93 protein-coding genes, 1 tRNA gene and 1 riboswitch (2 of these 95 cut by a window edge) are annotated in these 115,343 nt (G+C 69.7%); of the genes, 30 read left to right on the top strand and 64 right to left on the bottom strand.

Annotated elements, in window-relative coordinates; genetic code table 11:
- From wecB to glf, 7 genes are all read right to left on the bottom strand, one after another.
- Positions 1-215, bottom strand: the start of a protein-coding gene (gene wecB, locus IE231_RS07420; RefSeq protein WP_229866559.1) for a non-hydrolyzing UDP-N-acetylglucosamine 2-epimerase. 907 nt of this gene lie to the left of the window's left edge; 215 of the gene's 1,122 nt are visible here — the first part of the coding sequence; it begins with the start codon at positions 213-215; its stop codon lies beyond the left edge, outside the window.
- Positions 216-241: 26 nt separating this feature from the next.
- Complete coding sequence (locus IE231_RS07415) at positions 242-1,333, bottom strand: polysaccharide biosynthesis C-terminal domain-containing protein (protein ID WP_189693287.1); 1,092 nt, start codon at positions 1,331-1,333, stop codon at positions 242-244.
- A 6-nt stretch (positions 1,334-1,339) separates the two neighbouring features.
- Positions 1,340-3,259, bottom strand: a complete 1,920-nt coding sequence (locus IE231_RS07410) for a DUF6541 family protein (protein ID WP_189693286.1) — start codon at positions 3,257-3,259, stop codon at positions 1,340-1,342.
- A gap of 93 nt (positions 3,260-3,352) precedes the next feature.
- Positions 3,353-4,084, bottom strand: coding sequence for an ABC transporter ATP-binding protein (locus tag IE231_RS07405; protein ID WP_189693285.1), 732 nt, complete (start codon positions 4,082-4,084; stop codon positions 3,353-3,355).
- Between the two features lies 1 nt (position 4,085).
- Positions 4,086-4,943: an ABC transporter permease gene (locus tag IE231_RS07400; protein WP_189693284.1), complete on the bottom strand. Its 858-nt coding sequence runs from the start codon at positions 4,941-4,943 to the stop codon at positions 4,086-4,088.
- Positions 4,940-6,946, bottom strand: a complete 2,007-nt coding sequence (locus tag IE231_RS07395) for a glycosyltransferase (protein ID WP_189693283.1) — start codon at positions 6,944-6,946, stop codon at positions 4,940-4,942. The genes IE231_RS07400 and IE231_RS07395 overlap by 4 nt, the downstream gene beginning before the upstream one ends.
- Complete coding sequence (gene glf, locus IE231_RS07390) at positions 6,943-8,133, bottom strand: UDP-galactopyranose mutase (protein ID WP_189693282.1); 1,191 nt, start codon at positions 8,131-8,133, stop codon at positions 6,943-6,945. The genes IE231_RS07395 and glf overlap by 4 nt, the downstream gene beginning before the upstream one ends.
- Before the next feature lie 128 nt (positions 8,134-8,261).
- Between glf and IE231_RS07385 the strand changes: the two genes are divergently transcribed.
- On the top strand, positions 8,262-12,416 hold the full coding sequence (locus IE231_RS07385; RefSeq protein ID WP_306341559.1) for an FtsK/SpoIIIE domain-containing protein: 4,155 nt from the start codon (positions 8,262-8,264) through the stop codon (positions 12,414-12,416).
- Between the two features lie 111 nt (positions 12,417-12,527).
- Here the strand turns inward: IE231_RS07385 and IE231_RS07380 are convergent, their stop codons facing one another.
- Positions 12,528-13,010, bottom strand: coding sequence for a hypothetical protein (locus IE231_RS07380; protein ID WP_189693280.1), 483 nt, complete (start codon positions 13,008-13,010; stop codon positions 12,528-12,530).
- Positions 13,011-13,242: 232 nt separating this feature from the next.
- Between IE231_RS07380 and IE231_RS07375 the strand changes: the two genes are divergently transcribed.
- Complete coding sequence (locus IE231_RS07375; protein ID WP_066498767.1) at positions 13,243-13,491, top strand: WhiB family transcriptional regulator; 249 nt, start codon at positions 13,243-13,245, stop codon at positions 13,489-13,491.
- A gap of 99 nt (positions 13,492-13,590) precedes the next feature.
- Here the strand turns inward: IE231_RS07375 and IE231_RS07370 are convergent, their stop codons facing one another.
- The 4 genes from IE231_RS07370 to IE231_RS07355 form a co-directional block, all read right to left on the bottom strand.
- A complete protein-coding gene (locus IE231_RS07370) occupies positions 13,591-15,063 on the bottom strand; it encodes a sensor histidine kinase (RefSeq protein WP_189693279.1) in 1,473 nt (490 codons plus the stop codon).
- Between the two features lie 127 nt (positions 15,064-15,190).
- A complete protein-coding gene (locus IE231_RS07365) occupies positions 15,191-20,068 on the bottom strand; it encodes an NAD-glutamate dehydrogenase (protein ID WP_189693278.1) in 4,878 nt (1,625 codons plus the stop codon).
- A gap of 54 nt (positions 20,069-20,122) precedes the next feature.
- Positions 20,123-21,433 (bottom strand): CpaE/TadZ family protein, encoded by a 1,311-nt coding sequence (locus tag IE231_RS07360; RefSeq protein WP_189693277.1) that lies wholly within the window; start codon positions 21,431-21,433, stop codon positions 20,123-20,125.
- Entirely contained in the window at positions 21,430-22,074 is a 645-nt protein-coding gene (locus IE231_RS07355) for a hypothetical protein (RefSeq protein WP_189693276.1), read from the bottom strand. Before IE231_RS07355 ends, IE231_RS07360 begins: the two co-directional genes overlap by 4 nt.
- A 159-nt stretch (positions 22,075-22,233) precedes the next feature.
- Here IE231_RS07355 and IE231_RS07350 point away from each other — a divergent pair, with 159 nt between their 5' ends.
- Positions 22,234-22,449 (top strand): helix-turn-helix domain-containing protein, encoded by a 216-nt coding sequence (locus IE231_RS07350; RefSeq protein WP_189693275.1) that lies wholly within the window; start codon positions 22,234-22,236, stop codon positions 22,447-22,449.
- 55 nt (positions 22,450-22,504) lie between these two features.
- Here the strand turns inward: IE231_RS07350 and IE231_RS07345 are convergent, their stop codons facing one another.
- Positions 22,505-23,053 (bottom strand): DUF6897 domain-containing protein, encoded by a 549-nt coding sequence (locus IE231_RS07345; RefSeq protein ID WP_189693274.1) that lies wholly within the window; start codon positions 23,051-23,053, stop codon positions 22,505-22,507.
- Positions 23,054-24,144: 1,091 nt separating this feature from the next.
- Here IE231_RS07345 and IE231_RS07340 point away from each other — a divergent pair.
- Complete coding sequence (locus tag IE231_RS07340) at positions 24,145-24,798, top strand: Rv3235 family protein (protein ID WP_189693273.1); 654 nt, start codon at positions 24,145-24,147, stop codon at positions 24,796-24,798.
- A 50-nt stretch (positions 24,799-24,848) separates the two neighbouring features.
- Here the strand turns inward: IE231_RS07340 and secA are convergent, their stop codons facing one another.
- From secA to mtrA, 7 genes are all read right to left on the bottom strand, one after another.
- Entirely contained in the window at positions 24,849-27,581 is a 2,733-nt protein-coding gene (gene secA / locus IE231_RS07335; RefSeq protein WP_189693272.1) for a preprotein translocase subunit SecA, read from the bottom strand.
- Positions 27,582-27,687: 106 nt separating this feature from the next.
- Positions 27,688-28,926: a winged helix-turn-helix domain-containing protein gene (locus IE231_RS07330; RefSeq protein WP_189693271.1), complete on the bottom strand. Its 1,239-nt coding sequence runs from the start codon at positions 28,924-28,926 to the stop codon at positions 27,688-27,690.
- A gap of 108 nt (positions 28,927-29,034) precedes the next feature.
- Positions 29,035-29,760 (bottom strand): ribosome hibernation-promoting factor, HPF/YfiA family, encoded by a 726-nt coding sequence (gene hpf / locus IE231_RS07325; protein ID WP_189693270.1) that lies wholly within the window; start codon positions 29,758-29,760, stop codon positions 29,035-29,037.
- A 149-nt stretch (positions 29,761-29,909) separates the two neighbouring features.
- Positions 29,910-30,830 carry a ComF family protein gene (locus tag IE231_RS07320; RefSeq protein WP_189693269.1) on the bottom strand — a complete coding sequence of 307 codons (921 nt, stop codon included), beginning with the start codon at positions 30,828-30,830 and terminating at the stop codon, positions 29,910-29,912.
- 100 nt (positions 30,831-30,930) lie between these two features.
- Entirely contained in the window at positions 30,931-32,646 is a 1,716-nt protein-coding gene (locus IE231_RS07315; RefSeq protein WP_189693268.1) for an LpqB family beta-propeller domain-containing protein, read from the bottom strand.
- Positions 32,643-34,541 carry an MtrAB system histidine kinase MtrB gene (gene mtrB / locus IE231_RS07310; RefSeq protein ID WP_189693267.1) on the bottom strand — a complete coding sequence of 633 codons (1,899 nt, stop codon included), beginning with the start codon at positions 34,539-34,541 and terminating at the stop codon, positions 32,643-32,645. The genes IE231_RS07315 and mtrB overlap by 4 nt, the downstream gene beginning before the upstream one ends.
- 47 nt (positions 34,542-34,588) lie before the next feature.
- Entirely contained in the window at positions 34,589-35,263 is a 675-nt protein-coding gene (gene mtrA / locus IE231_RS07305) for an MtrAB system response regulator MtrA (protein ID WP_189693266.1), read from the bottom strand.
- A 159-nt stretch (positions 35,264-35,422) separates the two neighbouring features.
- On the opposite strand from mtrA, the gene IE231_RS07300 reads away from it, so the two are divergent.
- The gene (locus IE231_RS07300; RefSeq protein WP_189693265.1) at positions 35,423-36,304 is read left to right on the top strand and encodes a cytochrome c oxidase assembly protein; all 882 of its coding nucleotides are present in this window, start codon (positions 35,423-35,425) and stop codon (positions 36,302-36,304) included.
- An 83-nt stretch (positions 36,305-36,387) separates the two neighbouring features.
- Here the strand turns inward: IE231_RS07300 and IE231_RS07295 are convergent, their stop codons facing one another.
- From IE231_RS07295 to IE231_RS07265, 7 genes are all read right to left on the bottom strand, one after another.
- A complete protein-coding gene (locus IE231_RS07295) occupies positions 36,388-37,404 on the bottom strand; it encodes a uroporphyrinogen decarboxylase/cobalamine-independent methonine synthase family protein (protein WP_189693264.1) in 1,017 nt (338 codons plus the stop codon).
- Positions 37,401-37,868, bottom strand: a complete 468-nt coding sequence (locus IE231_RS07290; protein WP_189693263.1) for a chorismate mutase — start codon at positions 37,866-37,868, stop codon at positions 37,401-37,403. The genes IE231_RS07295 and IE231_RS07290 overlap by 4 nt, the downstream gene beginning before the upstream one ends.
- A 74-nt stretch (positions 37,869-37,942) precedes the next feature.
- Complete coding sequence (locus IE231_RS07285; RefSeq protein WP_189693262.1) at positions 37,943-39,646, bottom strand: ABC transporter ATP-binding protein; 1,704 nt, start codon at positions 39,644-39,646, stop codon at positions 37,943-37,945.
- Complete coding sequence (locus IE231_RS07280; protein ID WP_201896881.1) at positions 39,643-40,680, bottom strand: ABC transporter permease; 1,038 nt, start codon at positions 40,678-40,680, stop codon at positions 39,643-39,645. The genes IE231_RS07285 and IE231_RS07280 overlap by 4 nt, the downstream gene beginning before the upstream one ends.
- Complete coding sequence (locus IE231_RS07275) at positions 40,680-41,771, bottom strand: ABC transporter permease (protein WP_189693261.1); 1,092 nt, start codon at positions 41,769-41,771, stop codon at positions 40,680-40,682. Before IE231_RS07275 ends, IE231_RS07280 begins: the two co-directional genes overlap by 1 nt.
- Before the next feature lie 78 nt (positions 41,772-41,849).
- Positions 41,850-43,484, bottom strand: a complete 1,635-nt coding sequence (locus IE231_RS07270) for an ABC transporter substrate-binding protein (protein ID WP_189693260.1) — start codon at positions 43,482-43,484, stop codon at positions 41,850-41,852.
- A gap of 247 nt (positions 43,485-43,731) precedes the next feature.
- Positions 43,732-44,811: a metallophosphoesterase family protein gene (locus IE231_RS07265; protein ID WP_229866556.1), complete on the bottom strand. Its 1,080-nt coding sequence runs from the start codon at positions 44,809-44,811 to the stop codon at positions 43,732-43,734.
- A 137-nt stretch (positions 44,812-44,948) separates the two neighbouring features.
- Here IE231_RS07265 and IE231_RS07260 point away from each other — a divergent pair, with 137 nt between their 5' ends.
- Positions 44,949-45,776 (top strand): caspase family protein, encoded by an 828-nt coding sequence (locus IE231_RS07260; RefSeq protein WP_189693259.1) that lies wholly within the window; start codon positions 44,949-44,951, stop codon positions 45,774-45,776.
- A 26-nt stretch (positions 45,777-45,802) separates the two neighbouring features.
- Here the strand turns inward: IE231_RS07260 and IE231_RS07255 are convergent, their stop codons facing one another.
- Both IE231_RS07255 and mnmA read right to left on the bottom strand, forming a co-directional pair.
- The gene (locus IE231_RS07255) at positions 45,803-47,470 is read right to left on the bottom strand and encodes a gluzincin family metallopeptidase (protein ID WP_189693257.1); all 1,668 of its coding nucleotides are present in this window, start codon (positions 47,468-47,470) and stop codon (positions 45,803-45,805) included.
- A 72-nt stretch (positions 47,471-47,542) separates the two neighbouring features.
- Positions 47,543-48,691, bottom strand: a complete 1,149-nt coding sequence (gene mnmA, locus IE231_RS07250) for a tRNA 2-thiouridine(34) synthase MnmA (RefSeq protein WP_255429977.1) — start codon at positions 48,689-48,691, stop codon at positions 47,543-47,545.
- A 92-nt stretch (positions 48,692-48,783) separates the two neighbouring features.
- Between mnmA and IE231_RS07245 the strand changes: the two genes are divergently transcribed.
- Positions 48,784-50,028, top strand: a complete 1,245-nt coding sequence (locus IE231_RS07245) for an NAD(P)/FAD-dependent oxidoreductase (RefSeq protein WP_189693256.1) — start codon at positions 48,784-48,786, stop codon at positions 50,026-50,028.
- Between the two features lie 3 nt (positions 50,029-50,031).
- On the opposite strand, the gene IE231_RS07240 is transcribed toward IE231_RS07245, so the two are convergent.
- Positions 50,032-51,264 carry a cysteine desulfurase family protein gene (locus IE231_RS07240; protein WP_189693255.1) on the bottom strand — a complete coding sequence of 411 codons (1,233 nt, stop codon included), beginning with the start codon at positions 51,262-51,264 and terminating at the stop codon, positions 50,032-50,034.
- Complete coding sequence (locus tag IE231_RS07235; RefSeq protein ID WP_189693254.1) at positions 51,225-51,959, bottom strand: helix-turn-helix domain-containing protein; 735 nt, start codon at positions 51,957-51,959, stop codon at positions 51,225-51,227. The genes IE231_RS07240 and IE231_RS07235 overlap by 40 nt, the downstream gene beginning before the upstream one ends.
- Before the next feature lie 91 nt (positions 51,960-52,050).
- Here IE231_RS07235 and IE231_RS07230 point away from each other — a divergent pair, with 91 nt between their 5' ends.
- The gene (locus IE231_RS07230; protein ID WP_229866555.1) at positions 52,051-52,488 is read left to right on the top strand and encodes a hypothetical protein; all 438 of its coding nucleotides are present in this window, start codon (positions 52,051-52,053) and stop codon (positions 52,486-52,488) included.
- Here the strand turns inward: IE231_RS07230 and IE231_RS07225 are convergent.
- Positions 52,460-53,389: a diacylglycerol/lipid kinase family protein gene (locus IE231_RS07225; protein ID WP_189693253.1), complete on the bottom strand. Its 930-nt coding sequence runs from the start codon at positions 53,387-53,389 to the stop codon at positions 52,460-52,462. The genes IE231_RS07230 and IE231_RS07225 overlap by 29 nt on opposite strands.
- Positions 53,390-53,461: 72 nt before the next feature.
- On the opposite strand from IE231_RS07225, the gene IE231_RS07220 reads away from it, so the two are divergent.
- Both IE231_RS07220 and IE231_RS07215 read left to right on the top strand, forming a co-directional pair.
- Positions 53,462-54,445: a J domain-containing protein gene (locus IE231_RS07220; RefSeq protein ID WP_189693252.1), complete on the top strand. Its 984-nt coding sequence runs from the start codon at positions 53,462-53,464 to the stop codon at positions 54,443-54,445.
- Positions 54,446-54,496: 51 nt separating this feature from the next.
- Positions 54,497-54,964, top strand: coding sequence for a tRNA (cytidine(34)-2'-O)-methyltransferase (locus IE231_RS07215; RefSeq protein ID WP_189693251.1), 468 nt, complete (start codon positions 54,497-54,499; stop codon positions 54,962-54,964).
- A gap of 152 nt (positions 54,965-55,116) precedes the next feature.
- Here the strand turns inward: IE231_RS07215 and IE231_RS07210 are convergent, their stop codons facing one another.
- The 4 genes from IE231_RS07210 to IE231_RS07195 form a co-directional block, all read right to left on the bottom strand.
- Positions 55,117-55,914 (bottom strand): PIG-L deacetylase family protein, encoded by a 798-nt coding sequence (locus IE231_RS07210; RefSeq protein WP_189693250.1) that lies wholly within the window; start codon positions 55,912-55,914, stop codon positions 55,117-55,119.
- Positions 55,914-56,879: an electron transfer flavoprotein subunit alpha/FixB family protein gene (locus IE231_RS07205; RefSeq protein WP_189693249.1), complete on the bottom strand. Its 966-nt coding sequence runs from the start codon at positions 56,877-56,879 to the stop codon at positions 55,914-55,916. The genes IE231_RS07210 and IE231_RS07205 overlap by 1 nt, the downstream gene beginning before the upstream one ends.
- Positions 56,880-56,893: 14 nt before the next feature.
- A complete protein-coding gene (locus IE231_RS07200; protein ID WP_189693248.1) occupies positions 56,894-57,694 on the bottom strand; it encodes an electron transfer flavoprotein subunit beta/FixA family protein in 801 nt (266 codons plus the stop codon).
- A gap of 277 nt (positions 57,695-57,971) precedes the next feature.
- Positions 57,972-59,633 (bottom strand): S1C family serine protease, encoded by a 1,662-nt coding sequence (locus tag IE231_RS07195; RefSeq protein ID WP_189693247.1) that lies wholly within the window; start codon positions 59,631-59,633, stop codon positions 57,972-57,974.
- Between the two features lie 264 nt (positions 59,634-59,897).
- Between IE231_RS07195 and IE231_RS07190 the strand changes: the two genes are divergently transcribed.
- Both IE231_RS07190 and IE231_RS07185 read left to right on the top strand, forming a co-directional pair.
- Positions 59,898-61,937 (top strand): TPM domain-containing protein, encoded by a 2,040-nt coding sequence (locus IE231_RS07190; protein WP_189693246.1) that lies wholly within the window; start codon positions 59,898-59,900, stop codon positions 61,935-61,937.
- Positions 61,938-62,000: 63 nt separating this feature from the next.
- Positions 62,001-62,801, top strand: coding sequence for a PspA/IM30 family protein (locus IE231_RS07185; RefSeq protein ID WP_189693245.1), 801 nt, complete (start codon positions 62,001-62,003; stop codon positions 62,799-62,801).
- A gap of 116 nt (positions 62,802-62,917) precedes the next feature.
- On the opposite strand, the gene IE231_RS07180 is transcribed toward IE231_RS07185, so the two are convergent.
- From IE231_RS07180 to IE231_RS07170, 3 genes are all read right to left on the bottom strand, one after another.
- Positions 62,918-62,994: transfer RNA gene (locus tag IE231_RS07180), tRNA-Met, on the bottom strand.
- Positions 62,995-63,093: 99 nt separating this feature from the next.
- Positions 63,094-66,090: a UPF0182 family membrane protein gene (locus IE231_RS07175; RefSeq protein ID WP_229866554.1), complete on the bottom strand. Its 2,997-nt coding sequence runs from the start codon at positions 66,088-66,090 to the stop codon at positions 63,094-63,096.
- A 170-nt stretch (positions 66,091-66,260) separates the two neighbouring features.
- Positions 66,261-67,349 carry a YlbL family protein gene (locus tag IE231_RS07170; protein ID WP_189693244.1) on the bottom strand — a complete coding sequence of 363 codons (1,089 nt, stop codon included), beginning with the start codon at positions 67,347-67,349 and terminating at the stop codon, positions 66,261-66,263.
- Between the two features lie 181 nt (positions 67,350-67,530).
- Between IE231_RS07170 and IE231_RS07165 the strand changes: the two genes are divergently transcribed.
- Positions 67,531-69,012 (top strand): zinc-dependent metalloprotease, encoded by a 1,482-nt coding sequence (locus IE231_RS07165; RefSeq protein ID WP_189693243.1) that lies wholly within the window; start codon positions 67,531-67,533, stop codon positions 69,010-69,012.
- 77 nt (positions 69,013-69,089) lie between these two features.
- Here the strand turns inward: IE231_RS07165 and IE231_RS07160 are convergent, their stop codons facing one another.
- The 4 genes from IE231_RS07160 to nudC are packed head-to-tail and all read right to left on the bottom strand — an operon-like array spanning position 69,090 to position 73,160.
- Complete coding sequence (locus IE231_RS07160) at positions 69,090-69,290, bottom strand: hypothetical protein (RefSeq protein ID WP_189693242.1); 201 nt, start codon at positions 69,288-69,290, stop codon at positions 69,090-69,092.
- 9 nt (positions 69,291-69,299) lie between these two features.
- Positions 69,300-69,869, bottom strand: a complete 570-nt coding sequence (locus tag IE231_RS07155; protein ID WP_189693318.1) for a M48 metallopeptidase family protein — start codon at positions 69,867-69,869, stop codon at positions 69,300-69,302.
- A gap of 43 nt (positions 69,870-69,912) precedes the next feature.
- On the bottom strand, positions 69,913-72,039 hold the full coding sequence (locus IE231_RS07150) for an ATP-dependent DNA helicase UvrD2 (protein ID WP_189693325.1): 2,127 nt from the start codon (positions 72,037-72,039) through the stop codon (positions 69,913-69,915).
- Positions 72,036-73,160 (bottom strand): NAD(+) diphosphatase, encoded by a 1,125-nt coding sequence (nudC, locus tag IE231_RS07145; RefSeq protein WP_189693241.1) that lies wholly within the window; start codon positions 73,158-73,160, stop codon positions 72,036-72,038. Before nudC ends, IE231_RS07150 begins: the two co-directional genes overlap by 4 nt.
- Before the next feature lie 148 nt (positions 73,161-73,308).
- Between nudC and IE231_RS07140 the strand changes: the two genes are divergently transcribed.
- Positions 73,309-74,478: a macrolide 2'-phosphotransferase gene (locus IE231_RS07140; protein WP_189693240.1), complete on the top strand. Its 1,170-nt coding sequence runs from the start codon at positions 73,309-73,311 to the stop codon at positions 74,476-74,478.
- A gap of 112 nt (positions 74,479-74,590) precedes the next feature.
- Here IE231_RS07140 and IE231_RS07135 read toward each other — a convergent pair whose 3' ends face one another.
- From IE231_RS07135 to IE231_RS07125, 3 genes are read right to left on the bottom strand one after another with little or no spacing between them, the layout of a single operon-like run.
- A complete protein-coding gene (locus IE231_RS07135; RefSeq protein WP_189693239.1) occupies positions 74,591-78,145 on the bottom strand; it encodes an ATP-dependent helicase in 3,555 nt (1,184 codons plus the stop codon).
- A complete protein-coding gene (locus tag IE231_RS07130) occupies positions 78,142-81,348 on the bottom strand; it encodes an ATP-dependent helicase (RefSeq protein WP_189693238.1) in 3,207 nt (1,068 codons plus the stop codon). The genes IE231_RS07135 and IE231_RS07130 overlap by 4 nt, the downstream gene beginning before the upstream one ends.
- Positions 81,345-81,764, bottom strand: a complete 420-nt coding sequence (locus IE231_RS07125; RefSeq protein WP_189693237.1) for an MGMT family protein — start codon at positions 81,762-81,764, stop codon at positions 81,345-81,347. The genes IE231_RS07130 and IE231_RS07125 overlap by 4 nt, the downstream gene beginning before the upstream one ends.
- Before the next feature lie 120 nt (positions 81,765-81,884).
- Between IE231_RS07125 and IE231_RS07120 the strand changes: the two genes are divergently transcribed.
- From IE231_RS07120 to IE231_RS07105, 4 genes are all read left to right on the top strand, one after another.
- Positions 81,885-82,607, top strand: coding sequence for a 3'-5' exonuclease (locus IE231_RS07120; protein WP_189693236.1), 723 nt, complete (start codon positions 81,885-81,887; stop codon positions 82,605-82,607).
- A gap of 275 nt (positions 82,608-82,882) precedes the next feature.
- Entirely contained in the window at positions 82,883-83,833 is a 951-nt protein-coding gene (locus IE231_RS07115) for an ABC transporter substrate-binding protein (protein WP_189693235.1), read from the top strand.
- Between the two features lie 52 nt (positions 83,834-83,885).
- The gene (locus IE231_RS07110; RefSeq protein WP_189693234.1) at positions 83,886-84,659 is read left to right on the top strand and encodes an amino acid ABC transporter permease; all 774 of its coding nucleotides are present in this window, start codon (positions 83,886-83,888) and stop codon (positions 84,657-84,659) included.
- Positions 84,656-85,396, top strand: a complete 741-nt coding sequence (locus IE231_RS07105; RefSeq protein WP_189693233.1) for an amino acid ABC transporter ATP-binding protein — start codon at positions 84,656-84,658, stop codon at positions 85,394-85,396. The genes IE231_RS07110 and IE231_RS07105 overlap by 4 nt, the downstream gene beginning before the upstream one ends.
- An 81-nt stretch (positions 85,397-85,477) precedes the next feature.
- On the opposite strand, the gene IE231_RS07100 is transcribed toward IE231_RS07105, so the two are convergent.
- Positions 85,478-85,933, bottom strand: coding sequence for an Lrp/AsnC family transcriptional regulator (locus tag IE231_RS07100; protein WP_201896880.1), 456 nt, complete (start codon positions 85,931-85,933; stop codon positions 85,478-85,480).
- An 81-nt stretch (positions 85,934-86,014) separates the two neighbouring features.
- Between IE231_RS07100 and IE231_RS07095 the strand changes: the two genes are divergently transcribed.
- Positions 86,015-86,698, top strand: coding sequence for a LysE family translocator (locus tag IE231_RS07095; protein ID WP_189693232.1), 684 nt, complete (start codon positions 86,015-86,017; stop codon positions 86,696-86,698).
- Between the two features lie 55 nt (positions 86,699-86,753).
- Here the strand turns inward: IE231_RS07095 and hemL are convergent, their stop codons facing one another.
- From hemL to hemE, 9 genes are all read right to left on the bottom strand, one after another.
- On the bottom strand, positions 86,754-88,067 hold the full coding sequence (hemL, locus tag IE231_RS07090; protein ID WP_189693231.1) for a glutamate-1-semialdehyde 2,1-aminomutase: 1,314 nt from the start codon (positions 88,065-88,067) through the stop codon (positions 86,754-86,756).
- 118 nt (positions 88,068-88,185) lie between these two features.
- The gene (locus tag IE231_RS07085) at positions 88,186-89,238 is read right to left on the bottom strand and encodes an LLM class flavin-dependent oxidoreductase (protein WP_229866553.1); all 1,053 of its coding nucleotides are present in this window, start codon (positions 89,236-89,238) and stop codon (positions 88,186-88,188) included.
- 28 nt (positions 89,239-89,266) lie between these two features.
- Entirely contained in the window at positions 89,267-90,244 is a 978-nt protein-coding gene (hemB, locus tag IE231_RS07080; protein WP_189693229.1) for a porphobilinogen synthase, read from the bottom strand.
- A complete protein-coding gene (locus IE231_RS07075) occupies positions 90,241-91,134 on the bottom strand; it encodes a uroporphyrinogen-III synthase (protein ID WP_189693228.1) in 894 nt (297 codons plus the stop codon). Before IE231_RS07075 ends, hemB begins: the two co-directional genes overlap by 4 nt.
- Entirely contained in the window at positions 91,131-92,117 is a 987-nt protein-coding gene (gene hemC / locus IE231_RS07070) for a hydroxymethylbilane synthase (RefSeq protein ID WP_189693227.1), read from the bottom strand. Before hemC ends, IE231_RS07075 begins: the two co-directional genes overlap by 4 nt.
- Positions 92,118-93,269: a ferrochelatase gene (locus IE231_RS07065; RefSeq protein WP_189693316.1), complete on the bottom strand. Its 1,152-nt coding sequence runs from the start codon at positions 93,267-93,269 to the stop codon at positions 92,118-92,120. It abuts the gene before it with no gap.
- A 104-nt stretch (positions 93,270-93,373) separates the two neighbouring features.
- Positions 93,374-94,090 (bottom strand): hydrogen peroxide-dependent heme synthase, encoded by a 717-nt coding sequence (gene hemQ / locus IE231_RS07060; RefSeq protein ID WP_189693226.1) that lies wholly within the window; start codon positions 94,088-94,090, stop codon positions 93,374-93,376.
- Between the two features lie 73 nt (positions 94,091-94,163).
- Positions 94,164-95,678 carry a protoporphyrinogen oxidase gene (gene hemG, locus IE231_RS07055; protein WP_189693225.1) on the bottom strand — a complete coding sequence of 505 codons (1,515 nt, stop codon included), beginning with the start codon at positions 95,676-95,678 and terminating at the stop codon, positions 94,164-94,166.
- Positions 95,679-95,682: 4 nt separating this feature from the next.
- Positions 95,683-96,744: a uroporphyrinogen decarboxylase gene (hemE, locus tag IE231_RS07050; RefSeq protein WP_189693224.1), complete on the bottom strand. Its 1,062-nt coding sequence runs from the start codon at positions 96,742-96,744 to the stop codon at positions 95,683-95,685.
- Positions 96,745-96,853: 109 nt separating this feature from the next.
- Between hemE and IE231_RS07045 the strand changes: the two genes are divergently transcribed.
- Positions 96,854-98,206 (top strand): glutamyl-tRNA reductase, encoded by a 1,353-nt coding sequence (locus IE231_RS07045; protein ID WP_189693223.1) that lies wholly within the window; start codon positions 96,854-96,856, stop codon positions 98,204-98,206.
- Between the two features lie 10 nt (positions 98,207-98,216).
- On the opposite strand, the gene moeB is transcribed toward IE231_RS07045, so the two are convergent.
- The gene (gene moeB / locus IE231_RS07040) at positions 98,217-99,401 is read right to left on the bottom strand and encodes a molybdopterin-synthase adenylyltransferase MoeB (RefSeq protein ID WP_189693222.1); all 1,185 of its coding nucleotides are present in this window, start codon (positions 99,399-99,401) and stop codon (positions 98,217-98,219) included.
- Positions 99,402-99,513: 112 nt separating this feature from the next.
- Between moeB and IE231_RS07035 the strand changes: the two genes are divergently transcribed.
- Genes IE231_RS07035 through IE231_RS07025 form a run of 3 tightly spaced genes read left to right on the top strand, consistent with a single transcriptional unit; the run spans position 99,514 to position 100,724 of the window.
- Positions 99,514-100,143 carry a TetR/AcrR family transcriptional regulator gene (locus IE231_RS07035; protein ID WP_189693315.1) on the top strand — a complete coding sequence of 210 codons (630 nt, stop codon included), beginning with the start codon at positions 99,514-99,516 and terminating at the stop codon, positions 100,141-100,143.
- Positions 100,144-100,181: 38 nt separating this feature from the next.
- Entirely contained in the window at positions 100,182-100,406 is a 225-nt protein-coding gene (locus IE231_RS07030) for a DUF3107 domain-containing protein (RefSeq protein ID WP_189693221.1), read from the top strand.
- 3 nt (positions 100,407-100,409) lie between these two features.
- On the top strand, positions 100,410-100,724 hold the full coding sequence (locus tag IE231_RS07025; protein WP_229866552.1) for a hypothetical protein: 315 nt from the start codon (positions 100,410-100,412) through the stop codon (positions 100,722-100,724).
- A 73-nt stretch (positions 100,725-100,797) separates the two neighbouring features.
- Here the strand turns inward: IE231_RS07025 and IE231_RS07020 are convergent, their stop codons facing one another.
- The 3 genes from IE231_RS07020 to thiO all read right to left on the bottom strand — a co-directional run bounded on the left by IE231_RS07020 (position 100,798) and on the right by thiO (position 103,092).
- Positions 100,798-101,586: a thiazole synthase gene (locus IE231_RS07020; protein ID WP_189693220.1), complete on the bottom strand. Its 789-nt coding sequence runs from the start codon at positions 101,584-101,586 to the stop codon at positions 100,798-100,800.
- 1 nt (position 101,587) lies between these two features.
- The gene (gene thiS, locus IE231_RS07015) at positions 101,588-101,836 is read right to left on the bottom strand and encodes a sulfur carrier protein ThiS (RefSeq protein WP_189693219.1); all 249 of its coding nucleotides are present in this window, start codon (positions 101,834-101,836) and stop codon (positions 101,588-101,590) included.
- On the bottom strand, positions 101,836-103,092 hold the full coding sequence (thiO, locus tag IE231_RS07010; RefSeq protein WP_189693218.1) for a glycine oxidase ThiO: 1,257 nt from the start codon (positions 103,090-103,092) through the stop codon (positions 101,836-101,838). Before thiO ends, thiS begins: the two co-directional genes overlap by 1 nt.
- A riboswitch (TPP riboswitch) is annotated at positions 103,083-103,193 on the bottom strand. It overlaps the preceding gene by 10 nt.
- Positions 103,194-103,207: 14 nt before the next feature.
- Between thiO and thiE the strand changes: the two genes are divergently transcribed.
- Genes thiE through IE231_RS06995 form a run of 3 tightly spaced genes read left to right on the top strand, consistent with a single transcriptional unit; the run spans position 103,208 to position 106,375 of the window.
- A complete protein-coding gene (thiE, locus tag IE231_RS07005) occupies positions 103,208-103,903 on the top strand; it encodes a thiamine phosphate synthase (RefSeq protein ID WP_189693217.1) in 696 nt (231 codons plus the stop codon).
- On the top strand, positions 103,900-104,784 hold the full coding sequence (locus IE231_RS07000; protein WP_189693216.1) for a prephenate dehydratase: 885 nt from the start codon (positions 103,900-103,902) through the stop codon (positions 104,782-104,784). The genes thiE and IE231_RS07000 overlap by 4 nt, the downstream gene beginning before the upstream one ends.
- Before the next feature lie 10 nt (positions 104,785-104,794).
- Positions 104,795-106,375 (top strand): RNB domain-containing ribonuclease, encoded by a 1,581-nt coding sequence (locus tag IE231_RS06995; RefSeq protein ID WP_189693215.1) that lies wholly within the window; start codon positions 104,795-104,797, stop codon positions 106,373-106,375.
- Between the two features lie 88 nt (positions 106,376-106,463).
- Here IE231_RS06995 and IE231_RS06990 read toward each other — a convergent pair whose 3' ends face one another.
- Positions 106,464-106,850: an ABC transporter substrate-binding protein gene (locus IE231_RS06990; RefSeq protein ID WP_229866551.1), complete on the bottom strand. Its 387-nt coding sequence runs from the start codon at positions 106,848-106,850 to the stop codon at positions 106,464-106,466.
- Positions 106,851-107,404: 554 nt separating this feature from the next.
- Between IE231_RS06990 and IE231_RS06985 the strand changes: the two genes are divergently transcribed.
- Both IE231_RS06985 and IE231_RS06980 read left to right on the top strand, forming a co-directional pair.
- Positions 107,405-109,303, top strand: a complete 1,899-nt coding sequence (locus IE231_RS06985) for a DEAD/DEAH box helicase (RefSeq protein ID WP_189693213.1) — start codon at positions 107,405-107,407, stop codon at positions 109,301-109,303.
- Between the two features lie 5 nt (positions 109,304-109,308).
- A complete protein-coding gene (locus tag IE231_RS06980; RefSeq protein ID WP_189693212.1) occupies positions 109,309-110,166 on the top strand; it encodes a DNA-methyltransferase in 858 nt (285 codons plus the stop codon).
- Positions 110,167-110,175: 9 nt separating this feature from the next.
- On the opposite strand, the gene IE231_RS06975 is transcribed toward IE231_RS06980, so the two are convergent.
- Entirely contained in the window at positions 110,176-110,553 is a 378-nt protein-coding gene (locus IE231_RS06975) for a hypothetical protein (RefSeq protein ID WP_189693211.1), read from the bottom strand.
- Positions 110,554-110,682: 129 nt separating this feature from the next.
- A complete protein-coding gene (locus tag IE231_RS06970; RefSeq protein WP_189693210.1) occupies positions 110,683-111,531 on the bottom strand; it encodes a PHP domain-containing protein in 849 nt (282 codons plus the stop codon).
- Between the two features lie 53 nt (positions 111,532-111,584).
- On the opposite strand from IE231_RS06970, the gene IE231_RS06965 reads away from it, so the two are divergent.
- Entirely contained in the window at positions 111,585-113,162 is a 1,578-nt protein-coding gene (locus tag IE231_RS06965) for an aminopeptidase P family protein (RefSeq protein WP_229866550.1), read from the top strand.
- A 156-nt stretch (positions 113,163-113,318) separates the two neighbouring features.
- On the opposite strand, the gene IE231_RS06960 is transcribed toward IE231_RS06965, so the two are convergent.
- The gene (locus tag IE231_RS06960) at positions 113,319-114,299 is read right to left on the bottom strand and encodes a YflT domain-containing protein (RefSeq protein WP_229866549.1); all 981 of its coding nucleotides are present in this window, start codon (positions 114,297-114,299) and stop codon (positions 113,319-113,321) included.
- Positions 114,300-114,385: 86 nt separating this feature from the next.
- Here IE231_RS06960 and IE231_RS06955 point away from each other — a divergent pair, with 86 nt between their 5' ends.
- Positions 114,386-115,343, top strand: partial view of a magnesium transporter MgtE N-terminal domain-containing protein gene (locus IE231_RS06955; RefSeq protein WP_189693209.1) — the 5' portion only. It continues 317 nt past the right edge of the window; the window shows 958 of its 1,275 coding nt (coding positions 1-958); it begins with the start codon at positions 114,386-114,388; its stop codon lies beyond the right edge, outside the window.

Raw genomic sequence — 115,343 nt, 5'->3', positions numbered from 1 at the left:
CTGAGGATCGAACCGAGTACTGCACCCAGCGAGCTAGTGTCGGCTTCGAGGAAATGATCCGGGCGCCGAAGGCCGAGGTCTTCGAAGAAGACCTCGTTCAGTTCGTAGTCGTAGTTCTGGCCAGTGTGGACCAGGACGTGATCGGTCGCCTCGTCGAGTCGCTTGATGACGGCGGCAAGCCGGATGATCTCCGGCCGGGTACCGACAACGGTCATGACTTTCAGCTTGCCTCTAGGCGCGCTCATACTTCCTCCGGAATCGTGTCAGGTGACGCTGGATCGTAGATTTCGCTGATCCAGAACATGGTAAACAGGGGGTCTGAGCCAGTATTCGTGATCTTGTGTGTCCACATCGTTGGCATATCGATCGCAACAGGCTCGTCGCCATTCACGTTGTAGGTGTACACTTTATCATCGAACATTCGCCGAACAGCAATCTCGGCGTGCCCGCTCAATACGGTGAAACGCTCGATCTTGCGTCGGTGGTAATGCTGCCCGCGTGTAATGCCGGGCACGGTCGTCGAAAACGAGGACTGTCCCTCGCCGCCCCTGCTCCTCACGACTTCGAAGAAGGAACCGCGTGAATCTGCATGCCGCGTCAATCGAATTGGAAGCTTCTCGCCGACCAAAAACGATCGGTAGGTATTAAAGAGATCGCGGTCGAAGGGGTCGTGAATATCCGGAATGGTTCCGTCTTTGTAGACGTTCGCGAGGTTCTGAAGCTTCTCTGCGGCGCCACTCACAGACAGAGTACGCACATGATCATCCATGCGATTGATCGACAACTCACCGAGCATGACCTCAGCTGCCCTCTGGGCGTGGAGGAAACGCAGCTCCTTGTCCTGATGGATCGCGGGCGCGAGACCCCGCGCGACGAGGTCGCAGAATGTCGCGAGGACGGAGTTGTACTGTGGCCGGCCATGCTCGCCAAAGATGTTCGGAAGGTGCGCATTGATATAGGAGGCTCCGACCGCGCGCGCTGTTTCCCCGAGTAGGTCTCCCGCCGATTCCTTAGCACCACCGTAAACGGTGCCGTTCCCGGACTGGACAGAATTCGAGAAGGCGATCCGCAGAGGCGGCGAGCTGGCAGATACCACCGCATCTGAAACCTGACGCGCCGCAACCCGGTTGCCCTCCTTTACCTCGTCGTCGGTTCCGCGGTTCACTCCCGCTAGGTGCACGAGCAAGTCGGCACCGTCAACGGCTGAACGGGCTGCCGCCGCGTCGAAACTGGGGCCAAGCCGAATCGGCACGACGCTATGGCCGAGACTATGAGCGAGGACACGCGTGTGCCAGCCAAGGAATCCTCGTGCACCAGTGAGCGCAATCTTCATTTCCACCTACCCTTGGTCACCGCACGCCGTGATGCGGAGTAGTTTGGCTGTTCCTTGTTGATCAACAAGCTGGGCTACCCCCGCCTGCACTAGATGGTCAAGACCTCTTACCCCGTGGTCTCCCCCGTGCACTTCTTGATGGCCGAAATCCAAGACATATGTGATATGCAAGCTTCTCACCGCCTTGCACACCGTCGGATCGGACTTCGCTTCATTCAGATGCTCGTACACAGTTGGGAGGCCGGACGGAATCTCACTAAGAATGTGCGCTTGGACCACTCTGCGATCGGCAATCGCGTACGCGAGAGAACTTCCGTTCCAAGGGTTCCCCACGAGGAGAGAATTGGGCGGGGTGTCCTTTGCCAAGCGCCTGAGGAGCGCCATCTCGTCGGTAGACACCAGCGGCGCGGTAGGCGTGAGGGCGTACGAGACCGCGGCCGTCTTGGCGGCGTCGCGGATCGACCCTGTTTGGACCGCCGCCACCGAGAGGACGATCGCTACCACTGCTAACACAGGGACCAGAATGTCGCTTGAGGCGTGATGGTTCCGGACCCAGTACTTGCGGACCAGGAACATGCTGCGGTCCCAGATCCAGACGCCCCCCGCCACAGCTAGGGGAATGCCGACGACAGGAAGTAGTGCAGCCAACCGGGGAGGGTCGTTGTAGTACACACCGGTCAAGGCTGTTCTGAAATTCCCGAAGGGGACGCCTGCCACGACGACAAACAACGTCCCGATCACTGCATACACTCCAAGGAACCACCGGTGCCGGGCTGTCCGAGCAACCCATACAATGCCGGCGATGGCCAGGATCGCTGGTAGCCATGTCGGTGGCCTGCCGATTCCGGAGAGGGCGAGGACCTCGCCAACCGCTTGTCCCACGGTTTCGACAGGGGCCCACGTCGCAGCTGACATTGGGGGCCGGATTAGATACCACGCAGCCGCAACGGCGATAAGCCCACCCAAGAGAACGCCGATCGGCAGGAACCACCCTCGAGTCAGACCGCCGCGCCGCCGCCACCATCTAGCCCAAACAACGAGGAAAATGGGCACCGACACAGCAAGGAGAGTCATTAGGCTGTTGGGGTGCGCCAAAGCGAGCCCGGGAACGCTCATCACGAGCAGCAACCCGGCCATGCGACGGCGCGGCTCAGATTCGGCTCCAATGCCGACTGCCCTCACCAACAAGGCGATAGCCGCCGGAAGAAGCGCGGTGCCTAGGAAATTCGGGTAAAGAACGCCGAAATCGAGTAGCAGGATAGGAAACGCACCAAAACCTGTTGAGAAAACGGCCGCCAGCCAGAGAACGGAAGGCCGTCTTCCCATCACAGAGGCTGTCAACGCCATAATCGAAAGGGGCCACACCAGGCACCCGATCACAAGGTTGACCACATTGGTCGCAACGGTAACCTCGGACCCGAAACCGGCAACGATCGCTACGATGCCATGCCAAGCCGCAGGATAAAAGCCGCCGCCCGTAAGCGTCGAGACAAATATCGACGACGCGTTTCCGGTATCAACGATGTATCGGACAGCGTTGAGGTGGAAGACGTTGTCGAAAGTCTGCGAGATGGACTCCGGATTTCCGAACACATATAGGAGGCGGCGTCCAATGAGCACGGCAGCCAATGCAAGAGCCGCTCCACCGGACGCCCAGCGGCCCCACAAGCCACCTTCCAGACTACCGGTCGGTGCCCGATGAAGCGGCAACTTCCGTGCCACCAAACGACACGCAAGCACTGCGACAATCGTCGCTAGCGCGATGGGAATAGCCGACCATGTCAACCCGATCCACGGCGCCACTAGGGCCGCCAAGGACGCTACTGACACTGAGATAGGCGCAGCGAATGCAACCAGCTGGAGGCCCCTGAGGCGGGCAGCCAGTCCAACGATCACTCCCGGAACGAACATCACGGCGACAGCCATAATGACGGCCGGAACGGTTGACCACCAGCTCAACCGAAACCCTCCCTAAAGCTTGTTCTCGAGCCCGATGGGGCCGCTCCGAATTGGAGCCTATCAAATCGTGCTACGCATGACCTCGACGGCTCTCTCGATGTTTCCGTCGTACTGAATCCTTCCGCGTTCGAGCAGGATGCCGCGTTCGCAGATCTGCTTCACCAGTTCGAGGTCGTGACTGACAACGACCAGCGTCTTGCCCTCAGCGGAGAGTTCCTTGATCTTGGCGATGCACTTCCGTTGGAAGGGTTCGTCCCCGACGGCAAGTATCTCATCGACGAGGAAGACCTCAGGGTCGGTATGGACGGCGACTGAAAACGCCAGCCGGAGATACATTCCCGAGGAATAGAACTTCACCTCGGTATCGATGAATTCGCCGATCTCGGAGAACTCCACGATGGAGTCGAAGCGCTCCTTAATCTGTTCTTCCGTCATCCCCAGGATCGCGCCATTGAGGTACACATTGTCGCGACCCGTGAGGTCATGGTGGAATCCAGCGCCAACCTCAATGAGGCCGGCGACGCGCCCGCGCGTGAGGACGCTGCCTGAATCTGGCGTCATGACTCCGGAGATGTGCTTGAGCAACGTCGATTTTCCGGATCCGTTGAAGCCGAGAAGCGCCACGCTCTCGCCTTGCTCCACGCTCAAAGACACGTCGTGCAGCGCGAAGAACTTGTGACTCAAGTCACCCTTCCGCCCGGTGAGCAGCCAGACAAGCGCTTCCTTGAGCGAACGGGTGTGGCGAAGCACGAATTGTTTGCTGATATTGCGGACGTCAATCGCGGTTGCCACGTCAGAGCTCCTGGGCGAAGCGGCCCTCAAGCCGCCGGAAGGTGAATTGTCCAATCAGGACCACGGCGACAGATATGAGGATTCCCACCGGGAGCCAGAGGCTCAGCAGATTCGGGGGCAGCTCTGCAGTGCCCGATGTCGTCGGATACCAGAATGCGTAGTGGAAGATCTCGACGGCTATGGTGATCGGATTAGCCTGGTAGATGGCAAAGAAACCTGCACCTGCCGTGTTGCGGACCATCGTCCAGACGTAGAGGACTGGGGACGCCCACGTCACGACCATGAGAAGCAGGTCGACGATGTTCTCGAAGTCGCGGAAGTAGACGTTGACCGCTCCGAAGAATAGGCCGAGACCCGTCGCGAGCAGCGCCACGATGACGAAGGCTGCGACCGCGGCCGCAAGCTGCAGAAGCGATGGGTGCCAGCCAGAGAAGACGCACGCGACAACCAGGACGACGAGCTGCGGGAAGAAGTGCACGCCGGATACCCAGACGGAGGCCACAGGGAAGAGCTCCCGGGGGAGGTAGATCTTCTTAATCAGGCTGCCGTTGCCCACGATCGAGCGGGCAGCGTTTCCGAGCGCCTCCGTGAAGAAGTTGATCAGGATGATGCCCGAGAAGAGGTACACGGCGTAGTTCTCAGTGCCCTTATTGAGCCCTAGGAATACTCCCAGAGCGAGATAGAAGACCAGAAACTGTACTCCGGGCTTCACATACGACCACAGGAGGCCGAGGACAGAGCCACGGTAGCGGACTTTTAGTTCCTTGCGGACGAGGAGCTTGAGCAGGAACGATGAGCGGAATGCGTCAGTGAGGCCTGAGCCCACTCCTGGCCGCACCAACCCGGAGGGAGTGCTCACCGCGAATCGCTCAGCGTATGCTCATCGAACGTCTTCTTCCATGACTCGATCGAGGTCAGATCGTCCAAGGCGCTCTTGTACTCTGCTGCGAGTGAGCGCCACCGTGCGAGAAGCTGTCCATGCAGCTTGGCGCTTTCGGCGAGCATGCGGCGCATGACGCGGGGGTCGCGCTTGTACCAGGACGCGCCCGTGCCCTCGGCGTTCGAGACCACGGCGGAATCGTACTGCGACATACGCCACCACTTATTGTCCATATGCGGGACGTTTGCCTGAGGGCGGTCCTTGCTCGTTTCGACAACCGGCTTGACGAGCTGGCGTGCCACGGTCTTGAGCGCCCAGGGCACGAGAACGGTCTTGCGTGGCTGGCTGAATCCTTGTCCATGCCTCGGCGGCTTTGCCATGCGCGGTGCGGGGAACTCGTCGGGGTCAGGCTTGAACACTGAATCCGTATGCTCCGAGAGCATCTTCCGGATCTCGGGCAGCTTCGTCTCGAGAAGCCCGCGCAGTGAGCCCGGCCCTCTGAGCAGATCCCGAAGGGCCCACTCCCGGCCTTGAACCGTTGCATACTGCATCGAGACGAGATGCTTGATGTCGTCCTGCTGAAGCTCTCGGATCACACGGCCGCCGAGCTCATAGGGGCTGTGGAGCAGGGCGGTCAGAGCCCGATTACGCGTGTGGAAGTACGCCTGCCATCCGACCAGGTCGTCTTTGTCGATCCACGAAACATGCCATACTGCAGCACCGGGCAGAGAAACTGTCGGGAAACCGCGCTCCTTGGCACGCAGTCCGTACTCGGCGTCGTCCCATTTGATGAAGATTGGCAGCGACAGGCCGATTTCGCGGATGACCTGTGTGGGGATCAGGCACATCCACCAGCCGTTGTAGTCGACATCGCAGCGGCGGTGCAGCCATGGCGTCTGGCGGAGGTTCGAGGTGAGGAAATCGTGGCCGAGCTCCATCTGGTCGCTCGGCAGGGCCGGCTGGATCCGGTATGGATTGACAATCTCGCCGAACGTGTGAAGCACCGTCCGGTTGAAAAGGTCGAACATGTGGCCGCCGACGAGAGTCGGCGTCTTGCAGCGGTCCCCGAAGGTCAGGAGCCGGAGAATGCTCTCCGTCTCGACAACGATGTCGTCATCCATGAGCAGGACGTAGTCACTGCCGTTGGCCACAGCCTCGTACATGCCCCGCGAGAAGCCGCCTGAGCCGCCCAGATTTCTCTGCTCGATGATCCGGAGCCGGCCGCCCAGCTGTGCCTTGACCTCATCGAACCCCTCAGCTTCAGCAACCTTCTGGGTGCCCTGGTCCACGATCAGGATCTCCTGAAGCGCCTCGAGCGCCTCGCTGTCCTGCGAGAGAAGGCGGAGGTTGTTGAGGCAGAAGTCCGTCTTGTTCAGGGTTGTGATTTGAAGCGTCACGCTGCCCCGCCGTGGTGCGGGACCTGGCGCCTGCCATTCTGCGCGGCTGATCTCCACCGGTTCAGACCCCGCGACGACATCGAACCAGTACCACCCGCCGTCGCCGAACGGCTTGAGCGACAGGTTGAAGGTCGTCGTCGCCTCGCCCTCGACGCGCTGTGAGTCAACGCGCTGGAGCGAGCCACGGGAGTTCGACTTGTAGACGACGACGGCGCCCTCGCCCGCCGTTGTGATGCTCAGCCGGACCGAGTCGACGTTTGTCCAGCGTCGCCAGTAGCTGGCCGGGAAAGCGTTGAAGTAAGTGCCGAATGACACCCGGTCGCCCGGCCGGACATTCATGGAAAAGCGGGAGACCAAGTCTTCGGAGTGCGCCTCGCGTGCAGGGCTGCTGATGGTGCGGGGCCTGCGCTCGCGATCGCCGGTGTCTCCGGTGGTCGGCAGCTGGACACCGGCAGCGGCGCCCATATCCACATAGAGCGGGATCGTGTCCATCTGCTCCTGCGGCGGCAGGATGACACGCTGGAGCGTCTGCCACTCCTGTACGGACTCTTCGCTCACAGCCTCTTGAACGTCAACCGCCGTCATGCGTCCACTCCTCCACTGACCAGCGCCTCGCCCTTGGCGAAGTGCGGCTTGATCTTGTTCTCGTACATCGACAGGGCCGAGCCGATGGCCATGTGCATGTCCAGATATTTGTAGGTCCCGAGCCGGCCGCCAAACAGCACGTCCTTCTCAGCGTTCGAGAGATCGCGGTAGGCGAGAAGCTTGGCGCGGTCGCCCTCGGTGTTGATCGGGTAGTACGGCTCGTCGCCCTTCTCCGCGAAGCGGGAGAACTCCCGCATGATGACCGTCTTCTCCGTCTGGTAATTGCGCTCAGGGTGGAAATGGCGCGGCTCGATGATGCGGGTGAAGGGCACGTCCGGGTCGTTGTAGTTCACCACGGAGGTTCCCTGGAAGTCGCCGGTCGGCAGGACCTCCTCCTCGAAGTCGATGGTGCGCCAGGAGAGGTCGCCCTCGGCGTAGTCGAAGTATCGGTCCACCGGCCCCGTGTAGATGACCGGGACATTGCCCACAACGTTGCCCTTGCTCAGGGGCTGCGACTCATCGAAGAAGTCGGTGTTGAGCTCGACCGTGATGTTCGGGTTGTCCGCCATGCGCTCGATCCACGCGGTGTAGCCCTGCGTCGGCAGGCCTTCGTAGGTGTCGTTGAAGTAGCGGTTGTCGTACGTGTACCGCACCGGGAGCCGGGAGATGATTCCGGCTGGCAGGTCCTTGGGATCCGTCTGCCACTGCTTGCCTGTGTAGTGCTTGATGAACGCCTCGTAGAGGGGGCGGCCGATCAGCTGGATTCCCTTGTCGTTGAGGTTCTGGGGATCCGTCCCAGCCAGCTCACCGGCCTGCTCGGAGATCAGCGCACGCGCCTCCGCCGGCGAGTAGTTGGCCCGGAAGAACTGGTTGATCGTGCCCAGGTTGATCGGCAGGGGGAAGACCTCCCCCTTGTGCACGCCATAGACGCGGTGGACGTAGTTCGTGAAGGTCGTGAACTGGTTGACGTAGTCCCAGACCTTCTGGTTCGAGGTGTGGAAGAGATGCGCGCCGTAGCGGTGCACCTCGATTCCGGTTTGCTCCTCGGTCTCGCTGTATGCGTTGCCGCCGATGTGGTGGCGCCGGTCGATCACCGCAACCTTGAGGCCCAGCTCGCTGGCTGCCCTCTCTGCCACGGTGAGGCCGAAGAACCCGGAACCGACGACGACAAGGTCTGCAGCAGTCAAGATCACTCCTGTTGTTAGGCAAGGTAACGGGCCGCGAGCGCTCGTGGGCCCGCCAGCCCACCATCCAGACTACCGGAGGCAGCAGAGCTGCCCCGAATCACTCCACTGCCGGAGGCAGAGTTATCCACATGGAGTGGAGTGGGACACCTGTCCTCCCACATCGCGCCCTACGCTTGGCGCAGCGGCCGGCGCCCCCGGCCGTCTCCGACGGGGGGACCATGGAACTGCACTGTACTGTTATCTCTCTCACACCGCCTCAGGGGTCTTCTGAGCCAGTATCCCGACGACGCGAAATCGTCGTCTCGGCCCCCGTTGGCGCGCACGGGTCTGAGCTGGCCAAGGCATTGGCCTGCACTGTGGGAACAAGCCGATTCACAGTGGGAGGGGTCTCCCTCGACAGGCTCCAGATCGGTGATCCCCCGTTGACAGGGGGCGCGATCCTCGTGGCCGGCGCTCACCCCTCCCGACCGGACGCTCCTCCCCCGCTCGCGCTCGCGGTGCAATCAGGGCCCGCCGCGGGCACCGTGCTCCCCCTCAGGCGAGGAACCACCCGTCTGGGCCGGGTATCGAGGGGCACCCATGGCGTCATTTCACTCCACGACCCTGACCTCTCCAGGGATCACGCGGAGATGGAGGTGACCGATTCGGGCGTCGTACTTCGCGATCTCGGCAGCGCGAACGGCGTGTGGCTCCAGGGCCAGCGGATCGAACACTCCCACCTCGCCACGGGCCAAGCGTTCCGGATCGGTTCGAGCACCTGCACGGTCGAATTCGCGTCCGACCGCCCTCTGCTCGACCCCAGGGCGGGATCCGGCCGCCCGGCACCGCTGCGGGTGGAAAGGCACCCTCCCCCAGCGCGTCGGGTCGCCATCCTCACGATGGCCGTCCTGCCGCTCCTGATCGGGGTGGGAATGGCCCTCCTGACAGGCATGTGGGTATTCCTCGCCTTCACGGCCGTCTCGGCGATCTCGCCGCTGATCCCCCTCTTTGAGGGTCGCTCCGCCCGCCGTGACTTCGCCCGCAGGCTGGCAGAAGCGGCCGCCGACGACGGGGTGCGCCGTCTCAGCACCTCACCCCACCTGGGAATTCTCGCGCGCACCGCCGGAGTGGCTCGCGGAACCGCCCCATCTCCCGAGGACCGCGTGGCCCGGCCGGCAGGCAGCGGGGACAGCGATGCCGCGCCAATTCACCTGCGGCTCGGGACGACGGATATGCCGGCGAATATCGTGATCGAGCCCGGCTCACCGCAGTCACCCCAGCCGCCCGTCCTCAGAGATGCGCCCTTCACCGTTCCCCTGCAGGGCAGCCTCGCGATCGAGGGAGCTCAGGCGGAGGTCCAGGCCATGCTGCGGTCAATTTTGCTCCAGCTCGCCGTCGTGCCGGCGGCCTCGCGGCTGCGGGTGCTCGTCGTTGGCGGTGAGGACGGCATCAGGCTTGCCGCCCGCTACCTGCCGCGCGTCCGTCTCCTGCCCGCTGGAGCTCGCGCAGAGCGCCTTCTCGCCGCGGCCGAACGCTGCGCACCAGTAGCTGTCATAGCTCTCCCCTCCGCTGAGTCGGATGCGGTCCTCGCCGCAAGCGCCGCCGGATGGCCCGTTGTGGCTGCCGCCGAGGCGGCGGGCCCGGCCCCCGACGCCGTGGTGCGCCTCGGCGCTGGTTGTGCCTGGTTCAGCTCCGCAGGGCAGGCGTCATCCTTCGCCCCCGACCTCATGCCCAGCCAGGCGTTTGAGACAGCTGCTCGACACGCAGCCCAGCAGGTGGCGGCGGACGACGACGCCGGGATCCCCGAGCGCTGTGGTCTCGACGAAACCGTCCCTCGTGACGCCGACGGCATCGCGGCAGCCTGGACCCGCACTGCTCGTCAACCGGGACTCCGCATTCCGCTCGGACGGAGCGACGGCGGCCGAGTCAGCCTTGATCTCGTCGCCGAGGGACCCCATCTCCTCGTGGCGGGAACGACGGGCTCCGGCAAGTCCGAACTCCTGCGCAGCCTCATCGCTGTGACGGCGGCGCTCCACGCTCCGACTGAGGTGACGTTCCTGTTCCTCGATTTCAAGGGCGGGTCGGGGCTGGGCCCGCTCACCGGGTTGCCACACTGCGTCGGGCTGGTGACCGATCTGGCTGAAGGAGGGATGGATCGCACTCTGGCCTCCCTTCGGGCAGAGCTCAGACGCCGCGAGCGGCTCCTCGCGGCGGCCCAAGCGGCCGACCTCACAGACTACGCCCGGCGCGGCGGCGACGGGCTGCCGCGCCTCATGATCGTCGTGGACGAGTTCAGGGTCCTCGTCGAGGAGTCAGCTGAGGCCCTCGCCGAGCTCATGCGGATCGCGACCGTGGGCCGTTCGCTCGGCATGCACTTGGTCATGGCCACGCAGCGGCCTCAGGGCGCGATCTCCGCGGACATCCGGGCGAATGTCACGACGAGCATCGCGCTCCGCATGCAGAACGAGGGAGAGTCGAGAGATGTCATCGGCAGCCCCCTCGCGGCAAGGATCCCCGTGCGACTCCCCGGCCGCGCCTATCTTTCTGTAGGCGGCGGGGAGCCTGTTGAGTTCCAGTCGGCGTCGCTCACCGTGACAGCGGTCGATGGGCGGCAGAAGGACGTGTGTGTCGCCGATGCATTGTCCTGGCTCGATCGCGAGGTCGGGTCGCATGAGGAGGTGCCGGCCGACCCAACGCCCGCGGAAGCAGGCGCGTCAATCGTCGCCGCCGCCGTCGAAGCGTGGGACCGCGTCGCGGGGACGCCTGTACGGACTCCGGTCGCCCCGCCCCTTCCCGAGTCTCTGGCCTGGGGAACGGCACCGTCGGCGCGTGAGGCCGGCAGGCAAGACCCAGACGAGGTACAGCTTGGCGTCGCGGATCTTCCGCACGAACAACGGACAGCGGCCTTAGGCTGGTCGGCCGAGCGGCACGGGCATCTGGCCTTCGTCGGCCCATCCGGATCAGGAGCGGCAGAGGCGTTGGCCACGACCGCCGTGCAACTCGTCGAGGGCGTTCCCCTCCGGCACCTCTACATCCTCGACGGCGACGGCTCGCTCGCGTTCATCAGGGACCATCCCCGCGTCGGCTCATGGGTGGGCATCGGCGAGCCGAGGCGGGCGGGACGCGTACTCGCCCGACTGGGGGAAGAATGCGCGCAGCGAGTTGGTCGCGGAGGCGTCGAGCGCTGCACGTCGCTTGTCCTGATCGTCACAGGTTGGGGGACGTGGACCTCCTCCTTCAGGTCAGGCCCGCTTGCCTGGGCCGAGGAAGCACTGGGCAGCCTAGTCCGCGACGGCGCCTCCGCAGGTGTGACCGTCATCGCTGGCGGGCACCGCGAGCTCTCGTCATCCCGTGCGTTCGGCGGAATGCCCGCACGCCTCTTCTTTCCAGTCGGTGCGACGGAAGAGGCACGGCTGGCATGGCCGCGGCTTCCAGCAATGCCCTCGCTGTCGGGTCGCGCAGCAGCGGCCGGAACCCTCGCACCGGAAGCAGCGTGCGCGGTCCAGTGCTACTCGGAGCCACCCACCGCAGCGGGCGCCCTGCTGAGCCAACTCGGAGGCACGCGGCCGGGACAGCACCGACCACGGCGTGCTGCGGCAGGGCCCCGGCCTTTCCGGGTAGATCCTCTTCCCCAGCTCGCTCTGGCAGAGGAGATAGCCGCGCTGGCGGCCAAGGATAGCGCGGTGGCGGGGGCCCGAGACACGCGGCTCGTGGTCGGCCTTGCGGGCGATGAGGTGCGTCCGCTCTCCCTCCGGCTCGGCTCGGGGGAAGCGCTCCTTGCGCTCGGAGGGCCGGGCACCGGCAAGAGCGCCTTCATGGTGGCACTGCCCCGGATGAACCCGCACGTGGAATTCGTCGCTCCCCTGCCCGGGGATCGGCTCCCCGCTTGGGAGCGCCTGCTCGCAAGCATTACCGACCGCTCCCCAAGGGGAGGGCCTGCACCGGTGGTCCTCGTCGACGACGCCCACTGGCTCGCCCCAGAGGAGGACGTCCTGCTCGCCCAGCTGCTCGACGCCGGCGCCTCGGTCGTTGCGGCGGCACCGCCGGGCCAGAACCTGACAGCGCGGTCGCAGGTCGCTCTGCGAGCGCGGTATGGCGGAACGGGCCTGCTCCTGCAGCCGCGCGGAGCGAGCGACGGCGACTTCTTCGGTGTCCGCGTCGAGGTGCCCTCAGCAGTCGTTCCGGGAAGAGCGGTCGTCCTCGTCTCAGGCACCCAGATTGAGGCGCAGCTCGGGCTCGCTCCGGAGAGCCTCAGCCCCGCGAGGCCCCCGAGCCCCGCGACTTCCCACCCCGGCCACACCTGACCCAGCTTCCGCGCACCCAACGACTCGTTCCTGCTGCCGCGCGGTGAGCCGCCTCCGGCCCAACTCCGGACCGTGATGCGCCGATCTGACTCCTCCCCGACGCGGGGGCTACTACCTGCGGCCCCGCCCGCCAGGTCCGGGCTCCCCAGTCTCAGACGAATTCCCCCGCGAACGAGGCGGCCCGCTCCCCTGCGTGATCGACAGAACTCTCCGTTCGAACAGCAGGATGAGCGCGGCCGCCGCAGGGATCAGGATGGCGAGCCCGAAGCCGACCACGCCGCTCGTGAGGGTGGGTACCCCGATAGTCAGCGCGAAGAGCTGGGTCACCAGCACTGCAGAGCGCGGCCACCGCCTGCCGCGCCACAGCGAGAGCCCGGCTGTAGCGAGCCATGCAGCAAAGGCAGCAAGCAGCACGAGGGTGAACGCGGCTCCTCCCGGCGACGTCGCTGCGGCGCCGGCCACTAGCGAAACCAGGTAGAACACCGCGAATCCAGCGAGCACGGCTGCTTCGAGGAGAACGATGGCCACGAGCGCGACGAGGGTCCACGGACGGGACGACGGGCCCGCAGGGGAAGGCGGTTGTGTGGGTGGCACACCGGCACGATACCCTGTGCGGCTCGAAGACCCGTGCGTCGACCATGGGGCGATGTGATGCATACCTCGCCGCACCGGCGCGAATCCTCGCCCGGACCCCTTGTTTACACCAAGTTAACGTGACAACCTTAACGGAGTTGACCGCGGGGCCAGATCGGCCCCTTTGCTTTGGACGGCCTCGTGAATCTTTTCACAAGCTGCTGTCCCCTCAGAATGGAGTTGCTCTTCAACCATGGATTGGCGTGACCGCGCGGCCTGCCTCGACAAGGACCCCGAACTCTTCTTCCCCGTGGGGAACACCGGGCCGGCCCTCCTGCAGATCGAAGAGGCCAAGAGCGTCTGCCGCCGCTGCCCGGTTGTGGACACCTGCCTTCAGTGGGCCCTCGAGAGCGGCCAGGACGCTGGCGTGTGGGGTGGAATGAGCGAAGACGAGCGCCGTGCCCTCAAGCGGCGCGCCGCCCGCGCCCGCCGCGCGTCTTGATTCGTCCCTCCTGACGGGGCCATCCTCGTCAGACCCGAGCCTCCGTGTCCGCCAGCCGAGCTGGTGGCAACGGAGGCTCCTTCCGTGTCAGGGGCCGGCTCATTCCTGACCCGGCCTCAAGACGATCCGGACAACGGTCCCGCCCCCCTCGCGCCGGTGCCAGTCGATCGAACCGCCCAATTCGCTGGTGACGAGCGTCCGGACAATCTGCAGGCCCAGCCCCTCGTGGCGCGAACCCGCCGGAGCCAGCCCGACGCCGTCGTCCTCCACCGTGACCTCCAGCACCTCGCTGCCACTCGCATCCCGGTGCCGGTTTGCGGTGAGCCACACCGTGCCCGACCGCTGGGCGAGGCCATGCTCCACGGCGTTCGTCACGAGCTCATTGATGACGAGGGCGAGCGGGGTGGCGAAGTCACTGGGCAGGTCCCCGAATTCGCCGCGGCGCTGGGTGGCCACGTGCTGGCCTTCGGTGGCGACCTCCGCGGACAGGCGGAACTGGCGGCCGATGAGCTCGTCGAAGTCGACCGTCTGGGTGAGACCCTGCGAGAGCGTCTCGTGGACGAGGGCGATCGTCGCCACCCGGCGCATCGCCTGCTCGAGCCCCTGTTTGGCCTCCTCGCTCTTCATGCGCCGCGACTGCATGCGCAGGAGCGCCGCCACCGTCTGGAGGTTGTTCTTGACCCGATGGTGGATCTCCCGGATGGTTGCATCCTTCGTGACGAGCTCCATCTCGCGCCGCCGGAGCTCGGACACGTCGCGGCACAGCACCAGAGCGCCGAAGCGCTCATGCTCGTCCCGCAACGGAATGGCGCGCAGGGAGAGACTCACGCCGCGGGACTCGATCTCGCTGCGCCACGGCATCCGCCCCGTCACCACGAGCGGGAGCGTCTCATCGACGAGGCGACGGTCCTTCAGCAGTCCGGTGGCGACCTCCGCGAGGGAACGCCCCTCGAGGGATTCCACGCCGCCGAGGCGCCGGAAGGCCGAGACTCCATTCGGGCTGGCGTACTGGACGATGCCCTCGGCGTCCAGCCTGATCAGGCCGTCGCCTACGCGTGGAGCCCCGCGGCGCGAACCAGTCGGCGACGCGAAGTCCGGCCAGAGGCCCAGGGTCCCCATGCGCAGGAGGTCGTAGGCGCATTGCCGGTAGGTGAGCTCGAGGCGGCTCGGCATCCGGGAGCTCGACAGGTCCAGATGCGAGGTCACGACGGCGAGGGTCCTGCCGTTGCGGACGAAGGGCACCGCCTCGACGCGCAGGGCCATCTCCGAATTGAAGCTCGTGTCGTGGTGCCGCTCGATCGACTGGCTCTCCCAGGCCCTGTCGACGAGCGGCTTGAGGTCGGACCGGATGCGCTCCCCCACGAAATCCGCATGGAAGACGGTATGGGTGGTCGACGGGCGGACGTGGGCGAGGGCGACGTAGCCGTCCTCGGGATCCGGGAACCACAGCGCCAGATCGGCGAAGGCGAGGTCGGCAACCAGCTGCCAGTCGCCGACGAGCAGATGGAGCCATTCGGCGTCCCCAGGACCGAAATCCGCGTGTTCCCTGATCGGGTCCGTGAAGATGGCCACCTGTACCGCCTCGCGTTGTGGGATCGGCCGGCGCACGGCACGCCTCGGGGCGCCGCACCGGGCCGCGGAGCTGAGCCGGGGCAGCGGAAGACCCGCGGCCCCGGCTTCAGCGCCCCGAGACGACGGCTCAGGGGCGCACGATGGACCGCAGCAGCCTCAATGCTACCGAGAGCGAAGCCATGTCGTCGCGTTCAAGGGAGTTGACCTCCTCGAACATCGCGGCCGCCCGGCCGAGCTGCTCGCGGTGCTCGTCCTCCCAGACGGAGAGGCGAGCGTCGGGAGCGAGCGTGTCGGGCGCGGCGTCCATGACCGACCGGGTGAAGTCGGCCACGGTGCTGTAGAGGTCGTCGCGCAGTGCAGCCCGTGCGAGCGCCTCCCAGCGGTCGCGCCGGGGCAGGGCCGTGATGCGCTCGAGCAGGCTGTCCACGTGGAACCGGTTGAAGACGGTGTAGTAGACTCCCGCCACCTGTTCCACGCTCGCACCCGTGGTCTGCGCGATCCTGGCGACGTCCAGCAGGGCATAGCTCTCGAAGAGCTCCGCCCACCGGTGGGCAAGCCGCTCGAGCAGGCCCCACGCGCGCGCCCGGCCGAGCCACTGCTGCACCCGGTCCGCATCCTCCCCGCGGAGGTAGTCGAGGAGCTTGGCCCGGAGGGCCGCCAGGGGCGTACCGTACTTGTCCACGAGGTCGGCGATCGACTGGCCTCCGGTCCCCTGATGGAGGAGCCATCGGACTGCCCGGTCGAGCAGGCGCCGGATGTCGAGATGGATCGCTGTCCAGTGCTCGGTCGGGAACGACGCCGGGAGCGCATTGAGCTCCGCGGTCATATCGTCGAGCCGGTAGATCTCGCGCAGGGCCACGAAGGCCTTGGCCACGGCAGCCGGCGTGGCGCTCGTCTCCTCGATCGTCCGGAACGCGAACGTGATGCCGCCCAGATTGATCATGTCGTTCGCCACAACGGTCGCAATGATCTCGCGCCGCAGCGGATGGGTATCGAGTTCGTCCGCGAAGCGCTCGGCAAGCTTCGCCGGGAAGTACTGGCGCAGGGTCTCGGTGAACCACGGGTCATCGGCGAGGTCGCTGTCACGCAGAGCCTCGGTGAGCTCGATCTTGGCATACGCCACGAGAACGGAGAGCTCAGGCGAGGTCAGTCCTTGCCCCTGCTCGAGCCGCTTGTGCAGCTGCGCAGTGGTGGGCAGCGCCTCGAGCTCGCGATTGAGATCCGCCTCCGTCTCGAGCCAGTCCATGAGGCGCTCATAGCTCGGGCTCCACTCCACCACGCGAGCGCGGTCGTTGACGAGGAGGATGTTCTGGTCGACGTTGTCCGCGAGGACGAGCCGTCCGACCTCGTCCGTCATGGAGTGCAGGAACTCTGCGCGCTCAGAAGCGGGCAGCCTGCCCGCGGTGACCATACGGTCCACGAAGATCTTGATGTTGACCTCGTGGTCGGACGTGTCCACGCCAGCAGAGTTGTCAATCGCGTCCGTGTTGAGGATCACTCCCTGGAGGGCCGCCTCGATGCGCCCGCGCTGGGTGAAGCCGAGATTTCCGCCCTCGCCCACCACCTTCACCCTGAGGTCTCGGCCGTCCACGCGGATTGCATCGTTGGCCTTGTCGCCGACTTCGGCATTGGTCTCGGTGCTCGCCTTGACGTAGGTGCCGATGCCGCCGTTGTAGAAGAGGTCCACGGGGGCAAGCAGGATCGCGCGGAGCATCTCGTTCACGCTCAGCTGGGTTGTGCCCTCCGGCAGGCCGAGCGCCGCCCGGACCTCCTCGGAGACGGGAATCCACTTCGCTGTACGGGGATAGACGCCGCCGCCGGCGCTGATGAGCTCACGGTCGTAGTCGTCCCACGACGAGCGCGGGAGGTCGAAGAGCCGGCGCCGCTCGGTGAAGGAGGCCGCGGCGTCGGGCGTCGGGTCGAGGAAGATGTGGCGGTGGTCGAAGGCCGCGACGAGGCGGATGTGCTCGGAGAGGAGCATGCCGTTGCCGAACACGTCGCCGGACATGTCCCCGACCCCGACCACCGTGAAGTCTTCCGTCTGGGTGTCGACGTCGAGCTCGCTGAAGTGCCGCTTCACCGACTCCCAGGCGCCACGGGCGGTGATGCCCATCGCCTTGTGGTCGTAGCCCACCGAGCCGCCGGACGCGAACGCATCGCCGAGCCAGAAGCCGTACTCCTGGGAGATCCCGTTCGCGATGTCGGAGAAGCTGGCGGTGCCCTTGTCCGCGGCGACCACGAGATAGGAATCGTCATCGTCGTGGCGCACGACGCCGTCGGGCGCCACCACACGCTCCTCGCCCCGATCGTTCGTCACCCGGTTGTCGGTGATGTCGAGGAGGCCGCGGATGAAGGTCTTGTAGCTCTCCACGCCTTCGGCCAGCCATGCGGCCCGGTCGAGGGAGGGGTCCGGGAGCCGCTTGGCATAGAAGCCGCCCTTGGCCCCGGTCGGGATGATGACCGCGTTCTTGACGACCTGGGCCTTGACGAGGCCGAGGATCTCGGTACGGAAGTCCTCTCGGCGGTCCGACCAGCGCAGGCCTCCACGGGCCACCTTGCCGAACCGGAGGTGCACACCCTCGACCCGGGGCGAGTAGACCCAGATCTCGTACGCCGGCTTCGGCGACGGGATTCCCGCGATGAGTCCAGGGCGCAGCTTGAAGCTGAGGTACTGCTTGCCCAGGTAGTAGTTGGTCCGCAGAGTCGCCTCGATCAGCGTGATGAAGGTGCGCAGCAGCCGGTCCGCGTCGAGCGTCGGCACCTGTTCGAGCGAGCGGTCGAGGTCCTCCTTCAGGCTCGCGGTGCGCTCGCTGCGCTCGTCGTCGCTGAGCGCCGGGTCGAAGCGTGCCTCGAAGTAGGCCACGATCCCGCGGGTCACGTCGGCATTTGCCAGAAGCGTGTCGGCCACGAAGCCCAGGGAGTTCATGGTTCCGATCTGGCGCATGTACTTCGCATAGGCGCGCAGCACCTGCACCTGCCGGGAGCGGAGGCCCTCACGGAGCACCAGCCGGTCGATCGTGTCGGACTCGATCTCCCCGGCCAGCGCCTGCCCGAAGGACTCGGCGAGGAGGTCCCCGGTCTTCACCGGGTCGATGCCGGCGGGGTACTTGAGGCCGAGGTCGTAGAGGAAGAACTCCCTGGAGTCTCCGGTCTCGATCTCGAAGGGGCGCTCGTCGAGGACTTCGAGGCCGAGATTGTGGAAGTACGGCAGGATCTGGCTCAGGCTCTTGGGCTCGAACAGGTAGAGCTTGACGCGAGCGTCTTCCTCGAGCGCTTCGGCTTCCTGCTGGGGGAGGTACACGTGGACCGCCGGGCGCTCCGAGGCTTCGACGCCCTTCCCCTCGGCCGTGGCCCGCTCGGCCGCGTATGCCTCGAAGCGGGTGAGGTCCTCGAGCGCGTCCTCAATGCTGAAGTCAACCCGATACGAAGCAGGGAACGCCTCGCCCCAGACCGCGGCAAGGTGCTCTGCAGTCTCGAGAGGTCGGTTCTCGTGCAGGACCTGGGCGATGCCCTCGCTCCACGAGCGGGTGGCGGTCACCAGTCTGGCCTCGAGCGCCTCACGGTCCACGGCCTTCAGGTCCACCGGCGCGGATTCCGTGTCCTTCGGAAGGCGGATCCGGAAGTAGAGGCGCGCGAGCGCGGAGTCGCTCATGTGCGAGTCGTAGTCGATCGAGGAGGAATGGAACTCCTTCTCGAGTTCCGCCTCGATACGCCGACGCACGGTGGTGTTGTACCGGTCCTTCGGCAGGTAGACCACCGCATTCATGAACCGGCCATAGATGTCGGGGCGGAGGAAGAGCCGCGTGCGGCGGCGCTCCTGCAGGCGATGGATCCGCGTGACGGTGTCGAGCAGGGTATCCGTATCGATCTGCATGAGCTCGTCGCGCGGGTACGTCTCGAGGATGGCGAGCAGGTCCTTGCCCGAGTGCGAGTCAGCGGGAAAGCCCGAGGCGCGCATGACCTTCTCGATCTTGTCCTTCACGATCGGCACAGTCCGGGCGGACTGCGTGTAGGCGCTCGAGGCGAAGAGGCCGATGAATCGGCGCTCGCCGTCGACCTGCCCGTTGGCGTCGAAGCGCTTGATGCCGATGTAGTCCAAATACGTGCGCCGGTGCACGGTGCTGCGCGAGTTCGCCTTGGTGATGTTGAGTGCACGGCGCTCGCGGGCGTGTGCCTGTCCCTCGGCCGTGAGGTGCTGGAGGGCGTGAGAGCCTTCCCCGCGCAGGAGGCCGAGTCCGCTGCCTTCGACAAGCTCGAGGACGTCCTCGCCGTCGACCGACTTGAGGTCGTATTCGCGGTAGCCGAGGAAGGTGAAGTTGCCTGCGTCGAGCCATCGGAGGAGTTCCTGGGTGGACCGCAGGTCCGGGATGTCCTCGGCCCCGGCCACGGATCCGAGGCTCTCGGCAATCTCGAGGGCCTTCGTGCGCATCGCCTGCCAGTCCTCGACTGCGGCGCGCACATCGGCCAGCACCCGGGAGAGGCCCTCGACGAGGGAAGCCTTCTGCGCGGCAGAGACCCGGTTGATCTCGACGGCGATCCAGGACTCAATGTGCGAGGCGTTGTCGCCGTCGGCGATGAGCGCACTGAGCTGGGGCATCGTGGCGGTGTCGCCGCTCGTCATGCCCCATTGGGTGGGCACCCGGGAGGCGGACACGATGGTCCCGTCAGCCTTGCGCCTGCTCACCACGAGCATGGGGTGGACCACCAGGTGGATCGGTGCCCCTTGGCGGACCAGCTCGGCGCTCACCGAGTCGACGAGGAACGGCATGTCATCGGTGACGATATAGACGATGCTGCGGCTGCCTTCATCGGTGACCACGACGTTCGCGGTCCCCGGCCTGCGCCCCTCGGCAACCTGCCAGTGCCTGCGCGCCCGCCCCTCGAGTTCCTCGGCGGGGTACGCCTGCTTGTCCTCCTCGGCCACGTGCTCGTAGTAGTCGGCCAGGAATTGGGACTCCTGATCCGCTGAGGGGAAGGGGGTCTGCTGGGCAGTACCGGTAGACACTCTGGCTCGCCTCCAGGGAACGTGGCTGCCACCTCGCAGCCCTCTGACCCGAGCCTAGCGCGGCAGCTTTGCCAAAGGTCTAGCCCTTCGTCCAGCAAATCTCGAAGAACGCTGTCCAGGCGCACATACGAGAGCAGTGATCGCCTGGCGGAGGGCTGAGTCGGGAGCGCATTCAAGCAGCACTTGGCCGTTGAGCAGGGCAGCATCGGCCGCGGCGGCGTCGTGCGGGAGCATTGCCGCGATCGGCAGGCCCGGACCGAACCGCTCCCAGGCGTCGCGCAACGCCCGCTCGGGGAACCGGCCCACCGCTGAAGACCGGACCCGATTGAATACCACAGCAGGGGCGCACCCGGGCACCGCAGAGTCGAGTTCCGCGAGCGCCCGGACGAGGCGGGGCATAGCCACGGAGTCGGCAGCGCCGACGGCGAGCACTCGGTCTGCAAGCTCGAGAGCGCGCAGCGTCGTGCCGTTGCGTCGTGGTGCCATCGTGTCGAAGCTGAGCTCCTCGTCCGCCTCAAGGCAGAAGCCGACGTCGACGACCACCGTCTCCGCCGCCGCCCGGCACCGTTCCAGCACCATGGCAAACGCCGCCGCACGCAGCTCGGGCCAGCGGTCCGCGCGGGTGAGCCCCGTGAGCACGCGCACCGTTCCGCCCGCGATCACGACCGGCGTCGCTACCCGTTCAAGCGCGCTGCTGTCCAGCAGTCCCTGGTCCGCAAGCCGGCATGCCTGTGCGAGCCCGGCAGAGTCGTCGAGCAACCCGAGCACACCGGCGACCGAGGCGCCATAGGTGTCTGCATCGACGAGGATCACGCTTTGCCCGGCTGCCGCGAGTTCAGCTGCACAGTTGACCGCGATGGTCGTCCGTCCGGGTGACCCGATCGGGCCCCACACCGCGAGGATCTCGCCTTGCCGGTCCGGCTCGGGTACGGCGTCGGGCTCTGGGGCGAGGCTCTGGACGTCGGGTCGCACACCAGCCAGCCCGAAGGACGACGACAGACCGCCTCGCGTACGGCGGGCGGCTTCCTCGACCGCCTCGCTGATGAGTGAGGCGAGGTCGGCGGCCTCGATCGCCTCCGCCGCGGCGAGGATGCCAAGGCCCCCGAGCCGTTCCCGCTCCGCGGCGTCGTCGGTGAGGCCGATAAGGCCGACACCGACGGCAGCAAGGCGGTCGGAGAGCGTCGCTGTGACCTCAGCGGTGCCGCCCGCCACGACCGCCGCCCTGGCGAGACCGGTCTGGCAGGCTGCGACGAGTTCGGCAAGCTCGGAACAGCGGCGCACGACGGTGACGGGCCCATGGAGGCGCTCGAGAGAGCCGACGAGCTCGGCCTGGCCAGCGCCGATGGTCACGACAGGGATGCTCACCGCGGGCCGCCCGCAGGGTTCCACACGAGAGAGACCTTCGCACTGTTCGCCTGCGCTCCGAGCACTTTGGGGAGCTTGGAATCGTCGACGAGCACCAGTACATGGGTTTCGCGACTGCCGCCCAGCGTGGAGGCGGAGGCCTCAATATGCGCAATTTCGGCACCGGGCACGAGGAGGACAGGCTCCGCAAAGCCGTTGCGGCCGTCGGGGAGGGACACCCACACGTCAACGCGTGTTCCCACAGTCGCCTCGGCCGGCAGCGGCTGGGCGATTCCGATCGAGACTGGTTTGCGGCTGACGTCGCGCGCGTCGCCCAGGCTCGAGGCCGGGACAAGATCGCCCTTGGACACGCGCTGAAGCGCCACCTTGCCATCGGGAACCGCGCCTGCCACGAGGTAACGGCCCTCGGCGTCGCCTAGCCTCACATCCACCTTCATGAGCCGGCTCGGGTCGATCGCCTGGCCGACGGCTATGTCCTCCTTGGCGGCGTACGCTCCCACCGTCTGCTGGGCCGAGTTGACGAGGGCAACGACCGCCGCCACTGAGGCCAGGACCAGAAGGAGGCCGACGAGGAGCCGCGGATCCTTCCACGATGGCCTCCTGAGCCGCGATCCCGGCGACGTGCTCTCGGCAGTTGGCATGGCAGTTCCCTTCCAGTCGCAGGCCGCGCACCGGCCCCCCAGCGCCATTCTGTCGGGCCACGACGTGCATCCCAAGTCGCACGGGAGCAAAGTGGATCAAAGTGTGGATAACTTGATCAAACGCTGTCTCCAGGGCTTTTCAGGTGGCAGAATGTTCCTATGCCTCGCTTCCTCACGCTCGCCGATGTCTGCGAACAGCTCCAGATCAGTTCGGCGCAGGCGTATGCGCTGGTCCACAGCGGAGAGCTCAAGGCGATCCAGGTGGGCGGCCGCGGGCAGTGGCGCGTCGAGGACGTGAAGCTCGAGGAGTACATCCAGGAGAGCTACGCGAAGGCGGAGCGGACCCTCGCGGAGCATCGCCGCGCCCGGTCATAGACCCCGCTCGCCAGGTCCTGCCATCCTGAGCTCCTGCACAGGTCATCGTCGTCCCTCAGGCGCTGGAGCGCACGGCAAGCAGGGCCTCGAGGCGCACCGCCACAACTCGTTGTCCAGACGCCCCACCCGAGCCTTCGGGCGCGAAGTCCACGTAATCTGAGCCGACGGTGTCGATCCTGCCGACGAGCGTGCCAGGCTCCCCGCGCCCTCCCTCGACGAACATGGTGACCGCAGCACGGTCGCGAGCGAGCGCACGCAGGCACGATGCGAGGGAAAGTGTCCTGCGCACCGTGGAGGACTCCGCGCGCGCGGCGCGTCCGAGTCCTGCCACCGAGATGACCGCGCGCATGGGCACGAGGACGCTGTGCTGCCCCGTTGCCAGCACGAGCCATCCGTCGGCGACCTGCCGCAGACTCCCCCTGAAGCGCTGCTCGCCTCGGATCTGGATCTCAACGGGCCGATCGCCCTGCCCCCGGAGCCGGTCTGCCAGGGACACGCTTCCCTGCTCGGCGCGCGCGAGCTCTGCGACGTGCGCGTCGTGGTCCAGTTGTGCCGCTGCCGCCAGCTGGCCCTCGATGTCCGCGAATAAGCCGTCCCACCGCATGCGGCTCAGCCTAGGGAAGCCAGGATGCGAGGGTCAAAGTCAGCCAAAAGCCTTCTGAGGCTGGACATAGTCAGCTTTTTGTGTTCAAACTTGCTCTAGCTGGACCAAACTAAATCAAACAGAATCAAACTGAGAGCGATTGCCTGCCAATCGCGCGCACCGGGGGGTCTCATGGAAAACACGCGACGGCAGCAGATCGCCGCTGACATACTGGTGGCCACGGCGATCCTGGCTCTGGGCGGCGTACTCGTCGTCGCAGGTCGCATCCTGGGCGGGAACGTCGCGCCGGGTGGAGGCGAGGGCTGGCTTCGCATCGACCCCGCGGCGTTCGACGCCGCGCAGCAGCTCAGCACTGACGTACTGCTCGGGCTCGTGGCGAGCCTCGTGGGTCTCGCCGTGATCGCCTGGTGGCTCCTCTCGGCCGCACTGGCCATCAGCTCAGCACTCCTCGCCGCGGCGGGAGCCCATCGGACAGCACTCCGCACGGGGGCCTTTGCACCGGCCTTCATGCGCCGGCTGGCCCTGGCCCTGCTCGGCATCAGCCTCATCGGCGCTCCCGCCGCCCATGCGCAGTCGCTGCCCGATCCCGCCTGGCATCCGTCGCAGGAAGCACTCGCAGCGATCTCCCCGGCTCCAGCACGCTCGGACAGCCCCGCTTCACTGTCCGGGTCGCGGGACCCGGCGTCCGGGACGGGCGTCGCATCCGCCGCTCCGCACACCCGTCACCCTCCTCAGAGGTCACCGCCGCCCCGTCATCCTTACCGGCGGTCACCCCCTCCCCCGCCCCTTCATCGTGGGTTCCGTCTGCCATCCCCGTCGATCCGGGGCTGCTCGGCCGTCCGGCGACGAGGACCGCGGCCGCCCCGGACCGGGTCGAAGTGCGGCCCGGTGACACCCTCTGGTCCATCGTCGCAAGGCACCTCGGCCCCGGCGCCACCGACCTTGAGATCGCGGATGCGTGGCCCGCCTGGTACGCAGCGAACGCCAGCGGGATCGGAGAGGACCCCGACCTCATCCGGCCCGGTCTGCTCCTCACTCCCCCCGCCTGACTCCAGGAACGCACCCGCCTACGCACCCGCAAAGGACACGCCATGACCCCCTCACGCCCACGATCCGTGGCTTCGCCCGCAGCCGGGGCTCCCTCCGCCATCCGCTCCGCAGCGCATGCAGTCTCGAGGCGCGGGCCAGCTCGCGCTCTCCCGACGTTCGTCGAGACCGGGCCCCGTACGGCCGATGTGGTCCAGTTCCACAGGCCGCCGCGTCCCGCGACGTCGGATCAGGCAGCGGCGTCCCGTCCGCGCACCGACGGCAGCTCCGCTCTCGCCCCCGATCCTGATGCGCGGCTCGGCCGTCGGCTGCAATCGGTCCCCTCCACCCACGAGGCGGACGAGGTCCGCAAGCTCGCCTCGGCCATCACCAGGGCAGCCATGGAGGTCCTGGCCGGCACGCGCCCCGTGTCCCAGCTCGCCCCATGGCTCCATCGTGACCTTCTCACACGTGTGCAGCTCAGGGCCGATCTGCATCGCCTTCCCAGTCCGGCCCGTGCCGCGGCCCGGAGCGGGGAGCGCATCTCACTCGCCCATCGCGCCGCGACCGTGAAAGCGGTGCACGTCTCCCGCGTCGAGGAGGGCATCTACGAGGCCGCGGCCGTCGTCTCCGACGCGGCGCGCTGCCGGGCAGTTGCCCTGAGGATCGAAGCCATCGGCCGAGGCGGCTGGCAGGTCACGGCCCTCGAGATCGGCTGAACCGACGACGGCGGGCCGCCCCTTCCGGGACGGCCCGCCTCTTCCATGGGTCAGCGCTTGGAGCGTCGGCCCGGAGCGTTCTTCTGGGAGGGCTTCGAGGGGCTGCGCCTGCTCCCGTTCGGCTTCTGGGAAGCCGGCGCCTCCCCGGACTTCTGCCGACCACCGCCGTTCTGCGCGGACTTGGCCCGCGCCTGCTCCACGTGCGTCTCAGTCGTTCCGTCCTCGGCGGGCGCGGAATACTGGAGCTGCAGAGGCTGGGCCGGTGCCTCCTGCTGTGCCGGCGCGCCCTCGGCAGGCTCGATGTCGAGGTTGAACAGGAACGCCACCGACTCCTCGCGGATTCCCTCCATCATGCTCTGGAACATGCCGAAGCCCTCGCGCTGGTACTCGACAAGCGGATCCCGCTGGGCCATGGCCCGCAGGCCGATGCCCTCCTTGAGGTAGTCCATCTCATAGAGGTGCTCCTGCCACTTGCGGCCGATCACCGACAGCACGACGCGTCGTTCGAGGTCGCGCATCGTGTCCGGGCCGAGCTGCGCCTCGCGGTTGGCGTAGATGAGCTTGGCGTCGGAGATGATCTCCTCCTTGAGCATCTCAACGGTCACCCGCGGCTTGCCGCCGGCCTCGTCGATGACGTCCTGGGGAGTGATCGAGATCGGGAAGATGGTCCGCAGGTTCGCCCACAGGCCGTGGAAGTCCCAGTCGTCGCCATTGCCTTCGGCGGTGGCGGAGTCGATCATCGCCGTGAGCGTGTCCTCGAGGAAGAACTGGACCTTCTCGTGGAGGTCGTCACCCTCGAGGATGCGGCGCCGGTCGCCGTAGATGGCCTCGCGCTGGCGGTTGAGGACGTCGTCGTACTTGAGCACATTCTTGCGCTGTTCGGCGTTGCGGCCTTCAACCTGGGCCTGAGCCGACTGGATCGCGCGGGAGACCATCTTCGACTCGAGCGCCGTGTCGTCGGGAAGGCTCGAGGCCATGAGCCGCTCGGCGCCGCCAGTGCCGAACAGGCGCATGAGGTCGTCGGTGAGCGAGAGGTAGAACCGGGACTCCCCGGGGTCCCCCTGTCGGCCTGAGCGTCCGCGGAGCTGGTTGTCGATGCGGCGTGACTCGTGGCGTTCCGTGCCGAGCACGTAGAGACCGCCGAGGGCCAGGACCTCCTCGTGCTCGGCCTTGACCGCCTCATGGGCCGCGGCGAGGGCTCCGGGCCACGCGGCCTCGTATTCGGCCGTGTTCTCCTCGGGGTCAAGGCCCTTCGCCGCGAGGTCGGCAACGGCCATGAACTCGGCGTTGCCGCCGAGCATGATGTCGGTACCGCGGCCGGCCATGTTGGTCGCGACGGTGACGGCACCCTTGCGTCCCGCCTGGGCGACGATCGCGGCCTCACGGGCATGGTTCTTGGCGTTGAGGACCTCGTGCCGGATCCCGGCCTTGGCCAGGGCCTTGGACAGGTACTCGCTCTTCTCGACGCTCGTGGTGCCGACAAGAACGGGCTGCCCCGTGGCGTTGCGGCGCGAGATGTCCTTCACGACGGCCTCGAACTTCACGACTTCGTTCTTATAGACGAGGTCGGACTGGTCGATGCGCGCCATCGGCTTGTTCGTGGGGATCGGCACCACACCGAGCTTGTACGTGCTCATGAACTCGGCGGCTTCGGTCTCCGCGGTGCCGGTCATGCCCGAGAGCTTCTCGTACAGGCGGAAGTAGTTCTGGAGGGTGATCGTGGCGAGGGTCTGGTTCTCGGCCTTGATCTCCACCCCCTCCTTGGCCTCGATCGCCTGGTGCATGCCCTCGTTGTAGCGGCGGCCGGGAAGGATGCGGCCGGTGTGCTCGTCGACGATGAGCACCTCTCCGTCGAGGACCACGTAGTCCTTGTCCCGCTTGAAGAGCTCCTTGGCCTTGATGGCGTTGTTGAGGAAGCCGATGAGCGGCGTGTTCGCCGACTCGTAGAGGTTGTGGATGCCGAGGTAGTCCTCGACCTTCTCGATGCCGGGCTCAAGCACACCGACGGTGCGCTTCTTCTCGTCCACCTCGTAGTCGCCCTCGTCGAGGCGGAGCGCGAGCTTGGCGAACTCGGAGTACCAGCGGTTGGCGTCCCCCTGCCCTGGACCGGAGATGATGAGCGGGGTGCGGGCCTCGTCGATGAGGATGGAGTCAACCTCGTCCACGATCGCGAAGTGGTGGCCGCGCTGGACGAGTTCGCCCTTGTCCCAGGCCATGTTGTCGCGAAGGTAGTCGAAGCCGAACTCGTTGTTCGTGCCGTAGGTGATGCCGGCGTCGTACTGCTTCTTGCGCTCGGCGGGATCCATGTTGGCCAGGATGCAGCCGCTCGAGACGCCGAGGAAACGGTAGACGCGCCCCATGAGCTCGGACTGGTACTCCGCAAGGTAGTCGTTGACCGTGACCACGTGCACGCCCTTGCCGGAGAGGGCGTTGAGGTAGGCCGGCGCCGTCGCGACAAGGGTCTTGCCCTCACCGGTCTTCATCTCGGCGATGTTCCCGAGATGCAGTGCGGCCCCGCCCATCAGCTGGACGTCGAAGTGGCGCATGCCGAGCGTGCGGCCCGCCGCCTCCCGCACGGCGGCGAAGGCCTCGGGGAGCAGGTCGTCCAGCTTCTCGCCGTCCTCATGGCGTGCCCGCAGCCGATCCGTCTCGCCACGCAGCTCGGCGTCGGTGAAGCCCTTGAACTCGTCCTCGAGCGCATTGATGGCGTCCGCGTAGACACGCAGCTGCTTGAGCGTCCGGCGGTCGCCGGTGCGCAGGAGTTTCTCGAGAAGGTTTGCCACGTGGCTTTCGCTCCCTTGTCAATGGCGTGGGCAGCAGCACTGGGGTGCGCTGCGGCGGGAAACAGTCTACGGGAGACACGCGTGGGACGGCGCGCCGGTTCCCTGCTCATGCGGTGACCGCCAGCGCTCTGGACAGGGCCGGGGCCAGATTTCCCCGTTCGGCGACCCGCACCTCGCCGAGCCCGAGCCAGTCGGCGAGCAGCAGCAGTTCGGCCGCGAGCTCGACGGCGGTGTCCCCCGGAGCGCCCGCCTCGCCGTGCGCGGAGTGGACGAGGAGTGCGCCGGAGGTCCGGTCGGCCTTGAGGTCCACGCGGGCGGCCATGGTGTCGCGCAGGAGGAACGGCAGGACGTAGTAGCCGTACTCGCGCCGGTCCGCCGGCGTGTAGATCTCGATGCGGTAGTGGAAGCCGAAGAGACGCTCGAGCCGCTGCCGCTCGAACACGAGCGAGTCGAAGGGGCTCAGCAGCGCGCGCCCCTGAGCCGCCCGCGGCACTACGGCACTCGCGTCCTTAAAGAGCGTCCGGGACCAGCCCGCAACCTCAGCCGGCTCTGCCTCACCAGAGGCGACGAGTTCGCGGAGGACTGACTCCACGGGTTTGACGGGCAGCCGGAAGTAGTCGGCGACGCTTCGCGCCGTGCCGATGCCGAGCGCGGAGAGCGCGGCACGGGTGAGGAGCCGGAGATTCTCGTCAGGCCCGCTCTCCCGCGCATAGCCGCCGCGCTCACCGCCGTCTGGCAGGGCGGCAGCGGGGATGACGGACTGCGTGAGGGTGTAGCGGCGCTCGAACGAGGACGTACGCCCGGCAGAGCTGACAAGCCCGTCCTCGAAGAGCGAGCCGAGCACGTGCTGGACGGCGTTCCAGTTCCAGCCCCACTGGTCCCTGCGCCGCTCCTCGACATGGCCGAGCCGCTCCGTGATGCCGGCCGCGGTGAGTGGCCTGCTTCTGGCCAGGAGAGCAAGGATCCGTTCGGCAAGCACCGAGCGCTCCACGGGATCCACTCCCCGTGCTCCCACCCACGTGCGCCGCTGCCACGCCCTCAGCGCTTCGAAGTGTTGGGGCCGGATGAAGCTGGCTTCATGCGCCCAGTATTCGACCATGCGGCGTGGACTCCGCGTCGAGAGCCCGTCGAGTGTGGTGCGGTCGTAGGGCCCGAGGCGGGAGAAGAACGGCAGGTAGTGGCTGCGGACGAGCACGTTGACCGAGTCGATCTGGACCAGCTGGAGCCGGGCGAAGGTCCGTGCGAGGGAGCGCGCTGTCACGGGCGCGGCGGGCCGTGGCCGGTGGAGCCCCTGGGCGGCCAGCGCGAGGCGGCGGGACTGCGCAACGGTGAGCCGCGCCGTCATACGCGTGACTCCCCGCAGTGGAAGCCGGAGCACGCCGCAGCGGCGGCCCCGTCCGGGACCGCCGCTGCATCGGGGGCCGCCTCCGCGGACGCGGAAGCGGCGGGATGGTCAGGGAACAACCGCGCCTGTGTCGTTCGAGCGGTAGGCGAGGATCTTCTCCTCGACCTTGCTGGCGCCGGGCTCGCACGCCTGGTCGAGGCTGATGATCCCGTAGGTCCATCCGCGGCGCCGGTACACGACGGAGGGCGTGTTCGTGTCCGCGTCGATGAACAGGTAGAAGTCGTGGCCGACGAGCTCCATGTTGTCTACCGCGTCGTCGAGCGTGAGCGTCGCGGCCGGAAAGACCTTGCGGCGGATCAGGACAGGAGAGTCTCCGGCCGGAATGTCGTTCTCCACCTCGTACGGCGAGGTCGCTTCGGAATCTTCGGTGCCGACCTCGAGCGCGTGCTCGGCATAGATGGGCTTGTCCCCGCTCACCACGGGGAGAGCTGCTGTGGCGGCGCTGACCCCGACCGGGGTGTGCTTGCCGTGGTGGACCTTGCGGCGGTCCTTGGCCCGCCTGAGCCTCTCAAGGAGTTTTCCGTACGCGAGGTCGAATGCTGCGAACTTGTCCGGCGCGGTGGCCTCAGCCCGGATCACCGGTCCCCTGCCCGTGACCGTGAGCTCGACGGTGAGCTGGTCCCCCCCGGACTTGGCGCTGTTCTGCTTGGAGCACTTGGCGTCGACGCGCTGGACCTTCTCGGCCAACGACTCGATCTTCTCGAGCTTCTCGCTCGCGTACTCGCGGAAGCGATCCGACACCGTCAGGTTGCGTCCGCTGATGTTGAACTCCATGGTGCCCTCCAGATACATCTGAATTCGGCCGGTCCCGGCGTCTGTTGGGGCTCCGTCGTCTGACAGTCGAGCCCCTTTCTTGAGCCGCTATCGACAGGTCCTCCTGGCTAAGGACCTACCCATGACGTTAGTGGATCGTCACCTTTTATTCATCCCCCATTGGTCCCTGAACCTGCATGTCCGCTGGGAGCGTACCCTGCACTGCCGGATTCACCGGCGTCGGGCAGTGGGACGTAGGCGAGGGTGATGACGCCGAGCACGACGGCGCCCCCCGCCTCAAGCGCCCGGGCCGCCTCGCGCGCGGTCGCCCCCGTTGTCAGCACATCGTCGATGATCAGGCAGCGTCTCCCGTCCAGGGCTGCCCGCGGCTTGGCCTCGAGTGACCCCGCGACGCGTGCACGCCGCTGGGAGCGGCCCAGTCCTTTCTGCGACCCCGTACCGCTGCCGACGGCGGCCAGTCGCCCAGCTGCGCGTTCGTGCAGTCTCCGACGGCGGGGCCGCAGAGCCTCACTCCACCGCGACCCGGGCGGGAGCCGTCCCTCGCGCCGCACCCGCACCATGAGCACTCTCAGCGGATCGAACCCGCGTCGGAGGTAGGCCGCCTGGCTTGTGGGCACGGTGACGAGGACGACTCCAGCGCCGTGGCGGCCGGCGGCGATCTGGAGGGCACGGGCAAGCCCGGCGGCGAGTTCTGCCGCGAGGGCACCGCTTCCGTGCCGCTTGAACGCGAGGAGGGCCAAGGAGAGCTGGCCACGGTACGGGCCAGCCGAGACGGCCGGGAGCAGAGGCTGCCCGCTGACCTCGACGAGGGCCGGCGCGTGGCGTTCAACCCGCTCCGGACGTGCGGTGAGCGCCCGCAGCCGGCGCGTGCAGGCCGGACAGAGCTGGACGTCGGGATGCCCGCAGCCAGCACACTCGACCGGCACGATCAGGCCGAGGAGTTCGCGTGCAGCCGCGAGCAGCCCGTCGACGAGCCGAGCCCACCCGCGGTGCGTGGTGCCCGCATGGCGCCCCGCGTGGACGACCTCGACGACTTCGTCTGCCCTGGAACGGCCTCTGCGCGTGCCCATGGGGCCAGCTTCGCGATCCCCAGCGCCACGCGCCACCCACCATGGCGCCATGTGGACAATGCCTGATGCACACCACGAACCGCAGGGCTGGCGCGCGGCATCATCCTGGGAAGGACGGCCCCTCGACCCCCTTGCCGAGCTCGGTCCACGTGGTCCGGGCCAGCAGGAAGACCCCCGCGGGGGTCTGGGCATAGATCTCCTGTTCGCCGTTCCCGGCGGAGATGGCCTGGATCCCCGCCAAGGGTGGAAGCTGGCGGGGGTCGCCGCCCTTGAGCGAGACGAGCTCGGGAGTGATGGCGTCACCGGAGGAGATCCCCGAGACGAGGACAGTCGCCTCGTCGACCCAGACGGCCCGTCGCGGGTTCTTCTCGGTCGTGGTGAGCGTGATCGGCGTCGTGAGGTCGCGGGGCGTGCCGTCCGCGGCGCGGACCACGCCGGCGAGCTGCAGGACCGTCGTGCCGCTCTGGGTGGAGAGGACGAGGGCCCGTGTGCCGTCGCGCGAGATCCGGAGGTCCTCGACGGTGCGGCCGGAGAGCCACGCGGGCTTGAGCACGACCTTCGGCACCTCGGCCCCCTCAGCAACGCCCGCGGGCTTGTAGGCCACCACTTCGGTGGCGCCGTCGGCCCCGGGCCCGGCAGTCCAGATCCAGTCGAACGGGCTGATGGACGGAGGGCTGAGCGTCGCCCGCGAGTCGAGGTGCCGCGGGGCCTCGTTGGGCATGGCCGAGTACAGCGCGGGGCCGTCGCCGATGAACGCGAAGAGGTGCTGCGAGACGGCAGCGGCAGCCTCGTGCGGCCCGTACGGGGCGACGCTGCGCAGGCCGTCGATCCGCGTCGCCTGACGGTTCGCGTACTGGACGAGTTCACCGCCGGCCACGCCGATCTGCCACGCGGGGACCTTCGGGTCCACAACGGGAGCCGGCGCGGTCTTGCCGGTCGTCGGGTCCTCGAGCGCCACGTCGTTCTGGTTGGTCTGCAGGGTCACCCCGACCACAGAGCTGATGCCCGAGAAGGTGCGCACGAGCTGGCTGTGCATGCGCTGCCGGTCGGTGAAGGAAGCATCCCGGAGCTCGGCGGTGAGGTCGACCTGTGCTGTGTTGTCCACGATCGGCACGGACTCCCGCTCGAGCCGGATGCCCTGCGGGAACGCCGTGGCCACCGCCGATCGCAGGTAGGGAGCAGGCCCGGCGATGAGCGCGCTCACGAGGGACTTCGCGACCCCGGAGTTGTCGATGAACCATCGGACGTCTGGGACAAGGGTTGTGAACGAAGGGTCATAGAAGTACAGCGCGAAGGGCTTGTAGAGGTCCTTGAAGGTGGCCTCGGGGATGGCCGTCCCGTCGGGGATCTTGGACAGGCGCCACTGCCCGTCCACCTGGGCCAGGGAGACGTCGATGTGCTCCTTCGTCCCGGCCGGGAACGGAGTGGCGATGCCAGCGGCATCCACCGAGTACGCGAGGTCGAACTCGTACCGGTACTCGTTCTCCTGGCCGGTGGACACCACCGTGGGGCTGCCGCGGTACACGAGCGTGCGGTTGCTCGGCTTCCACGAGACGGCCTGGGCCGGCGCAAGGAACTGGCGCGCCACCGTGAAGTCGTTCTGGTAGCCGCTCCCGGCGTTGAAGAAGCCGTCGATGATCGCCTGCGGGGTGGCGCCGTCGCGCGGCCCGGGCGGGCTGTACTGGGGCGCGTTGCCGAGCGTGACGGCGCTGTCCTTGCTCTTGCCCACGGCGCTGTTGGTGGGGATCTGGGCGCAGCCGGCGAGCACCACGACAGCGAGCAGCGCGGCGCACAGCGCGCGCATGGCCCGGCTCATGGTTCCTCCCGCTTCTCGGCACCGGAAGGCGCAGCGGACGGCGCCACCCGGCGCTGTGGGAGCTGGACGGAGCCGAGCATGACGGCGCGCGTCGCCTGCTCCTCGACGAGCACGACGTCGCCCCCGGCCGGCTCGAGGGCGACCGGTGACTCGATGATGGCACCGCCGGAACGCAGCGGAAGCGTCATGCGGAAGCACGAGCCCTCGCCGGGCCTGCCCCACGCCTGGAGCCAGCCCCCGTGCAGCTTCACGTCCTCGGTCGCAATCGAGAGGCCAAGGCCCGAGCCGCCCGTCGTGCGCGCGCGGGCAGGGTCGGCGCGCCAGAACCGGTCGAACACACGCGCCGCCTCGGACGGCGACATGCCGATGCCGTGATCTCGGACTGACACGCCGACCGACTCCGCGTTGGCCGCGACGAACACCTCCACCGGGCGCCCCTCCCCATGCTCGAGCGCGTTGAGGAGGAGGTTGCGCAGCACGCGCTCGATCCGCCGGTCGTCCATGTCCACGACGATGCTGGGCGTGCGGGTGTAGAAGCGGACCTCGGAGCCGGAGGCGGCCGCAATAGGCGCCGCGCCCTCGATCACGCCCCGGACCACGGGAATGAGGTCGACGGGCTCCGCGTCGAGGACGGCTGCGCCGGCGTCGAAGCGGGAGATCTCCAGCAGGTCGTTCAGGAGCGCCTGGAAGCGCTCGACCTGGTTGTAGAGCAGTTCGGCGGAGCGCTTGGTCACGGGGTTGAACTCCTCGCGCGCGTCGTAGAGGACCTCGGCTGCCATCCGAACGGTCGTCAGCGGCGTGCGCAGCTCGTGGCTCACGTCCGAGACGAACCGCTGCTGCATACGCGAGAGGTTCGCGAGCGCGTTGATCTGCTCCTGCAGGTTCGCCGCCATGTGGTTGAACGAGGCGCCGAGCCGGGCTACCTCGTCCTCGCCCTCGACCGCCATGCGCTCTTCGAGCTGTCCCGCGGCGAGCTTCTCCGAGACCGCTGCCGCGTGGCTCACCGGGGACACGACGTTGCGGGTGACGATCCACGTGATCGCGCCGATGAGGAGCAGGAGGAAGAGGCCGCCGAACCACAGCACGTTCTGCATGTCGTCCAGGGTCTGCTGGGCGCTGTCGATGTCATAGATGAGATACAGCTCGTAGACCGTCCCGCCGAAGCTGACCTTGTTGCCCACGGCAATGGCCGGGTGCACCCGGTTGTCGACGGTGAGCGGGATGGACTGCCAGTACTGCTCCTGCTGCGAGTGCTGGACAGCGTCGCGGAGGGCCTGCGGGATGTCGTTCTCGGTCCGCAGGTAGGAGGCGCGCGAGTCGACCCAGCGGTTGCGGGGCTGGTCCTGGTTGGGCACGGCGAGGAAGACGTATTGGCGCGGCGTGCCGGACTCTCGCGCCTCGAGCTGGTTCAGGGTGTCGTTGACGAGTTTGAGGACACCCTGCTGGTCGGTGACCTGCGCGCCGTCGAACGTCTCCTGGACCTGTTGGACCGACTGCCGGGTCTGCACCTCGGCCTGGGTGAGCCGCTCCTGGAACAGGTTGTTCGCGATCTGGTTCGACAGGTACGCACCGACCGCCATGAAGGAAACGAAGGTGAGCACGAGCGTGATGAGCACAGTCCGGAACTGCAGCGACCGACGCCAGCGGCGTGCGAACGCTCCGCGCAACGCGGCCAGACCCGGGCCGACGGCCCGCCCGGCGCGGAGGGCGGCACGGGCGCCCCGGTAGGCGAGGACTCGCGCTCGCTTCACCGCAATGCGTGCCCGGTCGCGGAGCCGCGCCCGCCGGGCCCACCGCCTCAGGCGCACGACGGCGTTGCCCGCCGCTGCGGTGGCGCGTCCCGCCTCGTCGTGGCCGGCGGCCGGCGGCGTGCGGTGGTCCTGCTCGGTGTCCATGGGTCCTGTCTTTGAAAGAAGCGCCCCGGCGGGCGCGGCTCAGCGGCTCAGGCGCCTGCCTTGTACCCGACGCCGCGCACCGTGAGGACCACCTCGGGCGCTTCCGGGTCACGCTCGATCTTCGAGCGCAGGCGCTGGACGTGGACGTTCACGAGCCGCGTGTCGGCAGCGTGGCGGTAGCCCCAGACCTGCTCGAGGAGCAGCTCGCGGGTGAACACCTGCCACGGCTTGCGCGCAAGCGCTACGAGCAGGTCGAACTCGAGCGGCGTGAGGGAGATGTACTCGTCGCCGCGCTTGACGGTGTGCCCGGCGACGTCGATGGTGACCTCGCCGATGCGGAGGGTTTCCGGTGCCTTCGTGTCGCCCGGACGCAGCCTGGCACGGACCCGGGCGACGAGCTCTGCGGGCTTGAACGGCTTGGGCACGTAGTCGTCCGCGCCCGACTCAAGTCCTCGGACCACGTCCGACGTATCGGACTTCGCCGTGAGCATCACGATCGGCACGTCGGACTCGGAGCGGATCTGGCGGCAGACCTCGATGCCGTCCAGGCCGGGGAGCATGAGGTCGAGCAGCACGAGGTCCGGACGCTGCACCCGGAACGCATCCGGCGCCTGCGCGCCGTCGGCGCAGAAGACGGGCTCGAAGCCGTCGTTGCGCAGGACGATGCCGATCATCTCGGCCAGGGCCTCATCGTCGTCGACGACCAGAATGCGTGCCTTCATGCCTTCCACTCTCCCCCAACATCTGTGCGATCCCCGCGTCCAGTACGGGTTTGATCCATTCTAGTCGTCGGGCGGATCGGGTCGCGGAAGGCGCATCACCGAGGACGGCAGCCGTCCGCCTTCCAGCCGAATCCCAGACAGGGGGACTATGCTCCGGCCGTGCCTCCCCTCCCCACCGTCCTGACCTCGGCAGCCCTCGACCCGGCAGCCGTAGTCCTCGCCTTGGCGGCAGGCGTCCTGTACGGGGTGGGGCTGCGGCGAGCGCGACGCGCCGGGAGCCCCTGGCCTCGGTGGCGCATCCTGTGCTTCTACCTGCTGGGCCTCCTGCCCTACCTCGTGCTCGCGTGCGGCTTCCTCGGCGCCTACTCCGAGCTGCGCTGGGCGTTCACGCTCAAGATCGCGCTCATGTTCTTCGTGGTGCCCCTCCTCGCGGGCCTGGGGCAGCCCCTCGGGCTCGCACGGGCCACTCTGGGCGCGACGGGACGAGCACGGCTTGAGCGAATCATGGCCAGCCGCGCCGTGCGCACGATCGGCAATGCGTTCGTGGCGCCGGTCGTGGGCCTGATCCTCTTCGGCAGCTTCCTGACACCGATGTTCTACCTCTACCGGACGGATCCGGTGCTCAGCGGAATCCTGAGCATCGCCGCCCCGCTCATCGGCCTCATCCTCGCGCTTCCGCTGACGGAGGCCGACTCGTTCGAGCGCTCGAGCGCCTTCATCGTGGTCGAGTTCGTCTACGTGTTCATCGAACTGCTCGCCGATGCGATCCCCGGGATCTTCATCCGGCTCAGCCCCACGGTGCTCGACGGCGTGACAACCTGGGCGGCCGGCGTCCCGGGATGGTTCCCCTCGCCGCTGCGGGACCAGCAGCTCGCGGGAGACCTCCTGTGGTTCATCGCCGAGGCGGTGGACGTCCCGGTGATCATCCTCATGTTCGTGCGCTTCTCACGCAGTGACCGCCGCGAGGCCGCCTCCTATGACCGTCTCAGCGACGAGGAGATGGACGCCCTCGCCGAGGAGCACCTGCGCCGGCGGGGCTGAGACGGCGCACCCGAGCCCGCACGCGGCACCAGGGGCGCACACTCCCGGGGGCCGCCGGTCCTCCAGGCGCCACGAGTTCCGGGTCAGCCGAGCGCGATCTGGTTCACGGCATCCGCGAGCGTGACCACGCGGCCCAGGCATGCAGTGGCCTGGGAGGGTGTGAGGTCGGCGAGGCTTCCCGCGGGCGCCAGCCGGACGGCGTCGAGCGCGGAGAACGGGAGCCCGAGCTGCCGCCAGGGCCGCACCACCCGCTCTGCCAGTTCACCTGTACGGACCACGGTTCCCGTCTCGACCGGGAGGGCTCCGAGCCACACGCGCGCACCGGACTCAACGGCGCCCGCGAGTTCCTCCCACTGGGCGACGGTCAGGTCGGCCAGCGGAAGCGAGACGCCATCCGCGCCGGCAGCCAGCACGCGCCCGATCGGCGCCTCCCATGCCGGGAGGTTCACGACCACCGCCTCGGCCCCCGCATCGCGCAGCGCGTCCGCGACGACTGCCCATGCCGCCCGCGCCTCCTCGCCTGGGACCGAGCGGAGCGTTCGGTACCCGCTTGCGGTCGGGAGCAGGCCGCCGAGGACGCGCGCGGCGTCGGGCTCATCGAGCTGGACGGTGAGCCTCGCCCCGGGCACCGCCCGCGAGACGCGCTCGAGGAAGGGCACGACGCCGGCGGCGAGGGATTGCGCCAGATCCCGCCGCGCGCCGTGGTCGGCGAGGATCCGCTCGCCAGAGGGGAGGTAGAGGGCCGCCATGAGGCTCAGCGGACCGACGATCCGTACCTGCAGGTCCTCTGCACTCCGCTCCTCGGACCCCACGACGTCGGCGAGCACGTTCAGGTCCGTCGCGAGCGAGGACCGGGCGCGCTGCGCATCGCGGCCGGGCCGGGGCACGACCCGCCATCCGTGCGGCTGCACGTCGGCGTACAGGTCCACCAGGAGCGAGGCTGTCCGGCCGATGGCGTCGGATCCCACCCCCCGCTGCGGGAGCTCGGCCAGGAAGGGCAGATGGGGAGAGCCCAGTTCTCCGCGGATTGCCTTGGCGGCCTCGAACGGGTCGGAGCCGGGCCAGTCGCCGAGGGCCGTCGCCGTGACCTGCCCGGTCACGCGCCGGAATCCGGGCGGGCCGCCTCCTCGCGGGGTGCCTCCGGGCCCGTCCGGCTCTGGCCGTGGTCCTCGGCGATCGCCTGATGGTGGCGGATGACCTCGCTGATGATGAAGTTGAGGAACTTCTCGGCGAACGCCGGATCGAGCTGCGCTTCCTCCGCCAGACGGCGCAGCCGCGCGATCTGGGCCGCCTCGCGGGTGGGGTCCGCGGGAGGCAGGTGGTGCTTGGCCTTGAGGAAGCCGACCCGCTGGGTGACCTTGAACCGTTCGGCGAGCAGGTACACGAGCGTCGCGTCGAAGTTGTCGATGCTCGAGCGGATGGACAGCAGTTCCGCCATGACGGCGGGGTCGACGTGGCCTGTGAGGGAGCTCGCCGCGGGATCGTAGGGCTGAGAGGTGGCCGCCGGTGCGGTCCTGGTCGTCTCGTTCGTCTCGGCGTCGGTGTCGGGGCGCGGCTCGGTCATGGGCATCAGTCTAGGTGCCGCCCGAAGCGGACGTGGCCCCCGCCGACCTGGGGCGGGAGGCCACGTCCGCTCGGCTACAGGCCGAGCAGGGCGCGGTGTGCCTCCCGGCGCTGGGCCTGCTCAACGGGGTCGGGCACGGGCAGCGACGCGATGAGGCGCTTCGTGTAGTCGTGCTGGGGTGCGCCCATCACCTGGCTTCCGATGCCCTGCTCGACCATGCGGCCCTTGTAGAGCACGCCGACCCAGTGGCTGAGCTGGTCCACCACCGCGAGGTCGTGGCTGATGAACAGCGCCGCGAACCCGAACTCGGCCTGGATCTCACGGAACAGCTCGAGTACTTTCGCCTGGACGGACACGTCGAGCGCGGAGGTCGGCTCATCGGCCACGAGCAGCTTCGGCTCGAGTGCCAGCGCCCGCGCGAGCGACGCGCGCTGACGCTGGCCCCCCGAGAGCTCGTGGGGGTACCGCGCCGCGTAGGCGGCGGGCAGCTGGACTGATTCGAGCAGCTCCCCGACCCGACGCCGCACCTCGGCCTTCCCCAGGTCCAGGTGGACGGTGAGGGGCTCCGCGATGCACTCGCCGATGGTCAGCTGGGGGTTGAAGGATGCGGCCGGGTCCTGGAAGACGAAGCCGATGTCCTTGCGCAGAGGCCGGAACTGGCGCTCCCGGAACCCCACCATCTCGTGGCCGAGCACCCGCAGGCTTCCCCCCGTGGCACGGTTCAGGCCCGCGATCGCGCGCCCGATCGTCGTCTTGCCCGACCCCGACTCGCCCACGAGCCCGAAGACCTCGCCAGCCCGCACGGTGAACGAGACGTCCTGCACGGCGCGGAACGGCGGCGTGCCGAGACGGCCTGGGTAGGTGATCTCGAGCCCGCGCGCCTCGACGAGGACCTCGCCTTCCTGACGCAGGCGCGCGGTGGCGCCCTGGGACGCCGAGTCACGCCCGAGGTGCGGGACGGCGTCGAGCAGGCGGCGGGTGTAGTCCTCCCGGGGCGAGGCGAACAGCGTCCTCGCCGGCGCCTCCTCGACCACCTCGCCCTGGTACATGACGACGACGCGGTCCGCGAGGTCCGCGACGACGCCCATGTTGTGCGTGATGAGGACGATCGAGGTCCCGTAGAGGTCACGGAGGTCCCGCAGGAGTTCGAGGATCTCGGCTTGGACCGTCACGTCGAGCGCCGTCGTGGGCTCGTCGGCGACGATGAGCTCGGGATCCAGGGCCAGTGCGGCCGCGATGACGACGCGCTGCTTCTGGCCGCCCGAGAACTGGTGCGGGTAGTAGTCGACCCGCTTCTCCGGATCGGGGATGCCCACCTTGCGCAGGGCTTCGACGGCCCGCTCCTTGGCCTCCTTCTTGGTGACCTTCTTCCCGTCGCGGCCGTGGTGGGCACGGATGCCCTCGGCGATCTGCCAGCCGACCGTGAAGACCGGGTTGAGTGCCGTGGACGGCTCCTGGAACACCATGGCGACGTCGCGGCCGCGGAGCTCACGCAGTCTGGCCGGGCTGATGGAGATGACGTTGTGGCCGTTGATGACGACGGCGCCGGAGCTCGTCGCCGTCTCGGGCAGGAGCCCGAGAATGGTCTTGGCGGTGACGGTCTTGCCGGAGCCGGATTCCCCGACGACGGCGACCACCTCCCCCGCGTGCACTTCGAGGCTCACACCGCGGACGGCCCGGACGTCCCCGGCGTCGGTGGCGAACGTGACCTCGAGCTCGTCGATGTCCAGGACGGTCTCGGTCCGCTGGGACGATGCCGTGCCGAGTTCCTCGCTCATGCGGCACCCCCTTCCGTGCTCGGGGTGGCAGCGCCCGCGGCACCCTCGGGGCCCTTGGCAGCGCTCTTCTTCTTCCCGCGGGTGCGGATCCTCGCGTCCGCGAGGTCGTTCATGCTCTCGCCGACGAGGGTGAGGCCCAGGACCGTCAGGACGATCGCCAGGCCGGGGAAGACCCCCGTCCACCAGATGCCTGCGGTGACATCGCTGAGCGCCTTGTTGAGGTCGTAGCCCCACTCGGCGGCCCCCGTCGGCTCAATGCCGAAGCCGAGGAAGCCCAGGCCCGCGAGGGTCAGGATCGCCTCGGAGGCGTTGAGCGTGAAGATGAGCGGAATGCTGCGGGTCGCGTTGCGGAACACGTGCCTGGCCATGATGCGCCAGCTCGACGCTCCGATGACCTTGGCCGACTCCACGAACGGCTCGGCCTTGAGGCGGATCGCCTCCGCCCGCACCACGCGGAAGTACTGCGGGATGAACACGACGGTGATCGAGATGGCGGCGGCCATGATGCCGCCCCAGAGGCTGGACTGGCCGTGGCTGATGACGATCGACATCACGATGGCCACCAGCAGCGACGGGAAGGCGTACACGGCGTCGGCGACGACCACGAGGACCCTGTCGAGCCATCCGCCGAGGTATCCGGACACGAGGCCGAGGGCGACGCCCGCGAAGATCGAGAGGATCACGGCGACGATGATGACCAGGATCGCGGTCTGCGTCCCCCACACGACGCGGGAGAACACGTCGTAGCCGCCGACGGTCGTGCCCCAGATGTGGGCGGAGCTCGGCGGGTCCTGAGTGGGGAAGTTCCCGTTGGCGCCGGCGAGCTGGGAGAAGCCGTAGGGGGCGATGAGGGGCGCGAAGAGCGCGGACACCACGAAGATCCCCGTGAGGATCAGGCCGGAGATGAGCATGGTGCGCTGGACTCCGACGCTCATGCGCACTTGCGCGAGCACAGGGATCTTGGTCCAGAGCGGATCCTTGCGTTCGATCTGCACGGCGGGTCCGGAAGGGCGTGTGGGGACGGTGGCTGGCATCAGTACCTCACTCTCGGGTCGATGAGGGCAGCGATGACATCCACGATGAAGTTCGTGATGGCGACGATCACGGCCAGGAGCACCACGATGCCCTGCACGGCGACGAAGTCCCGGGCGGTGAGGTACTGCGCCAGCTGGAAGCCGAGCCCCTTCCACTCGAACGTCGTCTCGGTCAGGACCGCGCCGCCGAGCAGGAGCGCGATCTGCAGCCCCATCACGGTGATGATCGGGATGAGCGCGGGCTTGTACGCGTGCTTCGTCACGAGCCGGAACTCGCTCACACCGCGGGATCGGCCGGCCTCGACGTAGTCCTTGCCGAGGGTGCCGATGAGGTTGGTCCGCACCAGACGGAGGAAGACACCGGCCGTGAGCAGTCCGAGGGCGATAGCCGGGAGGACCGCGTGCTGCTCGACATCCCAGAACGCGGCCATGTTGCCGCTGCGGAGCGCATCGAGCCAGTAGATCCCGGTCGGGGCAGAGAGCTGCGTGAGCGCGAGTTCGGTGGTCGTCGTGGCGCGCCCTGCGATGGGCGTCCAAGCGAGCCACACGCCGAAGACCAGCTTGAGCAGGAGGCCGGCGAAGAAGACGGGCGTGGCGTAGAACAGGATCGCGAGGACGCGCAGCACGGCGTCGGACGACTTGTCCCGGCGGTGCGCGGCGACCATGCCGAGGGGGATGCCGACGATGAGCGCCACGACGACGGCGTTGACCGCCAGCTCGAGCGTGGCGGAGCCGAAGGTCGTGAGCATGTCGGTCACGGCCCGGTTGTCGGAGATGGTCCGGCCGAAGTTGCCGGTGACCAGCTGGCCGAGGTACTCGAAGTACTGGATCAGGATAGGGCGGTCGTAGCCGGCCTCGTGGATGCGGATCTGGAGCTGGTCCGCGGGCAGGCGTCCGCCGAGCGCGGCCGTGATGGGGTCTCCCGTGATCCTCATGAGGAAGAAGACCATCGTGACGAGGATGAGGATGGTGGGGATGATCAGCAGGAAGCGGATCACGAGATAGGTCAGCAGTCCGCCGCCGCCCTTGGTCTTGGCGACAGGCTCTGGGGCACCCGCGGCTTCTGGGGGTGCTTCTGTGAATGCAGTCATGGGGTCTCTCTCGCAGTGCAGCGGCGGGATGCACCAAGCATCCCGCCGCTGCACTGGTCTTGCTAGTCGCGAATTCTCTTACTTGCTCAGCACGCCGAGACGGAACTTGAACGACGGGTCGAGCGTGGAGTCGACGCCCTTGACCGACGTTCCGGCCACGGCGACCTGCGCGCCCTGCAGGAGCGGCAGGGTCGAGAGGTCCTTCGCCACGTCGTCCTGGATCTGGCCGATCTGCTGGGCCCGGGAGTTCTTGTCCGGGTTCGTGGCCTCCTTGGAGATGAGGTCCTGGACGGTCTTGTTCGAGTAGTGGTTCTTGAGGAAGTTGTTCGCGGTGAAGAACGGCGTGAGGTAGTTGTCCGAGTCGGAGAAGTCAGGGAACCATCCGAGCTGGTACATCGGGTACACGTCCTTGGTGCGGTCCTTGGAGTAGGTCACCCACTCGGTGGACTGCAGGTTCACCTTGAACAGGCCGCCGGCCTCGAGCTGCTGCTTGACGAGGGCGTACTCGTCGCCTGAGGACTTGCCGTAGTGGTCCGGGTTGTACTGCAGGTTCAGCGTCACCGGAGTCGTGATGCCGGCGTCGGTGAGCGCCTTCTTGGCCTTGTCTGCGCTGGGCTTGCCGTTGCCGTCGCCGTACATCGCCTTGAGCGGGGTGGCAGCACCGAGGAAGCCGTCCGGAACGTACGAGTACAGCGGCGTGTAGGTGCCCTTGTAGACCTGGCTCGCGATCGCCTCGCGGTCCACGAGATCGGCCATGGCCTGCCGGACGGCGAGCGACTTGGCGGGATCGGCGTCGGGGGCCTTGGCTCCATACGGCATCGTGTCGAAGTTGAACACGATGTAGCGGATCTCCCCGCCGGGGCCCTTGTGGACCGCGACCTTCGAGTCCTTGGAGAGGCTGTCCACGTCCGTGGCAGCCAGAGAGCGCCAAGCGACGTCGATGTTCCCCTGCTGGACGTCGAGCTTGAGGTTGTTCGAGTCCGAGTAGTACTTGAGGTTGACCGTGTCCGTTGCGGGCTTGCCGAGGAGGCCCTGGTAGTCGGAGTTGGCCTTGAACGAGACGAGCTGGTTCTTCTGGTAGGAAGAGATCGTGTAGGGGCCCGCGAAGGCCTTCTTCGAGACGATGTCCTCGTCGTTCATGACCTTGTCCGCGGGGAACACCTTGTGGTCCACGATGGGGCCGACCGGCCCGGTGAGCACCTGCGGGAACGTCTGGTCATTGCCCTGCTTGAGGTGGAAGACCACGGTCGAGGGATCCGGGGCGTCCACGCTCGCGAGGTTCTCGAGCAGCGATGCGGGGCCGTTCGGATCATTGATCTTGACCTGCCGGTCGAACGAGAACTTCACGTCAGCGGAGTCGAGGGTATCCCCGTTGGCCCACTTGAGCCCGCTCTTGAGCTTGACCGTGTACTCCGTGGGGGACGTGAAGGAGGCCGACGTCGCGATGTCGGGCTGCGGCTCCGCGCTGCCCGGCTTGGAGTTCAGGAGGAATGGGTAGATCTGGTTCATGACCATGAACGAGCCGTTGTCATACGAGCCCGCGGGGTCGAGGAACGTGACCTTGTCGGTGGTGCCGACGGTGATGGGGCCGCTGGCGGCAGCGGAGTTGCCCGAAGACGTGCCCCCGGACGGCCCGGTGCAAGCCGTCAGCGCGAGCAGGGAGACGCCGGCGAGCGCGATGGCGCTCCGCACGGCTGTTCTGGTCTTAGCCATCAATGACCTTCTCTTGTCGAGTCGTGGCTGCGCGCTCGCACATTCGGGCACGCCGAACGTGACTCAGCGCACAGTCTGGTGACCCGATTCAATCACTGTTTCAGTGAAGTGAAGGACTTCTTTGAATCATCGAGACCTAACGGTGACCTTCGCGTGCGGGGCAGGGACCGCGGACGACGGCGCCACACCCCGCGCGCCGTCGTCCGCGCCTGCCTCGTGCTACTTCACGGGAGCCCCTTCGCAGCGGCTACTTCACCGTGAAGGGGACCCGCTGCCAGCTCAGCACCTGTGGGCCCGCGGGCTTGTCCTCGGTGCGCGCGGCACCGTTCGCGGCCACGTCCACCTTGAGGTAGTCGGTCGCCGCCCCGGACCCGTCGACGGTGATGCGGGTCAGGTTGTCGGCGGCTCCGGCGACGCCGTAGCGGGCGAGCCAGTGCGAACCGGCGGACAGCGGCCGGTCGGCGTTGTAGACGTGGCTGTCCCCGTTGAACAGGTAGACCGGGCCGTCGAACGCGTTGGACTCCGTGACGAGTGCCTGCACCAGCGGCGTGAACGCGCTGATGTCGTTCCAGGCGGGCGTGTAGGTCGGGTCGAACATGTCGGCCTGCTGGAAGATGACCACGGCGCGGTCCTGCCGCTGCTTGGCCTGCGCGAACGCCTGCTTGACCTCGGCGATGTCGGCGTCGGTGCGGTGCTTGACCTCGGCGGCCTGCTCGGGGGTCTCGGCTGTCTCGCCGAGGCCGGTCCACGGCTGCGAGGCGTTGTTGCTGCCGGGCACATTGATGGCGGCGAACGAGATCCTGTTCCTGCCGAACGCCACGTTCTCCGGGATGCCCTGGGCATCCTGGCTCTTCACCGGCATGGTCGCGCCGAGCGTGGTCCCCGGGTCGTTGAAGAAGACCTCGCGGATCTTCGCCAGCCGCTCAAGGGGGTTGTACGCGCCGTTGTTGGTGCGGTGGCAGTCGGTCCACTCGTTGTCCCCCGGCGTGTAGACGAGCGGGTGCCTGAAGGCGTCGAAGTCGGCGCGGATCTGGGCGAAGTAGTCGTCTGTGCACTTGCTCGAGCCGTTCTTGATGTCGCCTACGTGGACCACGAAGTCGAGCGAGGAATCGGCATTGAGCTGGGCCACCTGCTGGGGGAAGGCAGCACCGGCGGCCGCGCCGTAGGGCGTGTCACCGATGACGGCGAAGCTGAAGGCAGGCTTCGCGTCGGCTGCCGGCGGCGGTGCCGCGGCTGCCGTCCCGGCGACTGCGGCGACGGGGAGGGATGCGAGGACGACGGCGGCCGCTGCCGCGCGTGCGCGCGCCATGGCGGAGGGGAAGGGCATGGTTCTCCTTCAGTGGACGGGGCGGGACATGGGCAGGCTAGGGGCGCCGGGTTCCCGCTTGACGTCCGGGCGGTGTACGGCAGGCAAACGAGGGCCTACCCTGTTGCTCAGGGAGCTGGGCCCGGAAAGAGGACGCCATGGCTCGGGCAGCCCTGTGTGTGGGGATCAACCGCTTCGCCCGGCTGCCCGAGGAGGACTGGCTGGCCGGGTGCGTCAACGACGCCACGGACGTCGCGTCCGTCCTCACCGGACGCTTCGGCTTCGCCGCCTCCGAGGTGACCATCCTGACGGACGCGGCCGCCACGAAGTCGGCGGTGCTGGCCGTGCTGGCCGACATGGTCGATCGCGCGGCGGCCGGCGCCCTCGAGAGGCTCGTGGTCACGTTCTCGACCCATGGCACGCAGATCCCCGACGACGCCGAGGATCCGGACGAGGCCGATCGGATGGACGAGGCCCTGGCCGCCTACGACATCGCCGTGGCGGGCGAAGCCTGGGACCGCAACAGCGTGATCGTCGACGACGAACTGCACGCGCTCTTCTCCCGGGTGCCCGCCGAGGTGCCCGCAGACGTGGTGCTGGACACCTGCCACAGCGGTACCGGACTCCGGGCGTTCCCGCGCCATCCTGACGCCCGAGCCCGGTTCCTGGCCCCGCCTGCGGCGGCCGACCCGAACTCACTGGCGCCCACGGCGCGAAGGGGGTTCCGCGATCTCGTCGCCGCGGGTCCCGGACCAGTCCTCTTCGCAGCCTGCCGGGCAGACCAGAGCGCCGCAGACTCGCCCTTCAACGGCCGCTACAACGGAGCCTTCACCCACTTCCTGCTCGACGCGCTCGCCGCCCAGCCAGAGGTCTCGCGCGCACAGACGCATCAGATCGTCACGGCCTCGCTGAGGGCTGCCCGCTTCGAGCAGCGGGCGCAGCTGGAGGGAACGGCCGCCCAGCGCCTCGCGGTGTGGGGCCACTGAGCTGGGTGCTCCGAGCCGGCCGCCCCTCAGCTTCCCGCAGGGTCCTCCCGCTCGCCCGAGGTATGGAACCCGGCGGGCGCGCCCCCGCCCGCCTCCCGCTCGGCGTGAGCCGTCTCGGCCCGTTCCCTCTGGCGCTGGGCATCCATGACCGGCTTGAGTGCGGCGAAGCACAGCCGGCCGCCCTCGTCGAACCGCAGCGTCGCCCCGCCGCGCACGGTGATGTACTCGGCCTCCGTGCGCAGGCCCAGCCGGTCTCGGGCCTCGCGGCGGGTCAGCGTGACCTCCTGGACGAAGGACGCGCAGATCTCGGAGACCACGAATCCATCCGGAGCGACCCTGACGGTGGGACGCACCCGCTCCACCCGGACCCCGGCCTCCTCGTCGAGGTCCATGGCGCGCATGAGGCGCGGATTCGCCCAGATGAACCTGTTGACCTCCTCGGGGTCGGACGCAAGCGCAGAGAGCCGCACGGGGTACCGCAGGCCCTCGAGGTTGTCGAGTCCGTCGAGCCGGGCGTCCGGGTCGGTGGAGAGGTCGATGTCCCAGAAGGCATCCCGCAGGGTCTCCCGGTAGCCCTTGGCGTGCCCGTCCGCACCGAACGCGGGGCGGGGAGGGGCATCCTCCGGCATCATCACGAGATCGGAGGCGAGGATAGCGCGCAGCAGGTCGGTCCAGGTCGGGTCCACCGGAGGCAGGTACGCGAGCGAACGGAGCACCATCCGCAGGACCTGCTGCCCGACCCTGGCCCCGGACTCGGCGATCTGGTACCTGCTGGCCCTCCCGCCCGGGTAGTCGAGGCGCTGCTTCCACAGCGAGAGCACCGTGTTGAGGACGGCCTGGACCACGACCTCTCCCCGCGCATGGGGCTCCGGATCGAGCTGCCATTCGAGCGGTACCGAGCGGTCGAGGGGGCGGCGGACTGCGCCCCGCGAGAAGAGCCCGTCCGCAAGCCCGAACAGCCCGGAACGGAGGATCTTCTCATCGATGTCACGGCCCGCCTTGGGGCCGGCGGCGGAGAGCATCTGCTCAACGCGGCCGGCGCTCGAGAACACTGAGAGCATCGCCGTGAGGTCAGCGATCGCCTCGTGGAGGGCGAATCCGTCCAGGAGCGCCTTCGCGTCCGCCCAGCGGGGGCGGTAACCGTCGAGGATGGCGTGGGTGACCTCGTGGGCCACGAGGTCCCGGTACAGGGCCATCGGGACGTGCCGGGGGGCGCGGGGGTCGGCACGGTGGCCGAAGCGGATGGCCTTGGAGACGGGGTCGTACCCCGTCTCGCGGAAGTCCACGGGCGCGTAGGCGTCGATCTGGAGCCGGTGCCCGCTGGCCCAGGAAAGCCGCCGTCCCATCGTGCGCTCGAACTCCTGGAGGGTGTCCGAGGCGACGCCGTAGACGTGCTGGGCGAGGAAGCGGCTGTCTGCGAGGAGCGCCTCGAGGTCCTCGGACGGAGGGACGTCATCGATGCCCCACAGCGCACCGTCGAGCGAGAGCGAGACAGGCCTCGCCTCCTCCTGCCCGGGGCGGCGGACCCTGACGTCCAGCCTGGCGCCCAGAGGACCGCTGCGCACCCGCTCAAGAGGGACGCGGACCGTGGCCACCGAGGGCGGCCGGCCGGTGAACGGCCCCTCCGCGAGCACCGACAGGCCCACGAGCTCGGCGCCATACCCCACGCCCGGCTGCATCTGGTCTGAGGCCATCTGCGCCTCCCCTCGAATGGAGCGAGACCCGGGGCCATGATGGCAGGAAAGGGCTGGGCGGGGAAGGGAGGATCAGGCGACGCGGTCCAGCGAGCGCGCCGCGTCGATGGTGGCCTGCCCGAGGACCCGGCTCCCCTGGTACAGGACCACGGTCTGGCCCGGTGCGACCCCGCGGAGGGGAGCGTCGAGCGTCACGACCAGCACGGCGTCGTGCGCCGCCGGGGCGCCTGAGGGACCGGCCTCGAGGCGAGCACGGGCCGGCACCGGGTCGCCGTGAGCGCGCACCTGCGCGTCGCACGCGAAGTCCTCGCCCCACCGCTCACCGGTGGCCTCTGCCGGGGGGCGTCCCGCCCACGAGACGCGGATGCCCCGGATCTCCCTCACGGCCAGGAGCCGTTCCGGGCCGACCACGACGGTGTTGTCCTTGGGCCGGACCTCGAGCACGAACCGGGGCTTGCCGTCGGGGGCCGGCCGCCCCAGGCGCAGTCCCCTGCGCTGGCCCACCGTGAACGCGTTGGCCCCCCCGTGCTCGCCCACCTTCGTGCCGGCCTCGTCCACGATGTAGCCTGGCGCCATCTCGATCTGCTCGGCCAGCCATCCGCGGGTATCGCCGTCGGAGATGAAGCAGATGTCGTGGCTGTCCGGCTTCGCCGCCACTGACAGGCCGCGCCGCGCCGCCTCGGCCCGCACCTCCGCCTTCGAGGGCGTGTCGGCGAGGGGGAAGAGGCAGTGCTCGAGCTGCTCGGCCGTGAGGACGCCGAGCACATACGACTGGTCCTTGGCCCAGTCGGCCGCACGGTGCAGCTCCGGGCTGCCGTCGGCACCCCGGACGACCTTGGCGTAGTGGCCCGTGCAGACGGCATCGAAACCGAGCGCGAGGGCCTTCTCGAGCAGGGCCGCGAACTTGATCCGCTCGTTGCAGCGCATGCACGGGTTGGGCGTGCGGCCGGCGGCGTATTCGGCGATGAAGTCGTCCACCACGTCGGCCTTGAAACGCTCGGAGAAGTCCCAGACGTAGAAGGGGATCCCCAGCCTGTCGCACGCGCGCCACGCGTCGTTCGAGTCCTCGATGGTGCAGCAGCCCCGGGAGCCGGTGCGCAGGGTTCCGGGCATGCGATTGAGGGCGAGGTGGACGCCGACGACGTCGTGCCCGGCCTCCACAGCCCGGGCAGCCGCAACGGCAGAATCTACTCCCCCGCTCATGGCTGCCAGAACTCGCACCGGTCTATTCTAGCGTCGAGGTCCCCCGGCATCCGTGGCGGAGGCCCTCATGTGCAGCGTCAGCGTCCAGCAGGACCGAGGCAGGAGGAACTGTGCAGCCGATTCTCATTGCCGGTGGAGGCCTCGCCGCGGGGAGTGCCGCGAAGACCTTGCGCCAGGAAGGGTTCGACGGCCCTCTCCGGATCATCGCCGACGAGCGGCGCAACCCCTACCTCCGCCCCCCGCTGTCCAAGGAGTTCCTCAAGGGGACGGGCACCGAGACGGAGCTGGACGTCAATCCGCCCGGCTGGTACGCCGAGCACGAGGTCGAGCTGCTCCTGGGCGAGCGAGCGGTGCAGGTCATCCCCGCAGCGCACATGGTCCACCTCGAGAACGGGGCGCTCCTGCCCTACTCGAAGCTGCTCCTGGCCACGGGCGCGCGTCCCCGGACCCTTGACATCCCGGGCGCGGATCTGGAGGGTGTCCACACCTTGCGCCGCTTCCAGGACTCGCTCGCCCTGCGCAGTGAGCTCTCAGCAGGCGGACGGCGCGTCGTCGTCGTCGGCACTGGCTGGATCGGCTTCGAGGTCGCCGCGGCCGCCCGGGAGTACGGCAACGAGGTGACGGTCCTCGGCAGGCACACGACCGTGCTGCGTCAGCTCGAGCCGGCGCTCGCCGAGGTCTTCCGCCGCAACCTCGAGGCGGAGGGGGTGGCGTTCAGGCTGGGGGTGCACCCCGTCGAGTTCATCGCGGGCAACGACGGCGCCGTCGCAGGGGTCGTGCTCCACACCAGCGAGCGCGTGGGCGCGGACCTCGTGGTGGTATCGGTGGGCGTGGAACCCGAAACGGCCCTGGCCGAGGAGGCGAGGATCGCGGTCCGCAACGGCATCGTCACCGACGCGTCGCTGCGCACGAGCGCCGAGGACATCTTCGCGGCCGGCGACGTGGCGTCCTCGCTCCAGCCGTTCACCGGGGACCACGTGCGCAGCGAGCACTGGTCCAACGCGCTCAACGGCGGGAAGGTCGCCGCCAAGGCGATGCTCGGGCAGGACGCGAACTTGGACATCGCCCCGTACTTCTACACGGACCAGGCCGGCCTGAGCATGGAGTACTCGGGGTACTGGCAGCTCGTGCACGGCGCCGAGCTCGTGCTGCGCGGCTCGATCGACTCCGTGGAGTCCGCCAAGGAGGGCTTCGTGGCGCTGTGGGTCCGCGACGGCGCGCTCGTCGGGGGCATGAACGTCAACACGTCGAGGCAGCAGAAGGCGATCAAGGCGCTGATCTCCTCCCGCGCGAGCGTGGACCCCGCCCGGCTGCGCGATCCGTCGGTGCCCCTCGCCGAGCTCGCCGGCGTCTGAGGCTCAGGCCCGGCGCGTGCTTGCCGTTTCGATCCGGCTCGCGTGGCCGGCCATCCCGGCTGCACGGGCCTGTGCGACCGCCGGACCGATCGCCGCGAGCAGGGCGTCGACGTCCGCCTCGGTGGAGTTCCATCCGAGGCTGAAGCGCTGGGCCCCCCGGGCCTCATCCTCGCTGCGCCCCATGGCCAGGAGCACGTGCGAGGGCCGGGGCACCCCGGCCGTGCAGGCCGACCCGGTGGAGGTGGCAATCCCCGCCATGTCCAGGAGGAAGAGGAGCGAATCGCCCTCGCACCCGGGGAACGTCAGGTGGGCGATGCCCGGGAGCCTGGCGGCGCCCGCAGCGCCGTCGCCCCCCGTGGCTGGTCCGCTCACGACGGCGTCCGGCACCTCCCGCACGACCCCCGCCAGGAGTCGCTCCCGGAGCCCCGCGAGACGGCGCGTCTCCTCGCCGAGCCCCGCCACGGCGTCGCGCGCGGCCACCGCGAAGGCCGCGGCCCCCGCGGCGTCCAGGGTCCCCGACCGCAGGCCCCGCTGCTGGCCGCCTCCGTGGAGGAGGGGAGTGAGCACCGTGTCGCGGCGGACGGCGAGCGCTCCGATCCCGACGGGTGCACCGATCTTGTGTCCGGAGACGGCCATCGTGGCGAGGCCGGATTCGGCGAAGGACACGGGAAGGTGGCCGAAGGCCTGGACGGCGTCGGAGTGGACGGGAATGCCGTGCTCGGCGGCGATCTCGACCGCGGCGCGGACAGGCTGCACCGTGCCGACCTCGTTGTTGGCCCACATGAGGGCCACGAGGGCCACACTCTGAGGGTCCTCGGCGATCGCCGATGCCAGAGCATCGAGCCGCGTGACGCCGGCGGTGTCGGACGGGATCCACACGGCCTCCGCCTCCTCGTGCTTCTCGAGCCACTCCACCGTGTCCGCGACGGCGTGATGCTCGATGCTCGAGCACAGGATCCGACGGCGCCGCCGGTCGGCCGCCCGCCGCGCCCAGTACAGGCCCTTCACGGCGAGGTTGTCCGCCTCGGTGCCCCCCGAGACGAGGACGACCTCGGTGGGGTGGGCGCCCAGGGACCGCGCCAGGGACTCGCGGGCGTCCTCGAGGACGCGCCGCGCGGCCTGCCCGGGGGCGTGGAGGGAGGAGGGGTTGCCGCCGCGGGCGACCTGCTCGGTGTAGGCCGCGAGCGCGGCGGGCGTCACGGGCGTGGTGGCGGCGTGGTCGAGGTAGACGGGCACTCTTCAACTGTAGAGGCCACCCGTGGGACGATGCGGGCGCAGCATGCATGGCGCCCCTCGGCGGGCTCCACGCCTTCGACGCGGCGTTCCTGGTCACCGCAGCCGGCGAGCGCGCCGGCGAGCAGAGCCCCGTTCAGGCTGCAGACCACATCCCGGTAGCCGCGCGAGAGGCGATGGAAGGGGCAGTTGCCCAGCTCGATAGTCCCGTCTTCGCCCGGGACCGGCTCGTAGCCGGCGGCGTCGAGGACGGCCTCGATGCTCCCGTGTTCGGCACCGAGGGCGGCTCCGCGCTCGTGGCCAGCGGCGGCGAGGGCGTCGGGCATGGGGGTTCCGGCCATCGACCGCTCCGCGGCTTCGGCGAGGAGTTCTCCCGCGAGCTCGTAGGACCGCTCGGGGACCGCCGCGACCACCTCCGTCAAGGCCGCTTCGTAGAACTTGGAGGGGCGCCCGGATCCCGGTCCCCGCCGCGAGGAGGGCTTGGAGAATGTGGCGCGCAGCACGCCGTCGTCCACGAGGCGGTCGAGGTGTGCGGCGGCCGCGGCGCGGGAGATGCCGGCCGCATCCGCCGCTTCGTCACGCCCCACGGGCCGGGCAGCATCGCGCACATAGAGGTACAGCGCACGACGTCGGTCCTCGCCGAGCGCGGCGAGGGCACCGAGGCGCTGGCGCCACGAGAGTGCAGCATTGGCGGGCATAGCCCGATTCTACATCCAAAACGGTGATCTCTTGTTTTAGATACGTGCGACTTCTAAAATTTGACTTACCCTCTTTGGAAGGAGAACCCCCATGTCCGCCACCTCAGCCCCGCACCATGGCCGCATCCACGCCACCCGAGCCGCGGCCGCCCGCACCCACGCCCTGGCGCCAGCCGACCCGGCCTACCGTCTGCTCAGGACCCTCTACGTCGTCGCACCGCTCCTGTTCGGACTTGACAAGTTCTTCAACCTGCTCACCTATTGGCCCGGCTACCTCGCACCCCTCGCGACGGCGATCGTGCCGGTCAGCGCCCAGTCCTTCATGTACGCCGTGGGCGTGGTCGAGGTCGTCGCGGGCCTGGTCGTGGCATGGAAGCCGCGCTGGGGCTCCCTCGTCGTCGCCCTCTGGCTCGCCGGCATCATCGTGAACCTGCTCATCCTCGGGCACGGCTTCGACGTCGCGCTGCGCGACTTCGGGCTCCTCGTGGGCGCGCTCGCCCTCAACCGGCTCGCGTCCCGCCGCGCGTAGCCGCGAGGACGGTCAGGGCGCCGGGCACCACGGTGATGGTCACCGGCTCATCCGTGACCCGCTCGCCGTCGGCATAGACCACCACCCCGGGTCCGCCGAGCGCCACCCGGCGGACCCGGCTCAGCTCGACCGCGGGATGCCCCACGTGGGCCCCTCGGAACACCTTGGGAAAGACGGCGAGGAACGCCGGAATCGACAGCGGCCGGACCACCACGAGATCAAGGACGCCGTCGTCGGCGAGCGCATCGGGCGCGAGCCTCATGCCGCCTCCGAGCGAGGGGCCGTTGGCCACCGAGACGAGCATGGCCGGCTGTGCCCTCGCGACGCCGTCCACCTCGAGGTCGAACGGCAGGGGGCTGAAGGAGACGAGCTCCCTCAGGACCGCGAGGGTGTAGCGCGCGTGCCCGCGCGGCCACCGCCAGGCGTTGGCGCGCTCGTTGACCCGGGAGTCGAACCCCGCCGAGGCGACCGCGAGGTAGTGGCGGTGGCCGCCGGTCCATTCGATCCTGCCCAGGTCCAGGGCGCGCGGACCGGCCTCGAGCGCAGTGAGGAGCACTCCCACAGCATCCTCCACGGAATCGAGGGGCACACCGAGGAGACGGGCCGCATCATTCCCCGTGCCGGCCGGGACCACGCCGAGGGGCACGCCGGTTCCCGCGAGCACGTTCGCCAGGAGGTTCACCGCACCGTCGCCGCCCACGGCGATGACCGCGTCGGCGTCCGGCAGCGACTCCGCCACCGCCGTCGCGAGCTCGGTGGCGGAACCGCGCCACAGCTCGGTGACGTCGGCTCCCCTCGCGCGCAGCAGCGAGGCGGCCTCCCGGGCGCGCGCGCCGCCGCGCCCCGCATGCGCGGTGGGATTGACGGCCAGGGCCAGCCTGGGGCGAGTCGGGGAGGGCATGCCGAGGATTATCCCAGCCGCAGCTCGGGGACCCCGGAGGCTGCACGCGGCGCGCCACCCTACGATGGACCCATGCCCGGCCGCGTCCCATCCCACTACGAGGTGCTCGGCGTGCCCGTGACCGCGAGCGAGAGCGACATCAAGCGTGCCTACCGCCGGGCCGCGCGCACGCACCATCCAGACCACGGCGGTGACGTCACCGAGTTCCGGCGCGTCACGCTCGCCTATGAGGTGCTCTCCCACGCGGCCTCGCGTGCCGCCTACGACCGCAGCTACTTCACGTCCTTGCCCCAGCGCGAGGCCGGGGGCCCCGAGGCCGGCGCGGGGGCGCAGAGTCCGGCAGCGGCCGGAGCGGGGAGCCCTGCAGGGCGCACGACGGCGCACGGCGGCTTCCGCTCCGAGCAGGACCCACACCGGCGCACCGCTGGGCAGCGCAACCCCGCGGGCCAACCCGCCGTCTACGTGCCGCCCTTCGCACCGGGCACCGTGCCCCTCATCCCGGCCGACGCTGCGGCGCGGGCCGAACACGGCGTTCCCCGTCGACGGGGGCTGTTCGGCGCGGAAGCCCGGATCCAGCGAGAACAGCTCACGGCCGCCCTCATCCGGCGGCGCGTACTGTCCGCGATCCCTTCCGCGCGGCTGCTCAACGGGCTCCGCTCCCCCGCCGACTCATCGCACATCGCCCACGCCGTCCTCGCCGGATACCGGCTGGCACTCGTCGACTCGATGCTCGTGCCCCGAGGGAACTACGCCTGGGACGGCACCCACCTCGTCCACGGGGGCCGCGCCATCGCACCGCCGAGGCTCGCCGACCAGGTCCGGTACTTCCAGAACCTCTTCCCCGAGCTGAACGTCCAGGGCTTCGTCCTCGTCCTCACCCCCGAGGACAACCTGCATGAGCCCGTGATCGACGTCCGGCGCGGCGCCGACGGTCCGATCGAGCCACTCAACGCGGCGAAGTTCATCCGCGAGCTCACGTTCTTCCTCGCCTCGGGGCCGCAGCCCAACGTCGTGTTCGTGCCCGCGCTCGCGCGGCTCCTGACCGGGCTGCACTGACCCGGGCTCTACCCGCAGGGCACCTGCTGCCCGGCCCGTAGGATGGAGGGCGTGTTCCGCATCCTCTTCTACACGCCCGAGATCCCGGGAAACACCGGCAACGCGATCCGCCTCTCGGCCGTGACGGGCTCCGAGCTGCACCTCGTCGAGCCCCTCGGCTTCAACTTCGAGGACGCGAACCTGCGCCGCGCGGGCCTCGACTACCACGACCTCGCCGTCATGACCGTGCACAAGAGCCTCGACGACGCCTTCGCGGCCCTCCTGCCGGCGCGCGTGTTCGCGTTCACCTCCCACGGGGACACCCCGTACGCGGACGTGGCGTACGAGCCCGGCGACGTCCTCTTCTTCGGCCCCGAGTCGGTGGGGCTGCCGCAGGACGTGCTCGACGACGCGCGGGTCACCGCCCGCGTCCGCCTGCCGATGCTGCCCTCGCGCCGCTCGCTCAATCTCGCGAACTCGGCCTCGATCGCGGTGTACGAGGCGTGGCGCCAGAACGGGTACGCGGGGGCGCAGCTCTGAGGCCTGCTGCGTCCCGGCCGGCCCGCCCCCCGGCGGAAATGGTGGGTTGAGCAGGGTGCCGGGCCCCCGGACCCTGCTCAACCCACCATTTCACGCCCCAACCCACCATTTCACGGGGCACGAGGCGTCCGCGTGCTCCCCGGCGCCCGGGCTCAGAAGCCAGCAATCGTCTCCGGGTTGTTGACCGAGACCACGTGGAACTCCTCCGCCGACGCCCCAGCAGCCAGCCCGGCGTCCTGCGCCGAGGCGCGCATCCGGGTCCGCACCGACTCCTCCATTGCCGCCGCGTCGGGATGCTGGCTGATGTGCACGTGCAGCGCGGCGACCTTCGCGTCGACGGAATCCGTGACCTCGGAGTAGTGGTTGGTCCTCTCCTTGGGGCCGGCGTACAGCCACAGCCACGGCAGCCGGTAGGCCCCGAGTCCGGCCTCGGCCAGCTCGGGGTACGCGTACGGGTTCTCGAGCGCGGGATAGACGGCACGCGTGACGGCCTCGCCGCACGCGAGGTGGTCGGGATGCGACTTCTGCAGCCGGTCCCAGTTCCGCTCGGGGTGCATGGCGAGCACGACGTCGGGCCGCACCCTCCGCACGAGCTCGACGACGTCGCGCATCACCTCGTGCGAGGGCTCGAGGTACCCGTCGCGGTAGCCGAGGAAATGGACCTCCTTGACCCCGACGAGAGCGGCGGCGCCGCGCTGCTCCTCGTGGCGCATCGCCACGATGCTCGAACGGTGCTCCGGCTCGAACCCGCCGGCGTCGCCGTCGGTCATGATGCAGTAGTGCACCTCGACCCCCGCGGCGGTCCATCCGGCGACCGTCCCGGAGACGCCGAAGTCGAGGTCGTCCGGGTGGGCGCCGAAGGCCACGACCCGGCGCACGGCGTGGCGCGCCGGGTCGAAGAGCGGCGAGGAGCCACTGCCCGGCCGGCCTGCGGGAGGGATGGCTGCCATCAGCCCCGACGCCGGGCGATCTCGGCGGCCGCCTGCGGAAGGACTTCGGAGATATCCCCCACGACGCCGAAGTCCGCGATCTCGAAGATCGGCGAATCCGGGTCCGAGTTGACCGCGACAATGACCTTGGCGGTCTGCATGCCGGCCCGGTGCTGGACGGCGCCCGAGATCCCGGCAGCGATGTACAGCTGCGGAGAGACGGTCTTGCCCGTCTGGCCCACCTGCAGGTCGTGGCTGATCCAGCCGGCGTCCGCGGCTGCCCGCGAGGCGCCGACGGCACCGCCCAGGGCATCGGCGAGCTCCTCGACGGGGCCGAAGTCCCCGTCCGTGCCGCGGCCGCCAGAGACGACGATGCGTGCCTCGGTCAGCTCTGGCCTGCCGGAGGAGGCCTTCGGCGTCCTCCCCGTGATCCGTGCGGCGGCGGCTAGGGACTCCTGCGGGACGGCCACGGGCACGAGGTCCGCCGCTGCGGGCACAGGTTCGGGAGCCGCGACCTCGGCGTTCGGCTTGAGCGTGAGGACGGCGAGGCCGCTCCGGACCCGGGCACGGACCTCGTAGGAGCCCGCAAGGACTGACTTGTGGGCGGTGCCGTCCGCCTCGAGCGCCACCACGTCCGTCACGACTCCGGCGTCCAGACGTACGCCGAGGCGCGCGGCGGCCTCCTTGCCGTCCGCGGAGTTGTCGAGCAGGACGGTCCGTACCGCGCTGCCGGCAGCGGCGACCACGTCGGCGAGCCAGGCAGCCGTCGGCCCCACGAGGTACTGGGACAGGTCGACGCCCTCGGGCACGAAGACGGCGGTTGCACCGTGCTCGCCGAGCTGGGCTCGGACGGCGTCCGTCACCGGCCCGGTGCTGGCCACGGCGACCGTGCCGAGGGCACGACCGGCGGCCACGAGCTCGAGATCGGCCTTCTTGAGGGAGTCCCCGGCGCCGCCGAGGACCACGAGGACAGTGAATTCAGCCATGGGTGTTCTCTCCCTCAGATGAGCTTCTGTGCGGCCAGGAAGTCGACGAGCTTGACGCCGGCGTCACCCTCGTCGGTGATGATCGTGCCGGCGGAGCGGGCGGGACGCGGCTGCGCGGATTCGACCTCGGTGAGCGAGCCCGCGGAGCCGACCTGGCCGGCGTCGAGCCCGAGATCACCCAAGGAGAGCGGCGCGATCTTCTTCTTCTTCGCGGCGAGGATGCCTTTGAAGTTGGGGTAGCGCGGCTCATTCGCCTGGTCAGTCACCGAGACGAGCGCAGGCAGCTCCGCCTCGACCGTCTCGGTCACGCCCTCGCCGTCGCGCTGGATACGCACGGTCGTGCCGGCCACCTCGAGCGAGGAGGCGAAGGTCAGCTGCGGCAGGCCGAGCCGCTCCGCGAGCTGCGCGGGCACAAGCGACGTCTCGCCGTCGGTCGACGCCATGCCGGTCAGGACGAGGTCCACATCGCCGATCCGGCGGATGGCGCTCGCGAGGGCGAGCGACGTGGCCCAGGCATCCGAGCCGGCGAGCGCGTCATCGCTGACGTGCACGCCCGAGCTCGCACCGATCTGGAGGGCCTTCTTCAGGGCGTTCGCGGCGTCGGCGCCGCCCATCGTCAGGGCAATGACCTCCTTGCCCCCCTTGTCGCCCCCGCGGGCGTCGGTGAGCTGCAGCGCGGCCTCGAGGGCGTACTCGTCCAGCTCGGAGAGGATGCTCTCGGAGCGGTCGAGGGTGCGGTCCGGGCCGATGTGGCGGTCGAATTGCGCATCCGGCACGTGCTTGACCAGCACGACGATCTTGAGGGTGTCTCCCACAGTCCTTCGCCTTCCCTACTCGCGAACATGCCGTGGGCGGGGACCGTCCGCGGCAGGTGGCCCGGGGCTCGCTGGGCACGGCATTGCGGCCCGCGGCGTGCATGCCGGGCACGCCTAGCTAACCACACGCAGCGCCGGGGGCGCCTCCCTTTCTGACGCGGCGTTTCACCGATGGGCCGCGGCAGACGCACGACGGCGCGTCCCGGCTGGGTGCCGGAACGCGCCGTCGTGCGCCGCCGTGGGTGACCACTCCGTGGAGCGCAGGCCCGGGAACGGCCTACTGTGCTGAGCCGACCGTCACGTCGATCTCCTGCGACTGGCCGTTGCGCTGGATGGTTGCCTTGACGGTGGAGCCGGGCGCCTGCTGGCGGACCGCTGCCGTGAGCTCGGACGCGTCCGAGATCGGAATGCCGGCGAACTGGGTCACGACGTCGCCCTGCTTGATCCCCGCCTTGTCAGCGGCGGATCCGGAGGTCACCGAGGCGACGCGGGCGCCGCTGGAGAAGGACGAGTTGGCGCCGTTGGCGCTGTAGTCCTGCACGGAGACGCCGAGCTGGCCGTGGGTGGCCTTGCCGTTGTCGATGAGCTCCTTGGCGATCCGCTGCGCGTAGTTGGCCGGGATGCTGAAGCCGACGCCGATGTTGCCGGACTGCGAGCCCGACGACGAGCCGGAGCCGGTGGAGGCGATCGCGACGTTGATGCCGATCAGCTGCCCCTGGCTGTTCACGAGGGCGCCGCCGGAGTTGCCGGGGTTGATCGGCGCGTCCGTCTGGATCACGTTCAGGCTCACTGTGCTCTGGGCGCTCTGCCGCTGCGACTGGCCCTGCCCCGGAGGGGCGAACTGGAATCCCTGGTCGCCGCCGTTGCCCTGCGAGCTGTCCCCTCCCTGGGGCGCGGCCGAGGAGGCGACGGAGATCGTGCGGTTGAGTGTGGAGACGATGCCGTCCGTCACCGTGTTCTCGAGCCCGAGCGGGGCTCCGATGGCGATGGCGGTGTCGCCAACGTTGATCTTGCCGGAGTCGCCGAACGTGATCGGGGTGAGGTTGGCGCCGTCGACCTTCACGACCGCGAGGTCACTGAGCGGATCGGTGCCCACGACCGTCGCCTTGTACACCGCACCGTTGCTCGCCCTGACTTCGATGGACGGGCTGGCCACCTGGCCGTCCAGCGTCACGACATGGGTGTTGGTCAGGATGTGCCCCTGGTCGTCGAGCACCACGCCGGAGCCGGTGCCGGAGGAGTTCCCCGAGGTCACCCCGATGGTCACGACGCTCGGGGACGCTTTCGCCGCAGCCGCGGTCACGGCGTTCACGCTGTCCTGATTGTTGACGATGACCGGGCCGGGGTTCTGCGCCTGACTCGAGACGCTCATGGCCCGAGGAGCCCAGAGCCCGGAGGTGCCCGCCACGACGCCGCCGCCGACGAGCCCGGCTGCCAGCATGCTGCCCACGAGCACGCCGCTGCCCCAGCGGCCCTTCTGGCGCCGCCCCGGCCGCTGCTGCGGCTGGCGCGGGAAGAATGAGCTGCCCTGTGGCTGCGGGCCCTGGGGGCCGTAGTAGCCGTGCTGGCCGTAGCCCTGCGGGCCCTGAGGGCCGTAGCCCGGCTGGCCCGGGTGGCCGTAGCCCGGCTGGCCGTACTGCGGGGCCGCCCCGTTGGGCCCCTGGGGATGCTGCTGGCCGTACTGGGGCGCCTGGTGCTGCGGGCCCTGCTGCTCGGGGGGGCGCTGGCCAAAGCGGGGCTCCGGGCCGTTCGCGTCCCGTGCGGAAGGCTGGCCATAGGGGGGCAGCGGCTGAGTGGGCTGCGACGGCGTCTGGCCGCGCTGCGACTGCTCCGGGGCCCCGCCGGAGGGAACGCTCGGCTGCTGGACGGTCGGATGGCCCTGCCGCTGGGGGTCGGGGGCTCCCGCGCCGGATGCCGGGCGGGGGTCGCTCTCGTTCATTGCTGGGTCCTTTCCCTGAACTCCTTACCCACTATGGTCCACCAAGCTGTGCCAGACTCTTCTGTTCTCTGGAAGCTCGCTGGGAGTCCGCCGAAAGGACCGCTCCTGCGGCGCGGTTTCTCTCCCAGCGCACAGAGGCCCCGTGCGAGCGCCGCACGCACGCACCTAGAATCGACATACGAGCCGCCTCTGCCATCAGGCACCGAGCGTGGGGGCCGCGCGGACCCGGGGCCAGGGACTCCGGGCTGACTGAAGGACTGGCGCATGCGTTCGACGGCGAAGACACTGGTTGCGACCCTCGCGGCAGCGTTCCTGATGCTCTTCCCCGCAACGGCTGCCGCATGGGCCACGGACCCGGTGACGATCCCCTCCGGCACGAACATCATCGATCCGCAGGGCGCCCTCGGAGGCCGGAAGGCGGACGTCCAGAAGGCCATCTCCAACCTCCTCGGCTCACACCAGACCAACCTGTACGTAGTCATCGTCGACTCGTTCACCAATCCTGCCGACCGGACTGCGTGGGCCCAGGCCGTGGCCAAGAACACCGGGATGGGCGGCTCAGACGTGCTGCTTGCCATCGCCACATCGGGCCAATACCAGCTCCTCGCCAGCACATCCAACACGAAGGTCTACCCCAAGATCTCCACCATCGCGCAGAACGCCGTCACGCCCAATCTGGCCGGAGGGAAGAAGGACTACGCGCAGGCCGCCATCGACACCGCCAAGGCGGTGGGCGACGCCGCGGGAGGCGGGAGCGGCACCGTCACATCGGGTGGCGCAAGCGCAGTGCCGTGGCTCGTGGGAGGCGGCGTCGTCGTCGCGGGAGCGGCGGGCGCCTACCTCATCTCCCGGCGGCGCAAGGCCGCAGCACAGCCCCAGGTCCAGATGGGCCCGGGTTCCGGCCAGCTCGACCCCCTCGCATCCCTGAGCGTGGACGAGCTCCGCAAGCGGGCGAGCGGCCTCCTTGTTCGCGCCGACGATGCCATCCGCTCGAGCGAGCAGGAGCTCGGATTCGCCGAAGCCTCCTACGGCACCGACGCCGTCGGCAACTTCACGAAGGCCCTCGCGGAGGCCAAGGCCCACCTGAGCGAGTCCTTCAAGCTCCAGCAGCAGCTCGACGACCACATCCCCGACACCGAGGCGCAGCAGCGGCAGTGGCTCGGCGACATCATCCGACGCTCGGAGGCCGCCATTGCGTCCCTCGCTGAGCAGAAGGCGGACTTCGACGCCCTGCGGGAGCTCGAACGCAACGCCCCGGCCGCGCTGGACGACGTCGGCAAGGGCGCTGCGGACGCCCAGTCCCGGCTCGCCGCCGCGCAGACCCAGCTCACCCAGCTCCAGTCGCGCTATGCGGACCAGGCAGTCAAGCATGTCGCCGACAACATCGCTCAGGCCCAGGAGCGGCTGGCCTTCGTGTCCAACGCGTCGGAGACGGCCAGGCAGAAGCTCTCCGAAGGCCAGACCAGCCCGGCCGCCATCGCCGTCAGGGCAGCCGAGGAGGCCCTGCACCAGGCCCGGGTGCTGCTGGATGCGATCGACAAGGCCGCAAGTGCGCTCGATGACGCGAGGCAGCGGATCGACACCGCGCTCGCAGACACCCAGGCCGACGTCGCCCAGGCCAAGGCTCTCGCCGGTCAGGGGCAGCACCCCGAGCTTGCCGGCCCCGTGGCGGCGGTCGCGACGACCCTCGCCACGGTGCAGGAGGACCTGCGTACCCCGAAAGTCGATCCGGTCGCCCTCCTGTCACGGATCGAAGCCGCGCACACCCAGCTCGACGAGGCCCTGACCGGAGTGCGGGACAAGCAGCAGCAGGCGCAGCGGGCCCAGGCGTCCCTCCAGCAGGCCCTGCAGAGCGCCCAGGACCGCATCAGCGCCACGAGCGACTACATCACCGCCCGCCGCGGCGGCGTCGGAACCGAGGCACGGACGCGGCTCGCGGAGGCCCAGCGCAACCTCGACTACGCCCTGTCCATCTCGTCCAGCGATCCCACGACCGCCCTCGCCTACGCCCAGCAGGCAAACGCCCTCGCATCGCAGGCGGGGCAGATAGCGCAGCAGGACGTCGACCAATTCGCCGGCTGGGGCGGAGGCCCGGGATATGGGGGCATGTTCGGGGGGCGCCGCGACGGCGGCGGCCTCGGCGGGGCGATCCTCGGCGGCATCATCATCAACTCGATCCTCAGCGGCGGCCACCATCAGGGCGGCGGCTGGGGCGGCGACGGCGGCTTCAGCGGCGGCTGGGGCGGCGACGGCGGCGGTTTCGGCGGCGGAGGAGACTTCGGCGGCGACGGCGGCAGCTTCTAGGCCGCACGGGGGAACGCGAACGCCTTCCACCGGACCACTTTCCACGCAACGAAAGGGAGCACCATGGCAAAGCAGTCCATCTTCGGACGCATCGCACAGCTGGCCAAGGCGAACATCAACGCCCTGCTGGACCAGGCGGAGGACCCGCAGAAGATGCTGGACCAGATGGTCCGGGACTACACGAACAACATCGCCGAGGCCGAGTCCGCCATCGCCCAGACAATCGGCAACCTGCGCATGATGCAGGAGGATCATGCAGAGGACATCAAGGCCGCCCAGGACTGGGGCAACAAGGCGCTGGCCGCCTCGAGGAAGGCGGACGAGTTCAGGGCCAGCGGGGACACCGCGGACGCCGAGAAGTTCGACAACCTCGCCAAGGTTGCCATCCAGCGCCAGATGTCCTCCGAGAATGAGGCCAAGGCCGCGGAGCCGACCATCGCAACTCAGAGCGAAGTCGTGGACCGGCTCAAGACGGGGCTGGAACAGATGAAGGGCAAGCTCAACGAGCTGACCGCCAAGCGCAATGAGCTCGTGGCCCGCTCGAAGACCGCAGCCGCCCAGAGCCAGGTGAATGACGCTCTCAGGAGCGTCGACATCATGGATCCAACGAGCGAGGTCTCCCGGTTCGAGGAGAAGGTCCGCCGTGAGGAAGCGAAGGTCCGCGGCCAGCAGGAGCTCGCCGCGTCCAGCCTCGACGCGCAGTTCAACCAGCTCGAGGACCTCGGCGAGCAGACAGAGATCGAGGCCCGTCTCGCGGCGCTGAAGCAGGGAACCTCCCCCGCGGCCCTCGGCTCCGGGGCCGGCACCGCATCCGCCACCGGTGCCTCGACGTCCGTCGAAGAGGCCGACCTCGACAAGCTCTGACCGTCTGAGAGGTGTGCTGCCTGGCGGAGACTGTCCCTCTGGACGTGCCTGCCAGAGACGGCCCGACAGACACGCAGAAGGCCCGGACCATTGGTCCGGGCCTTCTGCGTGGTGCTTGGTTGCGGGGGCAGGATTTGAACCTACGACCTCTGGGTTATGAGCCCAGCGAGCTACCGAACTGCTCCACCCCGCGGCGCACCACCCACAATAGCAAGGAGTGAATGCTGGGCCAAATCGCGGTGAACGCCGCAGGTTGCGCGACCCGGCGGCTCAAGTTGCTCCGGCTCCGCGACTACTGGCTCGGTGTCGGAGTTGCACTCGGCGTAGGCTCCGGGCTGGCCGTGGAGGAGCCCGATGTGCCTGCGCCGGAGGAGATCTTGGCCTCGGCATCCATGGCCCGCTGCACCGCGGCGCTGAGCCTCTGCTGGGCCTCACCATAGGCCGCGAAGTTGCCGGCCGCGAGTGCCGCCTGGCCGTCCTTGAGCGCTTGGCCCGCGTCCTTGAGCGCCGCCTGCAGATCGGCCTGCGCGGATGGCGCAGCGCCGGAACTCGGCGCCGGAGTCGGCGTCGTCGGTGTCTGGCCGTTGTTGCCCGAGTCCCCAGCCTTCGCGCCCGAGTTGCCGCCGAAGAGGTCGTCGAGCGCCTTGTCCAGTGTGGGCGCGAATCCGATCTTGTCGCCGAACGCGACGAGGACGCGCTGGAGGGTGGGATAGGAGGTGGCGCCGGTGGACTTCACGTAGACGGGTTGGACGTACAGCAGTCCTCCGCCGACCGGGAGGGTGAGCAGGTTGCCGTTGAGCACCTCAGAGGCTCCCTGTCTGAGCAGGTTGAGCGACTGCGAGACGTTGGTGTCCGAGTTGAACGTGTTCTGGACCTGGCCCGGCCCCGGCACGAGCGTATCGGTCGGCAGTTTGAGGAGCCTGAGCTTGCCGTAGTCGGGCCCTCTCACCCCGGCTTTCGACCCAGCGTTCGAGTCCGCCGCCAGGAATCCGTACATCACGTCCCGAGAGGATCCTCCCTCGACCGTCTGCGGGATGAAGCTCGAGGTGAGCTGAAAGGCCGGTGCCTTCTGGTCCGGCATCTGCAGGGTCAGGTAGTACGGCGGCTGCTTCACGGAGCCCGACTTCACGGTCGGGTCGTTCGGCACGCTCCATACGTCATTGTTCTTGTAGAAGTCGCCGGGATCGGTGACGTGGTAGCGGGTCAGGAGCTCACGCTGGACCTTGAAGAGGTCCTCGGGGTAGCGCACGTGGCTGATGAGGCCCGAGGACATGTCGGAGATCGGCTTCACCGTTGCTGGGAACACCTTTTCCCATGCCTTGAGCAGCGGGTCTTGGTCATCCCAGGCGTACAGGGTGACGGAACCGTCGTACGCGTCGACCGTCGCCTTGACCGAGTTGCGGATGTAGTTGACGGTGGCCTGCGGCAGCTGCGTGGCCCGGCCGGCAGCGGTCTGCGAGTCGGCAGTGATCTGCTGGATCTGCTGCTGCTGCGCATACGGGTAGTACTGGGTCGTCGTGTATCCGTCGACGATCCACTTGACGCGGCCGTCGATCACAGCCGGGTAGGCGTTGCCGTCGACGGTCAGGTAGGGCGCGACCTTCTGCACGCGGTCCCGCGGATTGCGGTCGTAGAGGATCTGCGACTGGCCGTTCACGCCGTCCGAGAAGAGCAGGTCCGTGCTCTGGAACTTCATGGCGTACATGAGTTTGTTGAAGAAGCTCCCGACGTTGGGGCCAGCGTTGCCGTCGAAGGTGTACTGCGTGTCCCCGGCGCCGCCTTGGGGCTTGTCCTGTTCCCGCGGCTGGCTGCCCGCAGGTGCTCCGACGATGGAGTAGTCCGGGGAGTACTCGCCGAAGTAGATGCGGGGCTGGTATGAGGAATCGGTCCCCAGGACGCCTGTCGAGGGAATCCCGGACTCCATGAAGACCGGCTTCCCGTCGGTCGTGGCCGTGTTGCCGTAGGCGGCGACCACGCCATATCCGTGGGTGTAGACGATGTGGTTGTTGTACCAGGACTGCTGGCTCGGGGACAGGCCCTGCGAGTTGAGCTCGCGCACGGCAATGACAGTGTCCTGGGACTTGCCGTCAACGGTGTAGCGGTCCACGTTCAGTGACGGCGCGAACTGGTAGTACGGGCGGTACTGCTCGAGCTGTTGGAAGGTGGGCGAGACGAGCGTGGGGTCGAGGAGCCGGATGCTCGCGGTCGTCTGGGCATCCTGCCGGAGCGCGCCCGGCGTGGCCGTTGTCGTCGCCTTGTAGTCCTGCACCTCGACGTCGTCTAGGCCGTACGCGGCCCGGGTCGCCTGGATGTTGCGCTCGATATAGGGGGTCTCGGCGACCTGCTCGGACGGGCGGACCTGTACCGTCTGGATCACCCAGGGGTAGACGCCGCCGGCGAGGATGCCGGTGATGACGAGCATCGCCGTGCCGATGAGGGGCAGGCGCCAACGGCCGATCACGGCGGCGACGACGAACAGGACTGCCACGATGGCCGCCGCGATCGCCAGGATCGCCTTGGTCGGGATAACAGCATTGACGTCGGTGAAGAGCGCACCGGAGACGCGCCCGGACGAGTTGTAGACGGAGCTGTAGCGGTCGAGCCAGAAGTTGGCGGCGATGAGCAGCAGCAGCACGGCGCCGGAGATCGCGAGGTGCAGCTGCGCCGCGCGCGCCATGTAGATGCCGCTCTCGCTGATCCGGATGGAGCCGTAGAGGTAGTGGGTGAGCAGGCCCGCGATCCCGGCGATGACCACTGCGCTGAGGAGGAATCCCACCACCGCGCCGAGGAACGGCAGTGACATCGTGTAGAAGCTGATGTCGAGGTGGAACTGCGGATCCTGGACGCCGAAGGACTCCTGGTTGAAGAACAGGGCCACCTTCTGCCACTGGCTCGCCGCGGCAGCACCAGCGAACAGGCCGAAGACGATCGGCACGCCAGCCATCACGATGCGCCTCATCGGCTCGAGCTGCTCCTGGTACCGGCTCATGGTGTCCTGAGAGGAGGGGTCCGGCGCGTAGACCGGCCGCGCGCGGTACGCCCCCCGCATCACGCCGTAGATGGCCCCCGCCATGACGACGGCGGCGACGAGGAACACGAGAGAGCGCACGAGGTTCTCCCGGAGGAAGACCTCGACGAAGCCGAGCTGCTGATACCAAAGGATGTCCGTGTACAGCTGGGAGAAGAGCACGAACCCGACGGCCAGGACGGCGACAATGACGATGGTCGGAATCAGCGCGCCCCTGCGGCGGCGTAGTGCGGTCGGTCTGCCTTCGGGGCGGGATGTCACGGCGTACCTCGTTGCTCTGGCTCGGCTGCTCCACGGCGCACGGGGGTGGCCCGTGCTCGTCTAAGTCAAGCACGCCCGGCGCACGCCGGCAGTTCCCGGGCCCGGGTCGCGGTGAGGTAACGATTCGACCACGCCCGGGAGTCCGCAGGGCAGACGACCCGTCCGGCGGATCAGCGCGTGCACTGCGGCATCGTCGAGGGGTCCTTCCCCTGCGCGTAGCCCTCGACCGCGGCGCGAGCCTCCCCGAGAGTGCTCACCTTCACCACTGAGAGCCCCTGCGGGACGTGGCCCACCACCTCATCGCAGTTGTCCGCCGGTGCAAGGAAGAGCGTGGCGCCCGCGGCTCGGGCGCCATACAGCTTCTGGTCGATGCCGCCGATGGCCCCGACGGCCCCATCGGGGCTGATCGTGCCGGTCCCGGCGACGTGCTTGCCCCCCGTCAGGTCACCCGGGGTGAGCTTGTCCACGATCCCGAGGGCGAACATCATCCCGGCGCTGGGACCGCCCACCCTGTCGAGGGAGATGCTCACCGAGAAGGGGAAGGTGTAGGTGTACGCGATCCCCACGCCGATGACCCAGGTGCCCTGCTGGCCCTTCGTCGGCGTCACCTGCTCTGATACCTGTGCACCGTCGCGGAGCACCACGACGTCCACGGGCGCACCTGCCGCAGTCGCCAGCACCTTCTGGACCGCGGAGAGGGAGGTGACAGCAGTTCCCGCGACACTGACGAGACGGTCACCGACCTTGAGCTTGCCGGCGGATGGGGAGCCATCGGGTATTGCAGCGACATTGAGCTGCTGCTCGTAGTGGATGCCGAGATCGCTCAGGGCGGCGGCGACGGACGTCTGCTCGGAGTCCTGCATCTGGGCGGCGTTCTCGTCCGCGACCTGCTGGCTCGTGGTGCCCGGCGGATAGACGGCGCGCAGCGGGAGTATGCCGCGAGACTGGTCGAACCATGAGCGGGCCAGCTCGAGCAGCCCGACGTCGCTGTTCGGACCGCCGTTGATGTAGACGGTGGTCAGGTCCAGCGCTCCCGACGCGGGGTACGAGTCTCGCCCGCTGATGCTGATGACGTCCTTGCCCGCCGTCTGGCCCAGGGTGTTGTAGGCAGGTCCCGGCGACTCGACGACGTAGGGCACCGGAACGGCCGCCACGGTTCCACCGAGCACAAGGGCCGCGAGCCCCGCGATGGCCGCGGCGAGGCCGCGGCCCGACGTACGCTTGATGCGCCCGGTCGCACTGCCGCCGTCAACGCTCAATGAGCACTCCCGTCTGTTCTCGCGCTCGCCGTCCCGGGAGCTGTCCCAAGCCTACGGGGCAAGTCCGGACCCACGTCTCCCCAGGGCTGTGCCGACAGCGAAAGAGCCCCATCGCCCGCAGACACGCCTACGGCACCGCGGTACCGTGAGGGTGTCCTTGGAAGCAGCAGTGATCGGCGGCATGATGACCACACCAGACAAGCCCTCGGGCCACGACGACGAGCCCCAGGATCCCCTGTCGGAGCTTTTCGGCAGGCTCATGGGCGGCGCTGGCGCGGAGGGCTTCGACCCGGCAGAGATGGCCAAGGCCGCTGGCCTGCCCAGCGACCCGAACCTCCTGCGCCAGATGTTCGAGCAGGTCCAGGCCATGATGACCTCCACGGGAGGCGATGGTCCCGTCAACTGGCAGCTGGCCCACGAGCACGCGCGCAGGACGGCCGCGGCTGCGAAGGACCCTTCGGTCTCGGCGACGCAGAACCGCGAGGTGGACGAGGCCCTGCGGCTCGCGGAGCTCTGGCTCGACAGGACGACCGACTTCCCCGGTACCGGGATCATCGGCCGTGGCTGGTCGCGTGCCGAGTGGATCGAGGCGACGATGGGCACGTGGAGGCGTCTGACCGAACCGGTCGCGAACAGCATCGCCACCGCGCTCTCGACCGCTATGAATGAGCAGATGCCCGAGGAGATGAAGGGCATGCTCGGCGGAGCGTCCTCCATGCTGACCAACATGGGCGGCGCGATCTTCGGAATGCAGCTTGGCGCGGCGATCGGCGCGCTCTCGGGCGAGGTCGTGAGCTCGTCGGACATCGGAGTGCCCCTCGTGGACCTCGAGATGGCCCTGCTGCCGGCAAATGTGGCCAGCTTCGGCGAGGGGCTCGGGCTGCCGGAGGGCGACGTCCGCCTCTACCTGGCCGTGCGTGAGGCAGCGCATGCCCGCCTCTTCATGCACGTGCCCTGGCTGCGGGCCTACCTGCTCGGCGCCATCGAGGACTACGCCCGGGGCATCCACATCGATGTGTCCAAGATCGAGGAACTGGCACACAGCATCGATCCGGGCAATCCCGAGTCGATCCAGGAGGCTCTCCAGGGCGGGGTGTTCATGCCCCAGCGCACCCCCCAGCAGGACGCGGCGCTGGTCAAGCTCGAGACCGCCCTCGCACTCGTCGAGGGCTGGGTGGACGAGCTCACCGCGGCGGCGACTGAAGGTGTGCTGCCCTCGGCGGGTGCCCTCCGCGAAGCCGTGCGCCGCCGGCGTGCGACAGGGGGCCCCGCCGAGCACGCCTTCGCGTCCCTCGTAGGGCTCGAACTCCGGCCCCGCCGGTTGAGGGATGCGGCAACGCTGTGGGCATCGCTCGCGCAGGAGCGCGGGATTGCCGGTCGCGATGCGATCTGGAAGCACCCGGACCTGCTCCCGACGCCCGAGGACCTCGACGACCCCAAGGGGTTCTCTGCCCGCAGGTCTCAGGCCGAGGCGCAGGACTCGGAGGTGGACCAGGCCCTCGAGAAGCTCCTCGCCGGAGGATTCGACACCCCCACCGAGCCGGAGAGCGCGCCGGAGGAAGGGCCGTCTCAGGGCACGGCGACCGAGCCCGGGTCCGATGCAACGGACGAGGAGGGCAACGCGGACGACGGCGGCACTCCCCCGAGCGGGCCGCGCGCCTGAGGTGCCGCGCGCGGCAGACGTCGTGCGTGTCCGGCACGCCGACCAGTTGCCGGCTGGTCCTCAGAAGGCGCGCGTGGTCAGTCCACGTCCTCCACGATCTCGCCGAAGGGGACGGTCTCGTCCAAGTGGGCCTGAAGCTCGTGGGGTTCGTTGATGGCCACGCGCACCCCGTGCAGGGCATCCGCCGCGGACTGGAGGAGGACTGGTCGCACCGTGTCGATGAACTCGGCGCTGCGACCCTGGAGGTACTTGACGTAGGTGGCTGGTAGCTCGCTCATGGCGAGATTCTAGGCGCCTTCCTCGTCATCGATAAGGTCCCACTCCGAACCGTCCGCAGCCGGCGCGCCCTCGGAAGGAAGCCTTCCTGCGAACGCGACACCCGCGAGGAAGGCCTTGGCCTCCGCGAGACGCGGGTACGCCTCGGCGAGCCGCCAGAACGCGGGCCCGTGACCGGAGACGAGCAGGTGCGCGAGCTCGTGCACGATCACGTAGTCGACCACCCAGTCGGGCATGCCCCGGAGTTCGTGGGAGAGGCGGATCGTCCGCTGGCTGGGCGTGCACGAGCCCCACCGCCGCCGCTGATTGGTGACCCAGCGGATGGAAGCAGGCACCGCCCGGCCGTCGAAGTAGCGACGGGACAGGTCCAGGGCCCTGGCCACGAGCGCCTCGTCGCTGGCCGGTGCGGCCCGCCGCTCCGTGTCCCGCTTCAGTCGCGCCACCATGCGCTCGACCCAGTGGGCCTCCTGGGCGGCGGTGAAGGCCGCGGGGATCGCCACCACAGCGGTCGAGCCTTCCCAGAACGCCGAGACCGTCTTGCGCCGCCGCGCGGACCGGCGCACCTCCACCCGACCGGGCATGCTGGCAACGGGCAACGCCTCCTGATGGCCGAGCGCTTCCTTCTCACGCGCCACGGAGCACCTCCAGCACGCCCTCGCCGTATCGCTCGAGCTTGGCACGCCCCACCCCGGCCACCTGTGCGAGTTCGGCCAGGCTCGCCGGCCGTGCCTCGGCGATAGCCGTCAGGGTCGCATCCGTGAAGACGACGAACGCGGGGATGTCGGATTCCTTGGCCCGCTCGAGCCGCCACGCCCGCAGCGCCTCGAAGGTGGCCTCCTCGTAGCTCGGCGGGCAGTTGGCACACCGGCCGACCTTCCGTTCCGCCCCCGTTGACAGGATGGCCCCGCAGACGCGGCACGCGGTGGGGCCCTTGAGCTCACGGCGCTTCCGCGGGGTGCCACCGGAGTGCACGACCGATGAGCCGCCAGGGCGCAGGCCGTCCAGGAAGCGCGAAGGCCGCCGGTGGGCGCGTCCTCCCGGCGTGCGGGACAGCGACCAGGACAGGTGCAGGAACTCGCGGGCGCGTGTGATCCCCACATACAGGAGGCGGCGTTCCTCGTCGATCGTCACCGGGGTGTCAGCGAAGGAGATCGGAACGAGGCCCTCGCTCAGGCCCACGAGGAACACTGCGTCCCATTCAAGGCCTTTGGCTGCATGGAGCGACGCCAGGGTGACGCCCTGGACCGCGGGTGCATGCTGGGCCGTGGCGCGCTCCTGGAGCTCCGCGACGAACTCGGCGAGGCCGAACCCCTCTCCGCGGGCGGCGGCAAGCTCGTCCGCGAGCGCCACGAGGGCCGCCAGCGACTCCCATCGCTCCCTCGTCGCTCCTCCGCCGGAGGGGGGCGCCTCGGAGTAGCCCAGCGAGGACAGGATGTCGCGCACGCGCTGCGCCACGGGCACGCCGTCGTCCGCGACGGCACGAGCCGCGCCGCGCAGCTGCAGGAGACCGTCGCGGACCTCGCGCCGGTTGAAGAACCGCTCTCCCCCGCGCAGCTGGTAGCCGATGCCCGCCGCGGCAAGGGCCTGCTCGAACGCCTGCGACTGGCCGTTCGTGCGGAAGAGGACAGCGATGTCCTTGGGCTGGGTCCCTGCGGCAACGAGCGCGGCAATACGTCGCGCGACGGTAGCCGCCTCTGCCTCGTCGTCCGAGCACTCGGCGAACTCGGGCTCCGGTCCGTTGGGCCGCTGGGCGACGAGCCCCAGCGGCTCCGCCCACCGGGCGTCCGCCGCGGGGCCCGCTGGCCGGCGCGAGGCGAGGAGCTGGTTCGCGAGGCGCACCACCTGGGGGCTCGAACGGTAGTCCCGGACGAGCCGGATCACCGCGGCGTCCGGATGCCGCTTGCCGAACTCGAGCAGGTGGGCGCTCGTGGCCCCCGTGAAGGAGTAGATGGTCTGGCTCGCGTCGCCGACCACGCACAGCTCCTCGCGGCCGCCGAGCCACAGCTCGAGAAGCCTCTGCTGGAGCGGGGAGACGTCCTGGTACTCATCGACGACGAAGTGCCGGTACTGGTCCCGCACCGTGGCGGCGACCTTCGGGTCCTCCTGGAGGATGCCCACCGTGATGAGGAGGACGTCCTCGAAGTCGATGAGATTCCGGTGAACCTTGACGTCCTCGTACGCCTCGAACAGCCGTGCCACCGTAGGGGGCTGCAGGCCTCCCGGCTCACCCCGGCCGGACGCGCCCTCGAGGTAGGTGGACGGCGTGAGCATCGAGACCTTGGCCCATTCGATCTCGGACGCGAGGTCGCGGATGGCTGCCCGGTCCACCGTGAGGCGCAGGCGGCGCGCGCCCTCGGCGATGGCCTGCGCCTTGTGCTCCAACAGGCCAGGCAGCGCGCCGCCCACCGCTTGGGGCCAGAAGTACTGCAGCTGGCGGAGGGCCGCCGCGTGGAACGTGCGCGCCTGCACGCCGCCCACGCCCAGGTCCCGCAGCCGGCTGCGCATCTCGGCAGCCGCGCGCGCGGTGAACGTCACGGCAAGGAGGCGTTGCGGCGGGTATACGCCCGAATGGACGCCGTAGGCGATTCGATGGGTGATGGCCCGTGTCTTGCCGGTCCCCGCTCCGGCGAGGACGCAGACCGGACCGTGGAGTGTGGTCGCCACCTCGCGCTGCTCGTCGTCAAGCCCGGCAAGGAGCCGGTCCTCGAGAGTCCCGCCATGTTCTGCCTGCACGGTCGTCTGCTCGCTCACCTCGAGGCCGCCGAGGCCGGATCGGCGATACGGCCACCGTACCAATGCTCGATGAGGGCGCGGGAGATGGAGAGGCTGCTCGGCAGTGCGATCTCTCCCGAGCCTGCGGCCTCCGAGAGCTCCTCGCGGGTGAACCAGCGCGCCCGGAGGACCTCCACGCCGTCCGGCGCAGCAGCAGTGTCCTCGGTGCGCGCGGTGAAGCCGAGCATGAGCGACGCCGGGAAGGGCCATGGCTGGGACCCGAGATACTGGCACTCGGTGACCCGGACTCCCACCTCCTCGAGGATCTCGCGCGCGACAGCCTGCTCGAGCGACTCCCCCGGCTCGACGAACCCGGCGAGCGTGGAGAACATGGTGGACCGCATGCGCGCCCCCGTGGCGAGGAGCAGCCTGTCGTCCGGACCGACAACCGTGACGATGATGGCCGGATCAGTGCGCGGGAAGTGCTCTGAGCCGTCCTCGGGGCAGTGCCGGACCCATCCGCTCTGGACCACTTGCGTGGCGGCGCCGCACCGCGGGCAGCGGGGATGGACGGCATGCCAGTTGGCGATCGCGGTGGCCTCCAGGAGGATTCCGGCCTCCACGGCGTCCAGCCCGGGGCCCGACTCACGGAAGCCCGCCCAGTTCGTGTCCTCGGGCAGAAGCGCCGCTCCCTCGGACGCCGGCTCGGACATGACCGCGGAGACCGGCTCGACCGGCTCGTCGAGAACCACCAGCACGACGTCGGCACCCGGGTCCGCGCGCGCCGTCGTACGCTCTTGCGGAAGCCTCCCGAGGTACACAAGGAGTCCATCCAGCCATGCAGAGGGGAGCTGGCTTGCGGGGAGGAAGGCGAGGTGTCCGCCCGAGTGGAGGGCACGGCGCTGCGAGTAGAGCACTGCCACGGCGCCGGGCTGCTCGATCAGGCTGCGGAGGAAGGACGCGTCGGCCCGGTCTGCCGACCTCCGGTCGAGGACTTCCGGCTCGGCAGGGAGCAGGTGGTCTGCCAGCAGCCCGGCCCTGGGGCCCGCGCCCGCGAATGCGGCGAAGTCCCGGTGCTCAGGCCCCGCACCCTCCGGCGCCGCCTCCGGCCTCGTGGGTGAAGGTGTGGGCTGCTGTTCGCGTTGGTGGCCGGACGTCATATCCCTACCGTACTGAGGCGCTCCGACAGACGCACAACCCTCGCCGTCCCCATGTGGACGCCACCTTGGCGTCCATCCCTCGGGGAGCCGCAGGAGTTCCCGGCGTGGGCGCGTGAAGGACCCTTGCCATCCGGCTAGCGTGGACAAGGTGAGACACACCCCGTTCGAGCTGGCTGCCATCGCCACCGCCGCCGTCCCCGGACTCAACCCGACCGCAGTGGCGCCGTCACCCGATGACGCCACCGACTTCGACGCCGCGCTCCTCGAGACGGCCGACGGGCGGCGTTGGCGCATCCGGTGCCCCCGCGGCAGCGAGGCAAGTGCCCGCCTCGAGACGGAGATGACCGTGCTGCGGGCCTTCGAGCCGTCGGTGCGTGCCGAGCTGCCGTTCCAGATGCCGGCCGTCGCGGGCACGGTGCGCATGGGCGGACTGACCACCTGCGTCTACACCAACCTCACCGGGTCGGTCCGTGGGCTCGACGAGCTCGCCCGGGGGAGCGAGCGCCTCGCGCAGGAGATCGGACGGACGCTGGCTGCCATCCACGGCCTCCCACAGTCCCTCGTGGACCGCGCGGACCTGCCCTCCTACTCCGCCAACGGCTTCCGCCAACGGCGTCTCAACGAACTCGACCAGGCAGCCACCACCGGCAAGATCCCTCCCGTGCTGCTCCGGCGATGGGAACAGGCCATGGAGGACGTCACTCTCTGGCGGTTCAATCCGACCGTGGTCCACGGCGACCTGCACGAAGACAACCTGCTCATCGACGAGGACCGCGTCTCCGCAGTCACGGGCTGGACAGACGTGCGCATTGGGGATCCCGCCGACGACATCGCCTGGCTCGTCGCCTCCAATGAGCCCCAGTTCGTTGACACCGTCCTGGCCGCCTACCATGAGGCTCGCAAGGAGCCGGTCGATCCGCAGCTAGCCCGTCGCGCGGCCCTGGCCGCAGAATTCGCCCTCGCCCAGTACCTCGTGAAGGCGACGTCCCTCGGTGACGCCGGGGCTGCGCGCGACGCCGCAGAGATGCTCGCCGAGCTCGCGGCAGACATCGAGGCCAGCGAGGCGTCCGCAGCCACGGCGGCAGAGGTTGCCGCGGCGGCTCCGGCCGGAGGCGACACAGCACCGAGCGGCGCCGCAGCGGCGGCAGCAGCCGAGGGTAACGACGAGGACGCCTCCGGCGGCCACACCGCGGAGTCTCGTAGGCTGAGCGAGGCATCGGCGGCGGTCCAGGGCCTGGCTCTGCCGCCCCGGGACGGGGAGGCAGAGCCGGCGACCGCTGCCGTGCCGCTCGTCACCGAGCACGGGCACGGCGCGTAGGCGCGAGTCTACGCGCTTCGGGCCGGCGCCGCGTCGTCGGATCCGCCTGCGCGCTCGTGCGGACGCTCGTTGCACGCGCACCATCCGCTGGGGCGTGGCTGCCCGCCCGCGTTCAGCTGCGCGGCGCCCGCAGCGCAGCCGCCACGAGGGCCTCGAGCTCAGCCTCGCCGGCCAGTCGTTCCGGCCGCACCACTGTCCCCTCCGCGAGGTAGCAGAAAGCGCCGCGAACGGATTCCAGCGGTGCCCCTGTGAGGCGGGACCACGCGAGCCGGTACACCGCGAGCTGCACCGACCGGCTGTTCACTGCAGATCCCGTCGGCGCCCGGCCCGTCTTCCAGTCCACGAGGTCCCACCCCCCATCAGGGTCGCGGAACACGGCATCGATGCGTCCGCGCACGACGACGGGCCCCACCCGCGTTTCGATCGGCACCTCGACATGTGCGGGCCTCCGGTCGGCCCACTCCGTGCGTTTGAAGGCCGCAACGAGATCCCCGAGCTCATACGCCTCGTCAACGTACTCGTCATTGCTGTCGAGGCCCTCGAGGTCCAGCATGGCGCTTGAGCCGTAGTACTCCTCGACCCACGCGTGGAATGCTGTGCCTCGGCGTGCGGAGGTTCCGGGCCGGCGTGGCACTGGCCGACGGAGCTGGCGGACCACCGCCGCGGGGTCCTCGCCGAGCGCCACGAGGGTCGATGCCGAGACGTGTTCCGGCAGTCGGACAGCAGTTTCGTCCTGGGCCTCCGCCCGGTGTGCGAGCAGCAGCTCCGCTTCGCGCGCCCAGGCTGCGGCTCGTCCGCCCTGCCGCGTCTCGCTGCCCTGCGTGGCGTGTCCATCCTGCCGCGCCCGCGCGCCGTCGGCGGTCCCTTTGGCTGCTCTGGCAGCCAGCTTCCCGCCTCCGTCCCCTCCCGGCGCCAGTCGGTGGATCTCGGCGAGGACGGCCGCCGCCGCGGACTCGGCAGCAGCACGGCGGCCGGGCCTGAGGCTCCGTCGCCTCCCGGTCGAGGCATCGACGGGCCCCTCGAGGGGATCGTAGGGCCAGACGGAGCGTTCGGCCTCAGTCCGCAGGGGGTTCTCCTCCGGCACCTCTTCCCCTTCGGCCCACGCCATGACCTCGAATCCTTCCGTGGGAGCCGCCATGTGGAGTTCGGCCAGGAAGGGAGATGGTTCCATGGGCCGGGACCGTGCGCTCGTCCAGGCGAAGCCAGTGGCCACGAGGAGGGAGCGCGCGCGGGTGAACGCCACGTAGGCCAGCCGCCGGTCCTCACGCTCGGCGTGCTCGGCGGCGTCCTCGGCGAACAGCTTCTCCGAGTCGAGCCAGCCCTTCTGGTCGGGCTGGTCCGCGTCCCATGCGGGGAGGTCGGCGCGGTCGCCCCGGAGCGGCCATGGCAATGCGGACGCGCCGCTCGTCCACCGGTCGTTGCCGCCTGATGGGAAGATCCCTTGGTTGAGGCCCGTCACGGCGACGGCGTCCCACTCGAGGCCCTTCGAGGCATGGACCGTGAGCAGCTGGACAGCCCCGGGGGTCGGCTCGCTGGGAGCTGTGTCAAGCCCCGATTCCTCGTCAGCAGCGGCGTCGAGCCAGGCGAGGAACGCGGCCAGACCGGGCTCTGACGACTGCGCGAGGAACGACGCGGCCGCTTCGGCGAAGGCGTCGAGGTGCCGCCGCGCCTCATGGACTGAGGTGCCGGGCCGAGCCGCGAGCTCGATGTCCAGCAGCAGTGCGCGCTCGACATGGGAGATGACGGTTGTCAGATCGTCTCCGGCCAGGGTGCGCAGCTGCCGAAGCTCGTCCCGCAGTCGGGACAGCCGGGATCGGCCTTCGGTGGTCAGCGTCCGGCCGGCGCGGGAGGTCCAGCCCTCCTTCGGCAGCCTGTCCACGGCCTCGATGAGGCTGGCCGCTTCAGCCAGATCGCCTTCGACGAGGACCTCGTCCTCCGTCCCCGGCGCGTCCACGTCCTGCTCTCCGGGCCGTGCCGGCGTTGTCCGGAAGGCCGCGAGGTGGCGAGACCAGTCGGCGAGCGTCATGAGGTCCGCAGGGCCGATGCGCCAGCGTGCCCCGGCCATGAGGCGCATGAGGGCATCTGACCGGCCGGGGTCGGCGATCACCCGGAGGGTGGCCACGACATCGACGATCTCTGGAGTGTCGAGGAGTCCCCCGAGGCCGACGACCTCGTAGGGGATGCCGCGGCGCTCGAACTCGGCGCGGAGCGGCGCGAACTGAGAGCGTTTGCGGCACAGGACCGCCATGGTCGGCGCGGCCTCGGCATTCGCGGGCCAGTCCTGGAGCATCGCGTGAAGCTCATCGGCCACCGCCGAGGCCTCGGCGAGCTCGTCGACGAACCGGCCGAGTCGCACGCGCCCTGTCCCTGCGCCCGGCCTGGGCTCGAGGCGCCGAACGTCTGCACCGCCGCCGGCCGGCCGGTATGCCGGGGGCCGCACCAGCGGGGCGGCGACGATGTTGGCAGTCGAGAGCACGCGTGTCGTGTTCCGCCAGGCCGTTGTGAGGTGGGAGGTCCACGCCGGCGCGAGGCCGCCGTCGTGCGTCCGGCGAGGGAACCTGTCGGGGAAGCTCGCGAGCTGCCCAGCCGAGGCGCCGCGGAAGCCGTAGATGGACTGGTTGGGGTCACCGACGGCCGTCACCGGGTGGCCGGCGCCGAACAACGCGGCGAACAGCACGAGCTGGGCGTGGGAGGTGTCCTGGAACTCGTCGAGGAGGACGGCCCGGTACTGGGTACGGAGGACACTCCCGGCTTCTGGGACCTCCGTGGCGATCCGCGCGGCCAACGCCACGAGGTCGCCGTAATCGAGCACCCCCCGCTCGCGCTTGAAGGCCGAGTACCGTGCCGCGAGGCGGGCGACGAGCGCCCGGTTCCGCAGTGTCCTCAAGATGGCAGTCGCAGCAGCTGTGGGACCCTTCGACCTTCCGCCCGGCGGGAGGGCCTCGAGGCGGCCAGACTCCTCCTCGAGCCACTCCGCTACCACCGCCGGCTCCCCCAGGTGCTCCGCACATTCTCCGGACATCTGGATCACCGCGCGGATGAGGGTGCTCTTCGCGGGGAAGCGGTCCCACGTCCCGCCGTCGTACGCCTCGACCACGCGCGCGGCCAGCTGGAACGACTGCGCCGGTCCGAGGAGGACTGCATCGCGCTCCACGCCGAGCCGCAGCCCGTGGTCCTGGACGATGGTGTTGGCGAACGAGTGGTACGTGGAGACCGTTGGGTCGAGCGCCTCGGGATCCGTGGCGGAGGGGGCGACGCCGCCGGCCGACCGCGCGAGGCGGGCAAGGCGGCCCAGCTGGGCACGAATACGTGCCGACAGTTCCCCGGCTGCCTTGCGCGTGAAGGTCACGCCCAGCACCTCGTCCGGCCTGACCCAGCCGTTCGCCACGAGCCACACCACACGGTCGGCCATCGTGGCGGTCTTTCCCGATCCGGCTCCCGCGATCACGAGACGGGGCTCGAGCGGGGAGGAGATGATCTCCGACTGCTGCGCCGTGGGTCGGTGCTGGCCTAGGAGGTCTGCGAGTTCCTCGGGGCTGAAGCGAGGCTCGGGAAGCTGCCTCGGCGCTGCGTCCGCTGACGTCACCGGAAGGCTCGCGACGTCCCCGGCGCGCTCTTCCGGGAGACCGTCGACTCCGTCCCGGGTGCTGCGCGCATCCGTGCTCATTCGGTGACCTGCCTTCCCCGGGAGCAGAGTGGGCAGACGTCAGGAAGCCGGCATCCGCCCGAGTAGCTGCTTCCCGGCTCGTGGCGGGCCTCAAACGCCGCGCCGGCCATCGTCTCGGCGGCCTTCTCGACGAGCTCCACAGCCCAGCCTGCGTCATCCAGTGGGGGCTGCTGCTGGATGACGAGCTTGACCGTCGTGCTGCCGAGCTGGACCAGCTCGGCACCTCCGGGCGCCGAGCCCGCGCTCGGGAGACCCGCTGGCGACGTGAACGCTCCCGCGGCCACGGCCACCTGATACGCGGCGAGCTGGGCATGCCGTTCAAGCTCCGCAGCAGTCGGGCGCCTGGTGCCGGTCTTCAGGTCGACGACGACCAACCGGCCGGCGGCATCGCGCTCAAGGCGGTCCACCTGGCCCCGGATCACCGTGCGCGCGGCGATCTCTGCGCTTCCGACTCGCGCCAGCGGGGCCTCGAAGTCCATTTCGACCCCGACAAGCTCCCGGTCGTTCGTCCGGACGTACTCGGCGAGCTTGCGCACCATCTCGGTGGCCTTTGCGAGATCAACCTCGCCCTCCCACGAGTTCCCGAGTCCCAGCGTGGGCCATCGGCGCTCAAGCTCCGAGGTGTAGTCGGCGAAGGTTCCATCCGGAAGGTCCTGGGCGATGGCGTGGACGAGCGTGCCGAGGGCCCGGGCGAAGTCCGTCGCAGCCTCTCCGCCCGCGGCCGAGACGAACCAGTCAAGCGGGTTCTTCGAGGCGGTCTCCACTTTCGACGGCGACACGTGCACAGTGCCATCCGGTGGGACCACTGGTCCCGTACTGCTCAGAGGTGCCAGTCCATACCACTCACCGGGGTGCGCTCCCGGTGCGCCGGCCACGGCGAGCTCGGCGAGGAGGGCTGCTGCGGCGTGCGCATCTTCGTCGCCTGCCTCGACCGACTGCCGGAGCTCAGCGACGAGCGAGCGCAGGCCCAGCGTCCGCGGGACGTCCGTGAAAGGCCGGTCGACCAGTCCACCCGGCAGCGGCGAGACGTAGTCGAGGAAGGGCGAAGGGACCTCATCCTCCGCGGAGGCCGCTGTGCACACGAGGCGCTCGGAGGCTCGCGAGATTGCTGCCGAGAACGAGCGCAGCTCGTCGTACCGGATGTCCTTGAGCCGAGCGCGCGGGGTCACGAGGAGCGCGGAGACGACACCCAAGTCGAGGCAGTCGGTGAGCAGCGTACTTCCGAGCAGCTCGCCACGGAGTCTCGTGTTGGGCCACGTTCCCTCCTGGAGGCCAGCGACGAAGACGAGGCGCCATTCGCGTCCGGCAGCGCTGGCAGGTGTGAGCAGTTCCACGGCGTCGGCGCTCTGGGCGCGAGGGGCCAGCGTGTCCATGGGCAGCTCCTGGTCGCTGAGATAGTCGAGGAACTGCGCCGGCGATGCTCCGGGGAGCCGGTCCACGTAGCGCTCAGCCGTGTGGAAGAGGGCCATGAGGGCGTCGAGGTCCCTGTCTGCGCGGAGCCCGAGCACACCACCGCCGAGTGCCAGGTCGTACCAGCGCTTGGCGAGGCCAGCGGCGTCCCACAGTGCCCACAGCACCGACTCGGCCGTCGCCCCCGGCTCTGCCGCTGCAGCCCGCCCCCGCACGATCATGCGCGCAACCCGGCGCGCTGCGCTCGCCTCCACGCCGAGCGAATCGAGGGTCCCGGGGACTTCGATGGCCTCGATGAGGAGTGCGTCACTCGCCCGGCCGCCGCCGGCCGAGAGCTCGAGCTGACGCAGAGACTGCCTCAAGCGCCGCAGTTCGAGGGCGGAGGCGCCCCCGACCCGCGAGGTGAGCAGCTCGACGGCCGTCTCCGCCGTCAGCTCCTGGGGGTCGAGCACCACCCGGAAAGCGGTGAGGAGCGGCCGGACTGCCTCCTCATCACGCACGGCGGTCTCGGCGACAGGAACCGCGACGGGGATGCCCTGGCCCGCGAGGAAGCGCTGGATCTGCGCGAGCTTGGCGCCCGAGCGGACAATCACGGCCATCTCGGCGTACTCCACGCCGTGCAGCAGGCGCGCCTCCTGGATGCGGTGCGAGAGGTATCGCAGCTCGTGCATCGGCGAATGGAGGACGTGCGCTTCGACAGCAGGAGCCGAAGCGGTGCCCCCGGAGGAGGGGGTCGAGAGGTGGCGCGCTGCCTGGCCCCCCGGCACAGCGGAGATGCGCTGGGCAACCGCTTCCCAGGCCTTCGCGATGTCATGGGGAAGCCGGTGTGATGTGCTGAGGGAGAGCTCGGTGAGCGGGCCAAGGAGGGCCCTGAGGCTGGGCACGAGCTCAGGACGCGCCCCCCGGAACCCCTGCACGACGACGTCGGGTGCTGCGGTGGCGATGACGTCCCGGCCCTCCCCGAGGACTGCGAGGAGCTCGAGGATGGAGGGGCTCGACTCCTGGACGTCGTCGACGCACAGGAGCCCGAGCCGTTCCCGTTCCCGCGCGAGCAGCTCGCCGTCCTCGGCGAGGATCATGCGCGCCGCCGTGATGATCCCCGCCGGATCGAACGCCTCTGGCATCCGGAGTTCGAGCACGTCCCGGTATTCGGTGTACAGCTGGGCCGCTGCCGTCCACTCGGGCCTGCCGGCCCGCGCACCGAGCTCGGCGAGCTCGTCCGCCGTCGTCCCGTACTCGGTGACACGGTCGAAGAGCTCGCGCACTTCCTGCCGGAACCCTCGGGTCCCCAGCGCGGCCTCGAAGCCCTTCGGCCAGACGGGGCCGCTGCCGGAGGAGCGGTGGCCGTCGAGAAGCTCCTTGACGATGAGGTCCTGCTCGGCGCCGGAGAGCAGCCTGGGCGGACGGGGCAGCCACTCGAGGCGGCCCTCTGCGCGGGCCCGGCGGATGAGGTCGAAGGCGTACGACTGCCACGTCCGGGCCGGGGGAGCGCTGAGGCTGCGGTCAAGACGCGCTGTGAAGGCGTCGCGGAGCCGCGCCGACGCCGCTCGCGCTGGGGCCAGGAGCAGGACGCCGGCAGGGTCGATGCCATCACGCACGACCCGGGTTGCAGCACACTCGACGAGGACGCGGCTCTTCCCCGTCCCGGGGGCGCCCCACACGAGTACCGGTCCGCTTCCCGCTCTGAGCGCGAGCACCTCCGCCTGGTCGGGCGAGGGGGCCCACGCGGCACCGGCGCGACGAGCAGGTGCAAGGAGCGTCAAGGGTGCCGAGCGGGTGTCCTGTGGGGTCATGGATCCATTCCACCGTCGGGGTCCGACAGTTCTCGACGACCGGATCGGGGGCCGTGGAGACGCTCCTCGAGCGCCTCCGCGATCTCCTCGACCCTGTCGAGCTCCTCGTCGCTGGGCGCCCACCGCGCCTGCCCGATGTCCACGCGCCAGAGGCCGCGCACTGGGTCGCGGCGAAGCGGCGTGCCCTCGTCGATGTAGTGCCGCAGCGCCCTGTCCTCGTGGGCCTCCGGCGGCCTTCCACTGGACTTGAGGACCCTCCACCAGGCCACCTGCCCACCGTGGTGGGACATGACCGCCCCCACTTGGCGCGGTCCGCCGGCTCCGAGGAGATCGGCGACGTCCCCGTACGCCACGACGCTGCCCTCGGGCACGAGCTCGACCACGGCAAGCACCGCTTCGACGAACTCCTCCCGCATCCCTCAACCGTAGTAGCAAGCAGGCCCATCGCTGCGCTCCCCCGCCGCCTGCGTGGCTGATCTCGGCGCTCCGGGCGTGCCCAGCTGAGAAACGTCGGACGGTCCGCTTAGCGTTGCACCATGGCACGGGAGCAGAGCATGTGGAGCACGGAGCGCAGGGCCGCGTTCGACCTCGAGACGACCGGACGGAACTCCAGGGCAGCCCGCATCGTCACCGCGAGCATTGTCGTGCTCGGCCCCCACGGTTCCGTCGAGGCTGAGCACGAATGGATCGCCGACCCCGGGGTCGAGATCCCGGCCGAGGCTGCCGAGGTCCACGGCATCAGCACCGAGAAGGCCCGGACAGAGGGGCGCCCGGCCCACGAGGTCGTCGCGGAGGTCGCGGCGACGCTGCAGGCACTGTTCGATCAGGGAGTCCCCGTAGTGGCCTACAACGCCTCCTATGACTTCACGGTCATGGCGGCAGAGTGCGCGCGGCACGGGATCCCCCAGCTCACGCGGTTCCCCGTCCTGGATCCGTATGTCATCAACAAGCAGGTCGAGAGGTACCGGAAGGGCAAGCGCACGCTGGGCGCGCTGTGCGAGCAGTACGGCGTCATACTCACCGATGCGCACAGCTCGGCGGCAGACGCGCTTGCCGCCGCGCAGCTCCTCGAGGCCATGGCCACGCGCTTCCCGGAGCTCCACAAGCCTGCAGCCCACCTGCACCGCAGCCAGGTGGACTGGTCCTCGGCGCAGGCCGCCGACTTCCAGGCCTATCTGCGCAAGACCAAGCCAACCGCCGTCGTCGAGGGCGACTGGCCCGTTCTCGCGCCACGGGACGCAGGCCAGTCCGGCTTCTGAGACAGACGTCACAGCGGCTACGCCCGCACGGGCTGCGCTCCCGCGGCGTCGGGCGATTCAGCGTGGCAGCACTGACCTAACCGAGCGAGAAGGCGACGTCCGTCCTCACCGAACGTTGTTCGATGAAGCGCGCACTGTGACGGAATATGTTCTGTGGTGAGTAGCTATAGGCCGGTGGCTCATAATGGAATGCAGCCCCGACGCCCTCCACGTGCAGACCGCACGTCGGCCCAGCGCGTCCTGCTGCGTAGTCTCACCAGAAAGCGAAGGCTCCCATGAAGCTCAAGTCCCCCAAGTGGCTTGCCGTACCGGCCGCGGCCCTTCTCGCGCTCACGCTCGCCGCGTGCGGCGGCGCCTCGGCAACCCCGTCCGGCTCGCCGACCGATGCTCTCAAGGGCAGCGACCAGCAGACCCTCGACAAGTACACGACCGCCGACGTGACGCCACTGGACAAGATCGACAAGTCCAAGCTCGGCCTGATCACCCCGGGCACCATCAAGGTGGGCACTCTCTCGGACGCGCCGCCCAACATCTTCATCGACAAGGACGGCAACTTCACCGGCTACGACAACGAGCTGCTGAAGGCGATGGCTGCCAAGCTGGGGCTCAAGGTCGAATTCGTCTCGACGAAGTTCCAGAGCCTCCTCGCGCAGGTCAGCACGAAGCAGTTCGACATGGGCTCGTCCTCCATTTCGACCACTGACGCCCGCCGCGAGACGGTCGGATTCACGAACGGCTACGACTTCGGCTACATGGCCATCGTGGTCAAGGACGGCGCGAAGGTGAAGACCTTCGACGACCTCAAGGCCGGCGTGCGCATCGGTGTGGTGCAGGGAACCGTCCAGGATGACTTCGTAACCAACACGCTCAAGCTCGACCCGGTCCGCTTCCCGGACTACAACACGGTGTACGCGAACGTGAAGAGCGGCCAGATCGACGCGTGGGTCGCCCCGTCCCAGCAGGCGGAGGGCCAGGTCAAGGCCGGCGACGGGACGAACATCGCCCAGAAGAAGGTCAACACGCAGAACTTCACCGCCTACGCCGTGGCGAAGGAGAACAAGCCCCTCACCGACGCGCTGAACTCCGCCCTCGACGCCGTGATCGCCGATGGAACCTGGTCGAAGCTCACGGCGCAGTGGTACCCGGACCGGCCGACCCTCAAGGAGCAGACTCCGGAGGGCTGGAAGCCCGGCAGCAAGGCCGTCCAGGTCGGCACCGCGAAGTAGGCGCCGACCTCGGCGTGACACCACCACGACGTAGTCGACAGACAGGGGCCACATGGACTACCTGAGCAAGCTCGGTGAGACCTTCTTCAACTGGAAGGTGATCGGCGAGGTCCTGCCGCAGCTCTTCACGGTCGGCCTCCCGAACACGCTCGTGCTCGCGCTCACCTCCGGGGTCATCGGCACGGTGCTCGGGATGCTGCTCGCGCTCATGGGCATTGCCCGGAATCCCGTGCCGCGCTGGATCGCCCGGGTGTACACGGACGTGTTCCGTGGACTCCCGGCGATCCTCACCATCCTCGCCATCGGGCTCGGGTTCGGGCCGATCGTGCGCGAGCTCACCGGGGTCACAAGCCCCTACCCTCTGGGCATCGCAGCACTCTCGCTGATCTCCGCTGCCTACATCGGCGAGATCTTCCGCTCAGGCATCCAGAGTGTCGAGAAGGGCCAGCTCGAGGCTGCACGTGCACTCGGCTTCGGGTACGGCCCGTCGATGCGGCTCATCGTGGTCCCCCAGGGCGTGCGCCGGGTCCTGCCTGCCCTGGTGAACCAGTTCATCTCGCTCATCAAGGACTCCTCCCTCGTGTTCACGCTCGGGCTCCTCTCGAGCGAACGGGAGCTGTTCCAGATCGGGCAGGATGAGGCAGCCCGCACGGGCAACCTGTCCGGCTACGTGGCCGCAGCGATCTTCTACCTGGTCATGACCATCCCGCTCACGCACCTCGTGAACTTCATCGACGCGCGGCTGCGGACCGGCCGCGCCCAGAGCCGCGCGGAGAAGTCCGAGCCGGATGAGGCCGCCGCAGTCGTCGGAAAGGGCGCAGAATGACCGGCCAGTTCTCCTCCGGGTCCCTCGAAGCCAGAGGCATCCACCTCGCCTTCGGCAGCAACAAGGTGCTGAGAGGGATCGACCTGAACGTCCCCTCCGGGACGACCGCCTCGGTGATCGGGCCTTCGGGCTCGGGCAAGTCGACCCTCCTGCGCGTCATGAACCGCCTCATCGAGCCGGATGCCGGGGACATCCTCCTCGACGGCAGGTCCGTCCTGAAGGACAACCCGGATGAGCTCCGCCGCCGGATCGGCATGGTGTTCCAGCAGTTCAACCTCTTTCCGCATAAGACGGTGGGCGACAATGTTGCCTTCGCGCTGCGCAAACTGCGCAGGATGGGCAAGGAGCAGGCGCGGCAGGAAGCACTCCAGCAGCTGGACCTCGTGGGGCTCAAGCACAAGGCGGACGTCCGCCCGGCCACGCTCTCGGGCGGCCAGCAGCAGCGGGTGGCCATTGCCCGCGCGCTGGCGATGAAGCCCGAGGTCATGTTCTTCGACGAGGCCACCTCCGCGCTCGACCCCGAGCTCGTCAAGGGCATTCTCGCCCTCATGACCGATCTGGCGAAGGGCGGCATGACCATGGTGGTCGTGACGCACGAGATGGGGTTCTCCCGCAACGTCTCGGACTCGGTGTCCTTCATGGACGGCGGCGTCGTGGTGGAGTCGGGTCCGCCGGCGCAGCTCTTCGACGATCCCCGCACGGACCGGCTCAAGCGCTTCCTCAGCGACGTCCTCTAGGAGACCCTCTGCTGGCACCGAGCCACCGCTTCGGGCGACGCCGGGCACTCACCGCGAGTGCCCGGCGTCGCCCGTTGCCCGTCAGAGGGGCAGCCCGCCCGTGCCCTTGAGATCGCGCATGACGATGGTCGAGGTCAGCTTGGCGACGCCTGGAAGTGCCGCGAGGTGCTCGTCGTAGAGGCGCTGGTAGCCGGGCAGGTCCTCGGCGACGCAGCGCAGGAGGAAATCGGGATCCCCGAACAGCCGGTAGCCCTCGATGATCTGCGGTTCGGCCACGACCGCGTCCTCGAACGCCCGGATCGCGTCCGTGGAGGTCTCGCGGAGCGTCACGAAGACCATTGCGCCGAAGCCGAGCCCGACCTTCGCAGGGTCAACCTCGGCCCGGTAGCCGCGGATCACCCCGGTGGACTCGAGTTCCTTGAGCCGCCGGTGGCACGGTGCGACGGTGAGGCCCACCTCTGAGGCGAGCGCGGTGGCCGTCATTCGGCCGTCCCGCTGGAGCTCGCGCAAAATACTTCTATCAATGGCGTCGATCACCAGCACAATCTACCCGTCAAGCGCCGTCTTCGGTAAGAAGAAGGTAAGCACTTCGCGTGGAAATCTCCGTACTCTTGCGGCATGGACCTGACCCCGCTGCTCGGCTTCGCCGCGATCTCCCTCACCCTGGCCCTCACCCCGGGCGCCGACTGGGCGTACACGATCGCCGCGGGCCTGCGTCCGGGGTCGCCGGCGCCGTCCGTGGCCGGACTCTGCGCCGGGTACGTCCTGCACACGGCGCTCGTCGCCGCGGGACTCGGGATGCTCCTGGCGGCCCGACCCGACCTCGTCGCGTGGCTGTCGGTGGCCGGCGCGCTCTACCTCCTGTGGCTCGGATTCACGACGGCGCGCGGCTGGCGTGGAGCCGGCTTCACCGCCTCAGCCGGTACGGCGCTGCCGTCGGGCGAGCAGCTGGACGCGGCGGTGAGCCATCATCACGGGCCCGTCCGCGACTTCCTGCTCGGCCTCGGGACGAGCGGCATCAACCCCAAGGCGCTCCTGCTGTTCGCAGCGGTCATGCCGCAGTTCATCCGGACCGACTCGCCGCTGCCGGTGGTCGCCCAGACCACGGCCATGGGGCTGACGCACCTTGCCTTCACGGTGGTGGTCTACACCCTCGTGGCAATCGCGGCGCGTCGGCTCCTCTCGGCCAAGCCGAAGCGGGCGCAGCTGGTGACGCTCGTGAGCGGCGTGCTGATGCTCGGGATCGGAGGCGCGCTGCTGGCTGAGCAGGCCGTTGCCCTCTTGGTCCCCGCCCTCGCCTGATCAGCCTCGCGAGGGGACGTGCCCGCCCCTCGACGGGCTGGCGCCGAGGAGTGTCCTACGCCCCCGGAAGGGCCGCCGCGGCGGCCTTGGCCGCCGCCGGGAGCGCATCGAACACGCGGTTCATCGCCGCGTCGTCGTGCGCGGCGGAGAGGAACCAGGCTTCGAAGACGCTCGGCGGCAGGTACACGCCGCTCTCGAGCATGGAGTGGAAGAAGGGACCGTACCGGAACGCTTCCTGGGCCTGGGCGTCGGCGTAGTTGTGCACGCCGTGCTCCGAAGTGCCGAAGGCGACCGAGAACAGGTTCCCGGCGCGCTGGATCGAGTGGTCCACGCCCTCGGCCGCCAGAGCCGCGGAGAGGGCTTCGGAAAGCTCGGCCGAGCGGGCGTCGATGTGGGCGTAGACGGCGTCGGTGGCGAGCGAGAGGGTCGCCACACCCGCCGCCATTGCCACGGGGTTCCCGGAGAGAGTCCCGGCCTGGTACACGGGCCCGAGGGGTGCGAGGTACTCCATGATCTCCGCGCGTCCCCCAAGGGCCGCAACGGGCATGCCGCCGCCGATCACCTTGCCGAACGTGAAGAGGTCCGGAGCCCAGCCCTCGCGGGCGCCGGTCAGGCCCCAGTATCCGGCAGGGCCCACCCGGAACCCGGTGAGGACCTCGTCCATGATGAGGAGCGACCCGTGCTCGGCCGTGATCCGGCGCAGGCCCTCGTTGAAGCCCTCCCCCGGGGTCACGACACCCATGTTCGCCGGCGCCGCCTCGGTGATGACCGCCGCGATGCGCGATCCGTGCTCGGCGAACGCGGCCTCGACGGCGGCCAGGTCGTTGTACGGCAGCACGAGGGTCTCGGCGGCCGTTGCCGCCGTGACGCCGGCAGAACCGGGCAGGGCGAGCGTTGCGACGCCGGAGCCCGCGGCGGCGAGCAGCCCATCCACGTGCCCGTGGTAGCAGCCCGCGAACTTCACCACGAGGTCCCGCCGGGTGAATCCGCGCGCGAGGCGGATCGCGGTCATGGTCGCCTCCGTGCCCGTGGAGACCATCCGGACCCGCTCCACCGCGGGCACGCGGCCCACCACGAGCTCGGCGAGCGCTGCCTCGTCCGGGGTCGAGGCTCCGAAGGACAGCCCGCGGTCCACGGCAGCGTGGACGGCGGCGAGCACCTCAGGGACGGCGTGCCCCAAGAGGGCCGGTCCCCACGAGCAGACAAGGTCCACGTACTCGCGCCCATCGGCGTCCCGGACGTGCGGTCCCTTCGCCGAGACGAGGAAGCGGGGCGTCCCGCCCACGGAGCCGAACGCGCGCACCGGCGAGTTCACCCCTCCGGGCATGAGCGAGCGGGCACGGGCGAACAGGTCCTCGGAGGTGGTCATGCCCCCATTCTTCCATCCAGCGCGAGGCGGGACGGCCGCCCGACGCCGGCCGGCGCCGTCGTGCGTCGCACCGCCTCCGGCGCACGACGGCGCGCCCCTGGCCGCGCGGGCACGTCGCCTACGCGAGCATGTCCGCCACGAGCGGGGCAACCTTGGTCCCGTACAGCTCGATGCTCTTCATCATGGCCGAGTGCGGAAGCGTGCCGTTGGAGTACTTGAGGTCGAAGCGCTCGGTGCCGAGGGCCCGGTGCGTCTCGGCGATCTTGCGCGCCACCGTCTCCGGGGAGCCCACGTACACGGCACCGCCGCGCGAGGCGAGCGCGTTGAACTCTGTGCGGCTGCCCGGCCCCCAGCCTCGCTCGGCGCCGATCTTGTTCCGCGAGGCGAGCCAGTGCGGGAAGAGCTCTTCCTTGGCCTGCTCGTCGGTCTCGGCAACATGGCCTGGCGAGTGGGTCCCGAGCATCGTGTACGGGTGGTTGAACTTCTCGAGCGATCGCTTGTACAGCTCCACGTAGGGGGCGAATCGGGCAGGCTCACCGCCGATGATCGCGAACATGACGGGGTAGCCGTACTGGGCCGCGCGGACGACCGACTGCGGCGTCCCGCCCACGCCGATCCACGTGGGCAGGAGCCCCTCCTCGAGGTGCGGGTAGGCCGTGAGGCCGTGGACGGGCCCGCGGTGGCGGCCCTCCCAGTGGACGGGCTGCTGGGAGCGCACCCGGTCGAACAGCTCGAGCTTCTCCTCGAAGAGGGTCTCGTAGTCCTCGAGGTCGAACCCGAAGAGGGGGAAGGACTCGATAAACGAGCCACGGCCGAGGATGACCTCCGCGCGGCCGTGGGAGACGGCGTCGAGCGTGGCGAAGCGCTGGAAGACCCGGAACGGGTCGTCCGAGGACAGCACGGTGACGGCGGAGCCGAGGCGGATGTCCTTGGTCCGGGAGGCGATCGCCGCGAGGACCACCTCCGGGGCCGAGACCGAGAAGTCCTTGCGGTGGTGCTCGCCGACGTCGAACGAGTGCAGGCCCACCTGGTCGGCGAGGACCGCCTCGTCGACGAGCTCGCGGATCACCTGGGCGTGGGGCTTCGGGGCGCCGTCTGCACCGAGGCCGACGTCGCCGAACGTGTTCAGGCCGAGGAGGATGGGGGACGCCGGGTCGCTAGTTCCATGCATATGCATCCAAACCTCCCGGCACCCCAGATCATTCCTTGATCCAGCGGGCAATCTCCGGCGCCCAGTACGTCAGCACGAGATTGGCGCCGGCGCGCCTGATGCCGAGGACCGATTCGAGGATCGAGGCCTTCCGGTCGATCCACCCGTTCGCGGCGGCGGCCTCGATCATCGAGTACTCCCCCGAGATCTGATAGGCGGCGACCGGGACGGGGCTCATGGCCGAGACATCGGCGAGGATGTCGAGGTAGCTCATGGCCGGCTTGACCATCACCATGTCCGCGCCCTCCTCAAGGTCGAGCTCGACCTCGAGCAGCGCCTCGCGGCGGTTCGCGGCGTCCATCTGGTATGTGCGGCGGTCCCCCTGCAGCTGCGAGTCGACGGCCTCGCGGAAGGGGCCGTAGAACGCCGAGGCGTACTTCGCGGCGTAGGCGAGGACGGAGACGTCCTGGCGGCCGGCGGCGTCGAGCGCCTGTCGGATCACCGCGACCTGGCCGTCCATCATGCCGCTCGGGCCGAGGACGTGGGCGCCCGCCTCCGCCTGGGCCACCGCCATCTGGCCGTAGATCTCGAGCGTCGCGTCGTTGTCCACACGGCCCTGCGCGTCGAGGACGCCGCAGTGGCCGTGGTCGGTGAACTCGTCGAGGCACACGTCGCTCATCACCACGAGGGAGTCGCCGACCTCTTCGCGGACGGCGCGGATGCCGGCGTTGAGGATGCCGTGGGGGTCGAGGCACGCGCTGCCCTCGGCGTCGCGCTCTTCCGGCACGCCGAAGAGCATGATGCCGCCGAGGCCCAGCTCCGCCGCCTCGGCCGCGGCACGCCGGAGGGTGTCCATGCTGTGCTGCACCACGCCGGGCATCGCCTGGATCGGCTGTGGCTCGGTGAGTCCCTCGCGGACGAACGCGGGGAGGATGAGCTCGGCCGGGTGCAGGCGCGTCTCGGCGACCATACGGCGCAGGGCCGGGGTCTGGCGCAGGCGGCGCGGACGGTGGGTGGGGAAGCTCACGGGGTCTCCTTGGGTACGGTCAGTGAGGAGGCCACGGCGTCGACGATGCCCTCGGGGGTGGGCGTCGCCGCGATCGCCGCGGCCGGGATGCCGAGCCGCTCGAGCTCGGCGGCGGTCGGTTCGCCGATGGCGACGAGCCGGGTCCCCTCGAGCGGGGCGAGGACGTCGTGGATGCGGCGCGCCGCGCTCGGAGAGGCCGCCACGACGGCGTCGAGCCTGCCCTCGGCGAGCTCGGCGTTCGCCGCATCGGGGTCAAGCACGACGGCGGGCGCGGCCTGCCCCTCCGGCTCGCCCGCGGCGAGGGGCGCGACAAGCCGCTGGGCGGGGTCTGCCGGGTAGTCCACCGTGCGGTAGGCGGTCACGGTGTCGACCGCCCAGCCGCGGGCCTCCAGGCCCTCGGAGAGGGTGGGCGCGGCGAGGCTGCTCTGCGGGATGAGCACGCGCACGATGCCCGCGCCGTCGCCCCCGGAGGCTCCCGCGTCGTCGGCGTAGGCCCACAGTTCGACGAGGCCCTCTGCGGACTGCTTGCCGGTGGGGACGAGGTCCACGCGCAGACCCTCCGCCTCCAGCACCCGGCGGGAACTGGGGCCGATGGTCGCGATCCGGGTGCCTGCGGGGACGAGCTCTGGCAGGGAGGCGCCCCGGGCCGACGCGGCCTCCTTGAGGGCCCGCACGGTGGTGATGCTGGAGAAGACGAGCCATCCGTATTCCCCCGCGGCCAGCCGGTCGAGGGCCGCGGCCAGGGCCTGCTGGTCCGCAGCGCGCTCGAAGTCGATGACGGGAAGCAGCAGCGGCTCGGCCCCCGCGTCCGCGAGCGCCCGCGCCATGGCGCCGGCCCGGTCGGGGCTGCGGGTCAGCAGCACGCGACGGCCTGCGAGGGAGGGCATCATGCCCCCAGATCGGCGAGATCGGCGGCGCCGCCGGCGAGGAGGTCCTCGGCGAGCTCGATCCCGAGGAGCGTGGCGCCGACTTCGGTGAGGCCGTCGGTGGCCTTGGTGAGCCGGAGCGAGGCCGTGCCGTCCACGGCGCATACGACAGCGTCGAGGTGCAGCATGCTGCCCTTGCGGCGGGCGTACGCTCCGACTGGCGCGGCGCAGCCGGCTTCGAGGCGCGCGAGCAGGGCGCGCTCGGCGGTCACGGCCAGGCGCGTGTCGGCGTCGTCAACGGCGGCGAGCGCGTGGGCCAGCGCGCCCTCGGCCTTGGCGGGCCCACCGTGCGCGGGACGCTCGGGGGCGTCCTCGACGCGGCACTCCACCGCGAGCGCACCCTGCCCGGGGGCGGGGAGCATCGCTTCCGGCTCGAAGTACTCGCTCACGACCTCGCTCCGGCCGAGGCGGGCCAGACCGGCCGCGGCGAGCACGACGGCGTCCAGGTCGCCGGGAGCATCCTCCCGGTTCCCCGGCAGGCCGGGCACACGGCCCAGCCGCGTGTCGACGTTGCCGCGGATGTCGAGGACCTCGAGGTCCGGCCTCAGCGCCCGGAGCTGGGCGGCACGCCTGGGGGACCCGGTGCCGACCTTCGAGCCGGCCGGGAGCTGGGCGAGCGTGAGCCCGTCTCGCGCGCACAGCACGTCGCGGTGGTCTGCCCGGGCGGGGATCGCCGCGATGGACAGCCCCGGCTCCCCCGTCGTCGGGAGGTCCTTGAGCGAGTGGATGGCGACGTCGCACCGGTCCGCGAGGAGCGCCTCGCGCAGCGCCGCGACGAAGACGCCCGTCCCCCCGAGGGAGGCGAGCGAGCCCGTCCTGACGTCGCCCTCGGTCCTGATGCGCACGAGCTCCGTGGTGAAGCCGCCCACGCCGGCGAGGAGGTCGGCGGTCTGCTGGGACTGGGTCAGGGCGAGGGCGCTACCGCGCGTTCCGATGCGGACGGCCATTCAGATGCCGACCCCCTCTTCCGCGATCACCGGCTTGGCGCCGCGGAAGTTCTGGCAGCAGCCCGGACGGCACACGTCGTACCAGGGACCGAGCTCGGTCACGTGCGGGCGGTCTGTGACCGTCCCCTGAGCCGTGCGCTCGCGGATGAGGTCCACGAGGCCTGCCACGAACTCACGGTGGACTCCGGGGGTCGGCACGCGGACCGCGGCGATGCCGAGCTCCCTGCACTTGTCCATGGCCTCGGTGTCGAGGTCCCAGACGACCTCCATGTGGTCCGAGACGAAGCCGAGCGGGACGATGACGGCGCCCTTGACCGGAGCCGCGCCGTCGCCGCCGGCCGCGATCGCCTCGAGGTGGTCGTTGATGTCCGGCTCGAGCCAGGGGATGTGGGGTGCCCCGGAGCGGGACTGGTACACGAGGTCCCATCCGACGCCACCCTCGGCCGAGCCGGTCACGGCGGCCATGACCGCGCGGGCGTTCGCGAGGTGCTGCGCGACGTAGGCGGAATCGCCTTCGAAGTGCCGCGGCTCGCCCTCGGAGCGCCCGGCCGCCTCGGCGTCCCGGGTCGGGATCGAGTGGGTCGAGAACAGCACCCGGATCTCGGAGTCACGTGACCCGTCGGGGGCGCCGAGCGCCTCGCGGACCTGGTCAAGGCCCGCGGCCGTGCCCTCGACGAAGGGCGCGACGAAGCCAGGGTGGTCGAAGTACTGGCGGACCTTGTCCACGTGGAGCCGCCCGGCCAGCCCGGTCTCGGTGAGGGCGAGCCCGATGTCCTCGCGGTACTGGCGGCAGCTCGAGTAGCACGAGTAGACGCTCGTGGTGATCATGAGGACCCGGCGGTGCCCGGCGTCGTAGATGTCTTGGAGCGTCTGGGGCAGGTAGGGGTCCCAGTTGCGGTTGCCCCAGTAGACGGGGAGGTCAATGCCGCGCCCGTCGAGCTCCGCCTCGATGGCTGCCTTGAGCGCGCGGTTCTGGGCGTTGATCGGGCTGATGCCGCCGAACGCGCGGTAGTGGTGGCTGACCTCTTCGAGGCGCTCGTCCGGGATGCCGCGGCCGCGCGTGACGTTTCGCAGGAACGGGATGACGTCGTCCTGGCCCTCGGGGCCGCCGAAGGAGGCCAGCAGGATGGCGTCGTACTCGGCGGGCTCCATGCGGCCGGCCTCGGTGACGGGGTTGGTCGCCACGCTCACGGCGAGAGGTGCGGACACGCCGTCGGCCGTGACCTCCTCGGGAGCCGCGGGAGTGGTTCCGGCGCTCACGCGAGGACCTCCGCGATCTCGGCCGCGGAGATGCGGCGGCCGGTGTAGAAGGGCACTTCTTCGCGCACGTGGGTGCGCGCGTCAGTGTAGCGGAGGTGCCGCATCATGTCCACGAGGTCCGTCAGCTGCGGGGCCTCGAGGGCGAGGATCCACTCCCAGTCGCCGAGGGCGAACGCGGAGACGGTGTTCGAGAGCACCTGCGGGAAGTCGCGGCCCAGGATGCCGTGGTCGCGCAGCATGCGCGAGCGCTCCTCGGCGGGCAGGAGGTACCACTCGTAGGACCGCACGAACGGGTAGACCGTGAGCCACGTGCTCGGCTCGACGCCGCGCGAGAAGGCCGGGGTGTGGTCCTTGGCGAACTCGGCCTCGCGGTGCACGCCCATCGCCGACCACGCGATCTCCGTCTCGGCGAACAGGCCGGTGCGGCGGATGTCGCGGACGGCCTGCTGGAGGGCCTCGGCCTGAGGGCCGTGGAGCCACACCATGACGTCGGCGTCGGCGCGCATCGCCGAGACGTCGTAGGCGCCGCGGAGGGTCACGCCGCCCTCGGCGAGGCGGGCAACGAGTGCCTCGAACTCGCTCACGGCGCTGTCAGCGGGAGCGGGAGCGCCGGGGACCCGGCAGAACACCGTCCAGAGGGTGAAGAAGTACGTCTCAGCGGCCTCGCCGCTGCCCGCGCTTTTGGTGACAGAATCGACGGAAGTGTGGCTCATGATGACCAGTGTGCTCCTTTGAGAGGCGGTAAATCGAGTCCAAGTGTTCTACTCAGCGTAGAAGTGAGCAAGGTCATGCGACCGGACCCCGCTCAAGGCCCCTCACGAGGGCCGCTGCCTCGCGGCGCGCGTCCGGGATGACCGCCGCGAGCCCATTCCCGGCAGCCCATCCGCCCACGACGGCGAGTCCCGGCTGGGCGCCGACGAGTCCCCTGATGGCGGCCACCCGCTCGCGGTGCCCGACGGCCGCGAACGGCAGTGCCCCCTGCCACCGCACGACGTCCCATCCAAGGACCTCTTCGGCCGTGAGCGTGACGCCCAGGAGCGCCGAGGCGTCCCGGATCGCGGCGTCGAACAGCTCGTTGTCCGTCTCCGGCCCCCGCCCGTTCCCTGCCACGCCGGGGATCCTGTCCCCCGCGCGCCCGTAGGAAAGGCGCACGACGTGCGTCCCGGGCCCGGCCTGCTCCGCGAGCCACTCCCACTTCGCGGTGGCGTGCGTGAGGGCCTTGGCCTCGATTCCCGGGACCTGAGGCGCCACGAGGATCCCGGTGCCGCGGGGCCGCGCGTCGAGCGGCGGGCAGTCGAGCACGAGCGTGACGAGTTTGACCTGCGGCCCCGGGACGGGCTCGTGCCCCGCGAGGGCCGGAACAGCATCCGAGAGCAGTTCGACGGCGGCCGGCCCCGTGAGGGCCACGACCACGAGATCCGCCTCGTAGGTGTCCTCAGGGCCGAGGAGCGCCTCCTCTTCGGAGCCCTCGGCGGGCACGACGGCGCCGACCCGCCACAGCGTGGCACCGTCTGTTCCGGAGGCCCGCTCGAGCCGCTCGACCCGCTGGCCGAGGATGAGCCGCACACCGTCGGCCCTGAGCCGCGCGACGAGGGCGTCCACCATCCGGTTCAGGCCCCCTCGGATGCCGGCGACGGCGGAGCCCGCCTTCTGCCCGCGGGCGGCACCGCGCTGCGCGGCCACTGCTGCGGCGAGCGAGCCCTTCTCCGACATCAGCCTGCGCAGGCCGGGCGCCACCATGTCGGCGTCGAGCAGTGCGGGGTCGGCCGAGTGCACGCCGCCGACCACGGGTGCCACGAGCCGGTCGAGGACCCTGCGGCCCATGCGCGTCCGGACGAGGTCCGCCACGCTCGTGGTGCCGTGCGGCTCGGGTGCCGGCAGCCACCGGTCCGCCGAGGCGCGGAGGGAGCCCCAGAACCCGAGGGCCGCGCGGACCTCCGAATCCCAGGGATTCGCGGGGATGCCCAGGACGCCGGTCTTGGGCAGCTCGACGGGCCCGTCCGGGAGGAGTACCCACGCACCCGAGGGGTGCGGGGGGACGACGTCGTCGGCAAGGCCGATGTCGTCCACGAGCGTCCGCACGGCGTCGGTGCGCGTCGCGAAGGACTCGGCGCCGCTGTCGAGCCTGAGCCCGGCCACCTCGTGCGCGCCGATGCAGCCTCCCCAGCGGCGGTCGGCCTCGAGCACCGTCACGTCCAGCCCGGCGCGGCGCAGCTCGAGGGCCGCGACAAGCCCCGAGATGCCTCCCCCTACGACGAGCGCTCGGGGCCGGAGGCCGGCGTTGTCGGTGTCCGTCTGCATCGGATCAGTAGGTGATCGAGTGGACGAGCTCGACGACGCGTGTGAGGACGTCGGGGTCGGTCTCGGGCGGGACGCCGTGTCCGAGGTTGATCACATGGCCGGGCGCCGCGGCGCCGCCGCGCACCACCTCGCGCACGTGGGCCTCGAGCACGTTCCACGGGGCCGCGAGGAGCGCCGGGTCGATGTTGCCCTGCAGGACCACCCGGCCGCCCAGGCGCCGGTTCGCCTCGTGCAGTGGCAGGCGGTAGTCCACTCCGACTGCGTCGACTCCCACCTCGTACATGGCCCCGAGGAGCTCGGACGTGCCCGTGCCGAAGTGGATGAGCGGTGCGCCGAGGTCCCGCACGTGGTCCAGCGCCTGGGACGAGTAGGGGGCAACGTGGCGACGGTAGTCGTCGAGGCCGAGGGATCCGGCCCACGAGTCGAAGAGCTGCCCTGCCGAGGCGCCCGCCTCGATCTGCGCGCGCAGGAACGCCCCTGAGGCGTCAGCCGTCCAGGCCATGAGTGCGGCCCACGTGCCGGGATCGCCGTGCATCATCGTCCGGGGCCCGAGGTGGTCGCGCGAGGGCTTGCCCTCAACCATGTAGGCGGCGACCGTGAAAGGCGCGCCCGCGAAGCCGATGAGCGGCGTCGTGCCGAGCTCCGCGACGGTCAGGCGCACTGCCTCGCGGATCGGCTCGAGCGCCGCGTCCGTCAGGCGAGGGAGTGCGGCGACGTCGGCCTCGCTCCGCACGGGGCTGCCGAGCACGGGCCCGACGCCGGGCACGATGTCCACGTCGACACCGGCGAGCTTGAGCGGGATGACGATGTCGGAGAAGAAGATGCCAGCATCCACGTCGTGCCGGCGGACCGGCTGCAGCGTGATCTCTGCCGCAAGCTCAGGCCTCAGGCAGGAGTCGAGCATGCCGATGCCTTCCCTGGCCTTGCGGTACTCGGGCAGCGACCGGCCGGCCTGGCGCATGAACCAGACGGGCTTCCGGCTCGGCCGCCCGCCGCGGTACGCGGTGATGAGCGGCGACTGCGCCGTCCGTCCGTCCTTGAGCGGGTGGTCCGCGGTGAGTGTCATGGGCCGATTCTCTCAAACGCCTTCCAGCCCCTTGGCGACAGCCTGTCATGCAGCTCACGCCGCATTGCACGTTTTCTACACGGGAGCGAAAAGCTATGATGGCAGGGCTGTGGTTGTTTTCTCCCTCACGGCGACTCACGCCGACATTGACCTTGAGACCGTTGCCCAATTGAGCACCGGCGCTGCTGGCGTGGCCGCGAGCGCCACCGCCTCCCCCGCACTCGAGGGCGCCGTGGTGCTGGCGACGTGCAACCGCTACGAGATCTACGGGGAGGCTCCGAGCCCCGAGGACGTCGAGGCCGCGCGGTCCGCCCTCGTCTCCGAGATCAGCGCCCGCAGCGGCCTGGCCAAGGAGACGGTCTCGGGCGCGTTCGCCGTTGCCCAGGGCCGGGACGTGACCCGGCACCTCTTCGCCGTCAGCTCCGGCCTGGATTCGGCGGTGGTGGGCGAGCGGGAGATCGCCGGCCAGGTGCGCCGCGCCCTCATCTCCGCCCAGGAGCAGGGCACCGCAAGCCCCTCCCTCGTGCGCTTGTTCCAGACGGCCTCGAAGACGGCGAAGGAGGTCGGGACGCAGACCGCCCTCGGCAGCCGCGGCCTCTCGATCGTCTCGGTCGCCCTCGATCTCGCGGAGGACCTCGCCGAGGAGCGGGCCTGGACCGGGAAACGCGCCGTGCTCTTCGGCACCGGCGCCTACGCCGGTGCGACGATCGCCCTCCTCAAGGAGCGCGGCGTGACGGATGTCGGCGTGTACTCCGCATCGGGGCGGGCCCAGGAGTTCGCCGCCGCGCGCGGTGCCCACCCCTTGGCGGCGCGGGAGCTTCCGGGGGCCATTGCCGAGGCCGACGTGCTCATCGGGTGCAGCGGATCGGACCATGCGATGGAGGCGGTCGAGCTTGCCGCCATCCGCGAGGATTCGCCCCAGCAGCTCATTGTCATCGACATGGCGCTGACCCACGACTTCGACCCCGCGGTGGGCACCCTCGACCACGTGGAGCTCATCACGCTCGAGTCTGTGCGGCTCGCCGCCCCGGAGGAGCAGGCCGAGTCGCTCGCACAGGCCAGCGCCATCGTCTCCGCCGCCGCCGCGGACTTCGAGGCCGAGCGCCAGGCGCGCCAAGCTGATGCCGCGATCGTGGCGCTGCGCCGGCACACGATGTCCGTGCTCGACGCGGAGATCGAGAAGGTCCGCGCACGCCACGGCTGCACCGCCGCCGCCGAGGAGGTCGAGTTCGCGATGCGCCGGATGGTCAAGCAGCTCCTGCATACGCCGACCGTCCGCGCCAAGCAGCTCGCGGCCGAGGGACGCGAGGCCGAGTACCTGGCCGCGCTCGAGGCGCTCTACGGGATCAGCGTGGCGATCCCCGGCATGGTCGGGGGCCAGGAGACCCCCCACGATGGAACTCCCGCCGATGGCATCGGCGCTGCCGAGGACTGCCCGGCGGACCGCAGCAAGGCCGTCTGACCGGCCCTCCTCAGTAGACGGGCTTCTCCGGCTCGACGTCGCGGACCCACGCGAGCACCCCACCCTCGAGGTGCCTGACATTGCCGAACCCGGCCTCGAGCGCCGCCGCGAGGACGTTCGCCGAGCGGACGCCTCCCTTGCAGTGGAAGACGACCTCACGGTCCTTGGGGACCTCGTCCCAGGCCTCGCCGGACAGCAGCCGGCCCTGGGGGATCAGACGTGCTCCGGGGATCGAGACGATCGAGGCCTCCCCCGCCTCCCGCACGTCGATGAGCTCGAAGTCGTGCTGGCCGGCCTCTCGGGCAGCCAGCATGGCGGCCAGCTCGGGCGCGGAGACGGCGCGGTCGGTGCTCGCCGGGGGCGCTGGCGCGGTGCCGCAGAACGCCTCGTAGTCGGTGAGCTCGGTGATGGGCGCGGCGTCGGGGTCCTTGGCCACACGGATCTCCCGCCACGTCGCCGTGAGGGCGTCGTAGAGCTGGATCCGGCCCAGCAGGGTGGTGCCGACTCCCGTGATGAGCTTGACGGCCTCGGTGACCATCGAGGCGCCGATGGCCGCGCAGAGCATCCCGAAGACGCCTCCTTCACCACAGGAGGGAACAGAGCCGGCCGGAGGGGGCTCAGGGAACACGTCCCGGTAGGTCGGGCCATGCTTCTCCCAGAACACGCTGACCTGGCCGTCGAACCGGAAGATGGAGCCCCACACGTAGGGCTTGCCGAGGATGGCCGCGGCGTCATTGACCAGGTACCGGGTGGCGAAGTTGTCCGTGCCGTCGAGGATGAGGTCGTAGCCGGAGAAGACGTCGAGGGCGTTGGAGGAGTCCAGATGGACCTGGTGAAGCCGCACCTCGACGTGGGGATTCAGGGCGTGCACCGCGTCCCGGGCGGACTCCGCCTTGGGGCGGCCCACGTCGGCAACCGAGTGGATCACCTGGCGCTGGAGGTTGGACAGCTCTACGGAGTCGTCGTCCACAATGCCGATCGTCCCGACGCCGGCGGCGGCGAGATACAGCAGCGCGGGCGAGCCCAGTCCGCCGGCCCCCATGACGAGGACCCTCGCGTTCTTGAGCCGCCGCTGCCCCTCCTCGCCGATCTCAGGGATGATGACGTGGCGCGAGTAGCGCTGCATCTCCTCGGGCGTGAGCTCGGGCGCTGGCTCCACGAGCGGCGCCAGCACGGGGTTCTGGAAGGGGGCCATGCACCCAATCTAGCGGTGCGGCCACGACACGCGGGCGGGAGAACCATGACTGACGGGTAGAGTAAGACTACCGTTTGGGCCACGCTCCACAGGCCCGGACCCCCCGAAAGGCATCGCAGTGAGCACCGAACCGCGGGCATCGACGGCCCGCTCCCCCAGACTTCCCCGCGACGAGAGGCGGGCGCAGCTTCTCGCCGCGGCCCTGGAGGTCTTCGCCTCGAACGGCTACCACGGTGCCGCGATGGACGAGATCGCCGAGGCCGCCCAGGTCAGCAAGCCGGTCCTGTACCAGCACTTCCCGTCGAAGCGGGAACTGTACATCGCCCTGCTGGACAGCCACCTCGGCTCGCTCACGGAACTGATGAAGGCGGCGCTCGCCTCCACGTCCGACAACCGCGAACGCGTCAACGCCGTGATCCGCGCCTACTTCGACTTCATCGCAGCAGACGACCAGGCGCACCGCCTCGTCTTCCAGTCGGACCTCGTCAACGATCCGGACGTGGCCTCACGGCTCGAGACCTTCAACCGGGGGTTCTCGGAGGCGATCGCCGAGGTCATCGCCTCCGACACGAGGCTCCCGCTGGTCGAGGCGCAGCTGCTCGGACGCGGGCTGGCCGGCATGGCCCAGGTCAGTGCTCGCTACTGGCTCGAGAAGTCATCCTCCCTCGAGATCGAGGTCGCGGCAGACCTCGTCTCGCGCCTCGCCTGGAAGGGAATCTCGCGCTTCCCGAAAGAGGCCTAAGGTACTACTAGACCACCGAGACAAGGAGTGCGCTGCACGTGGAAATCAAGATCGGCATCCAGAACATCGCCCGTGAGGTCGTCCTCGAGTCCGCGAAGGACGCGGACGAGGTCGCCAGGATCGTCTCCGAGGCCCTGGACGGCGGCAAGGAGCTGCGCCTCGAGGACGAGAAGGGCCGCCAGATCATCGTGCCCTCAGCCGTGATCGGCTACGTGGAGATCGGCGTGCAGGAGCAGCGCCGCGTGGGCTTCGGCGCGCTCTGAGGCGTGGAGACCGTCTGGTCGCTCGTCATCGTTGTCCTCGTGGTGGCGGCGGCGGGCTTCGTCATGTGGGCCACGGACCACCACCATGACAGGTATGGGATCATGCTCCCGGTGGGCGCCGGGGTGGCGGTCGCGTGCCTCGTGTGGATCGTGACCGTCCTCGTGGGGGCCGGATACATTGCCGGGATGACGTGGATGCCCTGGGTGCTGCCCATGGCACTGGGTGTCGCGACCGCGGTCGTGCTGCCCCTCGTCCTGGGTCGTCGGCGCGGGAAGCACGACGTCGCGGCCCTCACCGACATCCTTCGGCGCAGCTGACGGGAGCGCACTTAGCGGGAGGGTCCGGCCGCTCGGCCGGACCCTCCCGTCCGTTGTCAGAGGAACTGCGCGGTCAGAGGAACTGCGCGCGGCCTTCGAGCGGGCTTGAGGCCAGGGCGTGCTCGCGGCGCGGGATGCGCCCGGCCTGCGAGGCCAGACGTCCGGCCACGACGGCGTGCCGGAAGGCGCGGGCCATCCGCACCGGGTCCTGGGCCCGTGTCACAGCGGTGGCAAGCAGCACGGCGTCGCATCCGAGCTCCATGGCCCGCGCCGCATCAGAGGCAGTGCCGATGCCGGCGTCGAGCACCACCGGCACTCCGGCGCGGGAGACGATGAGCTCGATGTTGTGGGGGTTGAGGATCCCCAGCCCGGTCCCGATCGGAGCCCCGAGCGGCATGACCGCCACGGCACCGAGCTGCTCGAGCCGGCGTGCGAGGACGGGATCGTCGTTGGTGTACGCGAACACCTTGAAGCCGCGGTTCACGAGCTGCTCGGTGGCGTCGGCGAGCTCGATCGCGTCCGGCAGGAGCGTCGTCTCATCCGCGATGATCTCGAGCTTGACCCAATCCGTCTCGAGGGCCTCGCGGGCCAGCTCGGCGGTGAGGACCGCCTCGCGAGCAGTGAAGCACCCGGCGGTGTTGGGGAGCACCCGGATGCCCTTCTCGACGAGCAGGCTGAACAGGGAGCCCTGCTCCGCCGGGGAGTACCGCCGCATCGCGACCGTGGTCAGCTCGGTGCCGGACGCCTCGAGCGCGTCCCCGAGCCCGTCCAGGCTCGGCGCACCGCCGGTGCCCATGATCAGGCGCGAGCCGAGAGGCACGCCGTCCACCACGAACTGGTCCTCGAGAATTGTCTGCGTCATGTCAGCCTCCCTGCATTGCGGTGACGAGTTCGACCGCGTCCCCGGGCGTGAGCGGGGTTGATGCCCAGCTCCCGCGGGGCACCACCTCGGAGTTGAGAGCGACCGCCACGCCGAGGCGGCCGCCGTCCGCCGGTGTGCCGTCCTCGCCGAGCGGGCGGCCCGTCGTGGCGGCCACGAGGGCGAGGACGGTGGGGGGCCGCGGGAGCGCCCGCGCTTCTCCGTTCACGGTCAGCTGGTCGGTGGCCTGCATCAGTTCCCTCCTGTCGCGGCCGCGGGGGCGGCCGGGGCTCCCGCTCGGCGCGGGGCACATCGGTCTGGCGCGAACGCATCCCACCGCGGGTCTGCGCGGCCCTCGAGCAGTCCGACGCACACGTGGGCGGCCACGGGGGTGAGGAGCACGCCGTGGCGGAAGAACCCGGTGGCGATGATGAGCCCCGGGATCTCACCCCGGGTCCCCGGCCGCCCGCCGTCGCCCGCCCGGACGCGGCCGAGCAGCGGCGCGTTGTCGGGGGTGCCGGGACGGGCGCGGGCGGTGGTCTCGTACAGCTCGAGCTCTGCCACCGCGGGCACGAGCGCCTGGGCGTCGCGCAGCAGCTCGTAGACGCCGCCGGCCGAGACGGCGCCGGAGCCGTCCTCGCGCTGCGTGGCGCCGATCACGACCGTCCCGTCCTCGCGCGGGACGATGTAGACCGGCTTCCCGCGCACGAGTCCGCGCACTGTCGCCGTCACGAGGGGCCGGAGCGGCTCGGGTACCCGCAGGCGCAGGATGTCCCCGTACACCGGACGCAGCGGGAGCGCCACGGGAAGCCCTGCGAGCTCGCGCGCACCGAGGCCGTTCGCCACGATCGTCTCCTCGGCCCGCAGCTCGCGCCCATCCTCGAGCACGACGCCGGCCACTCGCCGCGCTCCCCCGGGCACGCCGGCGCTGGGGGCCTCCCACAGCAGGCCTGCGGCGCGCCGGCGGACCACGGCATCCGGACCGAAACGGTCCTCGAGCCGGGCCAGCAGGGCGGCGACGAGCCGGCGCGGGTCCACCTGGTGGTCCGCCTGGATCTCGAAGGCGCCTGAGATCCCGGGCGCGAGCAGCGGCTCCTCCGACCGGGCCTCCCGGACGGTGAGGGGCCGGACTGCGAGGCCGTGGGCCTCTTGGGCGGCCCGAAGGTCCGCGAACGCGGCGCGGTCCGCGCCGTCGGCGGCCAGGCACAGCGTGGGAGTGAGCAGGTAGCCGCAGTCGGGACCCGCCGCGTCGGCGAAGGCGGGCCAGAGTTCGGCTGAGCGCAGCGTGAGCTCCAGGAGCGCTTCCTCCTGGTAGTGGTATTCGCTGACGGCCGCGAGCATCCCGGCGGCGGCGTAGCTGGCGCCGGACCCGGGCTCAGGGTCGACCACCGTCACCCGCCGGCCGGTGCGGGCGGCCTCCCAGGCAATGCCGAGGCCGATCACTCCGGCTCCGACCACGATGACATCGGACCGGACGGCCTCCGGGCGAACACCGCCCCTGTTCTCCATGGTTCCTTCCCTCCGCCGGTATGACCCGGATCAGGTGTGGCGGTCGGCTCTGGCCCTCTCAGCCCGGCACGTCACACGCGCGGGCTCCCGCAGTACTGCCCACTAGTCTAGTTCCATGCTTCCCGCCGACGCCCAGCTGTACGTGTGCACCGACGCCCGCCGTGACCGCGGTGACTTCGAGGAGTTCCTCGAGGCGGCGTTCTCGGGGGGCGTGGACATCATCCAGCTGCGGGACAAGCAGATCGAGGCGGCTGAGGAGCTCGAACTCCTCGAGGTCCTGCGCGCCGTGGCTGAGCGGCACGGCAAGCTGTGGGCCGTGAACGACCGAGCGGACATCGCGCTGCTCTCCGGCGCCCCCGTGTTCCACGTGGGCCAGAAGGACCTCCCGCTGCCTGCCGCACGGCGCGTCATCGATGACTCGGTGCTCGTGGGACTCTCGACGAACGCGCCCGAGCAGGTCGATGCGGCCCGCGCGCAGGCGGGGGCCACGGGCGGCCGCTTGGACTACTTCTGCACCGGCCCCCTGTGGGCCACGCCCACCAAGCCGGGCCGCACGGCCGTTGGACTGGGCCTGGTCGAGTACGCGGCACGCCGCGAAGGCGAGGCCCGTAAGGGCGGCGACTCGTTCCTGCCGTGGTTCGCCATCGGCGGCATCGACCACTCGAACGTGGGCCAGGTGGTCGAGGCCGGGGCGAGCCGGGTCGTCGTCGTGCGGGCGGTCACCGACGCGGACGATCCCGCCGACGCTGCGGCACGCCTCCGCGCCGAACTCCCCGCGCCCGCCGAGGCCGCCGGGCGTCGCGACGCATGACGACGGTCGCGTACCAGGGCGAGCCCGGGGCTAATTCGCACATGGCGGCGCTCGAGGCGTACCCGGGCGCTGAGACACTCGCCTGCGCGACCTTCGAGGATGCCTTCACAGCGGTCACCTCGGGCGCCGCGGATCTCGCCATGATCCCCATCGACAACACCGTTGCCGGCCGCGTGGCGGACATCCACGTGCTCCTGCCGGACACGAGCCTGCAGATCGTGGGCGAGCACTTCCTGCGCATCCGCTTCTCCCTCATGGGAGTCCCCGGGGCCACCCTCGAGGGGGCCCGCGAGGTGCACAGCCATGTGCACGCGCTCGCCCAGTGCCGGGGCTTCATCCGCGCGCATGGACTGGTCCCCGTCGTCGCGGGGGACACCGCCGGTTCGGCCCGCGAGGTGGCCGAGTGGGCCGATCCGGCCAAGCTCTCGATCGCGCCCCCGCTGGCCGCCGAGCGCTATGGGCTCACCGTCCTGGCCAGCGGCATCGAGGACGAGAAGCACAACACGACCCGGTTCGTGGTGCTCGCCCGGCCGCGCCCCTACCCGCAGGCGGGCACGGACCAGTTCGTGACCAGCTTCGTGTTCCGCGTGCGCAACATCCCCGCCGCCCTCTACAAGGCCCTCGGAGGGTTTGCGACGAACGGCGTCAACATGACCCGCCTGGAGAGCTACATGGTGGAGGGGAGGTTCGCCGCCACCGTGTTCATGGTCGATGTGGAGGGGCACCCGGATGAGCCCGCGCTCGCACGGGCTCTCGAGGAACTCGCGTTCTTCTCCACAGAGCTGAGGGTCCTCGGCGTCTTCCCCGCACACCCCCGGCGATTCGACGCGAACACCGCCGCACCGCGAACACCTGGTAGCGGGGGCAGAACCGGGGACTAGGCTGGCGCCCATGGCGCATCGACTCTTCACCCCGAAGCCCGCCGGACCCGGTGCTGGCCCGCTCGCCGAGGCTGGCGGCGCGGCCCTCGCCGAGGCCTTCGCTGCGCTGCGCGAGGAGTTCGAGCTCTCCTCCGGCTACCCCCCGGCGGCGCTCGCAGACGCCGAGGCCGCCATCGCCTCCCTGACGCTGCCGGAGGTGGATGCGACCGACGTCGAATTCGTGACAATCGACCCGCCGACCTCCACCGACCTCGACCAGGCCCTCCACATCGCCCGTCAGGGCGCCTGGTACCGGGTGCGCTATGCGATCGCGGATGTGCCGGCGTTCGTGCGGCCCGAGGGCGCGCTCGACGCCGAGACGCGGCGGCGTGGCCAGACAATCTACGCCGCGGACGCGAAGGTCCCGCTGCATCCCAGCGACATCACGGACGACGCCGGGAGCCTCCTGCCCGACGAGACCCGGGGCGCGTTCGTGTGGGACTTCAGCCTCGACGGCGATGGCGAGGTGTCGGCCGTCCGGCTCACCCGCGCGAGGGTACGGAGCCGGGCGAAGCTGGACTACGCGCAGGTCCAGGAGCAGATCGACGCCGGGAGCGCCCTCGAGCCGCTCATGCTGCTCAAGGAGGTGGGGCTCAAGCGGATCGAGCTCGAGCGCCGGCGCGGCGGGGCGAGCCTGAACCTTCCCGAGCAGGAGATCGTGCCGACGGACGACGGCGGCTACCGGATCGAGATTGCCGCGCAGCGCCCGGTGGAGGACTGGAACGCCCAGATCTCGCTCATGACGGGGATGGCGGCGGCCTCGCTCATGCTGCAGGGGCGGGTCGGGATCCTCCGCACCATGCCGGCTCCCGATGAGAAGTCGCTGCGGCATTTCCGCCGGCAGACCCAGGCGCTGGGAAACCCCTGGGACGGCTCTGTGCCGTACGGCGAGTACCTGCGCTCGCTCGACCCGACCCGGCCTCGCCAGCTCGCCATCCTGCATGCTGCCGCGGCCCTGTTCCGCGGGGCGTCCTACACGCCGTTCGACGGCGACCTGCCGGCAGATCCAGCTCAGGCGGCCATCGCGGCGCCCTACGCGCACACGACAGCCCCTCTGCGCCGGCTCGTCGACAGGTTCGTCCTCGTGCTGTGCGAGGCCATCGCGACGGGCACCGAGGTGCCGGAGTGGGTCCGCGCCGCGCTGCCGGACCTTCCCGGCCTCATGGCCGCCTCCGACCAGCTGGCGGGGAAGGTCGAGCGCGCCTCGCTCGACCTCGTCGAGGCGGCCCTCCTAGTGCACAGCGTGGGCCAGGAGTTCGACGCGGTGGTCATCTCGGGGTCGAAGCCCGCGGCGGGAAGCGCCGCGGGGGCCGGACAAGGCTCCCAGACCGCGCGTCTGGCCCAGCCCCTCGACCGGATCGCCAGCTCCCAGAACGGCCAGGCGGCAAACGGCACAGCCGCACCGGCGGCCAACCCCTTCGGCACCGTCCAGCTCTCGGAGCCCCCCGTCACGGCGCGCTGCGAGGGCGAGATGGAGTCCGGCGCGCGGGTCAGGGTGCGCCTGGTGACGGCGGACGTGCGGACCCGGAAGGTCCTGTTCGAACTCGCCTGATCCCGCCCGGGCACGATTCTGAGGCGACACGAGAAGGCGGGCGATGCCGCCATGGCACCGCCCGCGCTCGGGTTGTCCTCCTGAGGGGCTAGAGGCCGAGGCCGCCGAGCGAACCCAGCAGGTTGTTCAGGATGTTGACGACGCCCTGGAGTCCGACGCCCTTGTCCAGCAGGCCGGCCACGCTGCAGAGAAGGTTGCCGAGCAGGTTGCCGGGGCCCGGCTGGGCGGTGATGTTGAGGTTGACCTGGTTCAGGTCGACAACGAGGCCCAGCAGGTCAAGGTGCAGCGGGCCAAGGGTGAGGCTCAAGACCTTGCAGGCGGTGTTAGTGGTGGCGTTGGTCAGCGTGGTGGTGACCGGGACATTTGTCAGGGGCTGCGAGCCGGTGGCGGTCGTCAGCGTGCCGTTCAGAATGCCCTGGACAGCCAGCTGGCCGTTCTGATTGATGAACTGGGTCGGGGTGAAGGTTCCGGTCAAGCTTCCGACGGTTGTGCCCGCCGTGTTGGTGACAGTCTGATTCACAAGGCTGACCGGAGACGTGGTGGCGCGAGTGGTCGACGCAGCCGGGACGGCCTGGGCTTGAGGTCCGGCGGCCGTCGCGGGTCCCGCGACAGAGACGAGCAGCCCTCCGGCCATCGCAGCCGTAACAAGCGGCGCCAGCAATCGTGTCTTCATAACTCTTGCTCCCATGCGATTGGTGTTGGACGTTTCCCGACGGACGCCTCGGCTGTTATCCGCATCACACCCGCCGACGGGGGTCTTGTTACCCGCCGACACTGGCCATACACAGAAGATGCGCAGAATTCTGAGCCCACCCTCGGTACGCGCTATGATTGGACGGTTATTGGATGCCCGATCGTCCTGATGCGATCCCCTTTCACCCGTCGGCAGGCGCCGGCACCTTGATAGCCCGCGATCGGCTTCCGCTGGTTGGCCGGCGCGCGCTCCTGCTCCAGTCGCTGTGACCCCTGTCATTGGCTGCTGTCGAGCGAGGTCCGCTCGGGCCCCTATGGAGAGGGACCTTCCCCCCTGTGAACGAAGTCCACACCCACGAACTCCTCACCGACGACTCCGGGACGGAGACGCTCGAGACCCAGGAGACCATCACCAACGACGCCCCCGTGCGGCAGGAGAGCCTCAAGACGTTCTCCGACTACGGCGTGGCCCCCGAGATCGCCCAGTCCCTCGCGGACGCCGGCATCCTCAACCCCTTCCCCATTCAGTCCATGACCTTGGGCGTCGCGCTCGGCGGCCACGACATCATCGGACAGGCCAAGACCGGAACGGGAAAGACCCTCGGCTTCGGCATCCCGGTGCTCCAGCGCTCGATCCCCGCAGAGCACCCGGACTATGCGAAGCTCCCGGTTCCGGGCGCCCCGCAGGCCCTCGTCATCGTCCCGACGCGCGAGCTCGCCATCCAGGTGGGCAGGGACCTCACCACGGCGAGCAAGCGTACGACTCTCCGGGTCGAGGTCATCTACGGCGGCCGCGCCTACGAGCCCCAGATCGAGTCCCTCCAGCGGGGAGTCGAGGTCGTGGTCGGAACCCCCGGGCGCCTCATCGACCTTCACCGCCAGCGCCACCTCAACCTCAAGAACGTGCGCACCATCGTCCTGGACGAGGCGGACGAGATGCTGGACCTCGGCTTCCTGCCGGACGTCGAGACCCTCATGGCCGCCGTCCCCGCCGTGCGCCAGACCCTCCTATTCTCTGCCACGATGCCCGGACCGGTCGTCGCCATGGCCCGCCGCTACATGACGCAGCCCACCCACATCCGGGCGAGCGACCCCAATGACGACTCGGTGACCAAGAAGGACATCCGCCAGGTCATCTACCGCGCGCACCACCTCGACAAGGACGAGGTCGTGGCCCGCATCCTCCAGGCCGAGGGACGCGGCCGGACCATCATCTTCACGAAGACGAAGCGGACGGCGGCGCGCCTTGCGGAGGAGCTGATCGACCGCGGGTTCGCGGCGGCCGCACTGCACGGGGACCTCGGGCAGGGTGCCCGCGAGCAGGCCCTCCGCGCGTTCCGCCACGGCAAGGTCGACGTGCTCGTGGCGACCGACGTGGCCGCCCGCGGCATCGACGTCGAGGACGTCACCCACGTCATCAACTTCCAGTGCCCCGAGGACGAGAAGGCGTACCTGCACCGCGTGGGCCGCACGGGACGCGCGGGGCACAAGGGCACGGCCGTCACGTTCGTGGACTGGGAGGACGTGCCCCGCTGGACCCTCATCAACAAGGCGCTGGGCCTGAACGTCCCCGAGCCGGTCGAAACCTACTCCTCGTCGCCGCACCTGTACACCGACCTCGACATCCCGGCCGGCACCAAGGGCCGCCTTCCGCGCGACAAGCGGGTGCTTGAGGGACTCGAGGGCGAGGTGCTCGAGGATCTCGGGGAGCCCGGCCGGAAGCCGCGCCAGGGCGGAAAGCCCCGCCGTGGCGAGAAGGGCCACCGCCGCGAGGAGGGGCACCGGGACGAGAGCCGCGATGAGGGCCGTTCCCGCCGCCGCGGCAAGGGCCACGGCGGCCGCGCCGGCGAAGCTGAGACGCACGACGGCGCCGCGAACCTCGAGACGGGTGCTGCACCCAACGGTGCGGCCGCCGCAGAGGGCAGCGCCCCGGCGGAGGGCGCCGGCAAGTCCGGCCACGGGCACGGCCGCGCCGACCGTCAGTCTCGCAGTGAGACGAAGGGCGAGGGCCGCCGTCGCCGCCGTCGGACCGTGACGGAGGAGGCCGGAGCCGAGGCGACGCACGCGCCGGCCAAGGAGCAGGCGGCGAAGGCGGCCTCCACCGCGCTTGCCGTGCACCTCGTGGAGGGCGAAGACGGCGCGACGCTCGACCGCGGAGTCGCGGCAGCCCGCCGTCGTCGGTCCCGCACGCGGCGCCGCAACGGCGAGGTCGTCTCCCGCACCGAATCCGAGTAGGAGCGGTGGGCAGGTCCGGGCTGTGGTCGCCCGACGGCCCGGACCTCGTGGTGCACGGCGACAACGCCGAGGTGCTCCCGGGGCTTCCCGACGGCGCGTTCACGATGGTCTACATCGATCCGCCGTTCAACACCGGGCGCGCCCAGAAGCGCCAGGAGATGACCATGGTGCGAAGCGCCGACGGGGACCGGATCGGCTTCTCCGGCCAGCGCTACGAGACGATCAAGGGCGCCCTGCAGCGCTACGACGACGCTTTTGGCGACTACTGGGGATTCCTCGAGCCCAGGCTCATCGAAGCGTGGCGGCTGCTCGCCCCGGACGGCACCCTGTACCTGCACCTCGACTACCGCGAGGTGCACTACGCGAAGGTGATGCTCGATGCGATCTTCGGCCGGGACAGCTTCCTGAACGAGATCATCTGGGCCTACGACTACGGCGCCCGGACCCGGCGCCGCTGGCCCACGAAGCATGACAACGTGCTCGTCTACGTCAAGGACCCCTCCGCCTACCACTTCGACACCGACGAGGTGGATCGCGAGCCGTACATGGCTCCGGGCCTCGTCACTCCTCAGAAGCGGGAGCTGGGCAAGCTGCCCACGGACGTGTGGTGGCACACCATCGTCTCCCCCACCGGGCGGGAGAAGACGGGCTACCCGACCCAGAAGCCCGAGGGGCTCGTGCGGCGCATGGTCGCCGCCTCGAGCCGCCCGGGCGACTGGGTGCTGGACTTCTTCGCCGGGTCCGGGACGCTGGGCGCGGTGGCGCAGCGCCTCGGCCGGCGCTTCGTGTGCATCGACGAGAACCCGCAGGCCGTCGAGGTGATGGCCGCACGGCTCCCGTCGGCGCGGGTGGTCAGCGGCTGACGGCGACCCCTACTGCGGGACTTCCTCCTCGCACCCGTGCATGAGCTGGATCCCCTTCGTCGTCTGGCGGTTTTCGAGGACCTGGCCCTTGGAAGAGCAGATCGCGTTGGCCAGCAGCGCATACCCCTGCCCGTTCTGGTAGTTGCCGTTCCTGCCCGGAGTCAGGGGGACGGTTCCCGGCGGGATGAAGGTCCACGCCTGCCACGCCTGGATGTAGGCCCAGTTGCCCTCGAGGTGGACATTGCTGCTGATCTCGGGAACGTAGACCCACTGGGTGCCCGTGTAGGCCGGCCTGCTCAGGTTCGTGCAGTCAAGCGCGTGGGCGGCGGTGGGGATGAGGGTCAAGGCTGCGGCCACGCCGAGCGCAGCGATCGTCTTTCGGAACATCGAAACTCCGTCTCAACTGGTGCGGATGAGACCAACTGTGCTTCCCGGGCAGAGCTCAGGCTCTGCTCCGGCCCCTAGCGACTGCCAGCCTTCCCCCGGCCATACCGGAAGTCAAGCGTCTGGACGAATTCAGGAGCGCACGACGGCGGCGCCGCGGCCCTGCCGCTCGATCTCGCCGAGGACGTCCTCGGCCGTCATGTTCTCACCCAGCCGGTTCGGCTTGCCCGTGCCGTGGTAGTCGGAGGACCCGGTGACGAACAGGCCGTGCTCTGCCGCAAGGCCCATGAGGAACGGCCGCCGCTCCTCGGGGTTGTCCCGGTGGAACACCTCGAGCCCGGCCAGCCCGGCGTCGATCATCTCCTGGTACACGGGCTCGGCGACGGTGCGGCCGCGCGCGGACGCGACCGGGTGCGCGAACACGGGTACCCCTCCGGCGGCCCTGATGAGCGCGACGGCGCGCGCCGGCTCGGGTGCGTAGTGCTGCACGAAGTACCGCGAGCGCGACGAGAGCATGGTGGCGAAGGCCTCGGTGCGGTCCCCCACCAGGCCGGCTGCCACCAGCGCGTCGGCAATGTGCGGCCGCCCCACGGTTGCCCCCGGGGCCACGTGGCGGGTGACGTCGTCCCAGGAGAGGGGGTAGTCCTCGGCGAGGAGGGAGACCATGTGCTCGGCACGGGAGAGCCTGGCATCCTTCGACTTGGTGATCTCCTCGAGGAGTTCCGGGTGCGTCGGGTCGTGCAGGTAGCTGAGCACATGCACGCTGATGCCCTCCGCGGTGCGGCAGGAGACCTCCATCCCGGGGACCAGCGTCACCCCGAGACGCCGGGAAGCCTCGGTCGCCTCGGCCCACCCGCCGGTCGAGTCGTGGTCGGTGATGGCGAGGACGTCGAGCTCAGCTTCAGCGGCGGCAGCGACGAGTTCGGACGGGGACTCAGTGCCGTCCGAGACAGTCGAGTGCGTGTGCAGATCGATCCTCACGCCCCCCACGATATCGCGCTGGACATGACAGGCCCCGGTGGAAGAATGGGACAGTGAATGTTTCAGAACCCCTCGCCGGAGGGCCCGGCCAGACCGCAGAAGCACAGCAGCCCCTCGAGGACCGGGTCAACAACCGGTCGCAGCGCCCCACCTCGGACGCGTTCAGGACGTTCATGGCCTCCCAGTGGGCCCCGGCCGATGACTCGCTTCCCGCGCGGGACGAGGTTGCCGGCTACGCCGCCCGTCGCCGTCGTGCGATCTCCGACCGCTTCCCCGGGGAGCGCCTCATCATCCCCGCGGGCCCCCTCAAGGTGCGCTCCAATGACACCGACTACCGCTTCCGGCCGCACTCGGCCTTCGCGCACCTGACGGGTCTCGGCCTCGACCACGAGCCTGATGCGGTGCTCATCCTCGAGCCCGTGGACAGCGGCGCGACCGACGGCGGTGGCCACCACAGTGCCACGCTCTACTTCCGGCCGCTGGCCGGCCGTGACACCGAGCAGTTCTATGCGGATGCACGCTCCGGCGAGTTCTGGATCGGCGCACGTCCGACCCTCGCCGAGCTCGAGGCCCGGCTCGGGATCCCCACCGCGCACCTCGATGGGCTCGAGGCCGCGGTCACCAAGGGCGTCGGCGCCCCGGAGATCGGCGGCATCTCGGTCCGCCTCGTGCGCAAGGTCGACGAGAACCTCGACGCGCTCGTGGACACCGCCCGGTACAACACGGCGCAGGACCCCGACTCGCTTGACCTGAGCAAGTTCGACGCGCGGGACGACCAGCTCGCAGAGGCCCTCTCGGAGCTGCGCCTGACCAAGGACGAGTGGGAAGTCGGCCAGATGCGGGAGGCCGTTGCGGCCACCGCCGCCGGCTTCGAGGAGATCGTCAGGGCCCTTCCCCGTGCTGTGGCCCATCGACGCGGCGAGCGCGTCGTGGAGGGCGCGTTCTTCGCCAAGGCCCGCGAGGAGGGCAATGACCTCGGCTACGAGACCATCGCCGCGGCCGGCAACAACGCGACCGTGCTCCACTGGATCCGCAACAACGGAGCCGTGCGGGACGGGGACCTGATCCTCGTCGACGCCGGCGTGGAGGCCGAATCCCTGTACACCGCGGACGTGACCCGCACTCTTCCGGTCAACGGCGCCTTCTCGGAGGTCCAGCGCCGCGTGTACCAGGCGGTGCTGGATGCGGCGGACGCCGCGTTCGCTGCCGCGAAGCCCGGAGTCCGCTTCCGCGAGGTGCATGCGGCGGCCATGGAGGTGCTCGCCGCGCGGCTCGAGGAGTGGGGCATCCTGCCGGTCCCCGCGGCAGAGGCCCTCTCAGACGGCGGCCAGCAGCACCGTCGCTGGATGCCGCACGGCACGAGCCACCACCTCGGACTCGACGTGCACGATTGCGCGCAGGCGCGCCGCGAGCTGTACCTTGACGGCGAGCTCACCCCGGGCATGGTCTTCACGATCGAGCCCGGCCTCTACTTCAAGGCGGAGGACCTCGCGATCCCGGCCGAGTACCGCGGGATCGGGGTGCGGATCGAGGACGACATCCTGATGACCGGCGACGGCCCCGTGAACCTCAGCGCCGCCCTCCCGCGCACGCCCGAGGACGTCGAGGCGTGGATGGCGTCGATCCGCTAGCCCACCCGCCGGCTGCCCGGTACCCCGGACGGGACACGAACGACAGGCGCCGCATCAGGAGGGGTCCTGGTGCGGCGCCTGTCATTCGTGCGGCGGCTCTTGTCTGCGCGGTGACGTCCGGCAAGCCTCGCGTGAGGCTACGCGCTGGGGGTGAGGCTAGGCGCTGGGGTTCGCCCCGTCGTCGTGCCTCCGCTCGCGGTCCTGCTCGTCGTCGGGGCGGTCCGCCTCCTGGGACTCGCGCGGCTCCGGCGCCCGGTGCTCCTCGGGCTCCACGCGGACGCCGTACTGGGGGCGGCCATCGGGAAGGTCCTGGTACCCGGGGCGGGGCTCGTGGGCGGGCTGAGCCTGAGGCTGCGGTGCGTCAGGCGCAGGCCGGTGGCCCTGTGGCTCCTGGCCGGACGTCACACCGTAGGGGTCGGTCCAGCCGCTGGGCCGCTTCGGCTCGGAGTCCTGCGGCGGCTGCCACGGCTGGCCGTAGCCGCTGTGCTGGCCTTGGCCGTAGCCGCCCTGCTGGCCCTGGCCATAACCACCCTGCGGGCCCTGGCCGTAGCCGCCCTGCTGGTGGTGGCCCCAGTCCTGGCCCTGCTGCCCGTAGCCTCCGGGCTGGTTGTACCCCTGATAGGTGCCCCAGCCCTGGACTGAGCCCTGGCCCATCGGCAGCTGCGACAGCAGCCGGCGGGCCTCATGCGCCACCTCGTGGCCTACCACCACGTCATAGTTGCTCGCGATCACCTGGCTCGTGGACGTGAAGTCCCGCTTCCCGCGCTGCATCGCATACGTCACGATGCCGAACAGCATGAAGAAGGCAGCGCCCATCAGGACTGAGGTGATGATCGAGAAGTAGCTCCCGTTAGGAGTGAAGAAGGAGAGCAGGACGCCCACGAAGAGGCCGAACCACATGCCGCTCAAGGCCCCGTTGAGGGCCACCCGCGGATAGCTCAGGCGGCCGGTGACCCGTTCTACGAGCTTGAGGTCGTTGCCGACGATCGCGACCAGCTCCACGGGGAACTGCTGGTCGGCGAGATAGTCCACGGCCTTCTGCGCATCGAGATAGGACGTGTAGGAGCCGACGGTTTCGCCCTCCGGGAGCGCGCGGGCAGCGTCGGCGGGCTTGGCGGAACCGAACATGTTGGACATGACCCTATTCTTACCCGTATCGCTGACACGGGAGTGTGATTCCGCTCAGGGTGAGCACCGAGTTTGCGCTGGAGTAGCCTAGTGCAGTGAGTTCAGCCCCCACCCGCGTCTTCATCGCCAGGCTCCTCGGCCTGGACGTGTTCGACCCTGCCGGCGACCGGGTCGGGCGGCTCCGGGACGTCGTCGTGATCCCCCGCGGCACCCGCCCTCCCCAGGCTGTCGGCATCGTGGTCGAGGTGCCCGGGAAGCGCCGCGTCTTCGTGCCCATGACCCGCGTGACGAGCATGGACCAGTCCCAGATCATCACGACCGGCCTGATCAACCTGCGCCGCTTCGAGCAGCGCGGGGCGGAACAGCTCGTGCTGGGTGACATCTTCGACCGCCACGTGACGCTGGTCGAGGACGGGTCCGAGGCCTCCATCGAGGACCTCGCGATGGACCAGCAGCGCAACGGCGACTGGATCGTCAGCAAGCTGTTCGTCCGCCGCCTCCTGGCGGGCCGGGGGCTGCGCCTGCGCCGGGGCGAGACGCTCCTCGTGGACTGGGACGACACGCGCCAGGCCGCAAGCCAGACGCGCGGTGCCGCCCAGTTCCTGGCGACGCACGAGGACCTCAAGCCGGCCGACTTCGCCGACGCGATGCAGGAGATGAGCGACCAGCGCCGCTTCGAGGTCGTCGCCGAGCTCCAGGACGAGCGGCTTGCAGACGTCCTCCAGGAACTTCCCGAGGACGACCAGGTCGAGATCCTCTCAGCGCTCGATCTGGAGCGCGCGGCGGACGTGCTCGAGGAGATGGACCCGGACGACGCCGCGGACCTCCTCGCCGACCTGCCGGCCGAGAAGGCGGAGGAGCTGCTCCAGCTCATGGAACCCGATGAGGCCGAGGATGTGCGCCGCCTCCTGCAGTACGACGAAGGAACCGCCGGCTCGGTCATGACCCCGGTCCCCGTCGTCTTGCCCCCGGAGGCGACCGTGGCCGAGGCGCTCGCGCACGTCCGCCGCGAGGAGCTCAGCCCGGCGCTCGCCTCCGCGATCTTCATCTGCC

This window comes from Sinomonas cellulolyticus, from assembly GCF_014656475.1.
GTDB classification, from domain to species: domain Bacteria; phylum Actinomycetota; class Actinomycetes; order Actinomycetales; family Micrococcaceae; genus Sinomonas; species Sinomonas cellulolyticus.
The sequence above is the reverse complement of the archived record's forward strand: the minus strand, read 5'-3'. Positions and strand labels throughout refer to the sequence as shown.

Coding starts and splice junctions, on each gene's coding strand:
- IE231_RS07415 (WP_189693287.1), bottom strand. CDS start 1,333: ATGAAGATTGCGCTCACTGGTGCACGAGGATTCCTTGGCTGGCACACG.
- IE231_RS07410 (WP_189693286.1), bottom strand. CDS start 3,259: ATGGCTGTCGCCGTGATGTTCGTTCCGGGAGTGATCGTTGGACTGGCT.
- IE231_RS07395 (WP_189693283.1), bottom strand. CDS start 6,946: ATGACGGCGGTTGACGTTCAAGAGGCTGTGAGCGAAGAGTCCGTACAG.
- IE231_RS07385 (WP_306341559.1), top strand. CDS start 8,262: ATGGAGTGGAGTGGGACACCTGTCCTCCCACATCGCGCCCTACGCTTG.
- IE231_RS07375 (WP_066498767.1), top strand. CDS start 13,243: ATGGATTGGCGTGACCGCGCGGCCTGCCTCGACAAGGACCCCGAACTC.
- IE231_RS07355 (WP_189693276.1), bottom strand. CDS start 22,074: ATGCCAACTGCCGAGAGCACGTCGCCGGGATCGCGGCTCAGGAGGCCA.
- IE231_RS07350 (WP_189693275.1), top strand. CDS start 22,234: ATGCCTCGCTTCCTCACGCTCGCCGATGTCTGCGAACAGCTCCAGATC.
- IE231_RS07345 (WP_189693274.1), bottom strand. CDS start 23,053: ATGCGGTGGGACGGCTTATTCGCGGACATCGAGGGCCAGCTGGCGGCA.
- IE231_RS07340 (WP_189693273.1), top strand. CDS start 24,145: ATGACCCCCTCACGCCCACGATCCGTGGCTTCGCCCGCAGCCGGGGCT.
- IE231_RS07330 (WP_189693271.1), bottom strand. CDS start 28,926: ATGACGGCGCGGCTCACCGTTGCGCAGTCCCGCCGCCTCGCGCTGGCC.
- hpf (WP_189693270.1), bottom strand. CDS start 29,760: ATGGAGTTCAACATCAGCGGACGCAACCTGACGGTGTCGGATCGCTTC.
- IE231_RS07320 (WP_189693269.1), bottom strand. CDS start 30,830: ATGGGCACGCGCAGAGGCCGTTCCAGGGCAGACGAAGTCGTCGAGGTC.
- IE231_RS07315 (WP_189693268.1), bottom strand. CDS start 32,646: ATGAGCCGGGCCATGCGCGCGCTGTGCGCCGCGCTGCTCGCTGTCGTG.
- mtrB (WP_189693267.1), bottom strand. CDS start 34,541: ATGGACACCGAGCAGGACCACCGCACGCCGCCGGCCGCCGGCCACGAC.
- mtrA (WP_189693266.1), bottom strand. CDS start 35,263: ATGAAGGCACGCATTCTGGTCGTCGACGACGATGAGGCCCTGGCCGAG.
- IE231_RS07290 (WP_189693263.1), bottom strand. CDS start 37,868: ATGACCGAGCCGCGCCCCGACACCGACGCCGAGACGAACGAGACGACC.
- IE231_RS07285 (WP_189693262.1), bottom strand. CDS start 39,646: ATGAGCGAGGAACTCGGCACGGCATCGTCCCAGCGGACCGAGACCGTC.
- IE231_RS07280 (WP_201896881.1), bottom strand. CDS start 40,680: ATGCCAGCCACCGTCCCCACACGCCCTTCCGGACCCGCCGTGCAGATC.
- IE231_RS07275 (WP_189693261.1), bottom strand. CDS start 41,771: ATGACTGCATTCACAGAAGCACCCCCAGAAGCCGCGGGTGCCCCAGAG.
- IE231_RS07270 (WP_189693260.1), bottom strand. CDS start 43,484: ATGGCTAAGACCAGAACAGCCGTGCGGAGCGCCATCGCGCTCGCCGGC.
- IE231_RS07265 (WP_229866556.1), bottom strand. CDS start 44,811: ATGCCCTTCCCCTCCGCCATGGCGCGCGCACGCGCGGCAGCGGCCGCC.
- IE231_RS07260 (WP_189693259.1), top strand. CDS start 44,949: ATGGCTCGGGCAGCCCTGTGTGTGGGGATCAACCGCTTCGCCCGGCTG.
- IE231_RS07255 (WP_189693257.1), bottom strand. CDS start 47,470: ATGGCCTCAGACCAGATGCAGCCGGGCGTGGGGTATGGCGCCGAGCTC.
- IE231_RS07235 (WP_189693254.1), bottom strand. CDS start 51,959: ATGCCCGCCAATGCTGCACTCTCGTGGCGCCAGCGCCTCGGTGCCCTC.
- IE231_RS07230 (WP_229866555.1), top strand. CDS start 52,051: ATGTCCGCCACCTCAGCCCCGCACCATGGCCGCATCCACGCCACCCGA.
- IE231_RS07225 (WP_189693253.1), bottom strand. CDS start 53,389: ATGCCCTCCCCGACTCGCCCCAGGCTGGCCCTGGCCGTCAATCCCACC.
- IE231_RS07220 (WP_189693252.1), top strand. CDS start 53,462: ATGCCCGGCCGCGTCCCATCCCACTACGAGGTGCTCGGCGTGCCCGTG.
- IE231_RS07210 (WP_189693250.1), bottom strand. CDS start 55,914: ATGGCAGCCATCCCTCCCGCAGGCCGGCCGGGCAGTGGCTCCTCGCCG.
- IE231_RS07205 (WP_189693249.1), bottom strand. CDS start 56,879: ATGGCTGAATTCACTGTCCTCGTGGTCCTCGGCGGCGCCGGGGACTCC.
- IE231_RS07195 (WP_189693247.1), bottom strand. CDS start 59,633: ATGAACGAGAGCGACCCCCGCCCGGCATCCGGCGCGGGAGCCCCCGAC.
- IE231_RS07190 (WP_189693246.1), top strand. CDS start 59,898: ATGCGTTCGACGGCGAAGACACTGGTTGCGACCCTCGCGGCAGCGTTC.
- IE231_RS07185 (WP_189693245.1), top strand. CDS start 62,001: ATGGCAAAGCAGTCCATCTTCGGACGCATCGCACAGCTGGCCAAGGCG.
- IE231_RS07165 (WP_189693243.1), top strand. CDS start 67,531: ATGATGACCACACCAGACAAGCCCTCGGGCCACGACGACGAGCCCCAG.
- IE231_RS07160 (WP_189693242.1), bottom strand. CDS start 69,290: ATGAGCGAGCTACCAGCCACCTACGTCAAGTACCTCCAGGGTCGCAGC.
- IE231_RS07155 (WP_189693318.1), bottom strand. CDS start 69,869: ATGCCCGGTCGGGTGGAGGTGCGCCGGTCCGCGCGGCGGCGCAAGACG.
- nudC (WP_189693241.1), bottom strand. CDS start 73,160: ATGACGTCCGGCCACCAACGCGAACAGCAGCCCACACCTTCACCCACG.
- IE231_RS07135 (WP_189693239.1), bottom strand. CDS start 78,145: ATGAGCACGGATGCGCGCAGCACCCGGGACGGAGTCGACGGTCTCCCG.
- IE231_RS07130 (WP_189693238.1), bottom strand. CDS start 81,348: ATGACCCCACAGGACACCCGCTCGGCACCCTTGACGCTCCTTGCACCT.
- IE231_RS07125 (WP_189693237.1), bottom strand. CDS start 81,764: ATGCGGGAGGAGTTCGTCGAAGCGGTGCTTGCCGTGGTCGAGCTCGTG.
- IE231_RS07120 (WP_189693236.1), top strand. CDS start 81,885: ATGGCACGGGAGCAGAGCATGTGGAGCACGGAGCGCAGGGCCGCGTTC.
- IE231_RS07115 (WP_189693235.1), top strand. CDS start 82,883: ATGAAGCTCAAGTCCCCCAAGTGGCTTGCCGTACCGGCCGCGGCCCTT.
- IE231_RS07110 (WP_189693234.1), top strand. CDS start 83,886: ATGGACTACCTGAGCAAGCTCGGTGAGACCTTCTTCAACTGGAAGGTG.
- IE231_RS07105 (WP_189693233.1), top strand. CDS start 84,656: ATGACCGGCCAGTTCTCCTCCGGGTCCCTCGAAGCCAGAGGCATCCAC.
- IE231_RS07095 (WP_189693232.1), top strand. CDS start 86,015: ATGGACCTGACCCCGCTGCTCGGCTTCGCCGCGATCTCCCTCACCCTG.
- hemL (WP_189693231.1), bottom strand. CDS start 88,067: ATGACCACCTCCGAGGACCTGTTCGCCCGTGCCCGCTCGCTCATGCCC.
- IE231_RS07085 (WP_229866553.1), bottom strand. CDS start 89,238: ATGCATGGAACTAGCGACCCGGCGTCCCCCATCCTCCTCGGCCTGAAC.
- IE231_RS07075 (WP_189693228.1), bottom strand. CDS start 91,134: ATGATGCCCTCCCTCGCAGGCCGTCGCGTGCTGCTGACCCGCAGCCCC.
- hemC (WP_189693227.1), bottom strand. CDS start 92,117: ATGGCCGTCCGCATCGGAACGCGCGGTAGCGCCCTCGCCCTGACCCAG.
- IE231_RS07065 (WP_189693316.1), bottom strand. CDS start 93,269: ATGGAGCCCGCCGAGTACGACGCCATCCTGCTGGCCTCCTTCGGCGGC.
- hemQ (WP_189693226.1), bottom strand. CDS start 94,090: ATGAGCCACACTTCCGTCGATTCTGTCACCAAAAGCGCGGGCAGCGGC.
- hemG (WP_189693225.1), bottom strand. CDS start 95,678: ATGCAGACGGACACCGACAACGCCGGCCTCCGGCCCCGAGCGCTCGTC.
- hemE (WP_189693224.1), bottom strand. CDS start 96,744: ATGACACTCACCGCGGACCACCCGCTCAAGGACGGACGGACGGCGCAG.
- moeB (WP_189693222.1), bottom strand. CDS start 99,401: ATGGCCCCCTTCCAGAACCCCGTGCTGGCGCCGCTCGTGGAGCCAGCG.
- IE231_RS07020 (WP_189693220.1), bottom strand. CDS start 101,586: ATGACGCAGACAATTCTCGAGGACCAGTTCGTGGTGGACGGCGTGCCT.
- thiS (WP_189693219.1), bottom strand. CDS start 101,836: ATGCAGGCCACCGACCAGCTGACCGTGAACGGAGAAGCGCGGGCGCTC.
- thiO (WP_189693218.1), bottom strand. CDS start 103,092: ATGGAGAACAGGGGCGGTGTTCGCCCGGAGGCCGTCCGGTCCGATGTC.
- thiE (WP_189693217.1), top strand. CDS start 103,208: ATGCTTCCCGCCGACGCCCAGCTGTACGTGTGCACCGACGCCCGCCGT.
- IE231_RS07000 (WP_189693216.1), top strand. CDS start 103,900: ATGACGACGGTCGCGTACCAGGGCGAGCCCGGGGCTAATTCGCACATG.
- IE231_RS06995 (WP_189693215.1), top strand. CDS start 104,795: ATGGCGCATCGACTCTTCACCCCGAAGCCCGCCGGACCCGGTGCTGGC.
- IE231_RS06975 (WP_189693211.1), bottom strand. CDS start 110,553: ATGTTCCGAAAGACGATCGCTGCGCTCGGCGTGGCCGCAGCCTTGACC.
- IE231_RS06960 (WP_229866549.1), bottom strand. CDS start 114,299: ATGTCCAACATGTTCGGTTCCGCCAAGCCCGCCGACGCTGCCCGCGCG.